We start from the raw sequence: 108,104 nt of genomic DNA on the forward strand, positions 1-108,104 counted from the left end.
GACAACGTCTCGATCACCGTCAAGCTGATCAACCCGATCGCGATGGAAGAGGGCCTGCGCTTCGCGATCCGCGAAGGCGGCCGCACCGTCGGCGCCGGCGTGGTGGCGAAGATCCTCGAGTAATTCCGCGTGGCGCGGCGCCCGGGTGGCGCCGCGTTGCCGAATCCCCGCGGCCGACGCCGCATCGCTCTTTGAAAGAACACCATGGCCACGCAACAGAAAATCCGGATCCGCCTCAAGGCGTTCGACTACAAGCTGATCGACCAGTCCGCGCTCGAGATCGTCGACACCGCCAAGCGCACCGGCGCGATCGTCAAGGGGCCGGTGCCGCTGCCGACGCGCATGCAGCGCTTCGACATCCTGCGTTCGCCGCACGTCAACAAGACGTCGCGCGACCAGTTCGAGATCCGCACCCACCAGCGGCTGATGGACATCGTCGATCCGACCGACAAGACCGTCGACGCGCTGATGAAGCTCGACCTGCCGGCTGGCGTCGACGTCGAGATCAAGCTGCAGTAACCCTTTGGCGAGCCGCCCTCGGGGCGGCGCCACTGGAACCCAGCCCGCGGTCTGCTATAGTCGCGGGCTTTTCCCAAATCAGCTGCTACCCACGAGATCGCGCGGCCGGCTTTCGGCCAGCGCGGCACACGCAGCGATGCGGCGCCTTTCGCGGGCGCCGCGCTCAGTCAGCCCGGCCAATCGTTGTCGGGCTCGTGAAACAAAGGCCGTGGCTCGCCATGGCTGGAGAACAATGATGACGACTCCCAATCCAGGCGAGCGCCTGGGGCTACTCGGCCGGAAGGTGGGCATGATGCGCATCTTCACGGACGACGGCGACGCGATCCCCGTCACCGTCCTCGACGTGTCGAACAACCGCGTCACCCAGGTCAAGACCGCCGAGACCGACGGCTACACCGCCCTCCAGGTCGCGTTCGGCCAGCGCAAGGCCTCGCGCGTGACCAAGCCCGAAGCCGGTCACCTGGCCAAGGCCGGCGTCGAAGCCGGTGAGGTGCTCAAGGAATTCCGCGTCCCCGCCGACGTCGCGGCTGGTTATCAGCCGGGCGCCGCCGTGCCGGTGACGGGCGTGTTCGCCGTGGGCCAGCTCGTCGACGTGCAAGGCACCTCGATCGGCAAGGGCTTCACCGGCACCATCAAGCGCCACAACTTCGGCTCGCAGCGCGCCTCGCACGGCAACAGCCGCTCGCACAACGTGCCGGGCTCGATCTCGATGGCGCAGGACCCGGGCCGCGTGTTCCCGGGCAAGAAGATGTCGGGTCAGCTCGGCAACGTCACCAAGACGGTCCAGAACCTCGACATCGTCCGCATCGACGAAGCGCGCTCGCTGCTGCTCGTGCGCGGTGCCGTCCCGGGTGCGAAGAACGGCCACGTGGTCGTTCGCCCGGCAGTCAAGGCGCCGCCCCAGGGCGCGCCAGCCAAGGGAGCCGTCTGATGCAGCTCGAACTCCTCAACGAACAAGGCCAGGCGACGTCGATGGTCGATGCGCCGGACACGCTGTTCGGCCGCGACTACAACGAAGCGCTGGTTCACCAGATCGTCGTCGCGTTCCAGGCCAATGCGCGCCAGGGTACGCGCGCCCAGCTCGACCGTGCCGAGGTCAAGCACACGACCAAGAAGCCGTGGCGCCAGAAGGGCACCGGCCGCGCACGTGCGGGCATGAGCTCGTCGCCGCTGTGGCGCGGCGGCGGTCGGATCTTCCCGAACAGCCCGAACGAGAACTTCACGCAGAAGGTCAACAAGAAGATGTATCGCGCCGGCATGGCGTCGATCTTCTCGCAGCTGGCCCGCGAAGGACGCCTCGCGATCGTCGACGACCTGACCGTCGACTCGCCCAAGACCAAGCAGCTCGCGCAGAAGCTCAAGGGCATGGGCCTCGAGTCGGTGCTCGTGATCACCCACGAGATGGGCGACAACCTGCTGCTCGCCTCGCGCAACCTGGCGAACGTTCTCGTCGTCGAGCCGCGCTACGCCGATCCGCTGGCGCTGGTTCACTACAAGAAGGTGCTCGTCACGCGCGCCGCGATGGAGCAACTGAAGGAGATGCTGGCATGAGCACGGCAGCAACCAACAACACGGCCGCCAAGAGCGCCCCGCTCGCCGCGCTGACGCCGGAAGAGCGCGCCGCCCGCAAGGCGTCGAAGAAGGCCAACAAGGCCGCCGCCGTCGCCGCGCGCCGCCCGGCGCACTCGGAGAGCCGCCTCGCGCAAGTCCTCGTCGCGCCGATCATCAGCGAGAAGGCCACGATGGCCGCGGAGAAGCACAACCAGGTGCTGTTCCAGGTGATGCGTGACGCGACCAAGCCCGAGATCAAGGCTGCGGTCGAGCTGATGTTCAAGGTCAGCGTCGACTCGGTGCAGACCGTCCAGCACAAGGGCAAGGTCAAGCGCACCGCGAAATCGAACGGTCGTCGCGACCACGTCAAGAAGGCTTACGTCTGCCTCGCGGCCGGCGAGGAGCTGAACTTCTCCGGGGAGGGCGCGTAATGCCCATCGTCAAAGTCAAGCCGACGTCGCCGGGCCGCCGCGCGGTCGTCAAGGTCGTGCATCCGCATCTCTACAAGGGCCGCCCGGAGGCGTCGCTGCTCGAGCCGCAGATGCAGAACGCCGGCCGCAACAACAACGGCCACATCACGACGCGCCACAAGGGCGGTGGTCACAAGCACCACTACCGCGTCGTCGACTTCGTCCGCAACAAGGACGGGATCCCGGCGAAGGTCGAGCGCATCGAGTACGACCCGAACCGCAGCGCGCACATCGCGCTGGTGGTCTACGCCGACGGCGAGCGCCGCTACATCATCGCTCCGCGCGGCCTCGAGGTCGGTGCGACGGTGGTGTCCGGCGCCGAGGCGCCGATCAAGGCGGGCAACACGCTGCCGATCAAGAACATCCCGGTGGGCTCGATCGTGCACTGCATCGAGATGCTGCCCGGCAAGGGCGCGCAGATCGCGCGTTCGGCCGGCGCGGCGGTCACGCTGCTGGCGCGCGAAGGCACCTACGCGCAGATGCGTCTGCGTTCGGGCGAAGTGCGTCGCATCCACATCGACTGCCGCGCCACGATCGGCGAGGTGTCGAACGAGGAACACAGCCTGCGCCACTTCGGCAAGGCCGGTGCCAAGCGTTGGCGCGGCATCCGCCCGACGGTGCGCGGCGTTGCGATGAACCCGGTGGACCACCCGCACGGCGGCGGCGAAGGCCGTACCGGCGAGGGCCAGGCGCCGGTGTCGCCGTGGAACACGCTCACCAAGGGCTATCGCACTCGCAACAACAAGCGCACGCAGACGATGATCGTCTCGCGTCGCAAGAAGTAAGGGGAACGGCTATGACTCGTTCACTCAAGAAGGGCCCGTTCATCGACCACCACCTCGCGGCCAAGGTCGAGAAGGCGGTTGCGACGAAGGACAAGAAGCCGATCAAGACGTGGTCGCGCCGCTCGACGATCCTCCCGGATTTCATCGGTGTCACGATCGCCGTGCACAACGGCAAGCAGCACGTCCCCGTCTACGTCACCGACCAGATGGTCGGCCACAAGCTCGGCGAATTTGCGCTCACGCGCACGTTCAAGGGTCACCCGGCCGACAAGAAGGCCAACAAGAAGTAAGGACGCCACGATGGAAACCCGTTCAATCGTTCGCGGCGTCCGCCTTTCGGCCGACAAGGGCCGGCTGGTCGCCGACCTGGTCCGCGGCAAGAAGGTCGACCAGGCGCTCAACATCCTCACGTTCACGCAAAAGCGCGCCGCCGGCATCATCAAGAAGTGCCTCGAGTCGGCGATCGCCAATGCCGAGCACAACGATGGCGCCGACATCGACGAGCTGAAGGTCACCTCGATCTACGTCGAGCAGGGCGCCACGCTCAAGCGCTTTTCCGCGCGCGCCAAGGGCCGCGGCAACCGCATCAGCAAGCCGACCGCGCACATCTACATCACCGTCGGCAACTGACGCACCGGAAAGAAGACCATGGGACAGAAGATTCACCCGACGGGCTACCGGCTGCAGGTCACGCGCAACTGGGCCTCGCGCTGGTACGCCTCGAACAAGAACTTCGCGACGATGCTGTCGGAAGACCTGAAGGTTCGCGAGTTCCTGAAGGCGCGCCTGAAGAATGCCGCGGTGTCGCGCATCCTGATCGAGCGCCCGGCCAAGAACGCGCGCATCACGATCTTCTCGGCACGCCCGGGCGTCGTGATCGGCAAGAAGGGCGAGGACATCGAGAACCTGAAGGCGGAGCTCACGCGGCGCCTGCGCGTTCCGGTGGCCGTCAACATCGAGGAGGTGCGCAAGCCCGAAGTCGATGCGCAGCTGATCGCCGACTCGATCACCCAGCAGCTCGAGAAGCGCATCATGTTCCGCCGCGCCATGAAGCGCGCGATGCAGAACGCGATGCGTCTGGGTGCGCAGGGCATCAAGCTGATGTCGGCGGGCCGACTCAACGGCATCGAGATCGCGCGTACCGAGTGGTACCGCGAAGGTCGCGTGCCGCTCCACACGCTCAAGGCCGACATCGACTATGGCTTCTCGGAAGCCAAGACCACCTACGGGATCATCGGCGTCAAGTGCTGGGTCTACCGGGGTGACCGGCTCGCCAACGGCGAAGCGCCGGGCATCGTGACGCCTCCGGGCGCCGAGGACGATCGCCGCAACCGTCGCGGCCCGCGTCCGGGCGGCCCGGGTGCGCCGGGTGGCCGCGGCGGCCGTCCGGGTGGCGGCGGCGGTGCGCCGGGTGGCGGTTTCGGCGGTGCCCGTACCGGCGGCGGTTCGGATCGCCCCGCCGACGCGGCTGCGGCCGCGCCTGCTGCGGGCGCGGCGCCGGGTGGCGCCGGCGACGCTCCGCGCGTGCCGGCCGTCAAGCGCGTTCGCAAGGCAGCTGCGCCGGCCGGCGACGGCAAGAGCGAGGCCTAAGGAGAAAACAACATGCTGCAACCAGCACGCAGAAAGTTCCGCAAGGAACAAAAGGGCCGCAACACCGGCGTCGCGACGCGCGGCGCCAACGTGTCGTTCGGCGACTTCGGCCTCAAGGCCACCGAGCGCGGCCGCATCACGGCGCGGCAGATCGAGGCGGCTCGCCGCGCGATCTCGCGTCACGTCAAGCGCGGTGGCCGGATCTGGATCCGCATCTTCCCGGACAAGCCGATCTCGCAGAAGCCGGCCGAGGTCCGCATGGGCAACGGCAAGGGCAATCCCGAGTACTACGTCGCCGAGATCCAGCCCGGCAAGGTGCTCTACGAGATCAACGGCGTCCCCGAGGAGCTGGCGCGCGAGGCGTTCCTGCTCGCTTCGGCCAAGCTGCCGCTGAAGACGACGTTCGTCGCGCGCCAGGTCGGCGCCTGACCGGAGAGACACCATGAAGACATCTGACCTTCGCGCCAAGGACGTGGCCGGCCTCCAACAGGAAGTGAGCGAGCTCCTGAAGGCTCACTTCGGCCTGCGCATGCAGAAGGCGACCCAGCAACTGACCAACCATTCGCAACTCGGCAACACGCGTCGTGACATCGCTCGCGCGAAGACGATCCTGGCCGAGAAGAAGCGCGAACAAGGAGCGTCGAAATGAACGCTGACGCGACCACCGCAGTCGACACCTCGAGCGGCGCTGCCGCCGCCGAGGCGCCGAAGAAGAACACCCGCACGCTGATCGGCAAGGTCGTCAGCGACAAGCGCGCCAAGACCGTGACGGTGCTGATCGAGCGTCGCACCAAGCACGAGCTCTACGGCAAGATCGTCGCCAAGACGAGCAAGTACCACGCGCACGACGAGTCGGGCCAATACAAGGAAGGCGACCTCGTCGAGATCGCCGAGACGCGCCCGATCTCGAAGACCAAGGCCTGGGTCGTGACCCGCCTGGTCCAGAAGGGCGTGACGGTCTGAGCCGGTGCGTGAGCCGGCGCTGACGCCGGCCCGCGGTCCTGCGAAGCGCGCTCCGGCGCGCTTCGTCCTGTTCGAGGGGAAAGCCAGATGCTGAAAGTCGGCGACAAGTTGCCTGCGGGCAGCCTGCAGGAGTTCATCGAGGTCGAGACCGAGGGCTGCGCGCTCGGCCCCAACAGCTTCGACATCGGCAAGGCGACCGCGAACAAGACGATCGTGATCTTCGGCCTGCCGGGCGCGTTCACGCCGACCTGCTCGGCCAAGCACGTGCCGGGTTACGTCGAGAAGGCCGACGCGCTCAAGGCGGCCGGCGTCGACGAGATCTGGTGCGTGTCGGTCAACGACGCCTTCGTGATGGGCGCCTGGGGCCGCGAGCAGAAGACCGCCGGCAAGGTGCGCATGATGGCCGACGGCAGCGGCGAGTTCGCCAAGGCGACCGGCCTCACGCTCGACCTCACCGGTCGCGGCATGGGCGTGCGTTCGCAGCGCTACTCGATGCTCGTCGTCGACGGCGTGGTGAAGGCGCTCAACATCGAGGCGCCGGGCAAGTTCGAGGTGAGCGACGCCGCATCGATCCTCGAGCAGGTCCGGGCTGCCGGGCAGTGACCGCGCGCGGTGCCGGTCGCCGCGCTCGTTTCGAAGGTGTGGCGGGTGCCGCACCGGCGTGAAAAGAAGGTGCGCCGCGGTCGCGTCGCACTGGATGGCGAATCCCTGTTTGACAGAGTGCCTTCGCGGGCACATAATCGCAGGCTTCGCTGAAAAAGACCGCACCCAGTCGGTGAGGCCCTTTCGGCTCTGCCCAGCTCCATGGGCCCAAGACTGACCGTCCGGGTGCAAGAGCGTCGAGCGATCGACGCAGTGCGTGAAGAACGCTGGCGCCTTGCCGGGAAAAGTTGGGGGAAAAACAAGTGATTCAAATGCAGTCGCGGCTCGACGTCGCGGACAACACCGGCGCCAAATCGGTCATGTGCATCAAGGTGCTCGGTGGCTCGAAGCGTCGCTATGCCGGCATCGGCGACGTGATCAAGGTCAGCATCAAGGAAGCTGCGCCGCGTGGTCGCGTCAAGAAGGGCGAGGTCTACAGCGCCGTCGTCGTCCGCACCGCCAAGGGCGTGCGTCGCCAGGACGGCTCGCTCGTCAAGTTCGACGGCAACGCCGCCGTGCTGCTGAACGCCAAGCTCGAGCCGATCGGCACCCGCATCTTCGGGCCGGTCACGCGCGAGCTGCGCACCGAGCGATTCATGAAGATCGTCTCGCTGGCGCCCGAAGTCCTCTGACGAGCGGCGCGAAGGAACCCGTCATGAACAAGATTCGCAAAGGCGACTCGGTCATCGTGCTGACCGGCCGCGACAAGGGCAAGCGCGGCACCGTGCTGCGCCGTGTCGACGACGAGAAGCTTCTCGTCGAGGGCATCAATGTCGTCAAGAAGCACACCAAGCCGAACCCGATGAAGGGTACGACCGGCGGCGTGGTCGACAAGACCATGCCGATCCACCAGTCGAACGTCGCGATCTTCAACCCGGCGACGGGCAAGGCCGATCGCGTCGGCATCAAGCTGCTCTCGGCCGACGAGAAGCAGAGCCGCAAGACCCAGGAGAACGGTGTCCGTGTCTTCAAGTCGAGCGGCGCGGAAATCAAGGCCTAAGAGGACGTCATGGCTCGTCTGCAAGAGTTCTATCGCGAGAAGGTCGCTCCCGACCTGATGACCCGCTTCGGCTACAAGTCGTCGATGGAGGTGCCGCGCATCACCAAGATCACGCTCAACATGGGCGTGTCGGAAGCGGTGTCGGACAAGAAGGTCATGGACCACGCGGTCGGCGACCTGACCAAGATCGCGGGCCAGAAGCCCGTCGTCACCAAGTCGAAGAAGGCAATCGCCGGCTTCAAGATCCGGGAGAACGTTCCCATCGGCTGCATGGTCACGCTGCGCGGCGCTCGCATGTACGAGTTCCTGGACCGCTTCGTGACGATCGCCCTGCCGCGCGTGCGCGACTTCCGCGGTATTTCGGCGCGCGCGTTCGACGGCCGCGGCAACTACAACATCGGCGTCAAGGAACAGATCATCTTTCCTGAGGTCGAGTACGACAAGATCGACGCGCTGCGCGGTCTCAACATCAGCATCACGACGACGGCGAAGACCGATGACGAAGCCAAGGCGCTTCTGACCGCCTTCAAGTTCCCGTTCAAGAACTGAATACCCATGGCCAAGACCTCACTGATCCAGCGTGAACTCAAGCGCGCGCAACTCGTCGAGAAGTACGCCGCGAAGTACGCCGAGCTGAAGGCCGCCGCGAACGACGCGAAGAAGTCCGACGAAGAGCGCTATGCCGCACGCCTTGCGCTGCAGCAGCTGCCGCGCAACGCCTACCCGACGCGCCAGCGCAACCGCTGCGGCATCACCGGGCGCCCGCGCGGCACGTTCCGCAAGTTCGGTCTCGGCCGCAACATGATCCGCGACCTGGCGTTCAAGGGCGACATCCCCGGCATCGTCAAGGCCAGCTGGTAAGCGGCATCGCTGCCAGCGAGCCGAGCAGGAGAGATATCCATGAGCATGAGTGATCCGATCGCCGATATGCTGACCCGCATCCGCAATGCGCAGATGGTCGAGAAGCCGAGCGTGGCGATGCCGTCGTCGAAGCTCAAGGTCGCGATCGCGCAGGTGTTGAAGGACGAGGGCTACATCGACGATTTCGCCGTGCGCGGCGAAGCGGCCAAGCCGCAGCTCGAGATCGCGCTGAAGTACTACGCCGGCGCGCCCGTCATCGAGAAGATCGAGCGTGTGAGCCGCCCCGGCCTTCGCGTCTACAAGGGTCGTCACGACCTGCCCCAGGTGATGAACGGCCTGGGCGTCGCCATCGTGACCACGCCCAAGGGCGTGATGACCGACCGCAAGGCGCGCCAGGCCGGCATCGGCGGCGAAGTCCTCTGCTACGTGTCGTAAGGAGAGACCGACATGTCTCGAGTTGGAAAGATGCCGCTGGCGGTTCCGAAGGGCGTCGACGTGACGCTCGGCGGCGACCGGATCAGCGTGAAGGGATCGCTCGGCACGATGGCGTGGCCGATGAACGATCTCGTGACGGTCAGGAGCGAGAACGACACGCTGCTGTTCGCGCCGGCCAACGACTCCGTCGCCGCGAACGCGATGTCGGGAACGATGCGCGCGCTGGTCGGCAACATGGTCGAAGGCGTGACCAAGGGCTTCGAGAAGCGCCTGACGCTGGTCGGCGTCGGCTACCGCGCTGCCGCGCAGGGCTCGAAGCTGAATCTGCAGATCGGGTTCTCGCATCCGGTGTCGGTCGACATGCCCACCGGCGTGAAGGTCGAGTGCCCGACGCAGACCGAGATCGTGATCAAGGGCTACGACGCCCAGGCGGTCGGCCAGGTGGCCGCCGAGGTTCGCGCGCTGCGTCCGCCGGAGCCCTACAAGGGCAAGGGCATCCGCTACGCCGACGAGAAGATCACGCTCAAGGAAACCAAGAAGAAGTAAGGAGCGGCGCATGCTGAGCAAGAAGGAACAACGCATCCGGCGCTCGCGCCAGACCCGCGCCCGCATCGCGGTGCAGCGCGTCGCGCGCCTGACCGTGCATCGCACGAACCTGCACATCTACGCGCGGGTGATCTCGGAAGACGGCGCGCGCGTGCTCGCGACGGCGTCGACCGCCGAGGCCGACGTCCGCAAGGAGCTCGCCGGCGACTCGAAGATCGCCGGCAAGGGCGGCAACGTCGCCGCCGCTGCAGTGATCGGCAGGCGCATCGCCGAGAAGGCGAAGGCGGCCGGCGTCGAGAAGGTCGCGTTCGACCGCGCGGGTTTCGCGTACCACGGCCGCGTCAAGGCGCTCGCCGAGGCGGCGCGCGAAGCCGGCCTGCAGTTCTGAGTCGGCTCGCGAGCCGGCATCAACGAGGATTTCGCAAATGGCAAAGTTCCAACCGCGCGCCCAGACCGAAGGCAACGACGACGGTCTGAAGGAAAAGATGATCGCGGTGAACCGCGTGACCAAGGTCGTCAAGGGCGGCCGCACGCTGAGCTTCGCGGCGCTGACCGTCGTCGGCGACGGCGACGGTCGCGTCGGCATGGGCAAGGGCAAGGCCAAGGAAGTACCGGTGTCGGTGACCAAGGCCATGGACTCGGCGCGCCGCAACATGATCAAGGTTCAGCTCAAGAACGGCACGATCCACCACAAGGTGATCGGCGAACACGGCGCCTCGCGCGTGCTGATGGCGCCCGCGAAGCCTGGCGACGGCATCATCGCCGGCGGCCCGATGCGCGCCGTCTTCGAGGTGATGGGCGTGACCGACATCGTGTGCAAGAGCCTCGGCTCGTCGAACCCCTACAACATCGTCCGCGCGACGCTGAACGGCCTGCGCCGTTCGAGCACGCCGGCCGAGATCGCGGCCAAGCGCGGCCTGACGGTCGAGCAGATCCTCGGCTGAACGCCGGGCATCTGCCGAGCAACGGAGAGAACCAATGGCTGACAACATGGCCGACAGCGGCGCCGGCAAGGCGACCGTCCGCATCAAGCTCGTCAAGAGCATCGCCGGCACCCGCGAGTCGCATCGCGCGACCGTCCGCGGCCTCGGCTTGCGCAAGCTGAACAGCGAGTCGACGCTCGAGGACACGCCCGCGGTGCGCGGCATGATCAACAAGGTCTCGTACCTGCTCCGCGTTCTCTGAGCCGGACGGGAAGGACGAAAGACATGGAACTCAACAGCATCAAGCCGGCCGAAGGCTCGAAGAAGCCGCGCCGCCGCGTCGGCCGCGGCATCGGTTCGGGCCTCGGCAAGACCGCGGGTCGTGGCCACAAGGGCCAGAAGTCGCGTGCCGGCGGCTATCACAAGGTCGGCTTCGAAGGCGGCCAGATGCCGCTGCAGCGCCGTCTGCCCAAGCGCGGCTTCAAGTCGCACCAGCAGAAGTTCAACGCCGAGATCACGCTGACCGCGCTCGAGCGCCTCGGCGCGGCCGAGGTCGACCTGCTCGCGCTCAAGCAAGCCGGGCTGGTGGGCGAGCTCGCCAAGAACGTCAAGGTCATCAAGCGCGGCGAGCTCACCGTCAAGGTCGCTCTGCAAGGCATCGGCGCGACCGCGGGTGCCCGCGCCGCGATCGAGGCTGCCGGCGGCTCGATCGCCTGACCTGCCAGGAACGGAGCGAGTGGCAACCAACGCGAATCAGCTGGCCAAGAGCGGCAAGTTCGGCGACCTGCGTCGCCGGCTCGTCTTCTTGCTGCTCGCGCTCGTCGTCTATCGGCTCGGCGCCCACATCCCGGTGCCGGGCATCGATCCGGCCCAGCTGCAGGCGCTGTTCCAGGGCCAGCAGGGCGGAATCCTGAGCCTCTTCAACATGTTCTCGGGCGGCGCGCTGTCGCGCTTCACCGTGTTCGCGTTGGGGATCATGCCGTACATCTCGGCGTCGATCATCATGCAGTTGATGACCTACGTCGTGCCCTCACTCGAGGCGCTGAAGAAGGAAGGCGAGGCGGGGCGGCGCAAGATCACCCAGTACACGCGTTATGGCACGCTCGGTCTGGCGCTGTTCCAGTCGCTCGGCATCGCGATGGCCCTCGAGGGCTCGCCCGGGCTGGTGCTGTCGCCGGGCTTCGGCTTCCGCCTCACCGCGGTGGTGAGCCTGGTCGCGGGCACCATGTTCCTGATGTGGCTCGGCGAGCAGATCACCGAGCGCGGTCTCGGCAACGGCATCTCGATCCTGATCTTCGGCGGCATCGCCGCGGGTCTGCCGGCAGCCCTCGGGCAGTTCGGCTCGCTGGTGAGCCAGGGCGCGATGAGCATTCCGGCGGCGCTCTTCATCAGCGTGCTGGTCGTCGCGGTGACCTACGCGGTGGTGTTCGTCGAGCGGGGTCAGCGCAAGATCCTCGTCAACTACGCCAAGCGCCAGGTCGGCAACAAGGTCTACGGTGGCCAGTCGTCGCACCTGCCGCTCAAGCTGAACATGTCGGGCGTGATCCCGCCGATCTTCGCCTCGTCGATCATCCTGCTGCCCGCCACGGCAGTCGGCTGGTTCGCCACCGGTGAAGGCTTCCGCTGGCTGAAGGACCTCGCGGCGCTGCTGTCGCCGGGGCAGCCGATCTACGTGATGCTGTACGCCGCGGCGATCGTGTTCTTCTGCTTCTTCTACACGGCGCTGGTGTTTAACAGCCGCGAGACGGCCGACAACCTCAAGAAGAGCGGCGCGTTCATTCCGGGCATCCGCCCGGGTGACCAGACCGCGCGTCACATCGACCGCATCCTGTCGCGTCTGACGCTGGCCGGTGCGATCTACATCACGCTGGTCTGCCTGCTGCCCGAGTTCCTGGTCATCAAGTACAACGTGCCGTTCTACTTCGGCGGCACCTCGCTGCTGATCATCGTGGTCGTGACGATGGACTTCTGGGCCCAGGTGCAGAGCTACGTGATGAGCCAGCAGTACGAGTCGCTGCTGAAGAAGGCGAATTTCAAGGCGAGCTGAACATGAGATCCCGGGTCGCCTGATGGCGAAAGACGACGTCATCCAGATGCAGGGCGAGATTCTGGAGAATCTGCCCAACGCCACCTTCCGCGTGAAGCTCGAGAACGGCCATGTCGTGCTCGGGCACATCTCCGGGAAGATGCGCATGCACTACATCCGGATCCTGCCGGGCGACAAGGTCACGGTCGAACTGACACCGTACGACCTGAGCCGGGCACGGATCGTGTTCCGCGCCAAATGACGCGAGTTGCGGAACGCGTGCCCGCGGCGGTGGTCGGACCCCTCTGACGCCGCTGAGGCACCCACCCCAGAACAGTTCGAGAGTGTGAGGACAAGGCAATGAAAGTCGCAGCTTCGGTCAAGCAAATGTGTCGCAACTGCAAGATCATCCGGCGCAAGGGCGTCGTTCGCGTGATCTGCACCGACCCGCGTCACAAGCAACGCCAAGGGTGAGGCCGGACGAGCGAGGGTCCCTGCGGACCCTCGCCCGCCTGCCGAATGGCCTGCGCTTGCAAGCGCAGGCCTGGTGCGAGAGCCCCTAGGCTCCACCGCCAACAGAGACGAAGAGAGCAAGAGGAAAGAACATGGCACGTATCGCCGGCATCAACATTCCGCCGCACAAGCACGCCGAGATCGGTCTGACGTCGATCTACGGTGTCGGGCGCTCGACCGCGCGCAAGATCTGCGAGGCGAGCGGCGTGCCGTATGACCGCAAGATCCGCGACCTGACCGACGTCGACCTCGAGCGCATCCGCGAGGAGATCGGCCGTCTGCCGATCGAAGGCGACCTGCGTCGCGAGACGTCGATCAACATCAAGCGTCTGATGGACCTGGGTTCCTACCGCGGCTTCCGGCATCGCCGGGGTCTGCCGGTCCGCGGCCAGCGCACCAAGACCAACGCCCGCACCCGCAAGGGTCCGCGCAAGTCGGGCGCGCTCGTCAAGAAGTGATCGGATCGGGCCCTGTGGCCCTCCGCGCGCTCCGCAAGCTTTGAGAGAAGATCAGCATGGCTAAGTCCCCCGTCAACACCGCCGCGCAACGCGTCCGCAAGAAAGTCCGCAAGAACGTCGCGGACGGCATTGCGCACGTGCACGCGTCGTTCAACAACACGATCATCACGATCACCGATCGCCAGGGTAGCGCGCTCGCCTGGGCGTCGAGCGGCGGCCAGGGCTTCAAGGGCTCGCGCAAGTCGACTCCGTTCGCTGCGCAGGTCGCGGCCGAGAACGCCGGCCGCGCCGCCCAGGATCAGGGCATCAAGAACCTCGACGTGCGCATCAAGGGCCCGGGCCCGGGTCGCGAGTCGTCGGTTCGTGCGCTGGCCTCGCTCGGCATCCGCATCAACTCGATCTCCGACGTGACGCCGGTGCCGCACAACGGGTGCCGTCCGCAGAAGCGTCGCCGCATCTGAGCCTTTCCCCCCGGCGTCGGCGTGGCCGCCCGCGGCCCGCCGGCTTTTTCGCTTGTATGAAGCCCACCGTCTGAGCGTCGACAACAACACTCGCCAGACTCGCGCGGCAGCACTGCAGTCCCCGATGGGCTTGCAAACCGCTCCGGCCGCGCCAGATTGATCAGAAGGACTGAACGTGGCACGTTATCTCGGCCCCAAGGCCAAGCTCTCCCGCCGTGAAGGCACCGACCTCTTCCTGAAGAGCGCGCGCCGCCCGATCGGCGACAAGGCGAAGTTCGACAGCAAGCCGGGCCAGCACGGCCGCACCTCGGGCTCGCGCACCTCCGACTTCGGCCTGCAGCTGCGCGAGAAGCAGAAGGTCAAGCGCATGTACGGCGTTCTCGAGCGCCAGTTCCGGCGTTACTTCGCCGAGGCCGAGCGCCGCAAGGGCAACACCGGCGCGAACCTGCTGCTGCTCCTCGAGTCGCGTCTCGACAACGTCGTCTACCGCATGGGCTTCGGCTCGACCCGTGCCGAGGCGCGCCAGCTCGTCTCGCACAAGTCGATCACCGTCAACGGCGAGGTCGTCAACATCGCGTCGTACCTGGTCAAGCCGGGCGACACGGTGGCGGTGCGCGAGAAGTCGAAGAAGCAGTTGCGCATTACCGACTCGGTCAAGCTCGCCGAAGGCCAGGGCATGCCGGGCTGGGTGACGGTCGACACCAACAAGCTCGAAGGCGTCTTCAAGAAGGCGCCGGACCGTGACGAATTCGGCGCCGACATCAAGGAAGCGCTGATCGTCGAGCTGTATTCGCGCTGACGCACCGCCCGCCAGAACAAGGGGTGTCGGCTGCGCCGGCACCCCTTCTCGGTTTTTCTGTCTCCGTTCGCCGGCAGCGGAGCTGTTCACGTAAGTCCGGCCCATCAGCCTTATCGGTGTAACGAGCCGAGGGTATTGAGAGGAACAAGCATTCAATGCAAACCAATCTGCTGAAACCCAAGGGCATCAACGTCGAGTCGCTCGGCGGCAACCGCGCCAAGGTGACGCTCGAGCCGTTCGAGCGCGGCTACGGCCACACCCTCGGCAACGCGCTGCGCCGCGTGCTGCTGTCGTCGATGGTCGGCTACGCGCCCACCGAAGTGACGATCGCCGGCGTGCTGCACGAGTACTCGGCCATCGACGGCGTGCAGGAAGACGTCGTCCATATCATGCTGAACCTCAAGGGCGTGGTGTTCCGCCTGCACAACCGTGACGAGGTCACGCTGGTGCTGCGCAAGGAAGGCGAGGGCCCGGTCACCGCCAAGGACATCCAGACCCCGCACGACGTCGAGATCATCAACCCCGATCACGTGATCGCGCACCTGTCGTCGGGCGGCAAGCTCGACATGCAGATCAAGGTGGAGAAGGGCCGCAGCTACGTGCCCGGCAACCTGCGCCGCTACGGCGACGAGTCCACCAAGGCGATGGGCCGCATCGTCCTCGACGCGTCGTTCTCGCCGGTCGCGCGCGTCAGCTACACGGTCGAGAGCGCCCGCGTCGAGCAGCGCACCGACCTCGACAAGCTGGTGATGGAGATCGTCACCAACGGCGCGATCACGCCAGAAGAGGCGATCCGCTCGTCGGCCAAGATCCTGGTCGAGCAGCTCGCGGTTTTCGCGCAGCTCGAGCCGAGCGACATGGCCGCGTTCGACACCGCCGCGAAGACGCCGACCAACTTCGATCCGATCCTGCTGCGCCCGGTGGACGAGCTCGAGCTCACGGTCCGTTCGGCGAACTGCCTCAAGGCCGAGAACATCTACTACATCGGCGACCTCATTCAGCGCACCGAAACCGAGCTGCTGAAGACGCCGAACCTCGGCCGCAAGTCGCTCAACGAGATCAAGGAAGTGCTGGCTTCGCGCGGTCTCACCCTTGGCGCGCGGCTCGAGAACTGGCCCCCGCAGGGCCTCGACAAGCGCTAATCCGGGCTCCTGCCCGCCACGAGTGCAACCCGCCAGTACCTGATCCGGCTGGCGGCTCTAACTGAAAGGAAACTGCACCATGCGTCACCGCAACGGACTTCGCAAACTCAACCGCACCTCGGAGCACCGCCTCGCGATGCTGCGCAACATGTGCAATTCGCTGCTCCAGCACGAGGGCATCAAGACCACGCTGCCGAAGGCGAAGGAACTGCGCCGCGTCGTCGAGCCGCTGATCACGCTCGCCAAGGAGCCGACGCTGGCGAACCGGCGCCTCGCCTTCAACCGCACGCGCGACCGCGACATCGTCGCCAAGCTGTTCGGCGAACTCGGCCCGCGCTACCAGGCGCGCCCGGGCGGCTACACCCGCATCCTCAAGATGGGGTTCCGCGTCGGCGACAACGCGCCGATGGCCTACGTCGAGCTGGTCGACCGGCCGGAGCCGGTCGAGGTCGAAGCGACCGCCGAAGAGGCGTGATCGCCCGGCGCTCGTCGCCGAGGGCTTGACTCCGACCAGCAGCGGGCGCGCCGAACCGATGGCCGACCCGCTGCTGCGCGTTTCGCACCTCTCGAAACGCTTCGGCGACGCCACCGTCGTCGACGACCTGTCGTTCGAGATCGCGCCGGGCGAATGCCTCGGCGTGATCGGTCCCAACGGGGCCGGCAAGACCACCACCATCCGCATCTGCCTCGGCCTCACCGGGCCGAGCGGCGGCGGCGTCGAGGCTTTCGGCCTGCCGCTGCCTGCGCGCGTCCGCGACGCCAAGAAGCGCATCGGCGTGGTCTCGCAGTTCGACAGCCTCGACCCCGATTTCACCTGCGCCGAGAACCTGCGCGTCTACGGCGCCTACTTCGGGCTCGGGCGCGACACCATCGCCGCGCGCGTGCCGAAGCTCCTGGAGTTCGCCGCGCTGCAGAGCAAGGCCGACGCCAAGCCGGGCGAGCTCTCGGGCGGCATGAAGCGGCGCCTCAGCCTCGCGCGCGCGCTGATCAACGACCCCGACCTCCTGATCCTCGACGAGCCGACCACCGGCCTCGACCCGCAGGCGCGCCACCTGATGTGGGAGCGCCTCAACAACCTGCTCGGGCAGGGCAAGGCCATCCTGCTGACCACGCACTTCATGGACGAGGCCGAGCGCCTGTGCGACCGCCTGCTGGTGCTCGATCACGGTCGCAAGATCGCCGAAGGCACGCCGCGCGGCCTGATCGGCGAGCACCTCGAGAGCGACGTGATCGAGGTCTACGGCGACGGTGCGTTCGCGGCGATGCAGGCGCATCAGACCCTCGCCGACCGCGTCGAGACGAGCGGCGAGACCGTCTTCTTCTACGTCCGCGATGCGAAGCCGGTGCTCGACGCGCTGAGCACCGACCACGCGATCCGCTACCTGCACCGGCCGGCCAACCTCGAGGACCTGTTCCTCAAGCTCACCGGCCGCCAGATCCGGGACGACGCCTGACATGCTGACCTCGTTCTACGCCGCCCCGCAGGTCACGCGCACGTTCTGGCCGGTGGTCATGCGCAACCTGCTGGTCTGGCGCAAGCTCGCCGTTCCAAGCGTGCTCGGCAACATCGCCGAGCCGCTGATCACGCTGGTCGCCTTCGGCTACGGCCTCGGCTCCCTGGTCGGCCAGATCGACGGCCGGCCGTACGTGCAGTTCCTCGCGTCGGGCAGCGTGGTCGCGAGCGCGACGCTCGCGGCGACCTTCGAAGGCCTCTACTCGGCATATTCGCGCATGCAGGTGCAGCGCACCTGGGACGGCATCCTCAACGCGCCGGTCGGCCTCGACGACATCCTGTTCGCCGAGATGCTCTGGGCGGCGATGAAGGCGCTGTTCTCGGTGGCCGCGATCCTGGTCGTGATCTTCGTGCTCGGGATCAGCCGCGCGCCCTCGATGCTGCTCGCGCTGCCGGTGCTCGGGCTGGTCGGCATCACGTTCGCGTCGATCGCGCTCGTCTTCAACGCGCTGGCCAACGGCTACGACTTCTTCACCTACTACTTCACGCTCGTCATCACGCCGATGACGTTCCTGTCGGGCGTCTATTTCCCGCTCGCGCAGATGCCCGGCTGGCTGCAGACGCTCGCCGCCTGGCTGCCGCTCACCGCAGGGGTCGAGCTGGTCCGACCGCTGGTCCTCGGCGAATGGCCCGCCGATCCGCTGCGGCCGCTCCTGCTGCTCGTGGGGTATGCGGCCGCGGGCTACTATCTCGCGCTGGTGCTGACGCGGCGCCGCTTCTTCCGCTGACCGGCCCTCGCGCGCCTCTCCGCGCCGAGGCCTCCGACGTGTCGCCTGCCTTGCTGCTGCTTTTCCGCCTCTCTCCCGGCCGTCTCCGCCGGCTCGCGCTCGGCTGGCACGCCGTCGCCCTGCTCGTGCTGCTGGTCGGCAGCGCCGCGAGCCACGCCGCCGACGACTTCCTGCCGCCGGATCGCGCATTCCGCTTCGAGGCGCACGCCACCGGCGAGCGCACGGTGGAGGTCGTGTTCGACGTGGCGCCTGGCTACTACATGTACCGCGAGCAGTTCAAGCTCGAGGCGCCCGATGCGGCGCTCGGTACGCCCGTCTACCCGGCAGGGGTCGTCAAGTTCGACGAGACCTTCCAGAAGAACGTCGAGACGCTGCGCGGCACCGTCCGCATCAGCGTGCCGGTGGACGCGGCGCCGGCCGAGTTCCGCCTCGTCGCGACGAGCCAGGGTTGCGCCGACAAGGGGCTGTGCTACCCGCCGATGCAGAGCGCGGCGCTGGTCAGCCTCTCGGGATTCGGCGGCAGCGGGTCCGCGCGCGTGGTGGCGATGCCCGATCCGTTCGCGGCACCTGTCGGGAGCGCCGGCGGCGGCCTCGCGGCGGCGCTGCGCGGCCATGGTGGCGCCGCACCGACGGCGAGCAGCGACGCCGGCGTCGCCCCGGCGGCGGCTGCGGGCGCCCGCGACGGCATCGCCTCGACGCTGGCCGGCGGCAATTTCTGGCTCGTCATCGCGGTGTTCTTCGGGGCCGGGTTGCTGTTGTCTCTGACACCGTGCGTGCTGCCGATGCTGCCGATCGTCTCGTCGATCATCGTCGGGCAGGGTTGCACCGTCTCGCGAAGGCGCTCGTTCGCTCTGGCCGCGGCGTATTCGCTCGGCATGGCGCTTGTCTACACCGCACTCGGGGTCGCTGCCGGGCTGGTCGGCGAAGGGCTCGCGGCGGCACTGCAGAACGCGTGGACGCTCGGCGCGTTCGCGGTCGCGCTGGTCGCCCTCGCGCTCGCGATGTTCGGCCTCTTCGAGTTCCGCATGCCCGCGCTGATCACCCAGCGTGCCGCCGCCGCGTCGAACCGCCTGCCCGGGGGTCGCCTCGCGACCGTCGGTGCGATGGGCGGCGTGTCGGCGCTCATCGTCAGCCCCTGCATCGCCGCGCCGCTCGCCGGTGCGCTGCTCTACCTGAGCCAGACGCGCGACGTCTGGCTCGGCGGGTCGGCGCTGTTCTCGCTGGCTGCAGGCATGAGCGTGCCGCTGCTGCTGATCGGCGCGTCGGCCGGCATGCTGCTGCCGCGCGCCGGCGCATGGATGGCCGACGTCAAGCGCGGCTTCGGCTTCCTGCTGCTGGGCGTGGCGCTCTGGACCGTGCAGACGCTGCTGCCGGCCTCGATGGTGCTCGCGCTGTGGGGCACGCTCGCGCTCGCGGCGGCGGCGTTCCTGGCGACGCGTGGCGGGCGTGCGGCGGGGCACGCGGCCGTGAACGCGCCATACGCTGCAGTGCCGACGGGGGCCGTGGCTGCGGCCCACGGCGGCACGGCGACGGCCACCGAATGTGCCGGCCTGTCGACCCCCGCTCAGGGCGCCGAAGCGGTCGCGCCCGCGCCGCGGCGTCCGGTGTTCGGCCCCGGCCCGGGGGCGACCGTCCGTCTTGCCGCCTGCGCGTTGCTGGCCGTGGTCGGCGTGCTCGAGTGGGTCGGCGCGGCGTCGGGGGGCACCGACCCGTTGCGGCCGATCGCCGCACTCGCCGGCAGAGGCGAAGCCGCCGAGGCCGTGCGCTTCACGCCGGTTCGCAGCGTCGCCGAGCTCGACGAGGCGCTGCGCACCGCCGGGCGGCCGGTGATGCTCGACTTCTATGCGGACTGGTGCGTCTCGTGCAAGGAGATGGAGCGCTTCACGTTCACCGACGCGCAGGTGCGCCGCAGGCTCGGCGGGGCGCTGCTGCTCAAGGCCGACGTGACCGCCAACACGGTCGACGACAAGGCGCTGCTGCGCCGCTTCCAGCTGTTCGGCCCGCCGGGAACGATCTTCTTCGACACGCGCGGCAACGAGGTCGGCGGCACCCGCGTCATCGGCTACCAGAACGCGCGCCGCTTCCTCGATACGCTGCAAGCGGCAGGGCTCTGACGAGACGGCCCGCACGCATCCCGCCAGTTGCTGTGCTATAGTTGCAGGCTCAGTCGCGAGGTGGAGCAGTCTGGTAGCTCGTTGGGCTCATAACCCAAAGGTCGCAGGTTCAAATCCTGCCCTCGCAACCACCGAATACGGTTCGAACGCCGGCCCCAGGGTCGGCGTTTTGCTTTCCGCTTGCCGCAGCTCGAGCTGGCGCCTCGGCCCTGGGACCCAGCGGCTTGCCGTCCAGGGTTCCCGTCCGGAAGCGTCGGCGTCTCGTCGTCGGGCGCCCGCAGCTGTCGCGAGCTTGTAGCGCACGCTGTCGTCGCCGGCTTGCGCTTGCTTTCTGGCGGGCCCGAACTTTGCCGGCTGGCTCGCATGCCTCCCGCCTCGTACGACCGCGTCGCCAGCAGCCTGCACTGGCTGATCGGCGTCGGGCTGCTGGCGCAGATCGCGTTCGGGTTCCTGCTCGACGACATCGCGCCGCGCGGCACGCCGGCGCGCAGCGGCGTGATCAACCTGCACAAGTCAATGGGCATCGTGCTCGGCCTGCTGGTCGTGCTGCGCCTCGTGTGGCGCCTGCGTCACGCGCCGCCCGGCTGGCCGCGCACGATGCCCCCGTGGCAGCAGCGTGCCGCGAGGCTCGGCCACCGCGTGCTCTACGCCTGCATGCTGGTGATGCCGCTGTCGGGTTACCTGGCATCCAACGTCGGCAAGCGCGGCGTGGTGCTGTTCGGCTGGCCGCTTGCGCCCTGGGGGCCGGAGCTGCCGGCGCTCTACAGCGCGCTCCAGGCACTGCATGCCGCCACGGCGTGGTTGTTCTGTGCACTGGTTGCGGGCCACGTGGCCGCCGCGCTCAAGCACGCGCTGATCGACCGCGACGGCATCTTCGGGCGCATCACGCCGTGGGCCGCGGGCGCCGCCGGGAGTTCTCATGATTGATGCGATGCGCACCCTGCTTGCGGCGGTGTGGCTGGGCGCGGTGGCCGGCGCCGTGGCGGCACCGTTCGCGTACGTCCCCAACGAGGGCTCGGGCACGCTCAGCGTCATCGACACCCGGACCGACCGGGTGATCGCGGAAATCGCGGCCGGGTCGAAGCCGCGCGGCGCGGCGGTCAGCCGGGACGGCACGCGGGCGTACGTGAGCGACCAGACCGGCAACCGGCTCGTCATCGTCGACCTCGCCAAGCGGCAGGCCGTCGGCCGCGTCGAACTCGGCGAGTCGCCCGAGGGCGTCGGCATGTCCGCGGACGGGCGCTGGGTCGCCGCGGCGATCGAGGAATCGAACGAGGTGGTCTTCGTCGACACCCGCACCGACGCGCGCGCGTTCACGGTCAAGGTGCGGGGCAAGAACCCCGAGCACGCTGCATTCAGCCCGGATGGCCGGCTCGTCTTCGTGAGCGCGGAGGACGGCGACGCCGTCGACATCATCGACACCGACAAGCGCGCCCAGGTCGCGCAGGTGCCGGTCGGCGCGCGCCCGCGCGGCATCGGCTTCGCGCCCGACGGCTCGCGTGCCTATGTCGCCGCCGAGAACGCCAGTGAGGTGTTCGTGATCGACACCGCGACGTTCCAGATCGTCGGCCGCGTGAAGGCGGGCCTGCGCGCCAACGGCATCGCGGTGCACCCGGACGGCCGGCGCGTCTACGTCTCGAACGGCGGCGACGCGACGGTGTCGGTGATGGATGCCGCCAGGCTCACCGTCGAGGCGACCATCCCGGTCGGGCAGCGGCCCTGGAACATGGCCCTGACGCCGGACGGGCGCAAGCTCTACGTCGCCTGCGGGCGCTCGGGCAGCGTCTCGGTGATCGACACCGAGCGCGCGGTGAAGCTGACCGACATCGCGGTGGGCAAGCTGCCGTGGGGGGTGGTGATTCGCTGAGAGGGCCGCGTGGCGCGCTCGGTGTCGCGACATCGGGTAGCCGTCCCGCGAAGCGGGGCGTCAGCGGCCGATCCATGCGACGGGCACGCGCGCCGGGCAGCGAACGAAGCCGTGGTTGCGCCCGAACCCGGCAGCGCCAAGGACAAACGCCCCCGAAGGGGCGTTCCGCGCTGCTGCGCGACGCGTGAGGCGACGTCGCCGCAGCGGCCGCTTGCCAGCCCCGCCGGGCCGCCTCAGGAGCGCCGGCCGCGCCGGCCGAGGAGGCCGAGCGCGACCATGCCGCTCACCAGCAGCAGCGGTGTCGCCGGCTCCGGAACGAAGGCGAGGCCGCCGATCGTCGCCGTCGCACCGCCCTCCGTGCAGTCGGTGCAGTTGACGAAGAAGCCGAACGACGAGGTCACCGAGTACATCCGTTGGCCGCTCTGCGCCAGCGCACCGCCCGGATCGCTCAACGTGATCGGGATCGAGTCGAGCAGCACACCGAAGATGTCGCCGGCGGGGCCGGCGGGGTCGCTGGTGAGGTACGACCAGTTGAACGTGTAGGTGCCGGCGCGGTTGATCACGCTCTGTACCTGGCACGGTCCGAGCACCGCGTAGGTGCCGCCGGCGCAGCCGAGCGCGCTGCTGGTGTTGCCGCCGGTGAGCGTCAGCGTCGACGACGTGAACACGGCGCCGCCGGCGCTGGCGCCGGGCGTGCCCAGCGTACCGGTGATCGTCGTGGTCCAGTTCGCCGGCGCGGTCACGCCGGTGAAGTCGGCGTGCGCCGGCACGGCCGCGAACGTCGCGGCCGCCGCGGCCAGGAGGGCGAGTTTCTTCATCTTGTGTTCCTCGCGAGGGTTAGCGCAGCACGCTGCTGGCTTCGGCGGCCTGGATCAGCGCATCGCGGTCGGCGGCGAGCAGATAGCCCTGGGCGAACGCGTTGTTGGCCGCTGCGCGTACGGCGGCGACGTAGCCGTCGTGGCTGCCGTAGCGCTCGACCAGCGACAGGCGCGGGTCGCCGCTCGCCAGGCGCTCGGCCTGGGTGGTCGCGAACGGGATGTACCCGCCGACGTAGTTGCAGACCTGCCCGGCGTGGAAGCCGGTGGCCGTAATGTTCCACCCGAGGTAGGTGCCGAGCGGCGCATCGCGCAGCACGGTCGGAACGCCGCCGAGCTCGTTGCCGTCGGCGTCGACCTTGGGCACCTTCATCGGGATGACGGCGCGGATCGGCGGCGGCAGGTTGGTCGCGACGCCGGTCGCGTCCGTCTTGTTGTATTGCGGGCCCCAGTCGTAGTCGAACACCGGGAACACGAAGTTCTCCGGGTTGAAGATCGACGCCGGGATGCCCGGAATGCCCATCGGGAACCCCATCGCCTGGGGCGTCGGGTCAACCAGGGTGCCGCCGATCAGCGTCGGGTAGCGGCTCGGCGGCGGGTTGATGCCCTTCATGAGCCAGTCGCGCATCGCCACGCGGATCACGTTGACCATCTGCGTCGACGGCATCGGATTGGCGCGGAAGGTGCCGGTGCCCCAGTTGTTGCCCGGGCAGTTGACCGGCGTCGCCGCCGGCTGGTGCACGAAGCCGCCGCCGCCGCCGCCGTGCGTGGTGCTGCCGATGTAGTAGCGGCGCACGCTGCGGGTCAGCGGGATGTCGTAGTTGGCACTGGTGCCGACCCACTCGGTGGTCATCTTGAGCGCGAACACTTCCGAGCCGCCGAAGTGCTCGATCACCTTCGGGCAGGTGCCGGTCAGGTTGCAGCGCGAGAAGATGCTGCGCGCCGCGACGCCGCGCACGGCGTCGGGGTAGTCGGTCCACCACTGCGGGCCTTCGCTGCCCATCTGGTACAGCTCGAGCACGCCATCGGGCTGGCCCCAGCGCACGTTGGCGGCGACGCGACGACCGGCGATCTGCGGCCAGGCACCCTGGTGAACCATCCGGTTCGCCTCGTCCTGGTTCATGCCCATGTAGATCCACTGGCGCGTGAAGTTGCCCGACTGCGAGCTGCCGCGCATCGACGAGTGCGTGACGCGCCCGGCGATCGGATTCGGGTTGCCGAAGTCGTCGGCGCTCTGGTACTTGAAGAACGAGCCGACGTCGCGGAAGGCGGCCGCGCCGACGCCGAGCACGTAGGCCCCCTTGGCCACGTACACCAGCTCGTAGAGCAGGTTCGGGTTGAAGCCGCCGTTCACGCACACGTGCACCGGCAGGTTGCCGGGCAGGTTGGCCTCGTTGTTGTCGATCGGGGTGCGGCCGGCGAAGCCGGTGGTCGCGTCGCAGCGCGCGAACGCCCACTGATCGGACGGGATGACGCTGCCGACCGTGACCTGCCCGTTGACCGTCTCCTTGGTGTGCGTGGTCAGCACCGCCTGCGTGGTGTCGAGCGTCGCGGGCAGATACGGCACCGGGTTGCCCATCACGTTGAGCGGCTGCGACGCGGGGCCGCTGCGGTTGACGACGCGCGCCAGCACCTTGCCGGTGACGAGCTGGCCGTTCTCGCGCGCCATCGGCACCACCACCCAGTGGTTGGTGCCGGTCGCGTGATTGGTCGGCACCGCGGTACCGCCCGCGTTGTCGGCCTGCCAGCCGCTCGCGAGGCCGATGTCGCCGAGGTCGCGCTCGGTCTGGTTGATGATGATGTTGCCGCCGCGGTTCGGCACGTCGTGCCACATGAAGCCGCTCGCCTGTCCCAGGTTCACCGGCTTGGTGACCGTGAAGCTCGTTTCGTAGCGGACCTTGCCGTCGGTGTCGCGGCCGAGCTGGACGTCGGTGATGACCGCGTTCTTGGGGTCGTTCGGGTCGAGCTCGCCGAACGCGCGCCCGCGCAGGGTCTCGTGGGGTATCGCGCCGCCGGTGACCGGCGTCGTCGAGTCGATGACGATGCGCGTGACGCGGGCCTCGGCGGTCAGCGTGGTCGCCAGTCCGGCCGCGAGGGCCAGCGCGGCGACGGTGCGCTGGCCGCTCCATTTATGCCTGTGAAGCTTCATGGGGATGTTGTCTCCGTTATTGGACGGTCGAGGCGCTCACGGGCCGCCGCCGCAGCTTGGCGCCACGGCCGTCGGTCGACGTCGGCCACTGCAGGTGCACGGGCGCCGGCGCCGAGTGCCTCATGGACAGCGGCGCCGGCATGCACGCACGCGGCGGGTGGTCGCGTGCGCGAAGATGTGGATTCTTGTTCGATTCAGTCTATGCCTTGTATACATCAGGCCGACTAGGGTAAACAGCAGGCCCGCTGCCTGCGGGTGTCGGCTGCTGCCGAACGCGGACGAGCCGGAGCCGCTGCGACTTGCACCGCACCGCAGGCGCGTGGCTCGAGGTGACAGGCGCCCGAGGTGACGCCGAGGCTATCTCGGCAGGTGCGGCGCAAGGCCGCCGCACGCGCCTTTCCCTCAGCCCGCCGCCGCGAGTGTCGACCGCACCCAGCCCGCTGCGGCTTCGGCGCTCTGGAACTCGTCGACCGACCGTGCGGGAATCTGCGGGTGGCGCGCGTTCCAGATCCGGGCCAACGCGCTTCCGGGCCCCACCTCGAGCACGCAACGCACGCGCCGTTCGGCCATGCTCTCCATGCAGCGACCCCACTCGACGGCGGTGGCGATCTGCTCGGCGAGCGCGCGGCGGAGCGCGTCGACGCGGTGCAGCGCGCCGCCGCTCGCATTGCAGATCAGCGCAGCGCGCGGGCGATCGAACGGCACTGCCGCGAGCGCGTCCGACCACGGACTGACCGCGCCGGCCAGCCACGGCGTGTGCGAGGCGACCCCGATCGGCAGGCGAACGGGCGATGCGCCGTGCGCGTCGGCGTCCGCCTCGGCGGCGTCCAGTGCGGCCACGCCACCGCCCAGCACCGCCCGGTCGATGTCGATGCGGATTGCGACGGCGAGCTGGTGGCGCGCGCAGAGCGCCTCGATCAGCCCGGCCGGCGCCGCTGCGATCGAGAGCAGCCCGGTCGCGTGCACGCCGAGGCAGGCGTCCATCAGCGCCGCGCGCGTGGCGGCGAGGTGCAGCGCAGCGGCGTCGTCGAACACGCCGGCGGCGGCGAACGCGGCGAGCTCGCCGACGCTGTAGCCGGCGATCGCCGCCGGCGCAGGCACCAGCGGGCGCAGCGCGCTCCACGCGGCGAGCGCGAGCCCGGTGACCAGCGGCTGCGCGACGATGTTGCGCGTCATCCAGCCGGCATCCGCGAGCCGGTCGACCCACCCGCTGCCGAGCGCGTGCTCGAGACGAACGAGCGATTCGGCGGCACCCGGGCTGTGCCGGAGCCAGCGCAGCATGTCGGCGTGCTGCGATCCCTGGCCGGGGAACAGCAGCCCGAGGCTCACCGGGAGACCCGTTCGAGCCAGCAGGCGGCGGCGAGCATGTCGGCGGCACCGCCTGGCGACAGCCGACGCCGCACGAAGTCGCGGTGCAGCGCCTCGAGGTGCCCGACGGCTCCGACGCGGCGCGCGCCGCCTTGCGCCAGCCAGCGCGCTGCCGCATCGCGCGCGAAGTCGAGGCCGGCACGCCCGCCGCGCCGCAGCAGGTTGGTGTCGTCGAGGCTGGCGATCGCGGCGAGCAGGGCGTCGAGGCGTGCTCCTTGCGGGTCGACGCCGTCGCCGCGGGCACGGCAGAGCGCCGGCCAGACGGCGTCGAACAGCACCGGGAAGCCGCGCGCGGCCTCGTCGTTGGCGCTGGCGAGCCCGGCGGCGCGCGCCGCCGCCGCCGCCGGCGAGCGCGGCGGTGCGCCGGCGCGCGCGTGGAGCGCGGCGCCCCAGCCCTGTTGCAGATGGCGCCTGAGCACCTCGGCCGTCGGCAGCTCGCCCGCGGCGGCGCAGCGACCCGCCGCCGCGCACAGCAGCCCGAGCGTGAACACCGCGCCGCGGTGCGTGTTGATGCCGCCCGTCGCACGCAGCATGCGGCGCTCGGCGGCAATGCCGGCGCCTTCGAGCGCCTCGAACGCGGCGCCGCACGCGCCGAGCGCCGTCACCTGCGCGAAGTAATGGCGCAGCGCGAAGAGGCTCCGCATGAACGTCGTCGCGTCCATGTCGGCGTGGCTGCCGCGGTCGACGAACGACACGAGGCCGGGTTTGGGGTGGAGCGCCAGTTCGTCGTAGAGCGCTGCGGTTGCCGCGCGCGCGATGCGGCGCAACGTGGCGTCGAGCGATGCGCAGGGCGGTGCGGCACCCGCGGCGGCACGCCCGGAACCCTCGCAATGCGCACGAACCGGTGCGCCGTCGACGGTGGATACGACGCGCAGACGCATCGCGCCCCCGTCGTCGACGAGCGTGCGAGCGTCGAACGCCCGCGCCCGGTGGATCTCCGCCGGGATCCGCTCGAGGCGTGAACCCACCGCCGCCGGGCCGGCGAAGAGGTTCATCGCCCGGTCCGCGCCAGCGCTGCGGCAGGCGGTCCCACGAGGTGCGGCATCCAGCCGGGACCAGAGACGAGGCTCGCGCCGACGGTAGTCTTCACGAGCATCTGCCGGCTCTGCCCGGCGCGCCACGCGGCCCACTCGCGCCATGCCACGGCATGGCCGTCGTCGAACACGAGTTCCCCGTCGAGCCGCGGGAGCGCGGGCAGAGGGGCCGGCGCAGCCGGTGCCGGCGTGCGCGCGACTGGCGCCGGCGCGCCGCCGGAGGACGCACTCGCCGCCGGCTTGCGCGCGGGCGCAGCCGCCGCGGCAGCGAACGCGTCCTCGGCGCGGCGCAGCGCGGCGACGGCAGCGTCGGCGCTCTGCACGTCATGCACATGCACGAGCAGGTCCAGATCCGAATCCGCGTGCAGGTAGGCGAGGCCGGTGAGTCGCTGCCAGCCGAAGCTGCCGTAGACGCGCGCCGATGCGGCGTTCGTTCGCAGTGCCTGCTCGAGCGCGAACACGGGGGCGTGCAGCGCCGCCGGCAGCAGGTCGGCGACGTCGACGAGCGGTGGAAAGGCGCCGACGCTCGCCACATCACGCGGCTCGATCTCGAGCGCGATCCGTCGCCTGCCCCATTCCGCCGGCGCCGGCAGTCCGACGAGCACGCGGGCGCTTGCCGGCGTGCGCTGACGCGCGACGACGAGCGGCCGGTCGTGCGCGGCCCAGTCGGCGATGCACCGGGCGACGTCGTCGGACGGCGCCTGCGCGACGAGGCGGCGCCACCCGGCGGACGTCAGGCGGATCAGCCGCTGACGCTGCAGCGCGCCCACCGCCGCGCTCACGCCGCGTCGAGGACGCGCTGCACCACGCGGGCAGCCAGGCGCCGTCCGCCGCGCGCGGCGCCGTCGGCGGCGCGTTCGTCATCGCGCGGCGTGTCGATCAGCGCCTGGCGCAGTGCCGCCGCGAGGTCGCCGCTCCACAGCGCGCGCACCCCGCCCATCGCGACGTAGTTCTGCACGCCCGGCGCGAACACCGGGTTGTCGTGCGACAGCGCGGTGAGGCGCTCCTCCGAGAGCTTGGTGACGCGCGCCATCGCAGGGATGCGCATCACCCGGATCTCGGCCTCGGGGAGCGCATAGCAGGCGTCGGCGATCAGCCCCGAGGTGATGAAGCCGCCCGACAGCGCCTGGTCGTAGACGAGGCCGATCACGCGGTGACCGCTGCGCCGCGCGAGGTCGACCGCGGCGCCGAGGTGCGCCATCGCGCGGTTGATGCCGAGCAGCTCGTCGCGCCGGCGCAGCTGCTGGCCTTGCGTGTCGACCAGCAGCAGGATCGGTCGCCCGGGGTGCTGCGCGATCGTGTCGAGCACCACCCGCGCCTGCGCCAGCGCCAGCGCGACGCCGACCGGCGCGTGCGCGGTGCTGCCGACCACCGTGACGGCCTGCCCGTCGAGCGTGCCGACGCCCGACAGGAAGTCGCCATCGCGAATGATCGTGTGCCCTTCGGGAAAGAGGCCATCGGCGAGCTCGGACCAGTCCATCGCGTGTCTCACAACGTGACGACGTCGGCGCGCAGCTGGCGCACGTCGGCCGGTTCGAGGTCGGGCACGAGCTCGGCGTCGGCGATGCCCCAGCGTCGCCACAGCGCAACCGCGTCGGCACCGTCGGGCGCGTCGCTCAGGCGAGTGGCGAGCAGGGTGTGCTCGGCTTCGAGCGCCTCGAGCGTGAGCGCGCGCGGCCGCGCCAGCGCGACCCGTGCGGCGTCACGAAAGGCGTCGATCGAGTCGGCGACCAGCAGGTCGCAGTCGCCGCTCAGCCAGCGGTGCTTGCCGCCGGTGGTGCGCCAGACCAGCGCGCGATCGCGCGAGTCGAACTCCTCGACGCCGTGCGACGCCTCGATCACCTCGGGTCCCGACATGCCCAGGCGCCCGATGTCGCTCATCACCACCCAGTCGCAGCAGCGCGCGACGATGCCCATGCCGCCGAAGCAGCCGTTGGCGCCGCCGATCAGCACGACCAGCGGAATGCCGGCGGCGCGCACGTCGAGCACCGCGCGCATCACCTCCGACACCGCGATCAGGCCGGCATTGGCCTCGTGCAGGCGCACGCCGCCCGACTCGGCGAGCAGCAGCACCGCGTCGGGCCGGTCGCGCAGGGCCCGCCTGAGCAGCCCGACCAGCTTGGCGCCGTGCACCTCGCCGACGCCGCCGCCCATGAACGCACCTTCCTGCGCCGCGACGAACACGCGGTGGCCGTCGAACGTGCCGTGGCCGATCGCGACCCCGTCGTCGAACGCCGACGGCACGCCGAGCTGCGTCAGGTGCGGGCTCGTGATGCGCTCCGCCGGCGCCAGCCATTCGTGAAAGCTCCCGGCGTCGAGCAGGCGGTGCAGGCGCTCGCGCGCCGAGCACTCGGCGTAGCTCGTCGTCATCGCGCCGCCTCCTCGAGCTCGGCGACGGCCTGGTCGAGGCGCAGGCCCACCACCGCGGGCGTCGCGCCCATGTCGTTGATCGAGATGCGGACGCCGGCGAGCCGGTGCCGCGCCTGGAAGTCGCGCAGCACGGCGCCCCAGATCGGCGCGAAGCCGCGCGCCGAGGTCTCGACCTCGACGCGGCAGCGCGCCGCGTCGGCGTCCGGCTCGACGAGCACTTCGAGGTTGCCGGAGCCGACCACGCCGACCAGCACCGGGCTGAACGGCGGCAACGCGCGCTCGCCGGCGAAATCGAAGCGCAGCTGCTCGAGGCCGAGAGGGGTGTTCACGAGGGCACCTCGGCCGTCACCAGTTGCGAAAGCGCTTGGGCGGCTTGTAAAGCCCGCCCGACGCGCGCACCAGGTCGCGCACCGAGCGTGCAGCGAGCAGGTTGCGGGTGGCGTCGCGCACGTCGATGCCGAGATCCTGCGGGCGCCGGATCACGCCGCGGTCGCGCAGGTTCTCGACCGCGCGGCGGTCGCGCGCAAGACCCACCGCCGTATACCCGGCAACGCCGCGGATTGCCTGGGCGCGCTCCTCGTCGTCGCGGCAGAGCAGCAGGTTGGCGATGCCTTCCTCGGTGAGCACGTGCGTCACGTCGTCGCCGTAGATCATGATCGGCGGCAGTGCCATCCCGGCCTGCTCGGCCAGCGTCCACGCGTCGAGCGTCTCGACGAACGCCGGCTGCATGTGCTCGCGGAAGGTCTCGACCATCTGCACCACCAGCTTCTGGCCGCGCGGCGTGCCGCGCGCGCCGGCGAGGCCCTGGCGCGCTTCGGCGCCGGCCTTGAGCCATGCCGGGCTCGGGTGACGGCGCCCGCGCGCGTCGGCGCCCATGTTGGGGGCGCCGCCGAAGCCGGTGATGCGGCCGAGCGTCGCCGTCGAGCTGTTGCCGGCGAGGTCGATCTGCAGCGTCGAGCCGATGAAGAGGTCGCACGCGTAGTGACCGGCGGCCTGGCAGAACGCGCGGTTGCTGCGCAGCGAACCGTCGGCGCCGGTGAAGAAGACGTCCGAGCGCGCGCGGATGTAGTCCTCCATCCCGAGCTCGGAGCCGAACGAGTGGATCGACTCGACCCAGCCGGCCTCGATGGCGGGGATCAGCGCCGGGTGCGGGTTGAGCGCCCAATGCTTGCAGATCTTCCCGCGCAGGCCGAGCGACTCGGCATACGTCGGCAGCAGCAGCTCGATTGCCGCGGTGTCGAAGCCGATGCCATGGTTGAGGCGCTGCACGCCGTACTCGGCGTAGATGCCCTTGATGGCCATCATCGCCATCAGCACCTGGATCTCGGAGATCTGCGCCGGGTCGCGCGTGAACAGCGGCTCGATCACGTTCGACGTCGGTGCGGCGACGACGAAGTCGACCCAGTCGGCCGGGACGTCGACGCGCGGCACGGCGTCGACGATCTCGTTGACCTGCGCGATCACGATGCCGCCGCTGAACGCGGTCGCCTCGACGATCGCCGGCGTGTCCTCGGTGTTGGGACCGGTGTAGAGGTTGCCCGCGGCATCGGCCGACTGCGCGGCGATGAGGGCGACTTGCGGCGTCAGGTCGACGAAGTAGCGCGCGAACAGCTCGAGGTAGGTGTGGATCGCGCCGATCTGGATCCGGCGCTCGGCGACCAGCTGCGCGAGCCGGCTGCCCTGCGGCCCCGAGAACGAGAAGTCGAGCCGGCTCGCAACGCCGCTCTCGAACACGTCGAGGTGCTCGGGCAGCGCGAGCACCGACTGCACCAGGTGCAAGTCGTGCACGCGCTCCGGGTCGACGCGGGTGAGGGCCGCCGCCAGGAAGTCGGCCTGCTTCTGGTTGTTGCCTTCGAGGCAGACGCGGTCGCCGGGCTCGAGCACCGCCTCGAGCAGCGCCACCGCATCGGCGTGCGCGACCCTGCGGCCGCCGGGCTGCGCCGCCGCCGCGCGCTCGATGCGGACGCGGCGGCGTCGTGCGCGCTGGTCCCAGGCGGGGTTGACGGCGCGGTCCACGGCTCGGGCGGGCAGAACGACGGAACGAACGGGCGCCCGTCAGTCCATCTTGATGTTGCCGGCCTTGACGACCGCGGCCCAGCGCGCCGTCTCCGCGTTGACGAAGTCGCCGAACGCGCTGCCGGTGAGGGTCGGGATCTCCGAGCCCAGACCGGTCCAGGCGTCGCGGATCTCCTTGCTGGCGAACGCCGCCTTCAGCTCGGCGTTCATCCGGTCGATGGCCTCCTTCGGGGTGCCCTTGGGTGCCCAGAGGCCGTACCAGGTCGCGACCTGGTAGGTCGGCACGCCCGCCTCGACGCTGGTCGGGATGTCCGGGAAGCCCGGCGCGCGTTTTTGCGCCGCCACCGCGAGGGGGCGGAGCCGGCCGCTCTTGATGTGGGTCGCCGACGAGCCGAGACCGTCGAACATGATGTCGACCTGGCCGCCGATCAGGTCCTGCAGCGCCGGGCCGGCGCCGCGATACGGGATGTGGGTGATGAAGGTCTTGGTCTGGCTCTTGAACAGCTCACCGGCGAGGTGGTGCGACGAGCCGTTGCCCGCCGACCCGTAGGTCAGCTTGGCCGGGTTGGCGCGCAGGTAGGCGAGGAACTCCTTCAGGTCCTTGACCGGCACTTTCTGCGGATTGACGACGATCACCTGCGGCACGTTGGAGATCAGCGCGACCGGGATGAAGTCGTTGGTGAGGCTGTAGTCGAGCTTCGGATAGATCGACGGCGCGATGGTGTGGTGCACCGCGCCCATGAACCAGTTGTAGCCGTCCGGAGCGGCCTTCGCGGAAACCGCGGCACCGAGGTTGCCGCCGGCGCCGCCGCGGTTGTCGATGACGACCTGCTGGCCCATCTGCTTGGACATCCACGCGAACAGCGGCCGCGCGAAGGCGTCGGTGCCGCCACCCGGCGGGAACGGCACGACCACCGTCACCGGCCGGGACGGCCAGGCTTGCGCATGCGCACCCAGGCCGGTGCCGGCGAGGGCGGCGCCGAGCACGCCGGCACCGCCGGCGCGCAGGACGTCGCGGCGCTCGAACGAGACGGGCGGGCGGTCGGTGGGATGTCGAGTCATTCGCTTTGTCTCCGGTGACGCGGGTCGGCGCGGCGCCCGCGAGTTGCAGTATTCGTTTGCGCGTTCAGTGTATACAAGGAAAGTGCGGGTGAACCGCCCCGTTCGTCTGTCGAGAGGCATGGACAACCCTCGGTGCGTGCCGGCGACCGGCGTGAGTACGCGCCGACCGTGCGATCTGCATCGTCACACAGGGCTTTGATCCGGAGCGCGTGCGTGCGGTGCCTAGAATCGTTCCGCCATGAGCCGTCTGTCCGAGCGCCTGCGAGAAGCCATCGAGGAGGAGATCGCCACCGGCAAGCTGCTGCCAGGGCACCACCTCGACGAAGTCGAGCTGGCGACGCGTTTCGGCGTCTCGCGCACCCCGATCCGGGAGGCGCTCAATCTGCTGCTCGGCGAGGGGCTGATCGAGAACCGCCCCCGGCGCGGATCGGTGGTCGCCCACATCTCGCCGCAGCGGCTCGTGGAGATGTTCGAGGTAATGGCCGAGCTCGAGGCGATGTGCGCCCAGCTCGCGTCGCGGCGCATGACGGACGAGGAGCTCGCCGCGATCGAGGCCGCGCACGAGGCGGGGCGCGGCGCCGCCTCCGCCGGCGACCCCGACGCGTACTTCTATGCCAACGAGCGCTTCCACTACGCGCTCTACGCGGCGTCGCACAACTCGTTCCTGTTCGAGGAGGCCGCGGCGCTGCAGCGCAAGTTGCGCCCGTATCGGCGCCTGCAGCTGCGGGTGCGGCATCGGATGCAGCGCTCGTTCGAGGAGCACCAGGCGATCGTCGACGCGCTGCGCGTCGGCGACACCGCCCAGGCGGCGCTCAGCGTGCGCAGCCACGTGGTGGTGCAGGGCGAGCGGTTCGCCGACCTGCTGGCGAGCCTGTCGCGCATGACCGAAGGCGCCTGGCAGCCCGAGCCGGCCACGGCACTGAAGACGCTGCCGGTCGCGCCGGTCAGGGCCGGGCGCGCCGGCGCCGACGGTGCGACGGCGTTGCCGCGCCCTCCGCGCACCAAGCCGGCGGCGCGTCCGCGCGCACGGCCGGCGCCGGTCGAGCCGACCGAAGGCTGACCCCGCGCTGGCGCTGCCCGCATGAGCGCCGACGCCGATCGTCACGCCCACGCCGACCCGCTGGCCACCGTTCGGGGCTGGGTCGGCTCCGCGCGCCGCATCGTCGCGCTGACCGGCGCCGGCATCTCGACCGATTCCGGCATTCCGGACTTCCGCGGACCGCAGGGCGTCTGGACCCGCAACCCCGCCGCCGAGAAGCAGTCGACGCTGCAGAACTATCTGGCCGACCCCGCGGTTCGCGAGTCGGCCTGGCAGGCGCGCCTCGTCCACCCGGCGTGGAGCGCCGAGCCGAATCGCGGGCACCGCGCGCTGGTCGGGCTCGAGCGTCAGGGGCGCCTGCATGCCCTGATCACCCAGAACATCGACGAGCTGCACCAGCGCGCCGGCCATGCGCCCGAGCGCGTGATCGAGGTCCACGGCACGATCCGCCGCGTGGTGTGCTGGGGCTGCGGCGAGCGCACGCCGATGCTCGAGGTGCTCGAGCGCGTGCGCGGCGGCGAACGCGACCCGGCGTGCCGGCGCTGCGGCGGCATCCTCAAGAGCGACACCATCTCGTTCGGGCAGGCGCTGGTGCCCGAAGTGATCGACCGCGCGATGCGGGTCGCCGCCGAGGCCGACCTGCTGCTCGCCGTCGGCAGCACGCTGCAGGTGTTCCCGGTCGCGGGCGTGGTGCCGGTGGCAAGGAACGCCGGCGCGCGCGTCGTGATCGTCAACGATCAGCCGACGGCGATGGACGAGCTCGCCGACGCCGTGATCCGCGGCTCGATCGGCGACGTGCTGCCGCGCCTTTGCGGCACCGCCGCGTGAGCCGCCCGCCGGATCCCGCGACGGCGCGCCTTTTTCTCGCGCTCTGGCCCGACGACGCCACGCGGGCGGCGCTGGCGCGCTGCCGCGACGCGTGGACCTGGGGCCCGAACGCGCGTCCGCAGCCCGACCCCAAGCTGCACCTCACGCTGCACTTCCTCGGCGACGTCGCAGTGGAGGCGATGGCCGGTCTCGGCGCCGCGCTGCCGCGGTTCGGCGCCGGCTTCGAGCTCGCTTTCGGGCGCGCCGCGGTGTGGTCGAACGGCGTTGCGGCGCTCGAGCCCGGCGACGCCGTGCCCGCGCTCTCGAGCCTGCACGAGCGGATCGGCGGAGCGCTGGCGAGCTGCAGCATCGCGGTGGAGGCGCGCGCGTTTCGCCCGCACGTGACGCTGGCGCGGCGTGCGCACGGCTCGACGCCGCCTGCGGCGCCGGCGCGGATCGGCTGGCGCGTCGACCGCTACGTGCTGGTGCAGTCGCTGCCCGGCACCGGCCGCTACGTCGTGCTCGCGGGCTTCGACTGAGCCTGCCGCCGCCTCAGCTGGCGTAGACCGTCGCCAGCGAGCGGAAGCCCTTCACCTCGATCGGGTTGCCCGAGGGGTCGGTGAAGAACATCGTCCATTGCTCGCCCGGCTCGCCTTCGAAGCGCACCTGCGGCGCCATCACGAACTCGGTGCCGGCGTCCTGCAGGCGCTCGGCCAGCGCGCGCCAGTCGGCGAGCTCGAGCACGACGCCGAGGTGCGGCATCGGCACCAGGTGGTCGCCGACCCGCCCGGTGCGCGTGGTCGGGAACGGCTCGCCGAGGTGCAGCGAGATCTGGTGGCCGAAGAAGTCGAAGTCGACCCAGGTGGCGGTCGAGCGGCCCTCGCGGCAGCCGAGCACGCCGCCGTAGAAGCGGCGCGCCGCGTCGAGGTCGCGCACGTGATAGGCGAGGTGGAAGAGGCTGTGCATGGTCCGGCAGCGATGCGGTAGGGATCGTAGCGCCCAAGGTTGTTGGGTAGCCGTCGGCGCGCGTCTGAACGTCGCCGTCCCGATGTCTGGTTGGGCATCCGAGCAAGCGCAGGGCAGCCGCTGGCCCTGCGCCCGACGGCTCAAGCGTTGCCCGCGGCATGCCGCTCGACCACCCGCCCGGCCTCGATCGGGATCACGCTGTCGGCGAAAGCGGCGACGTCACCCTCGTCGTGAGTAATCAGCAGCATCGGCAGGTCGAGCCGGCCAAGCAGGCCGACGAGCTCGGCGCGCAGGCGCGCCCGCAGACCGCTGTCGAGCGCGGCGAACGGCTCGTCGAGCAGCAGCGCGCGCGGCTCGGGCGCGAGCGCGCGCGCGACCGCGGTGCGCTGGCGCTGTCCACCCGACAGCTCGTCGGGCAGGCGGTCGCCGAGGCCGTCGAGCTCGAGCGCGGCGAGCGCGCGCTCGACCGACGGCTCTTTGAGGTGTCGCGGCGGGTTGCGCCAGCCGCGCCGCAGGCCGAACGCGACGTTCTGCCGCACCGTCAGGTGCGGAAACAGCCCGTACTCCTGGAACACGTAACCGAAGCCGCGCCGCTCGACCGCCACGTCGATGCCCGCGGCGGCGTCGAACAGGGTCGCCGCGCCGACCCGCACGCGGCCGGCGTCGGGCCGCATCAGGCCGGCGATCGCTCGCAGCGTGACGCTCTTGCCGGCGCCCGACGGGCCGAACAGCACGAGGCGCGGCGCCGCGCTCGCGAAGGCGACGTCGAGCTCGAAGCGCCCGGCGCCGGCGCCCAGCGTCTTGCGGATGGCGACGTCCCAGACCGCCACGTCAGCCGCGCAGCCCGGCGCGCGGCGGCGCCAGACGGCCCGCGAGCAGGAGTATGGCGACGCACGCGACGGACGTCATCAGCACCATCGTGTTGGCGATCGCATCCTGGCCGGCCTGCACCGCCTCGTAGACCGCGATCGAGACGGTCTGGGTCTGGCCGGGGATGCTGCCGGCGACCATCAGCGTCGCGCCGAACTCGCCGAGCGCGCGCGCGAATGCGAGCAGCACGCCAGCGAGGATGCCGCGCCATGCGAGCGGCAGGGCCACGCGGAAGAACAGCGCCGTGCCGCCGACACCGAGCACGCGCGATGCGTCGAGATAGACCGAATCGACCGCCTCGAAGGCGGCGCGCGCCGCCTTGCAGACGAACGGGAAGCCGACCACCGCCGCGGCCAGCACCGCGCCCTGCCAGGTGAAAACGAGGCGAATGCCGAACCCGGCGTCGAGCCAGCGACCCACCCAGCCGTTGCGCCCGACGACGACCAGCAGGTAATAGCCGAGCACCGTGGGCGGCAGCACCATCGGCAGCAGGAGGAGCGAGTCGAGCAGCTCACGGCCGGGAAAGCGCCCGCGCGCCAGCGCCCAGCCCGCGCCGACGCCGAGCACCAGGTTGAGCGCGGTCGCCCAGGCGGCGACCTTCAGCGACAGTCCGAGCGCGATCCAGGCCGGCTCGAGCGCGCTCACGGCTTGCCGAAGCCGTGGCGCGCGAGCACCGCCTGCGCCGCCGGCGTCGTGACGAACGCGAAGAACCGGCGCGCCGTGACGGGGCTCGGCCCGCCGGCGACCAGCGCGAGCGGGTAGCGCACCGGCGGGTCGGTCGGCACCGTGAACGCGACCCGTACCGCATCGGGCAGCAGCGCCGCGTCGGTCGCGTAGACGAAGCCGGCGTCGACTTCGCCGCGTGCCACGTAGTCGAGGGCCTGGCGTACCGAATGCACCATCACGAGCCTGGGCTCCAGCGCGCCCCAGAGCCCCGCGCGCTCGAGCGCGCCCTTGGCATAGAGCCCCGCCGGCACGCTGGTGGGCTGGCCGATCGCGATGCGGCGGAACGGCGCCCGCTGCAGGTCGGCGAGCGCTGCCGGCGGTTCGAGCGCGGCGCGCGGCACGACTAGCGTGAGCTGGTTGGTCGCGAGCGGAATGCGCGTGCCCGGCACCAGCAGGCCGCGCCGCTCGGCCTCGTCCATGGTGCGCTCGTCGGCGCTCGCGAACACGTCGACCGGCGCGCCGTGAACCATCTGCTGCAGGAGGGCACCCGACGACCCGACGTTGACGCGCACGGTGGTGCCGCGCTCGCTCGCCTCGAACGCCTGCGCGAGCTCGCGGAATGCCTGGGTCAGGCTGCTCGCCACCGAGACCGTGAGGTCGGCGGCACGTGCCGCCTCGGGGAAGCCGGCGAACAGGAGGAGCGGCAGCCACACGGATGCGGCAAGCGCACGAGCCAGCCGGTGGACGCGGCCGGCCGCGCCGGCAATTCGAAGCAGGGGGGCGGAGGGCACGGGGCACTATAGCCACAGCGGGAACGCCGTCGCGCGCGGCCGGCAGACGCCGCGGCGCGGCACGCGGGGCGGCCCGGCCGGCTCGATCGAGCGCCGAACGACGGGTCGGGGAGCCAGGTCGAGGTCCGCGTCGTCGATGCACGTGTCGCTGCGTCCGAAGGCCGCATCGACGACCTCGCCCGCCTCGCGTCCTCGTCCCTCTCCATTGAAGCCGCGCCGTGCATACCCACCTACGGCCACCTGCTCGCCGCGGCCGCGCCGCGTCGCGACGCCCACTTCGAGGATCCCGCTTGTCCCTTCACCTGCTGTCGTGGCTGCTCCACGCGTACGTGGCGCTGCGCATCGGCTTCGACCTTCCTCCCGTCGCAGGCTTCGTGTTCGGCGTGCTGATGGCGGCCTCGGCGGCGCTGCTGCCGTTCGGACTCGGACGCCGGCGGCGTGCCGGTTCGCGCCGCGACGAGGTGCTGACCTGGGCCGGGCTCGTGCTGATGGGCCTCTTCTCGTCGCTGTTCGTGCTGACGCTGCTGCGCGACCTCGCGATCGGTGCGTTTGCGATCGCCGAAGGCGTGCTGCCGGGCTTCGACGTGCGCACGGCGTTCGTGCGCGACTCGGCTTATGCGGTGCCGCTGCTCGGCGCGCTGGCCTCGCTCTGGGGCTTCGCGAACGCCCGTCGCACGCCGCGCATCGCGCGGGTCGACGTGGCGCTCGCCGACCTGCCGCCGGCGCTAGAAGGCTTCACCATCGCGCAGATCAGCGACGTCCACGTCGGCCCGACCATCAAGGGTGGCTTCGTGCAAGCGATCGTCGAGGCGGTGAACCGCGAGCGGCCCGACGTCGTGGCGATCACCGGAGATCTGGTCGACGGCTCGGTGCGCGAGCTCGCCGGGCACGTGGCGCCGCTCGCCGCCCTCGAAGCGCGTCACGGCAGCTATTTCGTCACCGGCAACCACGAGTACTACTCGGGCGCGGAGCCCTGGGTGCGCGAGCTCGGCCGGCTCGGCGTCAAGGTGCTGATGAACGAGCACGTCCTGATCCGCCAGGGCGGCGCCGAGCTCGTGCTCGGTGGCGTCACCGACTTCGGCGCGCACCACTTCGCGCCCGGGCAGCGCAGCGACCCGGCCGCGGCGCTCGCCGGGGCGCCTGCGCATGCGCCGAAGGTGCTGCTGGCACACCAGCCGCGCAGCGCCGATGCCGCCGAGCGCGCGGGCTTCGACCTGCAGCTCTCGGGCCACACCCACGGTGGTCAGTTCCTGCCCTGGAACTTGTTCGTGCCGCTGCAGCAGCCGTTCACCGCCGGCCTGCATCGGTGGGGGCGCATGTGGGTCTACACCAGTCGCGGCACCGGCTACTGGGGCCCGCCCAAGCGCTTCGGCGCGCCGTCCGAGATCACGCTGCTGCGGCTGGTGCGGGCGTCGAGCTCGGATGTCCCCGCGGCCCACTCCGGCGCGCCGGGCCGCTAGGGACGCCGACTTACAATCGGCGGCTTTGCCGGCGCTTCAGACCGGCGTTCAGAGGGCCCAGCCGTGTTCATTTCCGAAGCCTACGCACAAGCCGCGCCTCCCGCCGCGGGGACCGACTCGGGGATGGGCGCGCTCGGCGGTCTCTCGGGCATGCTGCCGCTGCTGCTGATGTTCGCGGTGCTGTACTTCATCATGATCCGGCCGCAGATGCGCCGGCAGAAGGAGCACAAGGCGATGATCGAGGCCCTCGCCAAGGGCGACGAGGTCGTCACGTCGGGCGGGCTGCTCGGCCGCATCTCCAAGCTCGGCGAGACCTTCGTCTCGATCGAGGTCGCCAGCGGGGTCGAGATCCAGATCCAGCGCGCCGCGGTGGTCCAGGTGATGCCCAAGGGCACCCTCAAGTGAACACGGCGGGACCTGCCCCGGGAGTCGCGTCGTGAACCGCTATCCGATCTGGAAGTACGCGATCCTCGTGGTCGCGCTGCTCGTCGGCGTGATCTACACGCTGCCCAACTTCTTCCCCGAAGCGCCTGCGGTGCAGGTCAGCAGCGCCAAGGCGACGCTCAAGGTCGACGCCGCGCTCGAGAAGCGGGTCGCGCAGATCCTCAAGGACGCCGGCCTCGCGGCCGACTTCGTGCGCTTCGAGGGCAACTCGGTCAAGGCGCGCTTCGCCGACCTGGACACCCAGGCCAAGGCCAAGGACGCACTCTCGGCCGCGCTCAACCGCGACCCGCAGGACCCCAACTACGTCGTCGCGCTCAACCTGCTCTCGCGCACGCCGGCCTGGCTGAGCAAGCTCGGCGCGGCGCCGATGTTCCTCGGCCTCGACCTGCGCGGCGGGGTGCACTTCCTGATGCAGGTCGACATGCAGGCCGCGCTGACCAAGCGCGCCGAGGCGCTGACCGGCGACGTACGCCTGATGCTGCGCGACAAGAACGTCCGTCATGCCGGCATCACGCGCGACGGCAACGACGTCGACGTCAAGTTCCGCGACCGCGAGACGCTGGTCGCGGCGCTTCGCGTGCTGCAGGACCAGCTGCCCGATCTCGACTGGATCGAGGGCGCCGACCCGGCCGGCATGAAGCTCACGGGCCGCCTCAAGCCCGAGGCGGCGCGTCGCGTGCAGGGTGCGGCGATCACCCAGAACATCACGACGCTGCACAACCGCGTCAACGAGCTCGGCGTCGCCGAGCCGGTGATCCAGCAGCAGGGCCCCGACCGCGTGCTGATCGAGCTCCCGGGCATCCAGGACACCGCGCGCGCCAAGCAGATCATCGGTCGCACCGCGACGCTCGAGCTGCGCATGGTCGACGACAGCGTCGAGGCGCAGAGCGCCGCGCGCGGCAACGGCCCGGTTCCGTTCGGCACCGAGCGCTACACCGAACGCGGCGGCCTGCCGCTGATCGTGAAGCGCCAGGTGGTGCTGACCGGCGAGAGCCTGACCGACGCGCAGCCCGGCTTCGACGACAAGCAGCAGCCGGCGGTGCACCTCACCGTCGACAGCAACGGCGCGCGCATCATGCGCGACATCTCGCGCGAGAACATCGGCAAGCGCATGGCGATCCTGCTCTTCGAGAAGGGCAAGGGCGAAGTCGTGACGGCGCCGGTGATCCGCGGCGAGCTGGGCTCGCGCTTCCAGATCTCCGGCGCGATGACCACGCAGGAAGCCAACGACACCGCGCTGCTGCTGCGCGCCGGTTCGCTCGCGGCGCCGATGGAGATCATCCAGGAGAGCACGATCGGCCCGAGCCTGGGCGCCGAGAACATCGGCAAGGGCTTCAACAGCGTGCTGTACGGCTTCATCGCGATCGCGGTGTTCATGTGCGTCTACTACCTGCTGTTCGGCGTGTTTTCGACGCTCGCGCTCGGCTTCAACCTGCTGCTGCTGGTGGCCCTGCTGTCGATGCTGCAGGCGACGCTGACGCTGCCGGGCATCGCGGCGATCGCGCTCACGCTGGGCATGGCGATCGACGCCAACGTGCTGATCAACGAACGGGTGCGCGAGGAACTGCGCTCCGGCGCGGCACCGCAGGTCGCGATCCACACCGGCTACGAACGCGCGTGGGCGACCATCCTCGACTCGAACATCACGACCCTCATCGCCGGCATCGCGCTGCTCGCGTTCGGCTCCGGGCCGGTGCGCGGCTTCGCGATCGTCCACTGCCTGGGCATCCTCACGTCGATGTTCTCGGCGGTCGTGTTCTCGCGCGGCCTCGTCAACCTCTGGTACGGCCGCAAGAAGCGCCTGCAGAGCGTCTCGATCGGCCAGGTCTGGAAGCCGACGCCGGGCGCCCCGGCCAAGGCCTGACCTCCAACCCCTGCGGCATCCGGCCGGCCCGCTGCCTTCGTGGCGGGCCGGCTCACTTCTGAGAGCAAGCGATGGAATTCTTCCGGATCCGGCGTGACATCCCGTTCATGCGGCACGCGCTGGTGCTCAACGTCATCTCGGCGGTGACGTTCCTGGCTGCGGTCTTCTTCCTTGCCACGCGCGGCCTGCACTTCTCGATCGAGTTCACCGGCGGCACGCTGCTCGAGACGAGCTATGCGAACGCCGCCGACGTGCCGAAGATCCGCTCGACCGTCGAGCGCATGGGCATCAGCGGCGCGACGGTCCAACCGTTCGGCAGCTCGCGCGACGTGCTGATCCGCCTGCCGGCGAGCGGCGCGGGGGCGCAGGCCGATGTCGTCACGCGCGTGTTCGGCGAGCTGTGCCGGGCCGAAGGCGGCAGCGTCGAGACGCGCGCCAGCACCTCGAGCACGGGCGAGGCGAGCACGCGTCAGGCGTGCACCGCCGCGGGTGGCGCCGAGCCGGTGCGCCTGCAGCGCAACGAGGTGGTCGGCCCGCAGGTGGGCCGCGAGCTCGCCGAGGACGGCGCGAAGGCGCTCGCCTTCGTGGTCATCGGCATCATGATCTACCTCGCGTTCCGCTTCGAGTGGAAGTTCGCGGTCGCCGCGATCGTCGCGAACCTGCACGACGTCATCATCATCCTGGGGTTCTTCGCCTTCTTCCAGTGGGAGTTCTCGCTCTCGGTGCTCGCAGGCGTGCTGGCGGTGCTGGGCTACTCGGTGAACGAGTCGGTCGTCATCTTCGACCGGATCCGCGAAGCGTTCCGGCGCTTTCGCAAGATGAACACGCGCGAGGTGATCGACCACGCGATCACCAGCACGATCAGTCGCACCGTCATCACCCACGGCAGCACGCAGATGATGGTGCTGTCGATGCTGGTGTTCGGCGGCGAGACGCTCAAGTACTTCGCGGTCGCCCTGACCATCGGCATCTGCTTCGGCATCTACTCGTCGGTGTTCGTTGCCGCGGCCATCGCGATGTGGCTGGGCGTCAAGCGCGAGGACCTCATCAAGCCGGGCCGCAAGGAGACCGATCCGGACGACCCGAACGCGGGAGCGGTGGTGTAGAGTCCCCTCGACTCTGCAGGACGAGCGCGCCCCTTCCTCATGCCGACCCCCGCCAACCCGACGGCATTGGCCCAGCAGGCGAGGCGGTCTTACGCGGAGCGGTTGCTAGGCGGGATGCCTGCCATCGTGCAGGCGGTCGACCAGGGCGCCAAACTGCTGGCCGCGAGCGTCGCCGAGCCGGCGCTCGCGATGAAGCGGCGCGAGTTGCTGCCGGTCCTGCAGGTGGCGCTGCCGATGTGGCTGCAGGGCATGGCGCAGGTGCTGCGCGGCGCGGTCTCGAACGGCCTGGTGTCGGCCACCCGGCTCGGCGACCTCCCGCTGCCGGCGGCGCCGAACAAGCTCAGCCTCGTCGACGACGACACCATCGAGCACGAGATCCTGAGCTCGCGCCTGGCGCTGGCGATGATGGACCGGGCCTCGTGGGAGTTCACCGACCTGCGTTCGCGCATGAACGTGCTCGAGGGGCGCGACGAGCTCGACCCGAACGACATCCTGCGCCCGCACGTGTTCGCGCGCATCGTCACCTCGGCGTGGCTTTCGGCGCCGCTGACGCTCGACGCCTGGCGCACGCTGCAGTCGGTGCTGCACGACGAGTTCTCGCACTTCGCCGAAGAGGCATACCACGAGACCAACCGCTTCCTGATCGAGCGCAAGGTGCTCCCCGAGGTCGACCTCAGACCGTTCATCCGGCGCACCAGCCATGGTCGGACCGATGGCGGTGCGTCGACCGTGCTCGGCTCGGGGATCGCCGACTCGCGGCCGGGCGCGCGCGGCGGCCCGATCCGCAGCGAGGTCGGCGAGGAGACGCGGATGATGACGCGCGCGGCCGGGCTCGCGCACGGTCCCGACCAGCCGGAGGCGATCGTCGGCCGGCTGAATCGCCTGATCGCGCGCCAGCTGCCCGAGTTCGTCGACACCTCGCGAGCACGGCCGCCGCCGTCGCCGCGGCTGAACGCCGCGATCGCCGAAGCTCAGGAAGGGCTCGCGCGCCGTGTCGGCGCGGCCGAGCAGGGCATGGTCGGTACGCCGCAGCTGCTGGACGAGCTGCAGCAGCGCAAGAACGCGCTCAAGCAGGCCGCCGCCACGCCGGTCGAGCGCGCGACCATCGAGATCGTCGCGCTGCTGTTCCAGAGCATCCTCACGGAAGACGCGATCCCCGCCACGGTGCGGGTGTGGTTCGCGCGCCTGCAGATGCCGGTGCTGCGCGTCGCCGTCTCGGAGCCCGACTTCTTCGCCACGGTCGACCACCCGGCACGCCGCCTCATCGACCGCATGGGCTCGTGCGTGATGGGCTTCGACTCCGGAACGCGCGTCGTCGGCGACCTGCTCGAGAAGGAGATCAAGCGCGTCGTGCAGGTCGTCGAGGCCTACCCCGACACCGGCCGGCGCGTGTTCCAGACCGTGCTCGGCGAGTTCGAGAAGTTCCTCGAGCACTATTTCCGCAACGAGAACGAGGCGAGCAGGAAGGGCGTCTCGCTGGCCCAGCAGGTCGAGCAACGCGAGACGATGGCGATCCAGTTCACCATCGAGCTGCGCAAGATGCTCAACGAGGTGCCGGTCCAGGAAGGCATCCGTGACTTCCTGTTCCACGTCTGGGCCGACGTGCTCGCGACCACCGCCGTCAAGTCGGGGTTGCAGAGCGACGCCACCAAGGACATGAAGCGCGCTGCCGCCGACCTCATCTGGTCCGCGAGCGCCAAGGTGTCGCGCGCCGAGCGCGCCGAGGTGATCCGGCGCCTGCCGCCGCTCCTCAAGACGCTGCGCGACGGCATGGACGAGGCCGGCATCCCGATCCCGAAACAGGACGAGCACATCCAGCGTCTCAACAGCTCGCTGGCCGCGGCGTTCACGGCCAAGACCGCGGCGATCTCGCACGAGCGCCTGGACGAGCTGATGAATCGCCTGGAGACGCTCGAGGAACTGCTGCCCGAGGCCGAGGACGTCGAGATCGACGAGTCGCTCGTGCTCGACCTGTCGGGCCACGAGAGTTCGGAGCTCGAAGTCGTCGCCGAAGGCGGATCGATGCCGACGCCGGCAATGCTCGCGTGGGCCCGCGAGCTGCAGGTCGGCAGCTGGTACATGCTCGACTACCGCAACCGCAACGAGGCGGTGCAGCTCGCCTGGCAGGGCCTCCGGCGCCAGCTCACGCTGTTCGTGTCGCCGCAAGGCCGTGGCGTGCTGTTCCAGCAGCACCGCCTCGCCGCGTTCCTGCAGGCCGGCCTTCTGGTGCCGGCGCAGGACGAGTCGCTGACCGTCAAGGCGACGCGCAGCGCGATGGCCAAGCTCGACTCGGACCCGAGTCGGCTGGTCAGCTAACGCGAATCGAAGAGCGCCGTCTCGGCGCGGCGCGGGCCCCGGCTCGCCAGGCGAGGCCAAACGAGGCGACTTCCGGAAGGGTGCGCACCGACTCGATCCGCACGTGGCAACGAGGCATCGCTCGTCGTCGCGCGCAGCCCGATCAGGGCGGCGCCGCACACGGCCGTTCAGTGGATCAGCCGATCCTCTTCGTCGACGAAAAGCTCGTCGAGGATCAGCGCGTCGGGTTCCTCGCCGAGGCTCCAAAAGACCATCAGGACGATGATCTTGAGGTCTTCGAGGTTGAGCGGACCGCCCGGGATCGCGCTCGCGCGGTCGATCACCATCTCGCGCATCGGCGGCGGCAGGACGCCGGCCGATTCGAGGAAGCTGATGAAGCCGATCGAGGCGTCGCCGAGGTGCTCCTGCTCGACCGGGGCGTAGACGCGCACGCTCTGCGCGCCCTGCTCGCCGACGTGCGACTGCGCGACGGCGGCGACGCCGTCGAGCCACGTCAGCGCCTCTTCGATTTCGTCGGACTCGAAGCCGACGGACGAGAGCTTGCGGGTCAGCTGGTCGTGCTCGGGGCACGCGTCTGGCCGCCAGTAGTTCTCGTACAGGTAAACGAGCACGTCGAACATGCGGGCCACTATAACGCAGTGAATTCAGCCGGCTGCGGGCATTGTTATCGGCCGCCGGGGGCCGCTGGAGGGCGCCCGCCGGAGCCGACGTCAGCCATGTGCGACGCGCTGGAAGCGCTGTCCGGGAAGCCGCTTCACGCGGCCTTCGAGCTCATGGTCGAGCAGGCGCACGCTCAGCTCGCCGGCGCTCAGGCCCGTGCGCTCCACCAGGCTGTCGATCGAGATCGGATCGAAGCCGAGCGCGGCGAGCAGCGCGTCTTCCTTCGCTGGCGGGGCGGCGGTCGCCACCGCGCGCGGCAGGGCCGGCGCGCTCGTGACGCCGAGTTCGTCGAGGACGTCGGCGGCGCTGTCGACCAGCTTGGCGCCCTGCTTGATGAGCGCGTGGCAGCCGCGCGCGAGCGGCGAGTGGATCGAGCCCGGGATCGCGAAGACGTCGCGACCGGCCTCGGCGGCGAGCCGCGCGGTGATCAGCGAACCGGATTCGAGCGCGGCCTCGACGACCAGCGTGCCGCGCGTGAGGCCCGCGATGATGCGGTTGCGGCTCGGGAAGTGCGGCGGCAGCGGCGGCGTGCCGATCGGCAACTCGCTGACGATGAGTCCGGCGGCAGCGATGCGGTGGGCGAGCTTGAGGTGGCTCTTCGGGTAGACGCGGTCGAGGCCGGTGCCCACCACCGCGACCGTCGACCCGCTGCCGTCGAGCGCGCCGTCGTGCGCCGCACCGTCGATGCCGAGCGCGAGGCCCGACACCACCGTCAGCCCGGAGCGGCTCAGCGCGGCTGCGAACGCGCGCGCGTCCGCAAGTCCCTGCGGCGTCGGGTTGCGGCTGCCGACCACCGCGACCGCGTCGGCCTGCAGCAGATCGACGTGCCCTTCGGCGTAGAGGAGCAGTGGGGGATCGGCGCTTTCGAGCAGCAGGCGCGGGTAGCGCGAGTCGCCGAGCACGATGATGTCGCGCCGTTCCGCGCCGGCCTGCAGCCACTCGAGGGTGCGCACCAGCAGGTCCTCGATCTCGGGAGCAGGACCGGCGAGTGCCGCAGCCGTGCGCTCACCGACGACGGCACGACGCTCGGCGACGCCGGCGGCGAGCACCGCCGGTGCGCTGCCGAACGCGGCCAGCAGCTGCCGGGCGCCTTCGCGGCCGACGCCCGGCGCCTCGACGAGGCGCAGCCAGGCCGCGAGCTCGTCAGGCTCCATCAAGGGCGCATCAGGGTTGCGTGAAGCGGTCGCCGGGCTTGACCGGTTCCTGCACCTGCATGATCAGCGCGTACGACATGCGGTCGAACACGCGGAACACGAACAGCACGCCATGGCGCTCGTCGGGCAGCCTGATGCGCTCGCGGCCGCCGTCGGTGCGGTCGAGCACCGAGCTGCCGCTGCGCCACAGCGCGAGCACGTGGCCGCGCTCGATGCCGTCGCGCGCACCCTTGTTGAGGGCGACGATCTGGTTCTGGCCGGCGGTCAGGGCGTCGCCGTAGATCGAGACGATGCGGCCGTCCATCGGAGCGGCCGGCGCGTGCGGCGCGTAGTTCGAGTAGTCGCGCGGCGGCACCGGCGCGAGGCGGTCGCCGATGCCGGCTTCCTGGCGAATGCTGGTGACGGTGAACGTCGCCGGCACGATCTCGGGCTTGCCGTCGGCACCGGTGCGGGTCTCGCCCTGGCGCACGTACTCGGACGAGCCGACGTAGGTGGCCTCGTAGCCGAGCACCTCGTTGGTGGTCGGGTCCTTCAGCGCGCGCGGCGTGCGGAAGATGCGGTACTCGCGCTGGCCGCCGAGTTCGCCGCGAACGTACGCAATGTCGCCACGCGACAGCATCACCCGGCCCTCCTGGGCGGCGACGATGCGCGGCGCCGCGCTGAGCTCGTTGGTCTCGAAGATCACCGCCTCGTTGAGGAACGGCTCGATCAGGTTGAACGGAATCGATGAGATGCCGTCGAGCGCGACCGCTTCCGAGCGCACGCGCGGGCTCAGCCTGGCGTCGCCGAGCGGGCCGCCGCCGTCGACGCGGCGGCCGAGGCGCAGGCGCGCGCGGCCGTCGGAGGTGTCGAGCACGAGCACCTGGCCGGGGTAGATGAGGTGCGGGTTGCGAACCTGCTCGAGGTTCATGCCCCAGAGCTCGGGCCAGCGCCACGGGCTCTTGATGAACATCGCCGAGATGTCCCACAGCGTGTCGCGCGGGCGGACCGTGTACGTGTCGGGCGCGTTGGGAACCAGCTCGGACACCGGAATGCCGGTTTCCGCCGTGCGCGCGGCGATGCTGCGCTGCTCGGGGGTGACCGGATAGTTCGCTGCGTGCGCCGCCGGCGCGGCGAGCGCCAGCGCGAGCTGAGCCGCGGCGACGGCGCCCCCGGTCGTGAGGGCGAAGCGGATACGACGACTCATAGGAAGCAGGTCTCGATGGGTGGCGGCACGCCGGATGGCGCGAGTGAAAGCGCGGAGGGATTCTCGATGGCGGCTCCGCAGCATCGAGCCGGATCGGCGAAAATGCTCACTCGGTTTGGCAAATTCTGCCGGTAAAGCCTTGATATCGCAATGAAAGTGCCCTGCTGAAGGGCATACCTGTGAGACCCGTCACGGGCTCGCGCGTTGCGCAGTTTCCACAGCCCGTCACGCCGCGTGTGCGGCGCGCGTGCACCATCCCGACCATGGCCAAGCTCTCGATCCTTCGCTTTCCCGATCCGCGCCTGCACCGTGTCGCCGCGCCGGTGAAGGAGGTCGACGAGCGCATCCGCACGCTCGTCGACGACATGCTCGAGACCATGTACGCGGCCGAGGGCGTCGGCCTCGCGGCGACCCAGGTCGACGTACACGAGCGCGTGATCGTGATCGACGTCTCCGAGTCGCGCGACCAGCCGCTGGTGTTGATCAACCCCGAGCTCGTCGCCCGGAGCGACGAGATGGTGGTCGGCGACGAAGGGTGCCTCTCCGTGCCCGAGATCTTCGACAAGGTGCCGCGCCATGCCCGCGTGACCGTTCGTGCGCTCGGTCGCGACGGCGCCGTGCAGGAGTTCGACGCGGAGGGCTTGCTCTCGGTGTGCGTGCAGCACGAGATGGACCACCTGCTCGGCAAGGTGTTCGTCGAATACCTGAGCCCGCTCAAGCGGCAGCGCATCAAGACCCGGATGCTGAAGAAGGCGCGCGAAGAGGTCGCCTGATGCGGGTCGCCTTCGCCGGCACGCCCGAGTTCGCCGAGCGTGCGCTGGCCGCGATCCATGCGGCGGGCCACAAGGTGCCGCTGGTGCTGACGCAGCCTGACCGGCCCGCGGGACGCGGCCTCAAGCTGCAGCCGTCGCCGGTGAAGGCCTTCGCGCTGGCGCACGACATCGCGGTTGCGCAGCCGCGCAGCCTCCGCCTCGACGGCAGGTTCACCGACGACGCCGAGGCGGCACGCGAGGCTCTCGAGGCTGCGGCCGCCGACGTGATGGTGGTCGCCGCCTACGGGCTCATCCTGCCGGAGTGGGTGCTCGCGCAGCCGCGCCATGGCTGCATCAACATCCACGCCTCGCTGCTGCCGCGATGGCGCGGCGCCGCGCCGGTGCAGCGCGCGATCGAGGCGGGCGACGCCGAGACCGGCATCTCGATCATGCAGATGGACCGTGGACTCGACACCGGCGACGTGCTGCTGGTCGAGGCCCTGCCGATCGGCGCCGGCGACACCGCCGGCACGCTGACCGAGCGTCTCGCCGATCGCGGTGGCCGGCTCGTCGTCGATGCGCTGGCGCGGCTCGACGCCGGTGATGTCATGCGCACGCCGCAGCCCCAGGCCGGCGTCACCTACGCCAGCAAGGTCCTCAAGAGCGAGGCGCCGATCGACTGGCGCCAGCCTGCGGTGCGGATCGAGCGTCGCATCCGCGCGTTCGACCCGTTCCCCGGCGCGAGCGGCGTGCTCGGCGGCGAGACGGTCAAGTGCTGGCGTGCGGAGTGCGTCGCCGGCAGCGGCGCGCCGGGCGAGGTGATCGGCGTGCAGGCCGATGGGCTGGTCGTCGCCTGCGGCGAGGGCGCCTTGCGCCTGACCGAACTGCAGCGGCCGGCCGGGCGACGCCTGCCCGCGGCAGCGTTCCTGCAGCGCGGTTCGGTGCGGATCGGCGATCGCTTCGCGTTGCCCGATGCGGTCGCGGCCGACGAGCCTTTCCCCGGCTGACCGCTCGGGGCGGCGCAGCCGTCGCCGCCGGGCCTGGGTCGGGCACCCGGCACGCCCGGGCCAAAGCCCCTGCGCGGCGCCTGCCGTCGCGCTCGCGCACCATCGGGTTTGAACCGGGCGCCGCGGACTGCATCTAAGCGGCGTTCGCAGTCCACCAACGAGGCTCACCCAGCGATGTTCAATCTACTCAAGACCGCCGTGCTGATGGCCGCCATCACCGGCCTCTTCCTCGCGATCGGCGCGGCACTCGGCGGCACGCAGGGAATGACGCTGGCGCTGCTGTTCGCGCTGGCGCTCAACTTCTTCAGCTACTGGTACTCCGACAAGCTGGTGCTGAAGATGTACAACGCGCAGGAGGTCGACGAGTCGTCGGCGCCGCAGTTCGTCGGCATGGTGCGCGAGCTCGCCGAGCGCGCCGGGCTCCCGATGCCGCGCGTCTACATCATCGAGGAGTCGGCGCCGAACGCGTTCGCGACCGGCCGCAACCCGCAGAACGCCGCGGTCGCCGCGACGACCGGGATCATGCAGGTGCTGAGCGCGCGCGAGCTGCGCGGGGTGATGGCGCACGAGCTCGCCCACGTGAAGCACCGCGACATCCTGATCTCGACGATCAGCGCGACCATGGCCGGTGCGATCTCGATGCTCGCCAACTTCGCGATGCTGTTCGGCGGCCGCGACTCCGAGGGGCGCCCCGCGAACCCGCTGGTCGGCATCCTCGTCATGATGCTGGCGCCGCTCGCCGCCGGCCTGATCCAGATGGCGATCAGCCGGGCGCGCGAGTTCGAGGCCGACCGCGGCGGCGCCGAGCTGTCCGGCGATCCGCAGGCGCTCGCGTCGGCGCTGCAGAAGATCGAGCGCTATGCGCGCGGCTACGCGCTCGAGGCGGCCGAACGCAACCCGGCGACCGCGCAGATGATGATCGTCAACCCGCTCTCGGGCGGCGGTCTGCGCGGCCTCTTCTCGACGCACCCGTCGACCGAGGAACGCGTCGAGCGCCTGCTCGCGATGAGCCGGGGCAGCGTGCGCTGACCAGAACGCCCGGCGTCCGCCGCCCCGGGCGTCGGGCGCTCGGCGAGCCGGCGACACGCTCCGAGCGTGACGAGTGCCCGCTCGCGTCGCCTCCTGCGTCGCGCCGCTCAAGTCGCCGCGGTGGCGGTCGATAAGGACGCATATCGCCGTCCCGCCATGTCCCGCTTCGCCTCATCCCTCGTCCTCGCCTCGCTGCTGCTGCTTGCCGGCTGCGAGATGCTGGGCATCGAGTCGCCCGAGAAGGTCGCCGCCGCGCGCGAGGCCGACGGCAAGGCGATCGGCGGCGCGTGCCGGCATGCCGCGCGCGCGATCGAGGACTGCTACGCGCTCAACAAGAAGGCCGATCGCGCGGCGATCTTCGCCGGCTGGCGCGACATGAACGACTACATGCGCGAGAACAAGATCGAGCCGGTGCCGCCGCAGATCGCCGGCAAGCCCGCACCGACCGCGCCCCGCGTCGCCGAGGACGAGGCCGAGTCCGAGCCCGCGCCGAAGGCCAAGGTCGCAGGTGCCAAGCCGCCGCGCGACGGCAAGCACGAGGGCTCCTGAGCCGTCGGGCGGCAAGCGCCGCCAGAACGGCATGCGGCGCGCGTGCCCGGCCCGGGGCCGTCGCGAGGGCGCCCACGCAGCGAGCGGCGTCATCGAGCGCGCCGGCATGCGACCGTAAACTGCGCGCTTTGCCCGGCGTTGCCATGCACGTTCTCCGTTTCACCGACCTGATCGACTCCGGCCGTGTCGCCGGCAAGCGTGTCTTCATCCGCGCCGACCTCAACGTGCCGCTCGACGACGCGGGCCGGATCACCGAGGACACCCGCATTCGCGCCTCGCTGCCGTGCATCGAGCAGGCGCTCGCCGCGGGTGCGGCGGTGATGGTGACGTCGCATCTCGGGCGCCCGAAGGAAGGCGCGCCGCAGCCGGGCGACACGCTGGCGCCGGTCGCCGCCCGCCTGGCGGAACTGCTCGGGCGCGACGTGCCGCTGAAGGCCGATTGGGTCGACGGCGTCGCGGTCGCACCCGGCGAGCTCGTGCTGCTCGAGAACTGCCGGCTCAACGTCGGCGAGAAGAAGAACGACGATGCCCTCGCACGCAAGCTCGGGGCGCTCTGCGACGTCTTCGTGCACGACGCGTTCGGGACCGCGCATCGTGCCGAGGCGTCGACCTACGGCATCGCCGAGTACGCGCCGCTCGCCTGCGCCGGCCCGCTGCTCGCGGCCGAGATGGACGCGATCACGCGTGCGCTCGCCGCCCCGAAGCGGCCGCTGGTCGCGATCGTCGCGGGCAGCAAGGTGTCGACCAAGCTGGCGATCCTGCAGAGCCTCGCGAAGAACGTCGACCAGCTGATCGTCGGCGGCGGCATCGCCAACACGTTCATGCTCGCGAGCGGCCTGCCGATCGGCAAGAGCCTCGCCGAGCACGCGCTGGTCGACGAAGCACGTGCGGTCATCGAGCAGATGCGCGCGCGCGGCGCGGCGGTGCCGATCCCGGTCGACGTCGTTACCGCGACCGCGTTCAGCGCCGACGCCGAGCCGCACGTGAAGGCGGCCGCCGACGTGCAGGAGGCCGACCTGATCCTCGACATCGGCCCGCGCACCGCCGAACAGCTCGCCGAGCAGCTGAAGGCCGCCGGCACCATCGTCTGGAACGGCCCGGTCGGCGTGTTCGAATTCCCCGCCTTCGCCAAGGGGACCGAGGCGATCGCGCGCGCGATCGCGGCGTCGCCGGCATTCAGCATCGCCGGTGGCGGCGACACGCTGGCGGCGATCGCCGCGTTCGGCATCGGCGACGACGTCGACTACATCTCGACGGGCGGCGGCGCCTTCCTCGAGGTGCTCGAAGGGCGCGAGCTGCCGGCGTTCGAGGTGCTGCAGCGTCGGGCCGACGAGGCGATGCGCTAGGCCGATGCGATGGGGTGGCCAGCCACGGCCTTGCCGTGATCACCCTGCAAGCCGACGCGGCGCGTGACTTCGAATAGCGTCCGCAGGCGCTAGCCTTGCGGTCGGCCACAGCCGCCGCACAACGAGCACAGGAAACACCATGGACATCCAGATGGCTCGTGCGACGAAGATCGTCGCGACCCTCGGCCCGGCCTCGTCGTCGCGCGAGGTTCTCGAGCGCATGATCCGCGCCGGGGTCGACGTCGTGCGCCTCAACTTCTCGCACGGCACCGCGCAGGATCACATCGACCGTGCGAACCTGGTCCGCGAGGTCGCGAAGGCGGCCGGGCGCGAGGTCGCCATCATGGCCGACCTGCAGGGTCCGAAGATCCGGGTCGGCAAGTTCGAGGGCGGCAGGACGATGCTCGAGCCGGGGCAGCGGTTCATCCTCGACGCCGGCCTCAGCGCGCCGGGCTCGAACGAACGCGTCGGCCTCGACTACAAGGCGCTGCCGCGCGACGTGAAGCCCGGCGACACCCTGCTGCTCAACGACGGCCTTCTCAAGCTGACCGTCGATGCCGTCAAGGGCGAGGAAGTCCACACCACCGTGGTGTCGGGCGGCGAGCTCTCGAACAACAAGGGCATCAACAAGGCCGGCGGCGGTCTCACGGCGCCGGCGCTCACCGGCAAGGACATGGAGGACATCAAGACCGCGATGTCGTTCCAGTGCGAGTACCTCGCGGTGAGCTTTCCGAAGAGCGCGACCGACATGGAAATGGCGCGTCAGCTCGCCAATGTCGCCGGCGAGGCCTGGCATCACAAGCCGCAGCTGATCGCGAAGATCGAGCGCAGCGAGGCGATCCCCCTGCTCGAGCAGATCCTCAGGGCGTCGGACGGGATCATGGTCGCGCGCGGCGACCTCGCGGTCGAGGTCGGAACCGCTGCGGTACCGGCACTGCAGAAACGCATGATCAAGATGGCGCGCGAGCTCGACCGCTTCGTGATCACCGCCACGCAGATGATGGAGTCGATGATCGTCAACCCGGTGCCGACGCGTGCCGAGGTCAGCGACGTCGCCAACGCGGTGCTCGACGGCACCGACGCCGTGATGCTGTCGGCCGAGACGGCGGCCGGCCGCTACCCGGTCGAAACCGTCGAGATGATGGCCTCGATCTGCGTCGAGGCCGAGCGTGCGGAGGAGATCTCGCTCGACGCCGGCTTCACCAACAAGACCTTCGGCCGCATCGATCAGTCGATCGCGATGGCAGCACTCTTCACCGCCTACCACCAGGGCTGCAAGGCGATCCTCGCGCTCACCGAGTCGGGCTCGACCGCGCTCTGGATGAGCCGCATCAAGATCCACGTGCCGATCTTCGGCCTCACCTCGCAGGTGCGCACGCAGCGCCGGATGGCGATGTACCGCAACGTCATGCCGCTCCTGATGCCGAACTTCGAGGACCGCGACACGGCGCTGCGCCACGCCGAGCGCCTGCTGGTCGAGCTCGGCGCCCTCAAGCCCGGCGACACCTACGCGATCACCTGCGGCGAGCCGATGGGCTACCCGGGCGGCACCAACATGCTCAAGGTGGTGCGGGTCGCATGAACGATGCCGCCCGGCCGCCGGAAGGAAGCGCGGGCTTCCGCGGCGGCGCGGGCGTGGACGGCAACGAGCTGGTGACGGCACCGGCCGACGTACGGTCCGACCATTCGGTCGACGCGGCGCCGCCCCGGCCCGGCGTCGACGACGTGCGCGCCGCCGCCGCGCGCCTCGGCGACCAGATCCTCTGCACGCCGTGCCTCGAATCGCGCACGCTCGGGGCGCTGGTCGGCTGCGACGTCTTCCTCAAGTTCGAGAACCTGCAGTTCACGGCGTCGTTTAAGGAGCGCGGCGCGCTCAACAAGCTGCTGCAGCTCACGCCCGACGAACGCGCGCGCGGCGTGCTCTCGGTATCCGCCGGCAACCACGCGCAGGCGGTCGCGTATCACGCCGAGCGACTCGGCATCCGCGCGACCATCGTGATGCCGCGCTTCGCGCCGTCGGTGAAGATCGAGCGCACGCGCGGCTTCGGCGCCGACATCGTGCTCGAGGGCGACACCTTCGACGCCGCGCGTGAGCACGGCCTTGCGCTCGCGGCCGAGCGCGGCCTCGTCGTCGTCCATCCGTACGACGACGAGGCGGTGGTCGCCGGGCAGGGCACGGTCGTGCTCGAGATGCTGGCCCAGCAGCCGACGCTCGACACGCTGGTGGTGCCGATCGGCGGCGGCGGCCTCATCGGCGGCATCGCCACCGCGGCGCGCGCGCTCCGGCCCGACATCCGCATTGTCGGCGTGCAGACCGAGCGCTTTCCCGCCGCCTGGTGTGCCAAGCACGGTGCCACGCGCGAGGCGGCGCTCGCGACGATTGCCGACGGCATCGGCGTCAAGGCGCCCGGCGAGCTCACGCTGCCGCTGATCCGCGACCTGGTGGACGACGTCGTGCTGGTCGGCGAGGACGAGATCGAGCACGCCATCCTGCTGCTGCTCGAGATCGAGAAGACGGTGGTCGAGGGCGCCGGCGCCGCCGGCCTTGCCGCGCTCGCCGCCGACCCGGCGCGCTTTGCGGGCCGGCGCGTCGGCGTCGTGCTCTCGGGCGGCAACATCGAGCCGCTGGTGCTCGCCGAGATCATCGAACGCGGCATGGTCAAGTCGGGGCGCCTCGCGCGCCTGCGCTGCGACGTGCGCGACGTGCCCGGCGCGCTCGCCGACGTGGCGACGCTGCTCGGCGAACTCGGCGCCAACATCGACCGCATCCAGCACCAGCGCGTGTTCACCACACTGTCGGTCGAGCGCGTGCAGATCGAGGTCGTCGTGCAGACGCGCGGCACCGCCCACATCGAGCAGATCGTCGCGGCCCTGCACGAGCACGGCTACGCGGCCGAGCGCGTGATCTAGCCTCCCGCTGCGGGCGTGGTCCAGGCTCACGGCACGAGGGCCGGCGTCCCGCTACGATCCGCCGATGACGCCCGAGCCCGCGAACGATCTTCAGGAGCGTCCCACCGGGCGCTGGTACTTCGGCTGGAACATCGTCGCCGCGGCGACCGTGCTCACGCTGCTCACGGTCGGCATGCGCCTGGGCATCGGACCGCTGTTCCTGCCGATGACGCAGGATCTGGGCTTCAGCCGCACCCTGCTCGCCGGCATCGTCGCAGTCGGCATGTTCAGCTACGGCATCGCGATGCCGGTCGCCGGCTACCTGGTCGGCCGCATCGGCACGCGGCCGGTGCTGCTGAGCGGTGCCGCGCTCGTCGTGATCGCGACGCTCTGGACCGTCAGCGCGCGCACACCGAGCGGCGTGCTGCTCAGCTTCGGCGTGCTGATGTCGATCGGCCTCGCGTTCACGAGCCCGATCGCGCTCACGCCGGTGATCAGCCGCTGGTTCACGCGCCAGCGCGGCATGGCGCTGTTCTTCCTGTCGACCGGCTCGATGGCCGGCATCGCGGTCATGACGCCGGCGCTCGCGCTGGCGCTCGAGCACTTCAGCTGGCAGGCCACGCTGCTCGGCTTCGCGGCGATCTTCTGCGCGCTCACGGTGCCGGTCGCGCTTTGGGTGATCCGCGACAGCGCGCCGCTGCACACCGACCTGCGCCCCGAGCAGATCGCCGCGGCGCGCGCCGCGCCCGCGCCGGCGCCCGACACCGCCGGCATCATGGCCGCGGTGCGCACCGCGCCGTTCATGATCGTCACGCTGGGCCTCTTCGCCTGCGGCTTCAGCATGAACCTGCTCGGCACGCACGGCATGCCGATGCTGATGGACCACGGCTTCGACGCGGCGACGAGCTCGTTCGGCATCGGCCTGATCGGCCTCGTCGCCATCTTCAGCACGCTGGTGCTCGGGCGCCTTTCGGACCGCCTGCCGCGCAAGTACATCCTGGCGACGATCTACTGCGTGCGCGGGCTCGGCTTCTTCGCGCTCACCGTCGTGGGCACGCACGTCGAGCTGTACGCGACGGCGGCGATCGGCGGCATCGTGTGGGCCGGCAGCATCGCGCTCTCGTCGGCGATCCTCGCCGACGTCTACGGCGTGCGCCGCGTCGGCGTGCTGTACGGCCTCGCCTACCTCGGCCACCAGCTCGGCGCGACGCTCAGCTCGTGGCTCGGCGGCTGGGGCTACGAGACCTTCGGCACGCACTGGGTCGCGTTCGGCTCGTCGGGCGTGCTGCTGCTGCTCGCCGCGGCGATCTCTCTCAGGCTGCCGAGAAAGGGCGGCGCGGTCGGTGCTGGCGTTCCGCTCAACCCGGCAATGGCCGCGCAGGGCGGCTGACTACTCCTTTGGCCGGCACGCGGCGGGCGTCGCCCCGGCGCGGACGTCGTCGCCGACCTCGCAGGTCCAGGTCACCGCGCCGTCCTCGTCCTTGGGCACCAGCAGCAGCGTCGCGCCGCGCGGCGTCGTCACGGTGACGATCATGTCGCTGGGATCGAGCGTGAGCCGCGAGCCGTCCGGCAGGCGGCCGGCGACGCCGGCATCGTCGAGCGACTCCGGGGGCGCGCCGTTGCGCACGAAGTAGTCGCCGAGCGCGACGCGTGCGCTCGCGCTGCTCTCGTAGGCGCGGGTCAGCTCGGTGCGTGTCGTGTGGTCCAGGTACGCGGGGATGCCGACCGCGGCGACGATGCCGATCACGAGCGCGACCACGATCACGCCGCCGGCGCCGCCCGCGCGACCGAGGTACGGCACGAAGAGCGCGAACAGGTACGCGAGCCCGTGCCGACGCGGAAGCGGCGCTTCGGGGTCGAGCACGCGGACGACGCGCTTGCAGAGCCACGGATAGCCGCCGACCAGCTCGTGGTACGACATCCAGAAGCCGCTCGTCGCGGCGGTCTGCGCCCGGAACGCCGCGAGGTCGAGGTCGGCCCAGAGACGCGGCCCGGCGGCCAGCGCGGCCATCGCGCGCGCCGCGTTGCCGCGCGTCTCGCAGCAGGCGGCGCCGTGGCGGTCGCAGGTCGACTCCTTGGCGCGCGCGTAGGCCGCCCCGAGCAGCGGCAGCCAGAGCGCCGGGGCGCGCAGGAACCAGCCGGTGAGATGACGCATGCGCACGTGGCCGAGCTCGTGACCCACGTAGAAGCGCACGCCGTCGGGGTGCGCCTCCATCGCGTCGACGATGTCGGAGAGCAGCACGATGTAGTCGCGGCCGAGGAAGCGCGTCGCGAACGCGTTCAGGATGCCGTTGCCCTGCAGCAGGTAGGGCGCGGGCTGCTCGGAGATGCCCAGGCTGCGACAGCAGGCGTCGAACTGCGCGTGCAGCGCCGGGAACTGCTGCGGCGAGAGGAGGACGCCATTGCCGCGGATGTAGGCGATCAGCGCCGACTGTGCGAACAGGTAGAACAGGAACGCGAACAGCAGGTAGACGAGCGCGAGCCCCACCGTGCCGGCGATCAGCAGCAGCCACAGCACGATGCCCAGCACCAGCGTCACCCGGCCGAGCACGCGCTCGCGCGGATCCACCCGATCGTCCACCCCATCCTCCCGCAGGCTGCGCTCCCCGCGGCGCCGGCGCGATCGTAATCATGCGGGCCGCGGCGGCAGGGCCTCGCTTCCCCGTGTGGACGCGCCCGGGGAAAGAGACGCGGACCGGGCGACGCTAGCGTGCCGCCGACGCGGCGGCGGCCGGCGCGCTTGCCGAAGCGTCGGGCATGCGCTGGCCGGTGTCGCCGGCGAGGTAGTTCTCGATCAGCTGGAAGAAGCGCTCGTAGAACGTCGGGTTGCGGATCGTCGCCGACCCGACCTTGACCAGCGCCTCGTCGCTGCCGGCGAACGGCAGCGACACCGAGCCGAACGGCGAGACGCCGAGGCTCGCCGAGTTGTTGCTCTTGCGGACGCGGTAGTTGTCCTGAACCGCGTTGACGAACGCGATCGTCCGCACCCCCTTGTAGCCCTCGCGCGCGCACACCACCGTGAACTCGATGTCCGCGTGCACGTCGCCCGCCGGCTGGAAGCTCTTCTTGCCGCGCACCTGCTGCGCGGTCGCGCTGTTGACGATGTAGCCCTGGCTCAGCAGCGCGCGGCGGGCCGCCTCGCAGGTGTCGGCGTCGACCGCGGCGAAGGTGCGCGAGTAGGTGCTGTCGGCCTCGAACGCGTCCTGCGTCTCGATCGGCGTCAGCGCGCCGGCGCAGCCGGCGAGCAGCAGCACGGCGGCGAGCGCAGCCGCACCCGCCGCGCGGCGTGAACCGCGGCGCGGGGCGGCGAAGATCGTGCGAAGGGAAGGGGTGCTCATCGTGACGCCGATTTTCGCGAGCGCGCCGTGCGCGGGTGCCCGATGTCGCAGCGCGAACCGGGGCTTTTCCACGGCGCCGCGTGACTCTGATCCGTCGGCCGTCTGCTTGCCCGCCGCACGCCATTGCCGGCGAGCGCCGGCGCCTGGCTGATTTCCGCCGCTGCCAGCCGCGGCGCGCACCTGTCCGTGGCCGGTTTTCCGCACACCCTGCTCGCCTAGAATCGACCGCCCGCTGCGGCGCCCCGCAGCCCTTTTTCTTCGCTCTTCAGGACCGCGCCATGCCTCTCGTCTCGATGCGCCAGCTGCTGGATCATGCCGCCGAAAACGGCTATGGCATCCCGGCCTTCAACGTCAACAACCTGGAGCAGGTCCAGGCCGTGATGACCGCCGCCGACGAGGTCGGCGCGCCGGTCATCCTGCAGGCGAGCGCGGGTGCGCGCAAGTACGCCGGCGAGCCGTTCATCAAGCACCTCATCGAGGCCGCGATCGAGTCGTGGCCCAACGTGCCGCTCGTCATGCACCAGGACCACGGCCAGAGCCCGACGGTCTGCCGGAGCGCGATCGACCTCGGCTTTAGCTCGGTGATGATGGACGGCTCGCTCGAGGCCGACGGCAAGACGATCGCGAGCTATGACTACAACGTCGACGTGACCAAGCAGGTGGTCGATCTCGCGCACGCGCGCGGCGTCACGGTCGAGGGCGAGCTCGGCTGCCTGGGCTCGCTCGAGACCATGCGCGGCGACAAGGAGGACGGCCACGGCACGGAGTCGACGATGACGCGCGAGCAGCTGCTCACCGACCCCGAGCAGGCCGCCGACTTCGTCAAGCGCACGCAGCTCGATGCGCTCGCGATCGCGATCGGCACCAGCCACGGCGCCTACAAGTTCACCAGGAAGCCGACCGGCGACATCCTCGCGATCGACCGCATCAAGGAAATCCACCGCCGCATCCCGAACACGCACCTCGTGATGCACGGCTCGTCGAGCGTGCCGCAGGACCTGCTCGCCGAGATCCGCAAGTACGGCGGCGCGCTCAAGGAGACCTACGGCGTGCCGGTCGAGGAAATCCAGGAAGCCATCAAGCATGGCGTCCGCAAGATCAACATCGACACCGACATCCGCCTGGCCATGACCGCCGCGATCCGCAAGTTCATGGCCGAGAACCCCGAGAAGTTCGATCCGCGCGACTACTTGAAGCCGGCGCGCGAGGCCGCAAAGAAGATCTGTCGCGAGCGCTACCTGCAGTTCGGCTGCGAAGGCCAGGCCGCCAAGATCAAGGCCGCGCCGCTCGCCGACGTGGCGCGCCGCTACGCGCAGGGCGAGCTCGCACAGACCGTCGTCTGAGCGCGCGTTCATGGCTCTCGACGACGACGAGCTGCCCGGTGCACGCGGCCCGCGGCCGCTGCTGACCAGCGACATCCGTTCGCTGCCGCTGGTCGGGCGCGGCAAGGTGCGCGAGAACTATGCGGTGGGCGACGATCGCCTGCTGATGGTCGCGACCGACCGCCTCAGCGCCTTCGACGTCGTGATGGGCGAGCCGATTCCCGGCAAGGGCGCGGTGCTCACGCAGCTGGCGCTCTTCTGGTTCGAGCGCCTCGAGGGCATCGTCCCGAACCATCTGACCGGCGACGACCCGGAGAGCGTGGTCGCGCCAGAGGAGCGCGAGCAGGTGCGCGGCCGCTCGATGCTGGTCAAGCGCCTCAAGCCCGTGCCGGTCGAGGCGGTGGTGCGGGGCTATCTCGCCGGCAGCGGCTGGGCCGAGTACCAGCAGCGCGGCACCGTCTGCGGGATCGCGCTGCCCCCCGGGCTCGTCAACGCGAGCAAGCTCGCCGCGCCGATCTTCACGCCCGCGACGAAGGCCGAGCTCGGCGCGCACGACGAGAACATCGACTTCGAGCGCATGTGCGAGCTGGTCGGCCACGACCTCGCGGCGCGCATCCGCGCGGTCTCGGTCAAGCTCTACACGACCGCGGCCGAGTTCGCGCTGACCAAGGGCATCATCATCGCCGACACCAAGTTCGAGTTCGGGCTCGATGCCGACGGCACGCTGACCCTGATGGACGAGGTGCTCACCCCCGACTCGTCGCGGTTCTGGCCGGTCGAGGGCTACGCACCGGGCGCCAACCCGCCGAGCTTCGACAAGCAGTTCGTGCGCGACTGGCTCGAGCAGGCGCAGGTCGGCGGCGCCCCGTGGACCAAGACGGCACCCGCGCCGGCGCTGCCGCCGGCCGTGATCGAGCGCACCGCGGCGAAGTACCGCGAGGCGCTCGACCGCCTGACCGCGCCCTAGCCGGTCGCGTCAGAGCAGGAGGCCGATCAGCTGCTGCGGCAGCTGGTTGGCCTGCGCCAGCATGGCGGTGCTCGCCTGGTGCAGCATCGTGGAGCGCGCGAGGTTCGCCGTCTCGGTGGCGAAGTCGGCGTCGACGATGCGCGACCGGCTCGCGGCCAGGTTCTCGCCGCTGGCGTCGAGGTTCTGCGCGGCCGCAGTGAACCGGTTCTGCACGGCACCGAGCGCCGCCCGGCTCGCGTCGACCGTGCCGAGTGCGATGTCGATCGAGTCGAGCGCGGCGCTCGCGCCGGCTGCGGTCGAGACGTCGATCTGCGCGATCGGCGTGCCCTGCGAGGCGACCCAGCCGCCCGAATACCAGTAGGGGTCGTGATAGAAGCCGACGAAGCCGCTCACGCCGGCCGGCGCGACGTAGCGCAGGCCGATCGTCGCCGCGACCGGCTGGTTCGCCCACGGCCCGTCGGCGAGCCCGAAGTCGGCCTGCGTCGAGCCGGCGAAGGTACCGGCCGCGTAGTCCACCTGGATGCTGCGGCCGTCGCCCGCGCTCAGGCTGACGCCGCTGCCGGTATCGAGCGCGCTGACCCCGGTCGCCGCCGACTGCGCGTTGATCGCGCTCACCGCCGCCGCGCGGTTGGCCGCGAGCGCAGCGCCGCCGGCGATGCCGCCGACCCGGATCGCGACGCCGTTGACGGTGAAGGTCGCGCTACCGGACGTGGTCGCGTGCGCGGCCGAGATGCCGGCGGCGTACAGGGTCGGGTTGATGGACGCGCTCAGCCCCTGGACCTGGCCGCTGTTGAACGCCGCCAGCACGTTGCGCGTGTCGGGCTGGACGATCCCGAAGTCGACCGTCTTGCCGCCCGCGACGAAGACCAGCTCGCCCGGCGTGCTCACCGGGTACGCCAGGTTGAGCTGCTCGTACTGGAAGCCCGCCCACGTGCCGAGCGTGCTCGTGTGCACGTCCTGGATGGTCGGCATCGTGATGCGCTGACCAAGGTCGGCGCCGACCTGGAACGTCTTCACGGCAAAGCTGCCGTCGAGCAGGCTGCTGCCGTTGTAGGTCGTCTGCGTCGCGACGCGGTCGATCTCGGCGAGCAGTTGCGCGACCTCGCGCTGCAGTGCCGCCCGGTCGGGCGCGGAATTGGCACCGTTCGCGGCCTGCACCGCGAGCTCGCGCACGCGCTGCAGGTTGCCGGCGATCGCGCCGAGCGCGTCCTCGGCGACCTGGGCGAGCGAGACACCGTCGTTCAGGTTGCGCTGGGCGGCGCCGATGCCCCGCACCCGCGCATCGAGGCGGTCGGCGACCGCGAGTCCGGCTGCGTCGTCGCGCGCACCGTTGACGCGCAGCCCGCCCGCCAGTCGCTGCACCGTGGTCGCGAGGTCGGCCTGGCTGCGCTCGACGGAGCGCTCGGCGACCCGCGCGGTCGCGTTCGTGTTGATGCTGAACGGCATGGAACCGGCCGGGCGCGTCAATGCGCAGACGGTCGGTCCGGCGATATCGGTCCTGCGAGCCGCCTCTTGAGCGCCGCGGCCCGCACGCAGCGCGCCGCTACACCGCGGACGTCGGCGTCAGAACAGCGCCATGCTGAGCTTGCGGCGGTAGGCGTCGACCACCGGGTCGCTCGGCGTCTGCGCGACCTTGCCGGCAACCTCGAGGGTGCCCTTGGGCGCTGCCTCGGGCTTGGGCGCGACCGGCGGCTTGGTCATCACCTCGAGAATGGCGACGTAGGTCTTGCGCGCGAGCTCGTCGCGCCAGCCCTTGTCGCGCATCAGGATCTCGAGCAGCTCGTCCATCGCGGCGGTGAAGTCGCGCCGCGCGAAGTGGTGCTGGGCGAGCGCGAAGCGCGCGTCGAAGTCGCGCTTGTTGGCGCCGATCGCCGCCTGCAGCGTGTCGACCGGAGGTGCCTCCTTGCTGGCGTCGATCGCGGCGATCCAGTGCCCGAACGCCGCCACCCGCGGGTTCAGCAACACGTTCGACGCGACCTCGCCGTGGACGCGGCGTGCCTCGTCGACCTGGCCGGCGTCGAGCAGGGCGAGCAGGTAGTCGGCGCGTGCGGCGTCGTTCGAGGGGTTCGCGGCGAGCGCCGCCTTCAGCTTGGCCAGCGCGCTGTCGGTGTCGCCCTCGGCCAGCAGCTCGTGTGCTTCGTCGAGGTCCTCGTCGGCCGCGACTTCCTCGGGACTCGGGACATGGCGGTCGAGGAATTGGCGCACCTGCGCCTCGGGCAGGGCACCGACGAAGCCGTCGACCGGCTGGCCGCCCTTGAACAGCACGCAGAACGGGATGCTGCGCACGCCGAACATCTGCGAGAGCTGCGAGGCGATCTCGGGCTGCGCGTCGGCGTCGAGCTTGGCGAGCGTGAAGCGGCCTTCGTAGGCGGTCTCGAGCCGCTCGAGCACCGGGCCGAGCGCCTTGCACGGGCCGCACCACTCGGCCCAGATGTCGAGCAGCACCGGCTGTCGCATCGAAGCGTTGATCAGCTCGGTCTCGAAGTTCCGGTCGGTGATGTCGATCATGGCGTTGGGGTGCGGGGGTGGGTCAGGGCAGGTGATGATGCCCCGCCTACAATTCAAGGCTCGTCGAGCAACCTGGAGAGCGAGCCGTGAGCAGCGCCGCCGTGCGGATCGGCATCGTGATGGGCTCCAGCAGCGACTGGGAAACCCTGCGGGTCGCGACCGAGATTCTTACCGAGTTCGGGGTCGGCCACGAAGCCCGCGTCGTCTCGGCGCACCGCATGCCCGACGAGATGTTCGCGTATGCCGAAGGCGCCGCCGAGCGCGGCCTCGCGGCGATCATCGCCGGCGCCGGCGGGGCCGCCCACCTGCCCGGCATGCTTGCCGCGAAGACCACGGTTCCGGTGCTTGGCGTTCCCGTCGCGTCGAAGCACCTCAAGGGCATGGACTCGCTGCTGTCGATCGTGCAGATGCCCAAGGGCATCCCGGTCGCGACCTTCGCGATCGGCCCGGCGGGCGCCGCCAACGCGGCGCTGTTCGCCGTCGCGATGCTCGCGACCGGCGACGCCGCGCTGCGCGAGCGGCTGGGCGCCTATCGCGCGGCGCAGACCGACGCGGCGCGCGCGATGACCGCTGCCCTGACGTGACCGGTCGCGCACCTTCGGGCGGCCGCGCGGCCGGCTTCATCGCGCCGGGCGCCGCGCTCGGCGTGCTCGGCGGCGGCCAGCTCGGCCGCATGTTCGTGCACGCCGCGCAGCAGATGGGCTACGCCACGGTGGTGCTCGACCCGGATGCGGCGAGCCCCGCCGGCGCGGTCGCGCACCGCCACATCCGTGCCGACTACCTCGACCCGGCGGGGCTCGACGAGCTCGCCGGCATGGCCGCGGCGGTCACGACCGAGTTCGAGAACGTTCCGGCCGCGGCGCTCGAGCGCCTCGCCCGCGCGCGCCCGGTCGCGCCGGGCGCCGCCGCGGTCGCGGTGTGCCAGGACCGCTTGGCCGAGAAGGCGGCCCTGCAGCGCGCCGGCGTGGCTTGCGCGCCGCACGCCGCGATTGCGTCGGCCGAGCAGCTCGCGCGGGTCGACCCGGCGCTGCTGCCGGGCATCCTCAAGACCGCGCGCCTCGGCTACGACGGCAAGGGCCAGGTCCGGGTCGAGAGCGCCGCGCAGCTCGCCGCGGCCTGGGAGTCGCTCGGCCGCAGCGCTTGCGTGCTCGAGCGCCGGCTCGACCTCGCTGCCGAGATCAGCGTGCTCGTCACGCGCGGTGCCGACGGCGCGGTGGTGCACTTTCCGGTGCAGCGCAACGTCCACCGCGACGGCATCCTCGCCGTCACCCGCGTGCCGGCCGACGGCGTCGATACCGCGCTGCAGGCGGACGCCATCGCCGCCGCCACCCGGCTTGCCGCCGCGCTCGACTACGTCGGCGTGCTCTGCGTCGAGTTCTTCGTGCTCGCCGACGGCTCGCTGGTGGCCAACGAGATGGCGCCGCGCCCGCACAACTCGGGCCACTACAGCATCGACGCCTGCGACGTCTCGCAGTTCGACCTGCAGGTGCGCGCGCTCGCCGGCGCGCCGCTGGTGGAGCCGCGACTGCACTCGCCGTGCGTGATGCTCAACCTGCTCGGCGACCTCTGGCTGCAGGGCGGCGTCGCCGCCGAGCCCGACTGGGCGGGCGTGCTCGCGTTGCCGGGCGTGCACCTGCACCTCTACGGCAAGGCCGAGGCGCGCGCCGGCCGCAAGATGGGCCACCTCACCGTTACCGCAGCCGACGCCGGCGGCGCCGACGCCACCGCGCGGCGCGCCGCTGCGTTGCTGGGCCTGGCGGGCTGGTAGCCCCATGCGGCTCGACGGGCGCGATCCGGCGGCGGTCGAGCAGGCGGCCGAGCAGCTCGCGGCCGGCGAGCTCGTCGCGTTCCCCACCGAGACCGTCTATGGCCTCGGCGCGCGTGCCGACGACGACGCCGCGACGGCGAAGATCTTCGCCCGCAAGGGCCGGCCGACCGGCCATCCGCTGATCGTCCACGTTCCCGACGCCGCCGGCGCCGGCGCGTTCGCCGCGCACCTCTCCCCGGTCGCCGAGCGCCTGATCGACGCGTTCTGGCCCGGGCCGCTCACCGTGATCGTCGCGCGCGCGCCGGATCGCGGCGCTGCCGCCGCCGGCGGACAGTCGACGATCGGCCTGCGCTGCCCGGCGCACCCGGTCGCCCACGCGCTGCTCGACGCGGCGCGGCGGCGCGGCGTGCTCGGCGTCGCGGCGCCGAGCGCGAACCGCTTCGGCCGCGTCAGCCCGACGACCGCCGCGCACGTGCTCGACGAGTTCGGCGACGACCTGCTCGTGCTCGACGGCGGCGCCTGCCGGATCGGCATCGAGTCGAGCATCGTCGACTGCTCGGGGGCCGAGCCGGTGCTGCTGCGGCCGGGCATGCTGGCGCGCGAGCGCATCGAGGCCGCTGCCGGCGTCGCGCTCGGCGAGCCGACCGCCGCGTCGCCGCGCGCGTCCGGAACGCTCGAGGCGCACTACGCGCCGGACGCCAAGGTCCGGCTCATGCCCACCGCGATGTTGAAGACGGCTTTGCAGGTGATCGGCCCGGAGGCGCTGAAGCTGGCGGTATATTCGCGCTCGATTCCGTCGGGCGTCGCTCCCGGCCTGGTGCACCGGCGCATGCCGGCTCGGCCGGAACAGGCGGCGCACGAGCTGTTCGGCGTGCTGCGCGAGTTCGATCGCGCCGGCATCCCACTCATCTGGGTCGAAGAGCCGCCGCCCGGTCCCGAATGGGACGGGGTCCGCGACCGCCTGCGGCGCGCCGCTGCGGCCTGATCCACCCCCCGCATCTCCTGGAGCGTTCCCGATGAAGTTTCCGATGAGCTCGAAGCGCGTGGCCGCGTGGTGTGGCGGCGTGCTGGTGGCGGCCGTGGTCGCGGCCTGCGGCGGCGGCGAGCAGGTGTCGTCGTTCGAGGCCGACCGCGTGATCGCCCTCGGCGACGAGTCGAGCGTGATCGAGGACGTGCAGAACAACGGCAACGGCCGCAAGTACACGGTCAACGCGACGGTCTCCGAGACCGACCTCACGCTCGACTGCCTCAGCAACCCGCTGTGGATCCAGGTCATCGCGGCCAACTACGGCACCGTGTTCCCGGAGTGCAACCCGGCGCCGAACGCCGTCGCCAACCCGGCGAGCCGGATCCGTGCCAAGCCGGGCGCGCGCATCGCCGACCTGGCGGCGCAGATCGCCGCGCAGCAGGCCGAGAGCCCGCTCAATGCGAACGACATGGTCACCGTCCTGGTCGGGCAGAACGACGTGCTGGCGCTCTATGCCGAGTACCCGACCGCGACCGAGGCACAGCTTCTCACGCGCGCCGAGGCGCTCGGCGTCGAGCTCGGGCGGCAGATCAACGCGATCACCGACATGGGCCCGCGCGTGCTGGTGTCGACCGTCATCGACGTCGGCGAGACGCCGTTCGGGCGCGCCGAGGACGCCGCGCACCCGACCGAGGAACGTGCGGGCCTGCTGTCGCGCCTGACCGAACGGCTCAACGAAGGCATGCGGGCGACGCTGATCAACGACGGCCGCCGCATCGGCCTGGTGCTGACCGACGGCATCATCTCGCGCATCGTCGACGACCCGGACATCGAGGATTTCGACAACGCCGAGGACCCGGCGTGCGACCTCGCCAAGTCGAAGCTCAACCCGCCCTCGGTGCTCGACTGCACCGTCGCCACCCTGGTGCCGGGCGCCACCGTGCGCACCTATCTGTGGGCCGACAACCTGCACCTCAGCCCCGGCGGACAGGCGCTGTTCGGCGACCTGGCGCGCGACCGCGCGCAGAACAACCCGTTCTAGGCCGCGGTCCGGGGGTTCACTCGAAGGTCTCGGCCGCCGCGGTGCCGTCGCTGGCGGCCCAGCGGCCCAGCGCGTCGAGCGCCGGTCGTGCCGCGCCGGCGTTCGGGTGGTTGACGATGCCGACCACCACGTAGCGTCGCCCCGACGCTGCCAGCACGTAGCCGGCGATGCCGGTCACGTCGCGCAGCGAGCCGGTCTTGAGATGGGCGCGGCCGAGCGGCGCGCGCGAGCGGCGCAGCGTGCCGTCGACACCCGAGACCGGCAGCGAACTCATCAGCTCGGACATCAGCGGGCTGGCCCATGCGACCTGCAGCAGGCGCGCGAGCAGGCCCGCGCTGATGCGCGTCTCGCGCGCGAGACCCGAGCCGTTGACGATCACCGCGCCGGCGGCACTCGCGCCGAGGCGCTGGTCGAGCCACTGGCGCAGCAGGTCGCGCGCGGCCTCGGGCGAGCCGGCGCCGCGTTGGGTGGCGGCGAGCGTCAGGAAGACCTGCTGCGCCATCACGTTGTTGCTGAACTTGTTGATGTCGCGCACCAGCTCGGCCAACGTCGGCGAGCGCGACTCGAACGTCGGCGCAGTCGCCGGCGCGCTGCCGTCGCGCACCCGGCCGGTAAGCGTGCCGCCGAGGTCGCGCCAGACGGCCGCGAGCACGCGCTCGTTGTAGGCGCGCGGGTCGGCATACGCGATCGGCCAGCTCTTCTCGGCGCACGCCGCGGGGTAGGCGCCGTCGAAGCGCACCCGCTTGGGGTCGCTGAAGTCGGCCTTCAGCGCCGCGCGCCAGTCGTCGCACGGCAGGCTCGAGAGCGGCACCGTGGCGTCGATCTCCACCCCGGCGAGCGGCGGGTCCGCGCTGACGAGCGCCGTCTTCCTCGAAGGGTCGGCCTGGAACGTGAGGACGAGCGACTTGTAGTTGATCAGCAGGGCGTCGGCGGCGACGTTGTACGGGCGCAGCGCCTCGCCGTCGAAATCGCCCGGGTTCTGCTCGACGCCCCAGAACGCGCTGCGGTCGAGCACGATGTCGCCGCGGATCTCGCGCACGCCGAGCTGCTGCACGCGGCGCAGCAGCAGCCAGACGCGCTCGAGCACGAGCTTGGGATCGCCGCTGCCCTTGATCACGAGGTCGCCGTTCAGCACGCCGGCGTCGACGCGGCCGTTCAGCCACACCGGGGTCGACCACGTGTAGGCCGGCCCCAGCATGTCGAGCGCCGCGAAGGTCGTCAGCAGCTTCATCAGCGACGCCGGGTTGACGCCGACGTCGGTGCGCCAGGCGAGGCGCGGGGTTCGCGCGCCGACCTCCTGGACGACGGCGACGAAGGCGTCGCGCGGCACGTCGGCGCGGGCGAGGGCCGCGTCCACCTCGGCGGGCAGCGTGCGCGGCGCCGCCGCGGCGCTCGCGCCGGCGAGCGCGACCAGCGCCGCGACCGCCAGCCGCCGCAGCGCGCCACCGGCGACGACGGGGATCGTTCGGGCATCCATCGGCCGATCATGGCATGGCGTGCCGCGTCGATCGGCGCGGTGGCGCGGCCGCTAAACTGCGCGCCCGCGCCGCCGTTCCGCCGCCGGAACCCCGCGTCCCCCCGATGACCCCGCTGCTCGCCTTCGACACCTCGACCGAACTGCTGAGCATCGCGGTCGAGGCCGACGGCCGGATCCTCGCCCGCGACGAGCCGGGCGGCCCGCGAGCCTCGGCGCTCATCGTCCCCGCCATCGTCGACCTGCTGCGCGAGGCACGCATCGAGCTCGGCGACCTCGCCGCGATCGCGTTCGGCCAGGGGCCGGGCGCGTTCACGGGCCTGCGCACCGCGTGCGCGGTCGCGCAGGGGCTCGCGCTTGGCGCCGGCAAACCGGTCGTGCCGATCGACAGCCTGCTCGCGGTCGCCGAGGACGCGCGCGAGGGCGCAACGCGGCTGCGCGTCGCCGTCGCGATGGACGCCCGCATCGAGGAGATCTACGCCGGCGAGTACGTGTACGGCGACGGCGTCTGGGCGGTCGCCCGCGCGCCGCTGCTGACCAACGCTGCGGCGCTGAGCGCCCGCTGGCGCGCCGAGCCGCCCGAGGTGGTGGCCGGCAGCGCACTGGCCGCGTTCGGCGCCGCGCTCGACACCGGCGCGGCGCGGCGCGTTCCGGGCGCACAGCCGCGCGCCGCGGGCATGCTCGCGCTCGCGCGGCGACGCCTGGAAAGCGGCGGCGCGCTCGACGCGGCGCTCGCGCTGCCGGTCTACCTGCGCGACAAGGTCGCCCAGACCGTCGACGAGCGCGCTGCCGCGCGCGCCGCCAAGGCGTCGCGGCCGTGAGCGGGCCTGAAGCCGGCCGCGCGGCGGCGGCCGCGGCGCCGCTGCGCGCCATGACGGTCGGCGACCTCGACGCCGTGATGGCGATCGAGAACGCGGTCTATCCGTTCCCGTGGACGCGCGGCAACTTCATCGATTCGCTGGCGGCCGGCCACCTCGCTCGCGTCGCCGGGGCGCCTGACCGCCTCGTCGGGTATTACGTCGCGATGGCCGGCGTCGACGAGCTGCACCTGCTCAACATCACGGTCGCCCCGGCGGCGCAGCGGCAGGGCCTCGCGCGGCGGCTGGTCGGCGACCTCATCGAGCACGCCGCCGGCTGCGGCGCGCGACAGGTGTGGCTCGAGGTGCGCACCAGCAACGCGGTCGCGCAGATCGTCTATCGCGAGCTCGGCTTCGTGCGCCGCGGCGTCCGCCGCGACTACTACCCGGCTCCGCGCGGCAGCCGCGAGGACGCGCTCGTCATGAGCCTCGACGTCGCGCCGGCCGTTGGGGGCAGCTGATGCGCTGGACCGAGCGGCAGCGCGCGATGCTCGCCGAGATGGGCGTGCGGCTGTGGCTGCCCGAGGCGACCGTGGGCGGGGAGGCGGGGGTCGATGCGCTCGACGGCGCCGCCGGCGCGCTGGGCGGCGTGCCCGACGCACGCGCGCGCGGCGCCGAATCCACGTCGGGCGGTTCGCCCGCCCGCACGCGTGAGGGCGCGGAGGCGCGCTTGCTGCCCGGCGCTTCGGGGGCCGCTTCGGAGCCACGGCCCGGGCCGTCGCCCGCGCTGCCGGGCACCGGTCGCACCGTTGCAGCGCCGGCCGCCGTTGCCGGCGTTCCGCCCGCGACGCCGTTCATGCCGGCCGCCGACGCCGCCGAGCGCGCCGCCGCGATCGCCACCCTCGACTGGGGGGGCCTGCGCGCCAGCGCGGCGGCGTGCACCGCGTGTCCGCTCTGCGAGGGGCGCACCCACAGCGTCTTCGCCAGCGCCGCCGGCAGCGCCGACTGGCTGGTCGTGACCGACCCGCCAGGGCCCGACGACGACGCGACCGGCGCTCCGATGAGCGGCGCGCCCGGCCGCCTGCTCGACAACATGCTGCGCGCGGTGCGCCACTCGCGCGCCGACACCGCGCTGCCCGCGCAGCGCGCGAGCGTGGTGCCGATCGTCAAGTGCCGCCCGCCGGGCGACCGCAGCCCGAGCGCCGTCGAGATCGAGGCGTGCCGCCCCTATCTCGAGCGCCAGATCGAGCTGGTCCGCCCGAACGTCATCGTGGCGATGGGGCGCTTCGCCGCGCCCGGCCTGCTGCGTCGCAACGAGCCGCTCGGCGCGCTGCGCGGCCGGGTCCACGACGCCGCGGTGCCGGTCGTCGCGACCTTTCACCCGGCACACCTGCTGCGCCACGGCGACGACAAGGCGAAGGCATGGGACGACCTGTGCCGGGCGAGCGCGGCCGCGGCCATGCGGGCGTCGGTGACGTCGGGCGACGCAACCTGAGTCCGGCCCCGCGGCTCCCTGCGGCCGCGCCGGCGATGCACGGCCGCCGCGGCCAGGCTCTCGCGCCTTTCAACTCGCCCGGATCGCGGCGCCGCCGGTCGCGCGAACAGGCCTGCGCCGCGCCGGGCGCCTCGACCTGCGGTCGGCGCCGCGGACGTTCAGCGCGACTTGGTCGGCCGCCGCCAGCCCGCGAGCGTCGTCTGGCGCGCCCGTGCGACCGTGAGCTGGCCGGGCGGGGCGTCCTTGCCGATCGTCGAGCCGCCGCCGATCGTGGCGCCGGCGCCGATCGTGACCGGCGCGACCAGCACGCAGTTGCTGCCGACGTGGGCGTCGTCGCCGATCGTCGTGCGGTGCTTGTTCACGCCGTCGTAGTTGGCGGTGATGCTGCCGGCCCCGAAGTTGACCCGCTCGCCGACCGTCGCATCGCCGAGGTACGCGAGGTGGTTCGCCTTGGCGCCGCGCGCGAGCGTCGAGTTCTTCACCTCGACGAAGTTGCCGATGTGGACGTCGGCGCCGAGCTGCGCGCCGGCACGCAGGCGTGCGAACGGTCCGACCATCGCGCCGGCGCCGACCTCGACGCCGAGCGCCTCGCCGTCGATGTGGGTGTAGGCGCGCAGGCGGGCGCCGCTCGCGATGCTCGCGTTGCGGATCACGCAATAGGGGCCGATCGTCACGTCGTCGCCGATCTCGACCCGGCCCTCGAACACGCAGCCGACGTCGATCTCGACGTCGCTGCCGCAGACGAGCTCGCCGCGCACGTCGAGGCGCGCCGGGTCCGCAAGGCGCACCCCGGCGTCCATCAGGCGCTCGGCCTGGCGCGCCTGGTGGCGCCGCTCGAGCTCGGCGAGCTGCAGCGGGCTGTTGACCCCGAGCACCTCGACCTCGGTCGGCGCGTCGCTCGCGACCACCTCGACGCCGTCGCGCACCGCGAGCGACACCACGTCGGTGAGGTAGTACTCGCCCGCTGCGTTGTCGTTGGTGAGCTGGCCGAGCCAGCGCTTGAGCGCGGCGGTCGGCGCCGCCATCACCCCGGTGTAGACCTCGTCGATCGCACGCTGCGCGGGCGTCGCGTCCTTGTGCTCGACGATGGCGCGCACGCGATCGCCGTCGCGCACGATGCGGCCGTAGCCGCTCGGGTCGGCGAGCTTCACGCCGAGCAGGGCGAGGCGGCTGCCGCCGCACGCGTCGATCAACGCCTCGAGCGTCGCCACCTCGATGAGCGGCACGTCGCCGTTCAGGATCAGGGTGACGCCGGCATCGTCGAGCAGCGGCGCGGCCTGCTGCACCGCGTGGCCGGTGCCGAGCTGCGGCGACTGGCGCGCGAACGCAAGGTCGGGCGCCGCGCATGCGGCCTCGACCGCCTCGGCGCCGTGCCCGGTGACGGCGACGATCCGGCTCGGGGCCAGCGCGCGGGCGGTGCGCAGCACGTGCTGCAATAGACTTTCCCCGGCGAGGCGGTGCAGCACCTTGGGGCGCGCCGAGCGCATCCGGGTGCCCTTGCCGGCGGCCATCACCACGATGTCGAGAACCATGTCAGCACGCGCCACGATGAAGTCCGCCTCGGCTCAGCCTGTTCGAAGAGCGCCGATTATCGGCGTGCTGCTCGGCGCCCTCGTCCTGCTGCTGGCCGGCTGCAGCGCGCTCAAGCTCGGCTACGGCCAGGCGCCGGGCTTCATGTTCCGCTGGATCGACGGCTACATCGCGGTCAACGACGCACAGGAGCTGCGCACCCGCGAGGCGCTGCGCGACTGGTTCGCCTGGCACCGGCGCGAGCAGCTGCCCGACTACGCCGAGCTGCTGGCGCGGGCGCGCCGCGACGTTGCCGGCGACACCACGCCGGAGCGCGTCTGCGCGCTCTGGCGCGACGTCAAGGGCCTGATCGGCCCGGCGGTCGAGCGCGCCGCGCCCGCGGTCGGCGAGATCCTCGTGACGCTGAGCCCGGCGCAGATCGCGCAGATCGAGCGTCGCAACGTCGAGCGCAACGCCGAGTACCGGGACGAGCACATGCAGGCCGACCCGGTCAAGCGCCGGCGCGCCGCCGCCAAGCGCGCGGTCAAGCGCGCCGAGATGCTGTACGGCGACCTCGACGCCGGCCAGCGCGAGCTCGTGGCGAAGCTGCTTGCCGACTCGCCGTACGACGTCGAGCAGTTCTACGCCGAGCGCGAGCGGCGCCAGCAGGACGCGCTGCAGACGATCCGCACCCTCGTCGCCACGCGCGCGACGCCGGCCGATGCCGCGGCGGCGGTCAAGGCGTACGCCCAGCGCGCCGAGCGCTCGCCGCGCGAGGCGTACCGACGCCAGGCCGAACGCGTGGCCGACTACAACTGCGCGTTCGCGGCGACGCTGCACAACCGAACCACACCGGCGCAGCGTGAAACCGCCGCGCGCAAGCTCAAGCGCTCGGAAGACGACCTGCGCGCGCTCGCCGGCGAGCCCGCCTGATACCGCGCCTGCGGCGGCATGACGCCGCAGACGGAAACGGCAACCTCCGCGGGTGGCTCGGCCCCTTCAGGGCGCGAGCGGGACGCTGACGACGTGCGGGTCGGGAACCGCCTTTGGAAAGTCGGCGAGCGCCGCCGCGAACAGCGCCGGCAGGATGCGCTCGAGCGCGCCGCCGAAGCCGTCGTTGGTCGCACGCGCCTCGTAGAGCGGCGTGCTGCTCGTGCCGTCGCGCATCAGCAGCGCCACCTCGCGCTCGTAGCGTGGCGGCGAGCTGCCGTACCAGCCCGGGCCCCAGCCGAGCGGGCGATGCCGGAACGCCCAAGGCCGGCCGAAGCGGCCGACCCAGAACGGATCGTCGAACGGCGAGCGCTCGACGGCTGTGATGCGGGCGCCGATCTGCACCCGTACGTCGGCGCGCGCCGGGTCGGCAGCGCTCGTGAAGCCGGCGCGCTCGAGCGCAGGGCGTGCGGCAGCTTCGAGGCGCTCCTGCGCGGTGGGGTCTGACTGCTGCGACGGCAGGCGCTCGAACGCGTAGGTCGGCGTCGCGCGGCCGACCGGCCATTCGCCGTAGCTGCTGACCTCGGCGTTCAGGGTGGCGAGCGAGGCGCAGCCGGCGAGCAGCGCGAGCGCGGCGCCGGCAGCGACGAAGCGCACGCTGCGCGCGCGCGTGCCTGAGAGTGACGTCATGTCGTGGTCCGAAGTTGCCAGGGTGGTCGGGGCAACCGATGGACCCGACGCACTCAGAGCGGTTCCGCCGGCCGTTCGCGATGCAGCGAGACCACGCTGATCGGCGCGGCCGCGGCGCCACAGGCGCCGTCGTCGGCGGCCTCGAGCGGGTCGTCGAACGCGACGTCGCCCTCCGCGTCGGGCATGCCGGTCGGCGCCAGCGCCTCGAAGCCGTACAGGCGCCGGTCGGCCAGGTGCGACGGCACCACGTCGCCGAGCGCGCGGAAGATGTTGTCCAGGCGCCCCGGCGACTCGCGCTCCCAGGCGTTGAGCATCGCGCGCGTGCGCACCCGCTGGAGGTTCGGCTGGCTGCCGCACAGCGTGCACGGGATGATCGGGAACGCGCGCAGCGCGGCCCAGCGTTCGAGGTCGGCCTCGGGCACGTAGGCGAGCGGCCGGATCACCACGTGGCGACCGTCGTCGCTGCCGAGCTTGGGCGGCATCGCCTTCAGCTTGGCGCCGAAGAACAGGTTCATGAAGAACGTCTGCAGGATGTCGTCACGGTGGTGGCCGAGCGCGATCTTGGTCGCGCCGAGCTCGCTCGCGACGCGATAGAGCGCGCCGCGTCTGAGCCGCGAGCACAGGCTGCACATCGTCTTGCCTTCGGGGATCAGGCGCTTGACGACGCTGTAAGTGTCCTGGTTGGCGATGTGGAACGCGACACCCCGGCTCGCCAGGTACTCGGGCAGCACGTGCGCCGGGAAGCCCGGCTGCTTCTGGTCGAGGTTGACCGCGACCAGCTCGAACGGCGTCGGCGCGCGCTCGCGCAGCTCGATCAGGATGTCGAGCAGCGCGTAGCTGTCCTTGCCGCCCGAAATGCAGGCCATCACCTTGTCGCCGGCCTCGATCATGTTGAAGTCGGCGATGGCCTGGCCGACCAGCCGGTGCAGGCGCTTGTTCAGCTTGGCCTGCTCGACGCTCGGGCGGCGCGTGCCGCGGGCGGGCGCATCGGCGTCCGGGGCGGCCGCTGCGGCGCTGTCCGGCAGGGCGAAGGCGGGTGTGGGCGGCGGCATGGTTCCTACAATCCGGCGATGGGGCAAGACGAACCGGCCAGTGTATCGAGCGCGCTCCCGCGGCTGATCGGCGAGGCCATCGACGCGGCCGGTGGCTGGATCGGCTTCGACCGCTTCATGGCGCTCGCGCTCTACGCGCCGGGGCTCGGCTACTACGCGAACGACAGCTGCAAGTTCGGTTCGCTGCCGTCGAGCGGCAGCGACTTCGTGACCGCTCCGGAGCTGTCGCCCCTCTTCGCGCGCGCGCTCGGGGTCCAGGTCGCGCAGGCGCTCGACGCCGCCGGCGCGTCGCACGTGGTCGAGTTCGGCGCCGGCAGCGGCGCGCTCGCTGCCGGCCTGCTCGACGCGCCTGGAACGCGCATCGAGCGCTACACCATCGTCGACGTCTCGGGCGCGCTGCGCGAGCGCCAGCGCGAGCGGCTCGCCGCCCACGCGGCTCGCGTGACCTGGGCCGACGCGTGGCCGGAAGCGATCGAGGGCGTCGTCATCGGCAACGAGGTGCTCGACGCGATGCCGGTGCAACTGCTGCACTTCGACGGCACGCGCTGGCTCGAGCGCGGCGTCGTGGTCGCCGGCGACGGCTTCGCCTGGTCCGACCGATCGACCGAGCTGCGGCCGCCGTGGGACGGCCCGTTCGTTCCCGGCACCGTGATCGAGATCCACCCCCAGGCCGAAGCCTTCGTCGCCACGCTCGCCGGGCAGATGCGTCGGGGCGCCGCGTTCTTCGTCGACTACGGCTTTCCGCAGGCCGAGTACTATCACCCGCAGCGCAGCGGCGGCACGCTCATGTGCCACCGCGCCCACGTGGCCGACACCGACCCGCTCGTCGACGTCGGCCAGAAGGACATCACCGCGCACGTCAACTTCAGCGGCATCGCGCTCGCCGGGCAGGACGCCGGGCTCGACGTGATCGGCTACACCTCGCAGGCACGCTTCCTGATGAACTGCGGCATCGCCGGGCTGCTCGATGCGGCCGACCTGCGCAGCCGCATCGACGCGCAGAAGCTCGTCACGGAGCACGAGATGGGCGAGCTCTTCAAGGTGATCGGCTTCGCACGCGGCGTCGACTTCGATCCGATCGGCTTCGTCGCCGGCGACCGCACCCACACGCTGTGACGCGCGCCCCGCTCACCGCTGCCGAGGCGCCGACGTGATCCGCTGGCTGATCGTCGTCTTCGTCGCGCTCGTCGTGTTCAGCTCGATCGGCAAGTGGCTCGAGAAGCTCGGGCTCGGCCGCCTGCCGGGCGACTTCCGCTTTCGTCTGTTCGGCCGCGACTGGTTCATCCCGTTCGCGAGCACGGTCCTGCTGAGCGGGTTCGGCTGGCTGCTGATCAAGTTGTTGTGAGGTCCAACGCCGCCGCCACCGCTGCGATGCGCGCCGCGTGGATCGCATTGGCGATCTTCTTGCCGGTCTGACCTTTCTCGAGCGCGGCCGCCGCGATCGCCGCGGTGTCGATGCCGCGCGCCGCCGCGAGCGCGGCGAGCACCCGCTCGCGCGCCGGGTACGGCCGGTCCTCGAGCCCGAGGCGTCCGCGCGCGTCGCACTCGCAGGCGAGCAGCACGTCCGGCACGCGCTCGGGCCGGCGCCAGGCGTCGAGACGCTCGAGCAGGCGCACCAGCGCGGCGGCGTCGAAGTCGGCGCTCCGGTGGACGTTGCCGTGCTCGCGCGCGACCAGCACCGCGAGCTGGCGGCACGGCGTCGGCACGCGCAGGCGGTCCGACAGCTCGCGCACCAGCTCGACGCTGCGCTGCTCGTGGCCGATGTGGCGCGGCAGCACGTCGCCCGGCGTCGTGCCCTTGCCGAGGTCGTGGCCGAGGCATGCGAAGCGCACCTCGAGCGGCGCCTCGAGGCGCGCCGCCATGTCGAGCACCATCATCAGGTGCACGCCGGTGTCGACTTCGGGGTGGTACTCGGCGCGCTGCGGCACGCCCCACAGCCGGTCGACCTCGGGCAGCACGCGAGCGAGCGCGCCGCAGCTGCGCAGCACCTCGAACATGCGCGAGGGCTTCGCCTCCATGAGCCCGCGCGACAGCTCGCGCCAGACGCGTTCGGGCACCAGCGCGTCGGCCTCGCCCGCCTCGACCATCTGCCGCATCAGCTCGGTCGTCTCGGGTGCGACGGCGAAGTCGGTGAAGCGCGCAGCGAGGCGGGCGAGTCGGAGGATGCGCACCGGGTCCTCGGCGAACGCCGGCGAGACGTGGCGGAACACGCGGGCCGCGAGGTCCGCCGCGCCGCCCCACGGGTCGACGAGTTGCCCATCCGGGGTCTCGGCCATCGCGTTGACGGTGAGATCGCGGCGCTGCAGGTCTTCCTCGAGCGTGACCGCGGGGCTCGCGTCGGTCTGGAAGCCGTGATAGCCGGCGGCGGTCTTGCGCTCGGTGCGCGCGAGCGCGTACTCCTCCTTCGTCTCCGGGTGCAGGAAGACCGGGAAGTCGGCGCCCACCGGCACGAACCCGAGGCGACGCATCTCGTCGGGCGACGAGCCGACGACGACCCAGTCGCGGTCGTTCACCGGCAGGCCGAGCAGGCGGTCACGGACGGCGCCGCCGACGATGTAGGTTTCGAGAGCCATGGCGCGGCTGATTGTCCGCGCGGGACTGGCAACCGGCGTGCACCGGCTGCGTAGGGCTCTGCGGCCGCTGGCGAGGACCACGCGCGCCGCGGCGCGCCGCATCAGACCAGTTCGGGGCGCGTCCGGTACGGCTCGTCGTCGGGGATGAAGTCGTGCTCGGCGCGGGCCGCCTCGGCCCACTCGCGCATCGCCGGCAGCGCCAGGATGCGGTCGGCGTAGGCCTGCGCCGGGCCCGAGATCGGCACCGCGTAGGTCGCGAAGCGCGACGCCACCGGTGCGTAGAACGCGTCGGCGATGCCGAAGCTGCTGCCGAACAGGAACGGCCCGCCCGACGCGTCGAGCTGCTCGCACCAGAGGCTGTCGACTCGCGCGACGTCGCGCCGCGCGGCGTCGTTCTCGGCGACGACCCGAGGTCCGACTTCGGGAAGCGACGCCTCGATGTTCATCGGGAAGACGCTGCGCAGCGTCGCAAAGCCGCTGTGCATCTCGGCGCAGAGGCTGCGCGCTCGTGCGCGCTGCTGGCGGTCGCCCGGCCACATGCCGCGGGTCGGGAAGCGGTCCGCCAGGTACTCGCAGATCGCGAGCGAGTCCCACACCGCGAAGCCGTCATCGTCGATCAGCAGGGGCACGCGGCCGGTCGGCGCGAGCGCGAGCAGGGTGCGCTTGAAGTCGGAGTCGTCGTGGGTCGCGAGGCGCAGCGCGACCTCGTCGAACGGAATGCCGATGGTGCGCAGCAGCAGCCAGGGCCGCAGCGACCAGGACGAGTAGTTCTTGTTTGCGATGTAGAGCCGCATGCCGCCTCCCGCTGTGGTCGGCGCATCCTAGCGACCCTCGGTGTCGCCATGGGTGACGATCGGGCATCGCGTCGATGCGCTGCCCGCATCGCTCGCGGCGCAGTCGGGGCTATGGCAGGTCGGGATCGCTGCGCGCACCCGGCATCGCCGGGCCGATCGGCTTGCCGAGGCGCTCGCGCAGCGACGGCTTGGGGTCGCCGAGCAGCGCGGCGTAATACGTCGCATTGCTGAGCACCTTCTTCACGTAGTCGCGCGTCTCGTTGAACGGGATGTTTTCGGCCCACGCCGCGGGTTCGAGCGTCGCGCCCTCGCGCCAGCGTCGCGGCCGGCCGGGGCCGGCGTTGTAGGCGGCCGCGCCGAGTGCCTGCGAGCCGCCGAGGTCGTCGAGCACCAGCTTGAGGTACGCGTGGCCGAGGCGCAGGTTGACGTCGCGATCGGTGATCTGCTGCGGCGAGAACGCGACCCCGATGCGCTTGGCGGTCCAGCGCGCGGTCGCCGGCATCAGCTGCATGAGGCCCGAGGCGCCGACGCCCGAGCGCGCGTCCATGATGAAGCGCGACTCCTGGCGGATGAGCCCGTAGACGTACGCCGGATCGAGCCCGATCTCGCGCGAGTGCGCCTGCACGTCGCGCCGGAACGGCGTCGGGAAGCGCTGCTCCATGTTGATCTCGCGCTTGGTGCGGTCGCTGGTGTTGATGCAGCGGTCCCACACCTCGCGGTCGCAGGCGAGCTGTGCGGCGGCGAGCAGCTCGCGGTCGCCCATGCCGCGCAGCGTGAAGTTCCATTCGCGCACGCCCTCGCTGCGCAGGCCGATCGCGATCAGCTGCAGCGCACGCACGAGGCCGGGGTTGCCGACCGTGGCACTGCGTTCATCGGGCGTCGGCGGCTCCGGCCTTGCCGGCAGCGGCTGCGGCGAGCCGGCCTCCTCGGCGGCGAGCTGGCCGTAGAAGTTGAACTGATCGGCGATGCTCAGGAACAGCGCGCGAGCGAGCCGGCGCTGCGCCTCGCCTTGCTCGTTGTCGCCCGAGAGCGCGATCATCGCGCGCGCCTTCCAGTAGACCCAGGCGGCGTCCTTGCGCTCGCCTGCGCTCATCGCGTCGATCGCCTGCATCACCTGCTGCCAGCGTGGCCGGCCCTTGTCGGCCCGCAGCGCGGCGCGCACCTTCCACGCCAGCGTCTCGTCGGGCAGCGCCAGCTCCGGGTCGTCGCCGCGGCGCGCCCGCGCAGCCCGCTGGTAGAGGTCGGCGGCGGTCGGGCGCAGCGCGATCGCACTCTGCTTGGCGGCGGCGGCCCAGGCGTACCCGGCGAGCTCGTTCGGCAGCTCGCGGTCCCAATGGTCCATCAGGAGCCCCGCGGCCTGGTCGCCGTCGCTGGCGGCGATGCGCAGCAGCGCGAGCGTGGCGAGCTCGGCGTCCTCGCGACGCTTCGCGGACGCGTTGCGCGCCAGGTAGCGCGCGGGGCTGTCGAGCACGTCGCCGAGCGCCGCGTACGCGCCCGGGCCCACCAGCCCGACCGCCTGCCGTGCCGCCTTGGGGCGGTTCGCCTCGACTGCCAGGCGCGCCTTGCGCCAGGCGTCGGCGGTGGTGAGCAGCCGCGCCTCGTAGAGCGTGGTCGACATCTGCGTGCAGCCGTCGCTCGCATCGCGGTCGGCGAGCCACGCGTCGAGGGCGGCCTCGCGCACGGGCTTGCCGGCCAGGTGGTCGACGAGCAGGGCGTAGCAGGTGACCTCGCCGTCGTCGTTCATGCGAAAGCGCGGAAACTCGAGCGCGAAGTTGGTCCAGTCGCGGCGCTTGCCGAGCTCGAGCAGCCAGTCGTTGCGCAGGCGGTCCTCGACGTAGCTCCCGGACCAGCGCGCGGCGAACGCGTTCACCTCGTCGGGCTGGGCGTCGCGGATCCGGTTGGTGAGCTCCCAGTAGTCGATCCAGGGCGCCAGCGGGTTGCGGTCGGCACTCGCGACGGCACGCAGCGACGCCAGCCGCAGGCGGTCGCGCGCGCGGAACGCCTCGCGGGCATCGAGCACGGTCGTCGCGTGGTTGGGCGCGACCGCGGGAACCGCGGCCGCCATCGAGCGCTCGGCAGCGACCAGCGGTGGCGTGCCGGCGAGCAGCAGCATGCCGCCGACGAGCGCCACGGCGGCCGCGGGGCGCAGCCATGGCCGCTCATATACTGCCCCGGCGGTCGCGCGCCAGGCACACCGCATCGTCGTCGTCATTCGTTGGAACGGCATCACGTCTGGATTGAAAGATTCGTCGTCGGACCCGGCGGGTAGCGCGTCTCGCGCGGCGTTGCGGCGCCGATTGATCGCCGAGCGCGCCGCGTTTGCCGCCGGCGATGCTGCTGCAGACGCGTCTCGCGCGCTTGCCGCAGCACTCGCCGCGGTGATCGTCGAGCTCGAGCCCGACTGCCTCGGCGTCTACTCGCCGATGCGGCACGAATTTAACGTAGCCGATGCGCTGGAGGCCGACTCCCGCCTCGCGGCGCTCGACCTCGCGTTGCCTTTTGCGCGCCGTGACCCGGTCGCGATGGAATACCGGCGCTGGGACCGCCGCGTGGCGAGCCTCAGCGACGAACTGGGCCTGCCGACCGGCGCCGGCCCGCGCGTGGTTCCCGACGTCGTGCTGGTGCCGTGCGTCGGGTTCAGCGCCGACGGCTGGCGCCTCGGCTACGGCGGCGGCTACTTCGACCGCTGGCTCGCCGCGCATCCGCACGTCACCTCGGTCGGCGTCGCCTGGTCGTTCGCCGAGATCGACGCACAGGCCGCGGCCGCCGCGCCGCACGACCAGCTGCTCACGCTGGTCGTCACCGAACGCGGCGTGGTCGGCGCCTGAACCCGCGCCGGGCGCGTCAGCGCTTGCTGGCGTGCGCGCCGAGGAAGGCCAGCGTGCGCTCGCGCGCGGTGCGGGCACTCGCGGCGTCGAACGACGCGCGCTGGTCGCAGTTGAAGCCGTGGTCGGCTGGATAGACGTGCACCTCGACCTGCGGATGCGCCTTGCGCAGGGCGTCGATCGCGCTCGGCGGGATGCTCGAGTCTTTGTCGCCGAAGTGCGCGAGCACCGGGCAGCGCGGCGCCTCGTCGAGCAGCCCGGCGATGCCGCTGCCGTAGTACGCCACCGCGGCGGCCAGGCCAGGCAGACGCGCCGCGGCGAGCCATGACATCGTGCCGCCCCAGCAGTAGCCGATCGTCGCGACCGGCCCGGCGTCGGCCACGTGCGCCTGCGCCGCGGCGATGTCGAGCAGCACCTGCTCGTCGTCGACCGCGCCCTTGAGCGTGCGGCCGCGCGCGACGTCGTCGGCCGTGTAGCCGAGCTGCACGTCGCGCTCGGTGCGGTCGAAGAGCGCCGGCGCGATCGCCAGCCAGCCATCGGCAGCGAAGCCGTCGGTGACGCTGCGGATGTGGCTGTTGACGCCGAAGATCTCCTGCAGCACGACGATGGCGCCGCGCGGCGCGGACGCCGGTCGCGCGACGTAGGCGGAGAAGCGGTGGCCGTCGCTCGCCTGCAGCGACACGGTCTCGTTCGAAGGGCTCATGGGCGATCCTGACGGGTGATGAACGGGAGCCTGGTGCTCGACGCGCCGGCGGCCGGGGTCGAGCAGGGCGCGCCGATGATAGGTCGCAGGCCTGGCGTGTTCAGGCCACGGCGGGTGCGGCGGCCGTCTCGCCGATCGCCGCCCGCGTCGCCGCGGCCTGCTCGGCGACCCAGTCGGCGAAGCCCGCGACCTCGGCGCGCAGGCGCCCGGCCGGCGTGACGATCATGCAGTACGAGTACGGGCTGCGGACGCGCGAGGCCGGGCCGAACGGCTCGACCAGCTCGCCGCGCTCGAGCGCCTCGACCACGAGCGGCACACGCGCGAGCGCGACGCCGTGGCCGGCGAGCGCGGCCTGCACCTGCTGGTAGGTGAAGTTGAGGTAAAGCCAGCGGTGCGGCTGCAGGCCCGGCTGGCCGTGGCGCTCGAGCCAGTGGCGCCAGCTCAGGTATTCGGTGCTCGCACGGTTGTCGTCCTCCTCGGCGAGCGTGTGACGCGCGAGGTCGGCCGGCGTCGCGAGCGGCGGGGCGTCACCGCTGCGGATGCGGTCGTGGAGGCCGCGGCTCACCACCGGCGTGAGCGTGTCGCTGAACAGGTGCACGGCACCCTCGGGCGCGCGCGAGCGCATGCAGTAGCGCAGCGCGAGGTCGATGTCGGGGTCGTCGAGATCGGCGAGCTCGTCGTTGGCCGACACGCGGATGTCGATGCCGGGCTGCTCGCGCTGGAACGCCTCGATGCGCGGCAGCAGCCAGAGCGAGCCGAACGATGCGAAGGTGGTGAGATTGACGCGGCGACGGCTCCTCGTGTCGCGGATCTGCCGCACGCAGGCGTCGAGCTTCTGCAGCATCGGCTCGACGGTGCGCAGCAGCGCGAGCCCGGCCGGCGCGACCTGCACGTGCCGGGTGCCGCGCACGAACAGCGGCGCGCCGAGCTCGTCCTCGAGGCTCTTGATCTGGCGGCTGACCGCCGACTGGGTGACGTGCAGCTCGTCGGCCGCGGCGCCGAAGTTGAGGCAGCGCGCGACCGCCTCGAACGCCCGCAGGTTGGTCAGCGAAAGCGGGCGGCGGTTCCGGCCATTCATTCCGGCCGCGCATCGATGGTGCGCACAGCTTTCATTGGATTCCTGGGGCGTGGTTGTCGATCATAGCGACTCGGAAAACCGGGAGATTGATGATGGAACAGCACGGCGCGAGAGGCTTCGAATGGGCAGTCGACGGCACCCCGGTGCCGCTGCGCCGGGTGCTGCCGCAGCGCCTGGGCCGCCGTCCCGGCCGCCTGCACGTGCGGCGTGGGCGGGTCTGGGTCACGCGGTCGAACGACCTCGACGACCACGTGCTCGGCCCCGGCGAGTCGATCGCGATCGACGATCCGCGCGTGGTCGTCGTCGAACCCTGGGACGCCGCCGCGGCCGCGCTCGTCACCTGGCAGCCGCAAGCGCGCGTCGCGGCGTGGCTCGCGTCGGTCGAGGGCGTCGCGGCAGGCGCGAGCGCGCGCCTGGTCGCGTCGTCGCTGGCGATGGTGACGCGGGGCATCGAGCGCCTCGAGCGGTTGCGGGCGCGGCTCGAACGGCTGCGTGGCGGCGCGGCCGCCGGTTGCGCCGGGACGGTCGCCGCGCCGACCGCCACCATCCGCTGACGCCACGCGCGCGGTCCGTCGGGTCGACGCGCGCCGCGGGTCACGCACAATCGCGGGCACTGCCGCCCGCTGATGAACCCCGCCGACCCCACCGACCCGCGCGCCGCGATCAGGAAACGCCTGATCGCCGCCCGGCAGGCATTGCCCGATCGCCTCGAGCGCGCCGTCCGCCTGCAGAGCGTGCTGCGCGCCTGGCTTGCCGGGCGCGGTGAGACCGCGATCGGTGCCTACTGGCCGATCAAGGGCGAGTTCGATCCGCTGCCGGCGCTCTATCGCTGGAGCGAGGGCCGTCCCGATGGCGAGATGCGGCGCATCGGCCTGCCGGTGGTCGACCGCGCGTCGGCGTCGCTGCGCTTTCACCTCTGGTACCCGGGCTGCGAGACCGAGCTCGACGCCTTCGACATCCCCAAGCCGAAGGACACGCCCGAGTTCACGCCGCAGATGCTGGTCGTGCCGTGCCTCGGCTACGGCCCGGGCGGCGTGCGGCTCGGCTACGGCGGCGGCTTCTTCGACCGTGCGCTGGCGGCGATCTCGCCGGCGCCGCTGCGAATCGGCCTCGCCTACACGAACGGCTTCCTGCCCATGCTGCGGGCGGGCCGCGACGAGCGACCGCTCGACGTCGTGCTCACCGAGGACGGCGTGATGTGGCAGGCCGCTTGAGCAGCCTCGGCGAGCACCGCCACGAGCGCCCTGCAGCCCTCCGGCCTGCCGGAACGCGCCAGCGCGGCGGACCCGTGATCGGGCGCGCCCGTGCAGCGGCGAACCGGCCGGGCAGGCCGCGCCGGCGCGGCGCTGCCGGCTCGACGTGCCGCGCGTCGGCTCGGTTGCGCGCCGCGCGCCCTGTATAAAGGCGCCCGTGCGTTTCCGGACCCTGACCGCGACTCCCGGCCCTCGGCATCGCCGGCGCATGGTCGCGGTGGCGTGGCTGGTGTTCGCGCTGGTGGCTGCGCAGTCGCTCGGCCTCCTGCACCGCGTCGTCCACGCGGGCAGCCTGGTCCGTCTCGGCACATCCGCCGCGGTGGAGCACGTCCGATCGCCGGCCGCCGAGGTGCGCGAACCGGGCTTCCCCGCTCTCTTCCTGAGGCACGACGGCAAGAGCGCGTGCTCGTTGTTCGACGGCATGACCGGCACCGCCCTCGCGGTGGCGGCGCTGCTGCCGCTGCCGCTGCTCGTGGTGCCCCGCGAGCGGCTGCGGCCATTTGCAGCCGACTTCGTCGCGCGCTGGGCCGCGCTCTTCGACGCTCGGGGGCCGCCGGACTTTCGCTGATCCCTTCCAGGTTTGCGGTCCTGCTGCAGGCGCGGCGCGACCGAGTCCATCCGTTCAGCGAAAGTTCCACATGAAATTCGTCTCCAGTGCGGGCGGCGCGTTGCCGTCCTCCATCCGCAGCACGCGTCGCACATCGCGTGATCCACGCCGCGGGGTTCGTCGCGGCGGCCTCGCCGGGCTCTGGGCTGCCGCCGTGCTCGGACCGGTCGGCGCTGCCGCCCAGACCGCCGCTCCGGCGCAGGCGCCGACGCCGATCGGGGGCTGGCAGGCCGGCGCCGTGCTCGACGTCTCGGTCGGCTCGCGCAAGCTCGGCCTCGGTCTGCGCGACAAGGGTCTCGCGCTCGGGCACAGCGACCTGACCGCATATGGCCCGCTCGGCGCGCACCTGCAGGCCCAGCTGACCGCGGTCGTGCACAGCCACGAGCGCAAGGTCGAGACCGAGCTCGAGGACGCGTGGGTGCAGTCGCGCACGCTGCCGGCCGGCCTGCAGGTTCGCGCCGGGCGCTTCGCCTCGCAGCTCGGCTACCTGAACGAGCTCCATCCGCACACCGACGACTTCGTCGAGCGCCCGCTGCTGTATCGCGGCTTTCTCGGCGATCACTGGATCGACGACGGCCTGCGCGTCAACTGGACCGCGCCGACCGACCTCTACCTCCGGCTCGGCGTCGAGGTGTTCCGCGGCCGTGGGCTGGTCGACGGACAGTCGTCGGGCCGGCCGGGTGCGGCGGTGCTGTCGGCCAAGACCGGCGGCGACATCGGCGCGAGTCACAGCTGGCAGGCCGGGCTCGCGATGGTGCACAACCGCCGGCAGGCGGCCGACGAGCACGAGCACGAGGAAGGCGAGCTCGAGGAAGAGGAACACGACGCGCACGAAGGGCACGGCCACTCGCACGGCGCCGCCTATGCCGGCCGTCGCATGTGGATCGCCGATCTCGCCTGGAAATGGGCCCCTGGCGGCAACAACAGCCAGCAGCAGGTGCGGGTGCTCTACGAGTACGCGCAGGTGCGCGGCGCCGACAACGAGGTCGGGCCACGGGCGCGTCACAGCGGGCAGTACCTCAGCGCGGTGTGGCGCTTCGACCCCAGCTGGGAGGCCGGCGTCCGGCACGACCTGCTGCGCGTCAGCGTGCCGCACGACGACCACGCCCACACGGGCCGGCTGCGCGAGTCGGCGCTGATGCTCGCGTGGAAGCCGACCCACATGCAGACGCTTCGCCTGCAGGTGACCCAGCAACGCGGCCGCGGCGAGCTCGACGAACGCACGCGCGGCGTTCATCTGCAATACATCCTGAATTTCGGTGCCCATGCTGCGCATACCTTCTGACCGCTTCTTCGCGCGCGGCGTCGCCGCGCTCACGCTCGCGTTCGCCGCGAACGCCGCCCACGCGCTGACGGTGTTCGCCTGCGAGCCGCACTGGGCCGCGCTGGTGCGCGAGCTCGCGCCGCATGCGCAGGTCCGCAGCGCCACTCACGCCGGCCAGGACCCGCACCACATCGAGGCGCGGCCGAGCCTGCTGGCCGCGATGCGGCAGGCCGACGTCGCGCTCTGCACCGGCGCCTCGCTCGAAGTGGGCTGGCTGCCGATGCTGCAGTCGCGCAGCGGCAACGGGCGGGTGCAGGCCGGCGCGCCCGGCATGCTGATGGCCGCCGAGTTCGTCTCGCTGATCGACCCGCGTCCGGGCGCCGGAGGCTCGCCGTTCGAAGGCGACGTGCACCCCGAAGGCAACCCGCACTTCCAGCTCGACCCGAAGCGGATGCTGAGCGTCGCCGAGGGCGTCGCCAAGCGCCTGCAGCAGCTCGACCCGGCGCGCAGGGACGACATCCAGCGTCGCTGGGAGGCGTGGTCGGCCGACTGGCGCGGGCGCATCGCGCAATGGGAACGCAAGGCGGCGCCGCTGCGCGGGATGCGCGTCGCGGCCCAGCACACCACCTTCGCGTACCTGTGGGGCTGGCTCGGCATCGAGCAGGTCGCCGACCTCGAGCCGCGCCCCGGCACGCCGCCGAGCGCGGCGCACCTGCAGCGCCTGCTCGAGCAGACCCGTGCGGTGCCGCCGCGTGCCGTCGTCGTCGCGACCTACCAGGACGCGCGCGGCGCGCAGTGGCTGGCCGAGCGGGTCGGCTCCGGCGTGCCGGTGCTGCAGCTGCCGAGCTCGGTCACCGACGACGGTCCGACGGCGACCCTGGCCGGGCTGTACGACCAGCTGCTCGACCGCCTGCTGGCCGTGCCGCGATGAATGGCTCGGCGATCGATCCGGCGATCCTGCTGCCGGCGTTCGCCGCCGGGCTGCTCGTGCTCGCGACGCACGTGCCGCTCGGCGCCGAGGTGCTGAGGAAGGGCATCGTCTTCATCGACCTCGCGATCGCTCAGATCGCGGCGCTCGGGGTGATCCTCGCGGGCCTGATGGAGGTCGATCCGCACGGCTGGCAGGTGCAGGCGGCGGCGGCCGTGGCGGCGCTCGCCGGCGCGGCGCTCCTGGTCTGGACCGAGCGCCGCTGGCCCGAGGTGCAGGAGGCGCAGATCGGGGTCGTCTTCGTGCTCGCGGCGACCGCGGGGATCCTGCTGCTGGCCAAGAACCCGCACGGCGGCGAGCACCTGCGCGACCTGCTGACGGGACAGATCCTGTGGGTCGGCTACCCGCAGCTCGTCGTGCCGGCGATCGCCACGCTCCTGGTCGGCGCGTTCCTCTGGCGCATCGCCGCGCTGCCGCGCAGCGCCTTCTACCTGCTGTTCGCGATCGCCGTGACGGTGTCGGTGCAGCTCGTCGGCGTGTACCTGGTGTTCGCGACGCTGATCGTGCCGGCGCTCGGCGTGCGCGGCTACCGCGCCGAACGCCGCCTGCCGCTCGCCTACGCGATCGGCGCAGCCGGCTACGGCAGCGGTCTCGTCCTTTCGGCCGCGGTCGATCTGCCTTCGGGTGCGCTGATCGTCTGGTGCCTCGCGATCCTCGCCGCGCTCGCGCACGCGATGGCGCCGAAGCGCGGTGCCGAGCGGCCGGTCAACGCCGCGCGCTGACCCGGCGCGGCTCGTGTGCCCCGCAGGCTACGGGCGGGAGCGCCGCCCGCCCGTGCTTGGTCACGCACGGGTCGCAAGGGCGCACGAGTTGGTGGCTGCAGAAAAGCCGCCGCAGCCGGTCGGCGCCTTGCCCGGCGGCAGCCCGCCGATCAGCCTGCGGTCTTGCGCGTGTCGGTCGCGATCTTGACCGCGATCAGCGCGAGCACGCTGCCCATCACGTAGCGCTGCGCGCGCAGCCAGCCTTCGCTGCGCGACAGCACGGCGGTGACCGATGCGGCGCCGAGCACCAGCATCAGGTTGACGAGGCCGCTGATCGTGATCTGCACCGCGCCGAGCGCGGCGCTCTGCAGGAACACCGAGCCGCGGTCCGGGTGCAGGAACTGCGGAAAGAACGAGAGGTAGAACATCGCGACCTTGGGGTTCAGCACGTTGGTGAGGAACCCCATGCGAAACAGCCGCGCGGGCGGGTCGTGTGGCAGGCTGCGCGCCGCGAACGGCGCCTGGCCGTCGGGCTTGACCGCCTGCCACGCCAGCCACAGCAGGTAGGCGGCGCCGACGAGCCGCACCGCGTCGAACGCGTACGGCACGGCGGCGAGGAGCGCGGTGAGGCCGAGCGCGGCGGCGAGCACGTGGAACACGAAGCCGACCAGCACGCCGGCGAGCGACAGCACGCCGGCGGCGCGGCCCTGGCACAGCGTGCGCGAGACGCAATAGATCATGTTCGGACCGGGCGTCAGCACGAGCAGCAGCGCGGCAAGCGCGAACCAGGCGAGTTCGGGGAGGCTGAGCATGGTCGGACCTTTGGACTCTGGCCGCCGCTCGGAGCGGGGCGGTGTCGGCGACGGGGCGATGCTTGCCCCTGGCCCCGTAGTTTGCGCGCAAAGGCGCCGTCGGTCCGATTGACGCCGATCCTTTGAGACTCCGACACGGTCCACTCGTCGGGCCTGTGCAGGGCAGCGTGGCAGACCGCGCGGCCGGCACCTCGATCGCCGGATCGTCGGCTGCGGTCGCGCGCCGCCCGAAGCGCACGGCTCCACGGCGCCGGCCCCTATGACGCGACCGACGAAGGCTTCGTCGTCGTGATCGCCGGGAGTCGAGGGAGCGGACTGCTGAAGCCGGCCGTTGCCGCGGCTTGGCTCACGCATTCGGCGGCCCGACATGACCAGCGGCTCTCCCGCGTTCCTATGATCCGGCGACCCCACTCGGGGCCTGGACATGACCCAGCTTGCAGCCGCGGACGCGCGTGTGGCCGTGCTGGTCGACTGCGACAACATCTCGCCGGAAGTGCTCGCGCACGCCCTGCGCGTGGTCACGCAGTTCGGCCGGATCGTGCTGCGTCGAGGCTACGGCAGCCATACGACACTGGCTTCGCGCTGGCAGGAAGCGCTGGTCCGCTTTGCCTTCACGCCGTGCTTGCAGTACGCCTATGCGGCCGGCAAGAACACATCCGACATCGCCCTTGCACTCGATGCGCTCGAGGCACTGTTCGACGGTCGAGCGGATACGTTCTGCCTCGTCACGAGCGATTCCGACTTCGCCTATCTCTGCCGCAAGCTTCGCGAACGCGGAGCGACGGTCCACATCGTGGGGGAAGCGAAGACGCCCGATGCATTGCGCAATGCGAGTGACCAGTTCTTCGAATGGACAGCGGCCGACGCAACAGCTGGCGTGACCGAGGCAGACAAGAGCAAGCCGGCCGCGCCGGCACCCGCGCTACCCAAGCGCAGGCCCAAGGCGCTGATCCATGCGGTCAGCCTGCTCGCCGCCGGTGCCCCCGACGGAAAGGTCGGACTCGGAGCGTTGGGTCAGTACCTCAAGCGGACCGATCCAGGCTTTTCGCCGAAGCTCTTTGGTCACGCCGCCCTCGCCGAGATGGTGCGCACATACCCTGATCTGGTCCTCACCCAAGAGAACGGTTCGGGTTACTGGGTTGCCCTGAGGCCACGTACGGACGCATCGGACAGCTGACTTCCGCGCAGCTCGTCGGGGCAGGAGCGCGCTCGAAGAACGTCGTCACCGCGTGAGGTCGACGATGTGCGCCGCACCCCGCGGCTACATTCCTCCGCATGGAATGGACCGACAACTGGGTGCTGGCTCCGTGGGGCCGCCTCGCACTGCTGGCCGTCGTCGCGATCGTCGGCGCGACCGTCGCGCATCGCGTGCTGCGGCCGATCGCGATGCGGGTCGGGCGCTACTCGACCGTGCTGGCGGCGGTGTTCCGCCGCATCGACCAACCGGTGCAGTTCATCCTGCCGCTGCTCGCACTGCTGGTGCTGTGGCAGGGCGTGCCGGGCGACGTCGCCGGCATCAGCGCGGTCGAGCACACGACCGCGGTGCTGACGATCCTTGCGGTCACCTGGCTGGCGTCGGCATCGGTTCATGGCGTCGCCGAGGCGGTGATCACCTCGCACCCGCTCGACCTCGCCGACAACCTCGAGGCGCGCCGCATCCAGACGCAGACCCGTGTGCTGGCGCGCATCGCGCACACGACGGTGATCGTCGCCGGCCTCGCGTTCGTGCTGATGACGTTTCCGAAGGCGCGCCAGGTCGGCACCAGCCTGCTCGCGTCGGCGGGCGTCGCCGGGCTGGTGCTCGGCATCGCCGCGCGGCCGGTGTTCGGCAACCTGGTCGCCGGCCTGCAGATCGCGCTGGCGCAGCCGATCCGCATCGACGACGTGCTGATCATCGAGGGCGAGTGGGGCCGCGTCGAGGAGATCACCGCGACCTACGTGGTGCTCAAGATCTGGGACGAGCGCCGCCTCATCATCCCGCTGCAGTGGTTCATCGAGCACCCGTTCCAGAACTGGACGCGGCGCGGCGCCGAGTTGCTCGGCACCGTGTTCCTGTGGGTCGACTACACGCTGCCGGTCGAGCCGATCCGTACCGAGGCGCGGCGCCTGTGCGAAGGCGCGTCCGAGTGGGACGGCCGCGTCTGCGTGGTGCAGGTCACCGACACCAGCGAAAAGAGCATGCAGCTGCGCATCCTCGTCAGCGCCGCATCGTCGAGCCTCGCTTTCGACCTGCGCTGCAAGGTGCGCGAGGGCCTGATCGACTTCATCCAGCGCGAACACCCGGCGGCGCTGCCGCGCGCGCGCACCGACGTCGAGTCGGCGCGCGGCGCCACTCCCGGCGCGCTGTCGGCGTGGGCGGCGGCCGAGCGTTGATGCGGGGCGTCATCGCGGCGCTGCTCGATCGCTGCTCCCGCCGACGGCCACTAGTCGCGCCGAGGCGTTGCCGCCAGCGGGTTTGTCCGGTCACCGGCAACCGCTCAGCCTCCTACATTGAGACAGACCGACCGGGCGGTCGGCTTTGTTCGTCGCGCCCACGCGGCGGGAGACCTGAGGAGACATCACGTGGCCCACCGGCAATCCTTCGCATTCCACTTCAAACGCCTCCCATCGCTCGCCGCCTGCGCGGCGGCGCTGTTGCTCGCAGCCTGCGGTGGCGGCGGCGACAGCGCTGACGACACGCCGTCGCTGCCGAGCGCGGCACAGATGGCGTCGACTTGCAGCGGCCTCGTGGGGAAGACCTACGCCGGCGCGACGGTGACGTCCAGCAAGCGCTACGAGTCCAACGCGACGCTCGCGACGCCGGCGTTCTGCCAGGTTCTGGCAACGCGCTCGCCCTACCTCGACATCGAGGTGGTGGTGCCCGACAACTGGAGCGGGCGCCTCTGGCAGCAGGGTGGCGGCGGCTTCGACGGTCGCATTCCGTCGGCGCTGACGCTCGACAACGCCGGGTCCCTGACCGCACTCAGCATTGCCGTGGGGCGCCGCGGCGCCGTCTACGCGGCGTCGAACGGCGGCAATCGCGCGACGGTCGCGGCCGAGGCGGGGCCGGCGGTATGGGTCAACGGCACGACCCAGGGCGCCCAGTCGGGCACCGACTACGCCTACGCCGCGCTCGAGACGACGCGCTCGTTCGCCAAGGCGGTGACGCAGGCGTTCTTCCAGCGCGGCGCGAGCCACACCTACTTCAACGGCTGCTCCAACGGCGGGCGCAACGCCTACATCGCGATCCAGCGCTGGCCCGACGAGTACGACGGCGTCGTGTCGGGTTGCGAAGGCCTCGACATGGCCGGCCAGACGGTCGCCTGGATGAACATGGCGCGCCTCGTCGGCACGCCGGCGATGCCGGCGCAAGCGCAGTGGACGGCGGTCTACAACGCCGCGGTCGCGGCCTGCGATTCGCGCGACGGCATCGTCGACGGCGTGATCGCCAACTACAACGGCTGCAACTTCGACGTCGGCACGCAGCAATGCGGCCAGCCCGGTGCGAGCAGCGATCCGGCGATCTGCCTGAGCCCGGCGCAGCTCGCCACCGTGCGCAGCCTGCTCGGCAACATCACGTCGGCAGCCGGTCAGACCATTTACTCGGGCTACGGCTGGGCCAACTGGACCGCCCCGGGTTTTGGCGGTCTCGGCAGCGGCTTCATGGCGCTCGCGACCGGTGACGCGAGCTGGCTCACCTCGGCCGCCAGGCGCGCCTCGTTCACGGTCGACACCTGGTACGGTCCGACGCTGGCTGGCCTGCAGAACGCGGGTGCCGACCACGACAAGATCGCGATCGCCGCGTTCATTGCATCGGGCAAGAAGCTGATCAACTGGCACGACGGCGCCGACGGCCTCCTTTCGCTGAACGACCATGCGCGCAACCTCGCCACCATGCACACGATGGCGCGCAACTCGGGCCTTGCGAACCCGTCGGACAACAGCCGCTTCTTCATCGTGCCCGGCACCGGCCATTCGGGCGGCAGCGCACTCACCGCCGTCGACTGGTCGGACGCGATCATCAAGTGGGTCGAGGACGGCGTCGCCCCGACGCAGCTCGTCTACACGCGCACGATCGCCGGCGGGACCAAGGCGATGCCGGTCTGCCAGTACCCGATGTATCCGCGCTATACCGGCGGCGACGTCAACGCGGCAGCGAGCTACGTCTGCAGCGCGCCCTGACGCGGCTCAGCGCAGAGGCCGCTGCGCCCACGACCAGACCGGCGGCATGCTCGCGACCGCGAGCCGACGCTCGTGCAGTCCGTGCAGGCGCAGCAGGTCGGCCATGACGGCTCCAGGAAATCCGCGGCGGTTGCCGCGGCGATCGACCAGGAGGTCGGAGAACACGCTCTCGGCGAGCACCGGGTCGTTCCAGCACAGGGCGATGCGGTTGGCCACGCGCGGGTAGTCGCGGCAAAGGGCGACCGGCTGCAGGCGGCCGGGAAGGCTCTCGGCCCATGCGCTCGCCGTGCTCGTGAGCCGCTCCTGCGGTCGCAGGTCGATCGCCACCGGCTTGCGCGGCTCGAAGTCGGGGCCGCCGCCGTCGGTCGTCGCGTGCGCGGGCGGCAGCGTGGGCCCGACGCGTTCGATCGTCGGGCGTGTGTCTCTTCGTCTCCGCAACCACTCGAACCAGGCCATCTCGTCTTTTCCTCTGCGGAAAAGTCTCGCACGGGGGCCCGTAGAACCCGAAGCGCGGCGCGACCGCCGGCACGCGCCAGGCGTGAGCTACGTCACCGCTGCGCCGACGTGCCGACGAGCGGCAGGCGGCGGCGTCGAGTGGCGCGGAGGAGCCGGCTCGACGCCGCCGAGTGCGTCGGCATGTTCGATGAAGGCGTCCGGCGCGATCGGTCAGACCATTCGCGCCCGGTCGGGTCAGCCCGCCAGGCGCCGGCAGAGCTCGAGCGACAGCGCCGACTGGTTCAGCGTGTAGAAGTGCAGCCCCGGCGCGCCCCCGTCGATCAGGCGCCGGCAGAGCTTCTCGACGACGTCGAGGCCGAACGCGCGCACCGCGGCCGCGTCGTCGAGGAAGCCTTCCATCTTGAGCGCGACCCAGCGCGGGATCTCGATGCCGTCGCGCTGCGCGAACTGCGCGATCTTGGCGTAGCTGTGGATCGGCATGATGCCGGGCACGATGGGAATGGTCACGCCGAGCGCGCGCACCTCGTCGACGAAGTGGAAGTAGGCGTCGGCGTTGAAGAAGAACTGCGTGATCGCCGAGTCGGCGCCGGCCTTCACCTTGTCGGCGAAATGCTGCAGGTCGCGCCGCGCGTAGCGCTCCTGCGGGTGGTACTCGGGGTAGGCGGCGACCTCGATGAACCAGTCGCTTCCCTGGGTCTCGCGGATGAAGCGGATCAGCTCGCTCGCGTAGCGGAACTCGCCGGCGGTCGCGGTGCCGCTCGGCAGGTCGCCGCGCAGCGCGACCAGGCGATGGATGTCCTGGGCGCGGTAGGTGCCGAGGATCTCGGAGATGCTCTCGCGCGTCGACCCGATGCACGACAGGTGCGGCGCCGCCTCCTGCCCCATCGCGGCGATCGCGGCGACGGTGGCGAGCGTCTTGTCGCGCGTCGAGCCGCCGGCACCGTAGGTCACGCTGAAGAACTCCGGATCGACGGTCGCGAGCTCGGCGACGACGCCGCTCAGCTTCTCGGCGCCGACCGGCGTGTTCGGGGGGAAGAACTCGAAACTGACGGGAACGGGAAGCTTCACGGCTTGGCCTCGGTTGCGCCCGCCGCCGGCGTCGCCCACACGAAGAACTCGTGGTTGCCGTCGCCGCCGTCGATCGGGCTCTGGAAGTAGTCGCGCACGTCGAGCGCCAGCGCCGCGCAGGCGTCGCGAATGCGCTGTTGCACGCGGATGTAGGCGTTCGGTCCCTTGACGATGCCGCCCTTGCCGATGTCGACCGGCTGCAGCTCGAACTGCGGCTTCACGAGCAGCAGCGCGTTGCCGCCGCTCGCCAGGCAGCGCGCGACGGTCGGCAGCACGTGGGTGAGGGTGATGAACGAGACGTCGGCGACCACGATCGCGAAACCGTCCGGTGGCAGTGCCGCCTCGAACGCGCTGCCGGCGATGTCGCGCGCGTTGATGCCCTCGTAGGTGGTGACGCGCGGGTCGGCGGCGAGGGTGCTGTTGATCTGGCCGCGCCCGACGTCGATGCCGACCACGTGGCGCGCGCCGCGCTGCAGCAGCACGTCGGTGAAGCCGCCGGTGCCCTGGCCGATGTCGAGGCAGTCGAGGCCCGATGGGTGGATGCCGCAGCGCTCGAGCGCGCCGGCGAGCTTGAGCCCGCCGCGCGAGACGAAGCGCAGCTCGGCGTCGTCGGTGACCTCGAGCTCGCAGTCCTCGGTCACGTCCTCGCCCGCCTTTTTCGGCACCGCCCAGCCCTTGGGGCCGTTCCAGCGCACCGCGCGGGCCGCGATCAGCCGCTGCGCGGCCGATCGGGTCGGCGCGAGGCCGCGGCTTACCAGCAGTTGATCGAGACGCATCGGAAGGGAATCAGTCTGCTCGTGAGCGGCCGAGTCGGTCGGCCGCCACGAGCGCCCTGGAGCAGGGCTGGAGAAGCCGGGGCTCAGTACCGGTACGTGTCGGCCTTGTACGGGCCTTCCTTCGGCACCCCGATGTACGCGGCCTGCTCGTCGGTGAGTTCCGTGAGCTGGGCACCGAGCTTCGACAGCTGCAGGCGCGCGACCTTCTCGTCGAGGTGCTTGGGCAGCACGTAGACCTGACCGACCTCGTACGCGTCGGGCTTGGTGAAGAGCTCGATCTGCGCGAGGGTCTGGTTCGCGAACGACGAGCTCATCACGTAGCTCGGGTGGCCGGTGCCGCAGCCCAGGTTCACGAGGCGGCCCTTGGCGAGCAGGATGATGCGCTTGCCGTCCGGGAAGATCACGTGGTCGACCTGCGGCTTGATCTCGTCCCACTCGTACTTCTCGAGCGAGGCGACGTCGATCTCGTTGTCGAAGTGGCCGATGTTGCAGACGATCGCCTGGTCCTTCATCACGGCCATGTGCTCGTGTCGGATGACGTCCTTGTTGCCGGTCGTCGTGACGAAGATGTCCGCCTTGTCGGCGGCGTATTCCATCGTGACGACGCGGTAGCCCTCCATCGCGGCCTGCAGCGCGTTGATCGGGTCGATTTCGGTCACCCAGACCTGCGCCGAGAGGGCGCGCAGCGCCTGCGCCGAGCCCTTGCCGACGTCGCCGTAGCCGGCGACCAGCGCCACCTTGCCGGCAATCATCACGTCGGTCGCGCGCTTGATGCCGTCGACCAGCGACTCGCGGCAGCCATAGAGGTTGTCGAACTTGCTCTTGGTCACCGAGTCGTTGACGTTGATCGCGCGGAACTTGAGCAGGCCCTTCCTCGACATGTCCTGCAGGCGGTGCACGCCGGTCGTCGTCTCTTCCGTGACGCCGATGATCTGGGCCGACTTGCGGCTGTACCAGGTCGGGTCCTCGGCAAGCTTCCTGCGGATCGCCGCGTAGAGCACGCGCTCTTCCTCGCTCGAGTGGGTGTCGATCAGCGAGAGGTCGGTCTCGCAGCGCTTGCCGAGGTGCATCAGCAGCGTGGCGTCGCCGCCATCGTCGAGGATCATGTTCGGGCCTTCGCCCTCGCTGCCGGCCGCGCCGAACTCGAAGATGCGGTGGGTGTAGTCCCAGTAGTCCTCGAGCGTCTCGCCCTTGACCGCGAACACCGGCGTGCCGTTGGCCGCGATCGCCGCCGCGGCGTGGTCCTGGGTCGAGAAGATGTTGCACGACGCCCAGCGCACGGTCGCGCCGAGCGCTTCGAGGGTCTCGATCAGCACCGCGGTCTGGATCGTCATGTGCAGCGAGCCGGTGATGCGCGCGCCCTTGAGCGGCTGGCTCGCCGCGAACTCGTCGCGGATCGCCATCAGGCCGGGCATCTCGGTCTCGGCGATACGGATCTCCTTGCGGCCCCAGGCGGCAAGCGAGATGTCGGCGATGGCGTGGTCGTTCGAGGCGGCGCCGGCCGTGACGGCGGCGGCTTCGGGCTTCAGGTTGGCGTTCATTCGGGCTCCATTCGTCTAGGAAACCCGCGCGCGGCGTGAAGGGAGGTTGTCTGCACTCACCCACCAGGTCCAGCGTGCGGGCGAGCGCAGTTGCAAGCGGTGCCGCGGGCCGGTCGAGCCGGTGGGCGCCGTGCATTCCGAGCCTGGGGTCGTGCCGGGTGTGCACCCGCGCCGAGCCTCGCAACGCTCCTCGGAAAGTGCGCGGATTGTAGGCCAGCAGGACTCGCAGGAGGCGCGATATTCCCGGGCGCGGGGCGGGCCATCGGCTGCCGAACACCGGACAATCGCCGCCATCTCCCGCCGGCGGCGCGCACGCCGCGCGCACCGCCAACCGCCATGCACCCTCATCCCTCGCGGCCGTGGGCCGAAGCCGACCCGGCGCGCCTCGCGCGCGTCGCCGGCGTGCTGACCGACATTGACGACACGCTCACCTCGCACGGCGTGCTCGAACCCGCGGCGCGCCACGCGCTGCAACGCCTGCGCGACGCCGGCGTGCCGGTGCTCGCGATCACCGGCCGGCCGCAGGGCTGGAGCGAGCCGTTCGCGACGAGCTGGCCGATCGACGCCATCGTGGCCGAGAACGGCGCGGTGGCGCTCTGGCGCGAGAACGACCGGCTCTCGATCGAGTATGCGCAGGACGCCGCCACGCGGCGAGCCAACGCGCTGCGCCTGGAGGCCGCGGCGCGTCGCGTGCTCGCCGAGGTGCCCGGCGCCACGCTGGCGCGCGACAGCTCGGGGCGCGTCACCGACATCGCGGTCGATCACGCCGAGTTCGCCCACCTCGATGACGCGCAGATTGCGCGCGTGGCCGAGGTGATGCGCAGCGAAGGCATGCACGCGACGGTGAGCTCGATCCACGTCAACGGCTGGTTCGGCGACCACGACAAGCTGAGCGGGGCGCGCTGGATCGCCCGGCGCCGCCTCGGTCGCGACCTCGACGCCGAGCACGCCGACTGGGTCTACGTCGGCGACTCGACCAACGACCAGCTGATGTTCGGCCGCTTCGACCTCAGCGTCGGCGTCGCCAACCTGCTCGACTTCGCCGGCCAGCTGACGGTCTGGCCGACATACATCACCGAGGGCGCGCGCGGCCGCGGCTTTGCCGAGGTCGCCGACCGGCTGATCGCCGCGCGGCGCGGCTCGTGAGACCCGCCCGGCGCACGAGGTGCAATGGCGCGCGTGACCGAGGCCGCAGTCGGATGACGGCGGTGCACGCATGACCGCCGTGCCGAGCGTCGGCGGGCGCCCGCCGGTGATCGCGGTGGCGATGGCGCTCGCGCTGGGCGCCGCGGTCTCCCTCGGCCTCGCGCGCTTCTCGTATGCGCTGCTGCTGCCGCCGATGCGGGCCGACCTCGACTGGAGCTACCTGGTCGCCGGCGCGATGAACACCGTCAACGCCGCCGGCTACCTGGTCGGCGCGCTGCTCGTGCCGCGCCTGCTCGCGCGCGCCGACGCGCGCCTCGCGATGCTGGGGGGCAGTGCGCTGGCGGCGCTGCTGCTCGCGGCGCACGGCCTCGTCGTCGCGGACGCCTGGCTGTTCGCGCTGCGCCTGGCGACCGGCGTCGCCAGCGCCGCGACCTTCGTCGGCGGAGGCGTGCTCGCCGCGCGCCTCGCGACCGAGCCCGGCGTGTCGGGGGGATCGGGGCGTTCCGGGCTCGTCCTGGGGATCTACTACGGCGGAACCGGCGTCGGCATCGTCGCGTCGGCGCTGCTCGTGCCGCCGCTCGCCGGGCGCGCCGCGCCGCACGCGTGGCAGGGCGCGTGGATCGCGCTCGGCGTGGTGGCCGGCGTCGCCACCGCGATCACCGCGCTCGCGACCCGTCACCTCGCGGCGGCGCCCGCGGCGGGCGCCCGCACGGCCTTCCACTGGCGGCCGTTCCGGTTCGGCCTCGCGGGTTACTTCATGTTCGGGCTCGGCTACATCGGCTACATGACCTTCGTGATCACGCTGCTGCGCGAGCAGCGCCTCGGCAGCGCCGCGATCACGGCGTTCTACGTGCTGCTCGGTGTGGCGGTGATCGCGTCGTCGTGGCTGTGGGCGGGGCTGCTGCAGCGCTTTCGCGGCGGCGAGTCGCTCGCCATCCTCAATGCGCTGCTCGCCGTCGCGACGGCGCTGCCGGTGCTCAGTGCGGCGCCGCTCGCCGTGTTCGCGTCGGCGCTGCTGTTCGGCGGCGTGTTCCTGTCGGTGGTCGCGTCGACCACGGCGCTGGTGCGCCACAACCTGCCGCCCGCCGGGTGGGCGGGCGGCATCGGCGCCTTCACGATCGTGTTCGCCGCCGGGCAGATCGTCGGCCCGACCCTGATCGGCTGGGTCGCCGACGCGTCGGGCGGCCTTGCCCGCGGCTTCGTCGTGTCGGCGCTGGTCCTGGCCGGCGGCGCGCTGCTCGCGGCGGCGCAGAAGCCGCTGGCGCGCGGTTGAACCGTCCGGGTGCTTTCCCCATGGCGCGCGGCGCGCCCCCGGGTTCACCTTGCTGCATGATCGCGCCGGGATGCAACGAGGAGTGATGGTGCAGCGGTGTTCCGGCTCGGCGACGCGCCGATGGTCGATGGCGGGCGGTTGGGGCGGCTCGGCATGAGCTTTCTCGCCATCGACGTCGGCAACACGCGCCTCAAGTGGGCGCAGTACGCGTCGGGAGCGCCCGGCGCGCCGATGCTGGCGCACGGCGCGGCCTTCCTCGAGGCGATCGACGATCTCGCCGAAACCACCTGGAAGGCGCTCGAGCCGCCGAGCCAGGTGCTCGGCTGCATCGTCGCTGGCGAGGCGGTACGCCGCCGCACCGAGGAGCAGCTCGAGCTCTGGGACGTCGTGCCGCGCTGGGTGGTATCGAGCGCCGAGGCCTGCGGCGTCGTCAACGGCTACGACCACCCGAGCCGGCTGGGCGTCGACCGCTGGGTCGCGCTGATCGGCGCCCGCCAGCGCGTGCTCGCGCGCGGCGCGGCGCGGCCCGCGCTGGTGGTGATGGTCGGCACCGCCGTCACCGTCGACGCCCTCGACACCGAGGGGCGCTTCCTCGGCGGTCTCATCCTGCCCGGGTTCGGCCTCATGCTGCGCGCGCTCGAGATGGGCACCGCCGGGCTCAAGACGCCGACCGGCGACGCGGTCGACTTCCCCACCAACACCAGCGATGCGCTGATGAGCGGCGGCACCGACGCGATCGCCGGGGCGATCGAGCGCATGCACCGGCGCCTCGCGAAGCGCACCGGGCAGGCGCCGCTGCTGCTGCTCGGAGGCGGCGCGGCCGTCAAGCTCGCGGCGGTGACCGACCTGCCGCACGAGACCGTCGACACGCTGATCTTCGAGGGGCTGCTGCAGCTGCAGTCGCGCCGGACCGCGGTCTGACCAGGCAAGGCGATGGCGAGCTACGGCGCCGAAATCGAATGGCAGCGCGATGAGCAGGTGTTCGATCTGCGTCGCTACAGCCGGCGTCACGTGATGCGCTTCGACGGCGGCGCCGAGGTCGCCGGCTCGTCGTCGCCGCACGTCGTGCCGGTGCCGCTCTCGGACCCTGCGGCGGTCGACCCCGAGGAGCTGTTCGTCGCCTCGCTCGCGAGCTGCCACATGCTGTTCTTCCTGTCGTTCGCCGCCGAGGCCGGCTGGCGCGTCGACCGCTACCTCGATCGCGCGGTCGGCGTGATGGGCGCGGGGGCCGACGGCCGCCAGGCGATGACGCGCGTCACGCTGCGGCCCGAGGTGACGTTCGGTGGCGATCGCATGCCGGACGCCGGCGCGATCGACGCGCTGCACCATCGCGCCCACGAGGCCTGCTTCATCGCCAACTCGGTGAAGGCGGTCGTGGCGTGCGAGCCGGTGCTCGCATCCGGCCCGGCCCACGAGCCCCGGCGCTGAGCACGGCGGGCGCGGGACGCCGCGCGCAGCGACGCTCGCGCGGGCTCGCGGTGACGGGCGCGTTCAGGCGCCGATCATCCAGTCCTCCGGCAACGTGCTGACCTCGACCCGCGTGCCCGCGGCCCACGAGCGTCCGCACGCGAGCTCGAGCGCCGAGCGCAGGGTCGACGCCGATCCGACCGCGGCGCCTTTCCACACCACGTGGAACGCACCATCGCTGCCGGTGGCGATCGCGAGCGTGCCGGTCGCGGTGATCTGACGGAGCAGAACTTTCATGGCGCCAGCGTAGGCGTCGTTCATGACCGCCGTGTGACGTGCCGGCGCGCGCGGGCGGATGCGCTTTCACGGCCGTGTCACACGCGCCGTGCATCGTGACCGGGCCTCCACTACCCAGTCCACGACGTGAACGAAACCATCCTCAAGCCGATGCGCCGCGACCTGCTCAAGGGCGGCGGCGCCGCGCTCGCCGCTGCGTTCGGCGGCCCGATCGCGGCGCTCGCCGCGCGCGTCGCCGAAGCCGCCCCCGGCGACGCGTGCCAGGCCGCGACCGCGTCGGCCCTGCTCGACAGCCCGTACGGCGCCCCGGTGCCGACCCCCGATCAGACCACGGGCCTCGCGCTGATCGAGCTGCCGCCCGGCTTCACCTACAAGAGCTACGGCTGGCGCGGCGATCCGATGTCGGACGGCCTCGTCACGCCGGCGACCCACGACGGCATGGGCGTCGTCGTGCAGCGCCGAGTCGGCCGCAGCACCGAGATCGTCCTGGTGCGCAACCACGAGCAGACCACCAGCACCAACGGCGCCGACATCATCGGCGCCGGCCGCGCGGGCGTGGCCAAGTGGGACACCGGCGTCACCGGCAGCAACTACCAGATCGGCGGCACGACCAATTTGGTCTGGCGCGATGGCGACTGGGTCGCGAGCTACGCCTCCTTCGGCGGCACCTACCGCAACTGCGCGGGTGGCGTCAGCACCTGGGGCTCGTGGCTCACCAACGAGGAACTGCTCAGCAACGCGGTCAGCAGCACCGGCTGCCGCCACGGCTACGTGTTCGAGGTCCCGGCCGACATCAGCGTGAGGGCCGCCAACCGCATGCCGATCGTCGGCATGGGCCGGATGGCGCACGAAGCCTGTGCGATCGATCCCGCAACCGGCATCTGGTACCTCACCGAAGACCAGGGCAACGCGAACACGCTCTACCGGTTCCTGCCCGCGAACGCGAACGGCGGTCTCGACTCGCTGCACGCCGACGGCCGGCTGCAGGGCCTGTGCATCAGGAACCAGCCGAACGCGGACCTGCGTTCGCCGACGCTCTGCCAGACCTTCGACACCGTGTGGGCCGACATTCCCGATCCGGACCTCGACGGCGGCACGCTCGCGTCACGGGTCGGCAACGTCAACGCAAGCGGCCCCTATCGCCAGGCCTACGCGAACGGGGCCGCGATCTTCGGCGCCAACGAGGGCTGCTGGGTCGCCGACGGCATCGTCTACTTCACCGACAAGCAGGTCACGACCAACCCGCCGCGCGGCGGTCGCATCTGGGCGCTCGACACCGCGACCGGCGTGCTGCAGGCGATCTTCGTCAGCAGCGACATCCAGGTCGGCAACTCGCCCGACAACATCTGCGTCAGCCCGCGCGGCGGCCTGCTGTTCTGCGAAGACGGCGGCAACACGGGGCCCAACAGCGGCCCCGCGATGACGCAGATGCGCCTGATGGCGCTGCACCCGAACGGCAGCAGCTACGTCTTCGCGCGCAACAACTACAACTTCAGCCGTGCCCAGCTCACCGCCGTGGGCAAGCCGAACGGCGTGACCGGCGACCAGCGCGGCACCGAATGGTGCGGCTCGTGCTTCAGCTCCGACGGACGCGTGCTGTTCGTCAACCTGCAGGCGCCCGGCCTCACCCTCGCGATCACCGGCCCCTGGGCGCGGGGAACCCTCTGATGCAACGACCGACGAACACCATGACCAAGCGCTTCCATCTACTCGCCGCGTGCGCCGCCGCGTGCCTCGGCACGCTTGCGGCGCCTGCCTCCGCGCTGGTGCTGCTCGGCACCCCCGCCGGCGGCGCCGCGATCGCCGACTACAGCGGCATCGGCGTCGTGTCGTTCGATGCGGACTTCACGAGCCCGACGCTGGTGCCGCTTCAGTTCCGCATCGAATCGGCCGATCTGCTGGCGCCGGTGAGCTTCAACGCGGTGATCCGCAACTTCACGGGGAGCGGCCTCGACGGCCTGAGCTTCTTGCTCGACGGCGCGACGTTCGCGAGCGCCGGCAGCGTGACGCGCAGCTTCGGCAGCACGCAGCTCGACGTCGCCGCCACCTACGCAGCACTCCGCTTCGCTGTGCCGGAGTACCTCGACGTCGAGATCGGCAACGCGCTCGGCCGCCCCGGCGCGACGGACTGGACGCTGTCGCTCGCCGGGCGCAGCGTGGGCGACGTGATCACGATGCAGGTGGTGCCGGCGGCGGTGGCCGAGCCGCCGCTGATCGCGCTCGTCGCCGGCGGGCTCGGCCTGCTCGCGTGGGCGCGGCGGCGGCGCGGCTGACCACAACAAAGGCGTGACGCGACGGCGGAGCCATGGCCCCCGCGGGCGCATCACGCCCGCCGGGCTCGCCGGTGACGAAGGAGACGACGATGGACGAGTACACGATGACCTGGAGCGACGCGGTGCGGGCCGAAGCCAGCGCCAGCGCGCTCGCCGACGGCACCTGGGCGCCGGCGCCGACCGGCGCGGCCTCGGCACGGCCTGCCGAGGCCGCGGCCGATCGCGCGACGGCGCCGTGGCTCGGTCTTCTCGCGCGCCGGCTGCCTCGGCCAAACGAGGACCGGGCATGAGCGGCCTCTCGGTTCCGGTGCGAACCGGGCGCGCGAGCGCGCGGCCGTTCCACGACGACGCCGGTCTGCATCCGCTCGACTGGACCCTCTACGGCACCATCGACGGGCGCCGCAACGTCGTGCAGCTCGAGAGCGTCGCCAAGGCGATCGGCCTCGACGCGGCCGCGCTCGCGCGGCTCGAAGCGCGCGGACTGATCGCCTACGAGCAGCGCGTGCCGCGCCCCGGCGTGCCGCCGCGCTGGCCTTGCGAGCACGACGACTGAGCCGGCCGCGGCGGCCGCGTCAGAGGATGTAGCGCGAGAGATCCTCGTTCTGCGCGAGCTCGCCGAGCTTGGCGTCGACCGCCGCGGCGTCGATCGTCATCGTCGTGCCGCCGCGATTGGGCGCATCGAAGCTGATGTCGTCGAGCAGGCGCTCCATCACCGTCGAGAGGCGCCGTGCGCCGATGTTCTCGGTGCGCTCGTTGACGTCGTGCGCGATCTGCGCGATGCGGCGGATCGCGCTCGGCTCGAGCTCGAGCTTCACGCCTTCGGTCTCGAGCAGCAGCGTGTACTGCTTGATCAGGCTGGCGTGCGTCTGCGTGAGGATCGCCTCGAAATCGTCGACCGAGAGCGACCCCAGTTCGACCCGGATCGGGAAGCGCCCCTGCAGCTCGGGGATCAGGTCGCTCGGCTTGCTGAGGTGGAACGCGCCCGACGCGATGAACAGGATGTGGTCGGTCCTGACCATGCCGTACTTCGTGTTCACGGTGGTGCCCTCGACCAGCGGAAGCAGGTCGCGCTGCACGCCCTGACGTGAGACGTCGGCGCTGCCGCTCGTCTCGCTGCGCGAGGTGACCTTGTCGATCTCGTCGATGAAGACGATGCCGTTCTGCTCGGCGTTGGCGAGCGCGTGGGTCTTGACGTCGTCGTCGTTGACGAGCTTGACGGCTTCCTCGTCGATCAGCAGCTTGCGGGCCTCGGCGATGCGCATCTTGCGCATCTTCTTCCGGGTGCCGCCAAGGTTGGCGAACATGCCCTTGAGCTGCTCGGCCATCTCCTCCATGCCAGCGGGGCCCATGATCTCCATGGTCGGCTTGGCGTCGGCGACCTCGATCTCGATCTCGCGGTCGTCGAGCAGGCCCTCGCGCAGGCGCTTCCTCATCACCTGGCGCGCCGTGTTGTCGGCCGGCTGCGCCGGCGCGAAGCCGGCCTCGCGCGGCGCCGGCACCAGGATCTCGAGGACGCGGTCCTCGGCGGCGTCTTCCGCCTTCGCGCGCTGCTGGCGCATTGCGCTCTCGCGCTCCTGCTTGACGGCGATGTCGACGAGGTCGCGCACGATCGAGTCGACGTCCTTGCCGACGTAGCCGACCTCGGTGAACTTGGTCGCCTCGACCTTGATGAACGGCGCGTCGGCAAGCCGGGCGAGGCGCCGCGCGATCTCGGTCTTGCCGACGCCGGTCGGGCCGATCATCAGGATGTTCTTCGGCGTGATCTCGGCGCGCATCGGCTCGGCGACCTGCTGGCGGCGCCAGCGGTTGCGCAGCGCGATGGCGACGGCGCGCTTGGCCTTGGCCTGACCGACGATGTGCCGGTCGAGCTCGGAGACGATCTCCTGCGGGGTCATGCTCAGCTTCATGGGTGGGGCTCTGGCGCGCCGGCGAGGGGCGCGCGATGGTCGGTGCGAGGGCCGCCGCGCGGTGCGCGGCGCGCGGCGCGCGGCGCTTCAGTCGAGCGTCTCGATCGTGTGGTTCTGGTTCGTGTAGATGCAGAGGTCGCCGGCGATCTCGAGCGAGCGCTTGACGATCTCCTTGGGCGCCATCTCGGTGTGCTGCAGCAGCGCGCGCGCCGCCGCGCTGGCATACGAGCCGCCCGAGCCGATCGCGATGATGCCGAGCTCGGGCTCGAGCACGTCGCCGTTGCCGGTGATGATGAGCGAGGCGTCGCGGTCGGCGACCGCGAGCATCGCCTCGAGGCGGCGCAGCACGCGGTCGGTGCGCCAGTCCTTGGTCAGCTCGATGGCGGCACGCACCAGGTGGCCCTGGTGCTTGTCGAGCTTGGCCTCGAAGCGCTCGAACAGGGTGAACGCGTCGGCGGTCGCTCCGGCGAAGCCGGCGAGCACCTTGTCGTGGTGCAGGCGGCGCACCTTGCGCGCGCTCGCCTTGACGACGATGTTGCCGAGGGTGACCTGGCCGTCGCCGCCGAGCGCGACGACGTTGCCGCGCCGCACGCTGACGATGGTGGTGCCGTGATAGTTTTCCATCGGCCCCACATGGGGGCGCAGGCGCCGGGCCCAAGGGGCACGCGCGGACCGCTCGTCACCGGAATGTTGTCTCGCCGCGCGAGCGGCGAGGCGGCGCCCGCCGCGGCCGCCGCGTCGATCAGACGGTGCGGACCTTCACGGTGGCGTGCTCGTTGATCCCCATCGCGCCGAAGAACAGCGCGACCATGCGGTGCGCCTCGGTGAAGCTGACGGTGCGGTTCTCGGCGCGCCGCGCCAGCACCCAGTTGAGCAGGTCGCCGGCAGCGATGAAGTCGACGCGGATCAGGCGCGCGCACGATACGTTGACGATGGTCGCCGGGCCGAGCTCGGCATCCATCTTCTTGAGCGTGGGGCCGATGTCGCCAACCAGCTGGCCCGACAGCTCGACGGTGCCGACCTGCACCAGGCCGACTTCCTCGATCGCCGGCGACTCCTCGAAGCTCGTCGTGACGTCGCTGGTCAGCGTGACCGGCGGCAGCGTGGTCGCCTGGTTCGAGCCGCTGATGCGCACTTCGCAGCGCGCCGGTTCCCACGACGGCGGCGAGACCTCGTAGGTCACGCAATAGTCGATGGCCGCCTCGTCGAATTGATCGGGGCGGTTGGTCATGCGCAGCGCGTCGAGGCGCAGCTGCCAGAACGCCGGGTCGGCGTCGCGAACGCCGATCGGCGCCGCTTCCTGGAGCACCGTGAACAGGCGCTCGCCGGAAAGCCAGCGCATGTCGAGGTTCTTCTGCGGGATCCAGCTGCGGAACAACTCCGACAGGCGCCCGGCGGCCTCGGCGTCGACCGTCTGCAGCGCGCCCCAGTCGAACACCCACGGCAACGGCATCTGCAAGGTGAGCGAGGCGAGCTTGGCGACCCCGTCGGCGTCGAGGTACTGCGGGCAGACCCAGCCGACCTGGCCCTCGATGCGCGCGCTGCTCGGGCGTTCCTCGCTGGCCGACTCGGCGACCAGCTTGGGCATCGAGAACCACTGCGGCGCCGACCAGCCGAACTGCTGCGCATAGTCGAGCGCGAGGCTCTCGAACTTGTGCTGCTGGCCGGTCGCCCGGTACAGGTCGAACAGCACGAGCCAGGTCTCGGCGTGCTGGGCGCGCACGCCGCCGATGCCGCATAGCGCCGAGAGCGACTGCTCGCACTGCTCGAAGTCGGCGTTGGCGAACGCAATCACCGCCTCGTCGAGCTCGGGGTCGTGGGTGACCTCGTTGTTCGCGGTCGCGAAGGCGTCGACGAACGCGCCGCTTGCGGCGTCCAGCACCGCCGAGGGCGCACGCCGGATCGGCTCGGTGGTCTCGAAATGGTTCGACTCGACCGGCGGCTCGGCCAGCGCGCCGGGCGGCTTCACGTAGCCGTCGGTGCGCGCGGGCGCCGTGCCCGCCGGCGCCGGGGTCGCGCCGAGCGGGGCAGGCTGGGTCGGCGCGTTGTAGAACTCGGGGCTGCGGCGCTGCGTGCTGACGAAGCCGTCGCCGACCATCTGCTGCTCGATCTCGTCGATCTTCGCCTTGACGCCGGCTTCCTGGCGCGCCGACGGCTCGACGCCGCGCGGCACCGAGTCGTCGAGACGCGAGGAGCCGCCGAGCGCGGCGAGCTGCTCGCTCGAAAGGCCTTCGCGGCGCACCTTGCGCGGCATGTCGAATTCGCGCCTGCGCACGAAATCGTTGCGGCGCTTGCGCTCGATCATCGCCTTGAGCTCACCCTTGGCGTAGTCGTTCTCGCGCGTGTCCTCGACCGGGGCGTCGAGTTCGGACCACTCCGTCGCTGGGTTGGCGACGAACCTGACCACCTTGCGGAAGAAGCTCGTCGTGTCTTTGGAGTCCGCCATCTACGAGGCTCGCGAGCGGTTGGCCGCCCGCGGGGGCGGCGGCCGGCAGCGCGAGGGGACGAGGAGCGTGAGGATCGTCGCCGCCTCAGTCGCCGAACATCTTCTGCTTGAGTTCGCGGCGCTGCTGGGCTTCGAGGGACAGTGTAGCGGTGGGTCGGGCGATCAACCGGCCCAAGCCGATAGGTTCGCCGGTTTCGTCACAGAAACCGTACTCGCCCGAGTCGATGCGCGCGAGCGACTGTGAAATCTTCTTCAGGAGCTTGCGCTCGCGGTCG

At 71.3% G+C, this 108,104-nt stretch carries 120 protein-coding genes, 1 tRNA gene, 2 pseudogenes and 1 riboswitch (1 of these 124 running past the window's edge); of the genes and pseudogenes, 83 read left to right on the forward strand and 40 right to left on the reverse strand.

The window, feature by feature from the left end; genetic code table 11:
* The 37 genes and pseudogenes from HQN59_RS11440 to HQN59_RS11620 all read left to right on the forward strand — a co-directional run.
* The coding region (locus HQN59_RS11440) for an EF-Tu C-terminal domain-related protein (protein WP_459252722.1) at positions 1-123 on the forward strand (123 nt) is incomplete at its 5' end.
* 81 nt (positions 124-204) lie between these two features.
* Positions 205-519 carry a 30S ribosomal protein S10 gene (gene rpsJ / locus HQN59_RS11445; RefSeq protein WP_176069243.1) on the forward strand — a complete coding sequence of 105 codons (315 nt, stop codon included), beginning with the start codon at positions 205-207 and terminating at the stop codon, positions 517-519.
* Positions 520-754: 235 nt separating this feature from the next.
* A complete protein-coding gene (gene rplC, locus HQN59_RS11450; RefSeq protein ID WP_176069244.1) occupies positions 755-1,450 on the forward strand; it encodes a 50S ribosomal protein L3 in 696 nt (231 codons plus the stop codon).
* Positions 1,450-2,070: a 50S ribosomal protein L4 gene (gene rplD / locus HQN59_RS11455; RefSeq protein ID WP_176069245.1), complete on the forward strand. Its 621-nt coding sequence runs from the start codon at positions 1,450-1,452 to the stop codon at positions 2,068-2,070. The genes rplC and rplD overlap by 1 nt, the downstream gene beginning before the upstream one ends.
* 137 nt (positions 2,071-2,207) lie before the next feature.
* A pseudogene (rplW, locus tag HQN59_RS11460) lies at positions 2,208-2,501 on the forward strand (50S ribosomal protein L23); the annotation flags it as partial.
* Entirely contained in the window at positions 2,501-3,325 is an 825-nt protein-coding gene (gene rplB, locus HQN59_RS11465; RefSeq protein WP_176069247.1) for a 50S ribosomal protein L2, read from the forward strand. The pseudogene rplW and the gene rplB, both read left to right, overlap by 1 nt.
* Positions 3,326-3,336: 11 nt before the next feature.
* Positions 3,337-3,615, forward strand: coding sequence for a 30S ribosomal protein S19 (gene rpsS, locus HQN59_RS11470; RefSeq protein WP_176069248.1), 279 nt, complete (start codon positions 3,337-3,339; stop codon positions 3,613-3,615).
* A 10-nt stretch (positions 3,616-3,625) separates the two neighbouring features.
* Entirely contained in the window at positions 3,626-3,955 is a 330-nt protein-coding gene (gene rplV, locus HQN59_RS11475) for a 50S ribosomal protein L22 (protein ID WP_176069249.1), read from the forward strand.
* Positions 3,956-3,973: 18 nt separating this feature from the next.
* Positions 3,974-4,915 carry a 30S ribosomal protein S3 gene (gene rpsC, locus HQN59_RS11480; protein ID WP_176069250.1) on the forward strand — a complete coding sequence of 314 codons (942 nt, stop codon included), beginning with the start codon at positions 3,974-3,976 and terminating at the stop codon, positions 4,913-4,915.
* A 12-nt stretch (positions 4,916-4,927) separates the two neighbouring features.
* Positions 4,928-5,344 (forward strand): 50S ribosomal protein L16, encoded by a 417-nt coding sequence (gene rplP, locus HQN59_RS11485; RefSeq protein ID WP_176069251.1) that lies wholly within the window; start codon positions 4,928-4,930, stop codon positions 5,342-5,344.
* 13 nt (positions 5,345-5,357) lie between these two features.
* Entirely contained in the window at positions 5,358-5,564 is a 207-nt protein-coding gene (rpmC, locus tag HQN59_RS11490; RefSeq protein WP_176069252.1) for a 50S ribosomal protein L29, read from the forward strand.
* Complete coding sequence (gene rpsQ, locus HQN59_RS11495; protein WP_176069253.1) at positions 5,561-5,878, forward strand: 30S ribosomal protein S17; 318 nt, start codon at positions 5,561-5,563, stop codon at positions 5,876-5,878. Before rpmC ends, rpsQ begins: the two co-directional genes overlap by 4 nt.
* A gap of 87 nt (positions 5,879-5,965) precedes the next feature.
* Positions 5,966-6,481 carry a peroxiredoxin gene (locus HQN59_RS11500; RefSeq protein WP_176069254.1) on the forward strand — a complete coding sequence of 172 codons (516 nt, stop codon included), beginning with the start codon at positions 5,966-5,968 and terminating at the stop codon, positions 6,479-6,481.
* Positions 6,482-6,783: 302 nt separating this feature from the next.
* The gene (rplN, locus tag HQN59_RS11505; RefSeq protein WP_011831006.1) at positions 6,784-7,152 is read left to right on the forward strand and encodes a 50S ribosomal protein L14; all 369 of its coding nucleotides are present in this window, start codon (positions 6,784-6,786) and stop codon (positions 7,150-7,152) included.
* A gap of 23 nt (positions 7,153-7,175) precedes the next feature.
* The gene (gene rplX, locus HQN59_RS11510) at positions 7,176-7,520 is read left to right on the forward strand and encodes a 50S ribosomal protein L24 (RefSeq protein ID WP_176069255.1); all 345 of its coding nucleotides are present in this window, start codon (positions 7,176-7,178) and stop codon (positions 7,518-7,520) included.
* A 9-nt stretch (positions 7,521-7,529) separates the two neighbouring features.
* Entirely contained in the window at positions 7,530-8,069 is a 540-nt protein-coding gene (rplE, locus tag HQN59_RS11515; protein ID WP_176069256.1) for a 50S ribosomal protein L5, read from the forward strand.
* A 6-nt stretch (positions 8,070-8,075) separates the two neighbouring features.
* On the forward strand, positions 8,076-8,381 hold the full coding sequence (rpsN, locus tag HQN59_RS11520) for a 30S ribosomal protein S14 (RefSeq protein ID WP_176069257.1): 306 nt from the start codon (positions 8,076-8,078) through the stop codon (positions 8,379-8,381).
* 39 nt (positions 8,382-8,420) lie between these two features.
* Positions 8,421-8,816 carry a 30S ribosomal protein S8 gene (gene rpsH / locus HQN59_RS11525; RefSeq protein WP_176069258.1) on the forward strand — a complete coding sequence of 132 codons (396 nt, stop codon included), beginning with the start codon at positions 8,421-8,423 and terminating at the stop codon, positions 8,814-8,816.
* A 12-nt stretch (positions 8,817-8,828) separates the two neighbouring features.
* Positions 8,829-9,362, forward strand: a complete 534-nt coding sequence (gene rplF / locus HQN59_RS11530; RefSeq protein WP_176069259.1) for a 50S ribosomal protein L6 — start codon at positions 8,829-8,831, stop codon at positions 9,360-9,362.
* Positions 9,363-9,372: 10 nt separating this feature from the next.
* On the forward strand, positions 9,373-9,750 hold the full coding sequence (gene rplR / locus HQN59_RS11535; RefSeq protein WP_176069260.1) for a 50S ribosomal protein L18: 378 nt from the start codon (positions 9,373-9,375) through the stop codon (positions 9,748-9,750).
* A gap of 37 nt (positions 9,751-9,787) precedes the next feature.
* The gene (gene rpsE, locus HQN59_RS11540; protein WP_176069261.1) at positions 9,788-10,306 is read left to right on the forward strand and encodes a 30S ribosomal protein S5; all 519 of its coding nucleotides are present in this window, start codon (positions 9,788-9,790) and stop codon (positions 10,304-10,306) included.
* A gap of 34 nt (positions 10,307-10,340) precedes the next feature.
* Positions 10,341-10,547 (forward strand): 50S ribosomal protein L30, encoded by a 207-nt coding sequence (rpmD, locus tag HQN59_RS11545; RefSeq protein ID WP_280926628.1) that lies wholly within the window; start codon positions 10,341-10,343, stop codon positions 10,545-10,547.
* 23 nt (positions 10,548-10,570) lie between these two features.
* The gene (gene rplO / locus HQN59_RS11550; protein ID WP_176069262.1) at positions 10,571-11,002 is read left to right on the forward strand and encodes a 50S ribosomal protein L15; all 432 of its coding nucleotides are present in this window, start codon (positions 10,571-10,573) and stop codon (positions 11,000-11,002) included.
* A 19-nt stretch (positions 11,003-11,021) separates the two neighbouring features.
* Positions 11,022-12,332 (forward strand): preprotein translocase subunit SecY, encoded by a 1,311-nt coding sequence (secY, locus tag HQN59_RS11555; protein ID WP_176069263.1) that lies wholly within the window; start codon positions 11,022-11,024, stop codon positions 12,330-12,332.
* A gap of 22 nt (positions 12,333-12,354) precedes the next feature.
* Entirely contained in the window at positions 12,355-12,573 is a 219-nt protein-coding gene (gene infA / locus HQN59_RS11560; RefSeq protein ID WP_009855680.1) for a translation initiation factor IF-1, read from the forward strand.
* A 98-nt stretch (positions 12,574-12,671) separates the two neighbouring features.
* On the forward strand, positions 12,672-12,785 hold the full coding sequence (gene rpmJ, locus HQN59_RS11565) for a 50S ribosomal protein L36 (protein ID WP_140626683.1): 114 nt from the start codon (positions 12,672-12,674) through the stop codon (positions 12,783-12,785).
* Between the two features lie 131 nt (positions 12,786-12,916).
* Positions 12,917-13,282, forward strand: a complete 366-nt coding sequence (gene rpsM / locus HQN59_RS11570; RefSeq protein ID WP_176069264.1) for a 30S ribosomal protein S13 — start codon at positions 12,917-12,919, stop codon at positions 13,280-13,282.
* A gap of 56 nt (positions 13,283-13,338) precedes the next feature.
* Positions 13,339-13,743 carry a 30S ribosomal protein S11 gene (gene rpsK, locus HQN59_RS11575; protein ID WP_176069265.1) on the forward strand — a complete coding sequence of 135 codons (405 nt, stop codon included), beginning with the start codon at positions 13,339-13,341 and terminating at the stop codon, positions 13,741-13,743.
* Positions 13,744-13,918: 175 nt separating this feature from the next.
* Positions 13,919-14,542, forward strand: a complete 624-nt coding sequence (gene rpsD, locus HQN59_RS11580; protein WP_176069266.1) for a 30S ribosomal protein S4 — start codon at positions 13,919-13,921, stop codon at positions 14,540-14,542.
* Positions 14,543-14,697: 155 nt separating this feature from the next.
* Positions 14,698-15,684, forward strand: a complete 987-nt coding sequence (locus tag HQN59_RS11585; RefSeq protein ID WP_176069267.1) for a DNA-directed RNA polymerase subunit alpha — start codon at positions 14,698-14,700, stop codon at positions 15,682-15,684.
* Positions 15,685-15,763: 79 nt separating this feature from the next.
* Entirely contained in the window at positions 15,764-16,159 is a 396-nt protein-coding gene (rplQ, locus tag HQN59_RS11590; protein ID WP_176069268.1) for a 50S ribosomal protein L17, read from the forward strand.
* Between the two features lie 58 nt (positions 16,160-16,217).
* The gene (locus tag HQN59_RS11595; RefSeq protein ID WP_176069269.1) at positions 16,218-17,138 is read left to right on the forward strand and encodes an ATP-binding cassette domain-containing protein; all 921 of its coding nucleotides are present in this window, start codon (positions 16,218-16,220) and stop codon (positions 17,136-17,138) included.
* 1 nt (position 17,139) lies between these two features.
* Entirely contained in the window at positions 17,140-17,925 is a 786-nt protein-coding gene (locus tag HQN59_RS11600; RefSeq protein ID WP_176069270.1) for an ABC transporter permease, read from the forward strand.
* 50 nt (positions 17,926-17,975) lie between these two features.
* A complete protein-coding gene (gene dsbD, locus HQN59_RS11605) occupies positions 17,976-20,039 on the forward strand; it encodes a protein-disulfide reductase DsbD (protein WP_246294868.1) in 2,064 nt (687 codons plus the stop codon).
* Positions 20,040-20,093: 54 nt separating this feature from the next.
* Positions 20,094-20,170: transfer RNA gene (locus HQN59_RS11610), tRNA-Met, on the forward strand.
* A 232-nt stretch (positions 20,171-20,402) separates the two neighbouring features.
* Entirely contained in the window at positions 20,403-20,966 is a 564-nt protein-coding gene (locus tag HQN59_RS11615) for a cytochrome b (protein ID WP_176069272.1), read from the forward strand.
* Positions 20,959-21,906: a beta-propeller fold lactonase family protein gene (locus tag HQN59_RS11620; RefSeq protein WP_246294869.1), complete on the forward strand. Its 948-nt coding sequence runs from the start codon at positions 20,959-20,961 to the stop codon at positions 21,904-21,906. The genes HQN59_RS11615 and HQN59_RS11620 overlap by 8 nt, the downstream gene beginning before the upstream one ends.
* Before the next feature lie 233 nt (positions 21,907-22,139).
* On the opposite strand, the gene HQN59_RS11625 is transcribed toward HQN59_RS11620, so the two are convergent.
* The 10 genes from HQN59_RS11625 to HQN59_RS11670 form a co-directional block, all read right to left on the reverse strand.
* On the reverse strand, positions 22,140-22,724 hold the full coding sequence (locus HQN59_RS11625; RefSeq protein WP_176069273.1) for a PEP-CTERM sorting domain-containing protein: 585 nt from the start codon (positions 22,722-22,724) through the stop codon (positions 22,140-22,142).
* Positions 22,725-22,743: 19 nt separating this feature from the next.
* The gene (locus HQN59_RS11630; protein ID WP_246294870.1) at positions 22,744-24,870 is read right to left on the reverse strand and encodes an alpha/beta hydrolase domain-containing protein; all 2,127 of its coding nucleotides are present in this window, start codon (positions 24,868-24,870) and stop codon (positions 22,744-22,746) included.
* A 402-nt stretch (positions 24,871-25,272) separates the two neighbouring features.
* Positions 25,273-26,199 carry an acyltransferase domain-containing protein gene (locus HQN59_RS11635; RefSeq protein WP_176069274.1) on the reverse strand — a complete coding sequence of 309 codons (927 nt, stop codon included), beginning with the start codon at positions 26,197-26,199 and terminating at the stop codon, positions 25,273-25,275.
* On the reverse strand, positions 26,196-27,233 hold the full coding sequence (locus HQN59_RS11640) for a triphosphoribosyl-dephospho-CoA synthase (protein WP_246294871.1): 1,038 nt from the start codon (positions 27,231-27,233) through the stop codon (positions 26,196-26,198). The genes HQN59_RS11635 and HQN59_RS11640 overlap by 4 nt, the downstream gene beginning before the upstream one ends.
* Entirely contained in the window at positions 27,230-28,054 is an 825-nt protein-coding gene (mdcG, locus tag HQN59_RS11645; RefSeq protein ID WP_342451185.1) for a malonate decarboxylase holo-[acyl-carrier-protein] synthase, read from the reverse strand. Before mdcG ends, HQN59_RS11640 begins: the two co-directional genes overlap by 4 nt.
* A complete protein-coding gene (gene mdcE, locus HQN59_RS11650) occupies positions 28,051-28,752 on the reverse strand; it encodes a biotin-independent malonate decarboxylase subunit gamma (protein ID WP_176069275.1) in 702 nt (233 codons plus the stop codon). Before mdcE ends, mdcG begins: the two co-directional genes overlap by 4 nt.
* Before the next feature lie 8 nt (positions 28,753-28,760).
* A complete protein-coding gene (locus tag HQN59_RS11655; protein WP_176069276.1) occupies positions 28,761-29,642 on the reverse strand; it encodes a biotin-independent malonate decarboxylase subunit beta in 882 nt (293 codons plus the stop codon).
* Positions 29,639-29,971: a malonate decarboxylase acyl carrier protein gene (gene mdcC, locus HQN59_RS11660; RefSeq protein ID WP_176069277.1), complete on the reverse strand. Its 333-nt coding sequence runs from the start codon at positions 29,969-29,971 to the stop codon at positions 29,639-29,641. The genes HQN59_RS11655 and mdcC overlap by 4 nt, the downstream gene beginning before the upstream one ends.
* A gap of 16 nt (positions 29,972-29,987) precedes the next feature.
* Complete coding sequence (gene mdcA / locus HQN59_RS11665) at positions 29,988-31,658, reverse strand: malonate decarboxylase subunit alpha (RefSeq protein ID WP_176069278.1); 1,671 nt, start codon at positions 31,656-31,658, stop codon at positions 29,988-29,990.
* Positions 31,659-31,697: 39 nt separating this feature from the next.
* On the reverse strand, positions 31,698-32,720 hold the full coding sequence (locus tag HQN59_RS11670) for a Bug family tripartite tricarboxylate transporter substrate binding protein (protein ID WP_176069279.1): 1,023 nt from the start codon (positions 32,718-32,720) through the stop codon (positions 31,698-31,700).
* Between the two features lie 238 nt (positions 32,721-32,958).
* Between HQN59_RS11670 and HQN59_RS11675 the strand changes: the two are divergent.
* The 3 genes and pseudogenes from HQN59_RS11675 to thpR all read left to right on the forward strand — a co-directional run.
* Positions 32,959-33,615 (forward strand): annotated as a pseudogene (locus HQN59_RS11675) (GntR family transcriptional regulator); the annotation flags it as partial.
* Between the two features lie 186 nt (positions 33,616-33,801).
* The gene (locus tag HQN59_RS11680; RefSeq protein WP_176069281.1) at positions 33,802-34,587 is read left to right on the forward strand and encodes an SIR2 family NAD-dependent protein deacylase; all 786 of its coding nucleotides are present in this window, start codon (positions 33,802-33,804) and stop codon (positions 34,585-34,587) included.
* Positions 34,584-35,105 (forward strand): RNA 2',3'-cyclic phosphodiesterase, encoded by a 522-nt coding sequence (thpR, locus tag HQN59_RS11685; RefSeq protein ID WP_176069282.1) that lies wholly within the window; start codon positions 34,584-34,586, stop codon positions 35,103-35,105. Before HQN59_RS11680 ends, thpR begins: the two co-directional genes overlap by 4 nt.
* A gap of 13 nt (positions 35,106-35,118) precedes the next feature.
* Here thpR and HQN59_RS11690 read toward each other — a convergent pair whose 3' ends face one another.
* The 4 genes from HQN59_RS11690 to modA form a co-directional block, all read right to left on the reverse strand.
* Positions 35,119-35,532, reverse strand: a complete 414-nt coding sequence (locus HQN59_RS11690; RefSeq protein WP_176069283.1) for a VOC family protein — start codon at positions 35,530-35,532, stop codon at positions 35,119-35,121.
* 140 nt (positions 35,533-35,672) lie between these two features.
* Positions 35,673-36,362: an ATP-binding cassette domain-containing protein gene (locus HQN59_RS11695; RefSeq protein WP_176069284.1), complete on the reverse strand. Its 690-nt coding sequence runs from the start codon at positions 36,360-36,362 to the stop codon at positions 35,673-35,675.
* Between the two features lies 1 nt (position 36,363).
* Positions 36,364-37,047, reverse strand: a complete 684-nt coding sequence (modB, locus tag HQN59_RS11700; RefSeq protein WP_176069285.1) for a molybdate ABC transporter permease subunit — start codon at positions 37,045-37,047, stop codon at positions 36,364-36,366.
* The gene (modA, locus tag HQN59_RS11705; protein ID WP_176069286.1) at positions 37,044-37,781 is read right to left on the reverse strand and encodes a molybdate ABC transporter substrate-binding protein; all 738 of its coding nucleotides are present in this window, start codon (positions 37,779-37,781) and stop codon (positions 37,044-37,046) included. Before modA ends, modB begins: the two co-directional genes overlap by 4 nt.
* Positions 37,782-38,149: 368 nt before the next feature.
* On the opposite strand from modA, the gene HQN59_RS11710 reads away from it, so the two are divergent.
* From HQN59_RS11710 to HQN59_RS11730, 5 genes are all read left to right on the forward strand, one after another.
* Entirely contained in the window at positions 38,150-39,319 is a 1,170-nt protein-coding gene (locus HQN59_RS11710) for a metallophosphoesterase (protein ID WP_217704067.1), read from the forward strand.
* Between the two features lie 63 nt (positions 39,320-39,382).
* Positions 39,383-39,724: a preprotein translocase subunit YajC gene (gene yajC / locus HQN59_RS11715; RefSeq protein ID WP_176069288.1), complete on the forward strand. Its 342-nt coding sequence runs from the start codon at positions 39,383-39,385 to the stop codon at positions 39,722-39,724.
* 31 nt (positions 39,725-39,755) lie between these two features.
* Positions 39,756-41,627, forward strand: a complete 1,872-nt coding sequence (gene secD, locus HQN59_RS11720; protein WP_176069289.1) for a protein translocase subunit SecD — start codon at positions 39,756-39,758, stop codon at positions 41,625-41,627.
* Between the two features lie 71 nt (positions 41,628-41,698).
* Positions 41,699-42,733, forward strand: a complete 1,035-nt coding sequence (gene secF, locus HQN59_RS11725; protein WP_176069290.1) for a protein translocase subunit SecF — start codon at positions 41,699-41,701, stop codon at positions 42,731-42,733.
* A gap of 39 nt (positions 42,734-42,772) precedes the next feature.
* Positions 42,773-45,049 (forward strand): DUF1631 family protein, encoded by a 2,277-nt coding sequence (locus tag HQN59_RS11730; protein WP_176069291.1) that lies wholly within the window; start codon positions 42,773-42,775, stop codon positions 45,047-45,049.
* 167 nt (positions 45,050-45,216) lie between these two features.
* Here HQN59_RS11730 and HQN59_RS11735 read toward each other — a convergent pair whose 3' ends face one another.
* The 3 genes from HQN59_RS11735 to HQN59_RS11745 all read right to left on the reverse strand — a co-directional run bounded on the left by HQN59_RS11735 (position 45,217) and on the right by HQN59_RS11745 (position 48,049).
* Entirely contained in the window at positions 45,217-45,669 is a 453-nt protein-coding gene (locus HQN59_RS11735; protein ID WP_176069292.1) for a Smg family protein, read from the reverse strand.
* Between the two features lie 90 nt (positions 45,670-45,759).
* The gene (gene dprA, locus HQN59_RS11740) at positions 45,760-46,863 is read right to left on the reverse strand and encodes a DNA-processing protein DprA (RefSeq protein WP_176069293.1); all 1,104 of its coding nucleotides are present in this window, start codon (positions 46,861-46,863) and stop codon (positions 45,760-45,762) included.
* A gap of 10 nt (positions 46,864-46,873) precedes the next feature.
* The gene (locus HQN59_RS11745; protein ID WP_176069294.1) at positions 46,874-48,049 is read right to left on the reverse strand and encodes a LysM peptidoglycan-binding domain-containing protein; all 1,176 of its coding nucleotides are present in this window, start codon (positions 48,047-48,049) and stop codon (positions 46,874-46,876) included.
* A gap of 263 nt (positions 48,050-48,312) precedes the next feature.
* Between HQN59_RS11745 and def the strand changes: the two genes are divergently transcribed.
* The 8 genes from def (at position 48,313) to HQN59_RS11785 (ending at position 57,011) form a co-directional block, all read left to right on the forward strand.
* Positions 48,313-48,822, forward strand: a complete 510-nt coding sequence (gene def, locus HQN59_RS11750; RefSeq protein WP_176069295.1) for a peptide deformylase — start codon at positions 48,313-48,315, stop codon at positions 48,820-48,822.
* Positions 48,822-49,808 carry a methionyl-tRNA formyltransferase gene (gene fmt, locus HQN59_RS11755; RefSeq protein WP_176069296.1) on the forward strand — a complete coding sequence of 329 codons (987 nt, stop codon included), beginning with the start codon at positions 48,822-48,824 and terminating at the stop codon, positions 49,806-49,808. Before def ends, fmt begins: the two co-directional genes overlap by 1 nt.
* Before the next feature lie 174 nt (positions 49,809-49,982).
* A complete protein-coding gene (gene htpX, locus HQN59_RS11760; RefSeq protein ID WP_176069297.1) occupies positions 49,983-50,837 on the forward strand; it encodes a zinc metalloprotease HtpX in 855 nt (284 codons plus the stop codon).
* Positions 50,838-50,993: 156 nt separating this feature from the next.
* Positions 50,994-51,386, forward strand: a complete 393-nt coding sequence (locus tag HQN59_RS11765; protein ID WP_176069298.1) for a hypothetical protein — start codon at positions 50,994-50,996, stop codon at positions 51,384-51,386.
* A 143-nt stretch (positions 51,387-51,529) separates the two neighbouring features.
* Positions 51,530-52,732, forward strand: a complete 1,203-nt coding sequence (locus HQN59_RS11770; RefSeq protein ID WP_176069299.1) for a phosphoglycerate kinase — start codon at positions 51,530-51,532, stop codon at positions 52,730-52,732.
* Between the two features lie 151 nt (positions 52,733-52,883).
* On the forward strand, positions 52,884-54,314 hold the full coding sequence (pyk, locus tag HQN59_RS11775) for a pyruvate kinase (protein WP_176069567.1): 1,431 nt from the start codon (positions 52,884-52,886) through the stop codon (positions 54,312-54,314).
* On the forward strand, positions 54,311-55,642 hold the full coding sequence (locus HQN59_RS11780) for a threonine ammonia-lyase (RefSeq protein ID WP_176069300.1): 1,332 nt from the start codon (positions 54,311-54,313) through the stop codon (positions 55,640-55,642). The genes pyk and HQN59_RS11780 overlap by 4 nt, the downstream gene beginning before the upstream one ends.
* A gap of 64 nt (positions 55,643-55,706) precedes the next feature.
* Positions 55,707-57,011 (forward strand): MFS transporter, encoded by a 1,305-nt coding sequence (locus HQN59_RS11785; protein ID WP_176069301.1) that lies wholly within the window; start codon positions 55,707-55,709, stop codon positions 57,009-57,011.
* Here HQN59_RS11785 and HQN59_RS11790 read toward each other — a convergent pair whose 3' ends face one another.
* Positions 57,012-58,202, reverse strand: coding sequence for a M48 family metalloprotease (locus HQN59_RS11790; RefSeq protein ID WP_176069302.1), 1,191 nt, complete (start codon positions 58,200-58,202; stop codon positions 57,012-57,014).
* A gap of 124 nt (positions 58,203-58,326) precedes the next feature.
* Positions 58,327-58,959 carry a DUF2242 domain-containing protein gene (locus tag HQN59_RS11795; RefSeq protein WP_176069303.1) on the reverse strand — a complete coding sequence of 211 codons (633 nt, stop codon included), beginning with the start codon at positions 58,957-58,959 and terminating at the stop codon, positions 58,327-58,329.
* Positions 58,960-59,237: 278 nt separating this feature from the next.
* Here HQN59_RS11795 and fba point away from each other — a divergent pair, with 278 nt between their 5' ends.
* Both fba and HQN59_RS11805 read left to right on the forward strand, forming a co-directional pair.
* Positions 59,238-60,302, forward strand: coding sequence for a class II fructose-bisphosphate aldolase (fba, locus tag HQN59_RS11800; RefSeq protein WP_176069304.1), 1,065 nt, complete (start codon positions 59,238-59,240; stop codon positions 60,300-60,302).
* Positions 60,303-60,312: 10 nt separating this feature from the next.
* Entirely contained in the window at positions 60,313-61,248 is a 936-nt protein-coding gene (locus HQN59_RS11805) for a phosphoribosylaminoimidazolesuccinocarboxamide synthase (RefSeq protein WP_176069305.1), read from the forward strand.
* 9 nt (positions 61,249-61,257) lie between these two features.
* On the opposite strand, the gene HQN59_RS11810 is transcribed toward HQN59_RS11805, so the two are convergent.
* Both HQN59_RS11810 and HQN59_RS11815 read right to left on the reverse strand, forming a co-directional pair.
* Positions 61,258-62,694 (reverse strand): flagellin N-terminal helical domain-containing protein, encoded by a 1,437-nt coding sequence (locus tag HQN59_RS11810; protein ID WP_176069306.1) that lies wholly within the window; start codon positions 62,692-62,694, stop codon positions 61,258-61,260.
* A gap of 117 nt (positions 62,695-62,811) precedes the next feature.
* Positions 62,812-63,756: a tetratricopeptide repeat protein gene (locus HQN59_RS11815; RefSeq protein ID WP_176069307.1), complete on the reverse strand. Its 945-nt coding sequence runs from the start codon at positions 63,754-63,756 to the stop codon at positions 62,812-62,814.
* 119 nt (positions 63,757-63,875) lie between these two features.
* On the opposite strand from HQN59_RS11815, the gene purE reads away from it, so the two are divergent.
* The 4 genes from purE to HQN59_RS11835 all read left to right on the forward strand — a co-directional run bounded on the left by purE (position 63,876) and on the right by HQN59_RS11835 (position 67,533).
* Positions 63,876-64,340 carry a 5-(carboxyamino)imidazole ribonucleotide mutase gene (gene purE / locus HQN59_RS11820; RefSeq protein ID WP_176069568.1) on the forward strand — a complete coding sequence of 155 codons (465 nt, stop codon included), beginning with the start codon at positions 63,876-63,878 and terminating at the stop codon, positions 64,338-64,340.
* Positions 64,341-64,429: 89 nt separating this feature from the next.
* Positions 64,430-65,524 carry a 5-(carboxyamino)imidazole ribonucleotide synthase gene (locus tag HQN59_RS11825; RefSeq protein WP_246294891.1) on the forward strand — a complete coding sequence of 365 codons (1,095 nt, stop codon included), beginning with the start codon at positions 64,430-64,432 and terminating at the stop codon, positions 65,522-65,524.
* Positions 65,525-65,528: 4 nt separating this feature from the next.
* Positions 65,529-66,509 carry an L-threonylcarbamoyladenylate synthase gene (locus tag HQN59_RS11830; protein ID WP_176069308.1) on the forward strand — a complete coding sequence of 327 codons (981 nt, stop codon included), beginning with the start codon at positions 65,529-65,531 and terminating at the stop codon, positions 66,507-66,509.
* Between the two features lie 31 nt (positions 66,510-66,540).
* Entirely contained in the window at positions 66,541-67,533 is a 993-nt protein-coding gene (locus tag HQN59_RS11835; RefSeq protein ID WP_176069309.1) for an SGNH/GDSL hydrolase family protein, read from the forward strand.
* A gap of 16 nt (positions 67,534-67,549) precedes the next feature.
* Here HQN59_RS11835 and dacB read toward each other — a convergent pair whose 3' ends face one another.
* Entirely contained in the window at positions 67,550-69,010 is a 1,461-nt protein-coding gene (gene dacB / locus HQN59_RS11840) for a D-alanyl-D-alanine carboxypeptidase/D-alanyl-D-alanine endopeptidase (RefSeq protein ID WP_176069310.1), read from the reverse strand.
* 104 nt (positions 69,011-69,114) lie between these two features.
* Between dacB and tsaB the strand changes: the two genes are divergently transcribed.
* From tsaB to HQN59_RS11855, 3 genes are read left to right on the forward strand one after another with little or no spacing between them, the layout of a single operon-like run.
* A complete protein-coding gene (tsaB, locus tag HQN59_RS11845) occupies positions 69,115-69,828 on the forward strand; it encodes a tRNA (adenosine(37)-N6)-threonylcarbamoyltransferase complex dimerization subunit type 1 TsaB (protein WP_176069311.1) in 714 nt (237 codons plus the stop codon).
* Complete coding sequence (gene rimI / locus HQN59_RS11850) at positions 69,825-70,325, forward strand: ribosomal protein S18-alanine N-acetyltransferase (RefSeq protein WP_342451187.1); 501 nt, start codon at positions 69,825-69,827, stop codon at positions 70,323-70,325. The genes tsaB and rimI overlap by 4 nt, the downstream gene beginning before the upstream one ends.
* Positions 70,325-71,299, forward strand: coding sequence for a uracil-DNA glycosylase (locus tag HQN59_RS11855; protein ID WP_176069312.1), 975 nt, complete (start codon positions 70,325-70,327; stop codon positions 71,297-71,299). Before rimI ends, HQN59_RS11855 begins: the two co-directional genes overlap by 1 nt.
* A gap of 158 nt (positions 71,300-71,457) precedes the next feature.
* On the opposite strand, the gene glmU is transcribed toward HQN59_RS11855, so the two are convergent.
* On the reverse strand, positions 71,458-72,831 hold the full coding sequence (glmU, locus tag HQN59_RS11860; protein ID WP_176069313.1) for a bifunctional UDP-N-acetylglucosamine diphosphorylase/glucosamine-1-phosphate N-acetyltransferase GlmU: 1,374 nt from the start codon (positions 72,829-72,831) through the stop codon (positions 71,458-71,460).
* 64 nt (positions 72,832-72,895) lie between these two features.
* Here glmU and HQN59_RS11865 point away from each other — a divergent pair, with 64 nt between their 5' ends.
* A complete protein-coding gene (locus HQN59_RS11865) occupies positions 72,896-73,741 on the forward strand; it encodes a DUF6279 family lipoprotein (protein WP_176069314.1) in 846 nt (281 codons plus the stop codon).
* Between the two features lie 66 nt (positions 73,742-73,807).
* Here HQN59_RS11865 and HQN59_RS11870 read toward each other — a convergent pair whose 3' ends face one another.
* Positions 73,808-74,428, reverse strand: a complete 621-nt coding sequence (locus HQN59_RS11870) for a DUF4136 domain-containing protein (protein ID WP_176069315.1) — start codon at positions 74,426-74,428, stop codon at positions 73,808-73,810.
* 53 nt (positions 74,429-74,481) lie between these two features.
* On the reverse strand, positions 74,482-75,480 hold the full coding sequence (gene ttcA, locus HQN59_RS11875) for a tRNA 2-thiocytidine(32) synthetase TtcA (protein WP_176069316.1): 999 nt from the start codon (positions 75,478-75,480) through the stop codon (positions 74,482-74,484).
* 18 nt (positions 75,481-75,498) lie between these two features.
* On the opposite strand from ttcA, the gene HQN59_RS11880 reads away from it, so the two are divergent.
* On the forward strand, positions 75,499-76,596 hold the full coding sequence (locus HQN59_RS11880; RefSeq protein WP_176069317.1) for a class I SAM-dependent methyltransferase: 1,098 nt from the start codon (positions 75,499-75,501) through the stop codon (positions 76,594-76,596).
* A gap of 34 nt (positions 76,597-76,630) precedes the next feature.
* On the forward strand, positions 76,631-76,825 hold the full coding sequence (locus HQN59_RS11885) for a DUF2905 family protein (protein ID WP_176069318.1): 195 nt from the start codon (positions 76,631-76,633) through the stop codon (positions 76,823-76,825).
* Here the strand turns inward: HQN59_RS11885 and HQN59_RS11890 are convergent.
* From HQN59_RS11890 to HQN59_RS11900, 3 genes are all read right to left on the reverse strand, one after another.
* Positions 76,812-78,053: a multifunctional CCA addition/repair protein gene (locus tag HQN59_RS11890; RefSeq protein ID WP_176069319.1), complete on the reverse strand. Its 1,242-nt coding sequence runs from the start codon at positions 78,051-78,053 to the stop codon at positions 76,812-76,814. The two genes, HQN59_RS11885 and HQN59_RS11890, sit on opposite strands and share 14 nt — an antisense overlap.
* 101 nt (positions 78,054-78,154) lie before the next feature.
* A complete protein-coding gene (locus HQN59_RS11895; protein WP_176069320.1) occupies positions 78,155-78,847 on the reverse strand; it encodes a glutathione S-transferase family protein in 693 nt (230 codons plus the stop codon).
* 109 nt (positions 78,848-78,956) lie between these two features.
* Positions 78,957-80,960 carry a lytic transglycosylase domain-containing protein gene (locus HQN59_RS11900; RefSeq protein WP_176069571.1) on the reverse strand — a complete coding sequence of 668 codons (2,004 nt, stop codon included), beginning with the start codon at positions 80,958-80,960 and terminating at the stop codon, positions 78,957-78,959.
* Between HQN59_RS11900 and HQN59_RS11905 the strand changes: the two genes are divergently transcribed.
* Positions 80,959-81,675: a 5-formyltetrahydrofolate cyclo-ligase gene (locus HQN59_RS11905; RefSeq protein ID WP_259372724.1), complete on the forward strand. Its 717-nt coding sequence runs from the start codon at positions 80,959-80,961 to the stop codon at positions 81,673-81,675. The genes HQN59_RS11900 and HQN59_RS11905 overlap by 2 nt on opposite strands.
* 16 nt (positions 81,676-81,691) lie before the next feature.
* Here HQN59_RS11905 and HQN59_RS11910 read toward each other — a convergent pair whose 3' ends face one another.
* Complete coding sequence (locus HQN59_RS11910) at positions 81,692-82,375, reverse strand: dienelactone hydrolase family protein (RefSeq protein WP_176069322.1); 684 nt, start codon at positions 82,373-82,375, stop codon at positions 81,692-81,694.
* 100 nt (positions 82,376-82,475) lie between these two features.
* On the reverse strand, positions 82,476-83,453 hold the full coding sequence (locus tag HQN59_RS11915) for a LysR substrate-binding domain-containing protein (RefSeq protein WP_176069323.1): 978 nt from the start codon (positions 83,451-83,453) through the stop codon (positions 82,476-82,478).
* A 92-nt stretch (positions 83,454-83,545) separates the two neighbouring features.
* On the opposite strand from HQN59_RS11915, the gene HQN59_RS11920 reads away from it, so the two are divergent.
* The 6 genes from HQN59_RS11920 to HQN59_RS11945 all read left to right on the forward strand — a co-directional run bounded on the left by HQN59_RS11920 (position 83,546) and on the right by HQN59_RS11945 (position 88,287).
* Positions 83,546-84,007 (forward strand): DUF2917 domain-containing protein, encoded by a 462-nt coding sequence (locus tag HQN59_RS11920; protein ID WP_176069324.1) that lies wholly within the window; start codon positions 83,546-83,548, stop codon positions 84,005-84,007.
* Between the two features lie 72 nt (positions 84,008-84,079).
* Positions 84,080-84,667 carry a 5-formyltetrahydrofolate cyclo-ligase gene (locus tag HQN59_RS11925; protein ID WP_176069325.1) on the forward strand — a complete coding sequence of 196 codons (588 nt, stop codon included), beginning with the start codon at positions 84,080-84,082 and terminating at the stop codon, positions 84,665-84,667.
* 196 nt (positions 84,668-84,863) lie between these two features.
* Positions 84,864-85,274, forward strand: a complete 411-nt coding sequence (locus HQN59_RS11930) for a hypothetical protein (RefSeq protein WP_176069326.1) — start codon at positions 84,864-84,866, stop codon at positions 85,272-85,274.
* A gap of 70 nt (positions 85,275-85,344) precedes the next feature.
* Positions 85,345-86,598 (forward strand): hypothetical protein, encoded by a 1,254-nt coding sequence (locus HQN59_RS11935; RefSeq protein ID WP_246294874.1) that lies wholly within the window; start codon positions 85,345-85,347, stop codon positions 86,596-86,598.
* On the forward strand, positions 86,579-87,508 hold the full coding sequence (locus HQN59_RS11940; RefSeq protein WP_176069327.1) for a metal ABC transporter substrate-binding protein: 930 nt from the start codon (positions 86,579-86,581) through the stop codon (positions 87,506-87,508). The genes HQN59_RS11935 and HQN59_RS11940 overlap by 20 nt, the downstream gene beginning before the upstream one ends.
* On the forward strand, positions 87,505-88,287 hold the full coding sequence (locus tag HQN59_RS11945; RefSeq protein ID WP_176069328.1) for a metal ABC transporter permease: 783 nt from the start codon (positions 87,505-87,507) through the stop codon (positions 88,285-88,287). The genes HQN59_RS11940 and HQN59_RS11945 overlap by 4 nt, the downstream gene beginning before the upstream one ends.
* A 149-nt stretch (positions 88,288-88,436) precedes the next feature.
* On the opposite strand, the gene HQN59_RS11950 is transcribed toward HQN59_RS11945, so the two are convergent.
* Positions 88,437-89,078 carry a LysE family translocator gene (locus HQN59_RS11950; protein ID WP_176069329.1) on the reverse strand — a complete coding sequence of 214 codons (642 nt, stop codon included), beginning with the start codon at positions 89,076-89,078 and terminating at the stop codon, positions 88,437-88,439.
* A gap of 424 nt (positions 89,079-89,502) precedes the next feature.
* Between HQN59_RS11950 and HQN59_RS11955 the strand changes: the two genes are divergently transcribed.
* The 3 genes from HQN59_RS11955 to HQN59_RS11965 all read left to right on the forward strand — a co-directional run bounded on the left by HQN59_RS11955 (position 89,503) and on the right by HQN59_RS11965 (position 93,239).
* Entirely contained in the window at positions 89,503-90,255 is a 753-nt protein-coding gene (locus HQN59_RS11955; RefSeq protein ID WP_176069330.1) for an NYN domain-containing protein, read from the forward strand.
* A gap of 98 nt (positions 90,256-90,353) precedes the next feature.
* Positions 90,354-91,451: a mechanosensitive ion channel family protein gene (locus tag HQN59_RS11960; RefSeq protein WP_176069331.1), complete on the forward strand. Its 1,098-nt coding sequence runs from the start codon at positions 90,354-90,356 to the stop codon at positions 91,449-91,451.
* 189 nt (positions 91,452-91,640) lie between these two features.
* Complete coding sequence (locus tag HQN59_RS11965) at positions 91,641-93,239, forward strand: tannase/feruloyl esterase family alpha/beta hydrolase (RefSeq protein WP_176069332.1); 1,599 nt, start codon at positions 91,641-91,643, stop codon at positions 93,237-93,239.
* 6 nt (positions 93,240-93,245) lie between these two features.
* Here the strand turns inward: HQN59_RS11965 and HQN59_RS11970 are convergent, their stop codons facing one another.
* The 4 genes from HQN59_RS11970 to ahcY form a co-directional block, all read right to left on the reverse strand.
* Positions 93,246-93,695: a hypothetical protein gene (locus HQN59_RS11970; protein WP_176069333.1), complete on the reverse strand. Its 450-nt coding sequence runs from the start codon at positions 93,693-93,695 to the stop codon at positions 93,246-93,248.
* Positions 93,696-93,929: 234 nt separating this feature from the next.
* The gene (metF, locus tag HQN59_RS11975) at positions 93,930-94,763 is read right to left on the reverse strand and encodes a methylenetetrahydrofolate reductase [NAD(P)H] (RefSeq protein WP_176069334.1); all 834 of its coding nucleotides are present in this window, start codon (positions 94,761-94,763) and stop codon (positions 93,930-93,932) included.
* Positions 94,760-95,539 (reverse strand): TlyA family RNA methyltransferase, encoded by a 780-nt coding sequence (locus HQN59_RS11980; protein ID WP_176069335.1) that lies wholly within the window; start codon positions 95,537-95,539, stop codon positions 94,760-94,762. The genes metF and HQN59_RS11980 overlap by 4 nt, the downstream gene beginning before the upstream one ends.
* 83 nt (positions 95,540-95,622) lie before the next feature.
* Complete coding sequence (gene ahcY / locus HQN59_RS11985; protein ID WP_176069336.1) at positions 95,623-97,080, reverse strand: adenosylhomocysteinase; 1,458 nt, start codon at positions 97,078-97,080, stop codon at positions 95,623-95,625.
* 116 nt (positions 97,081-97,196) lie between these two features.
* Positions 97,197-97,278: riboswitch (S-adenosyl-L-homocysteine riboswitch) on the reverse strand.
* Between the two features lie 138 nt (positions 97,279-97,416).
* Between ahcY and HQN59_RS11990 the strand changes: the two genes are divergently transcribed.
* From HQN59_RS11990 to HQN59_RS12005, 4 genes are all read left to right on the forward strand, one after another.
* On the forward strand, positions 97,417-98,226 hold the full coding sequence (locus HQN59_RS11990) for an HAD-IIB family hydrolase (RefSeq protein ID WP_176069337.1): 810 nt from the start codon (positions 97,417-97,419) through the stop codon (positions 98,224-98,226).
* 70 nt (positions 98,227-98,296) lie between these two features.
* Positions 98,297-99,499 (forward strand): YbfB/YjiJ family MFS transporter, encoded by a 1,203-nt coding sequence (locus tag HQN59_RS11995; protein ID WP_176069338.1) that lies wholly within the window; start codon positions 98,297-98,299, stop codon positions 99,497-99,499.
* Between the two features lie 153 nt (positions 99,500-99,652).
* Positions 99,653-100,420 carry a type III pantothenate kinase gene (locus HQN59_RS12000; protein WP_176069573.1) on the forward strand — a complete coding sequence of 256 codons (768 nt, stop codon included), beginning with the start codon at positions 99,653-99,655 and terminating at the stop codon, positions 100,418-100,420.
* Between the two features lie 12 nt (positions 100,421-100,432).
* Positions 100,433-100,927, forward strand: a complete 495-nt coding sequence (locus HQN59_RS12005) for an OsmC family protein (protein ID WP_176069339.1) — start codon at positions 100,433-100,435, stop codon at positions 100,925-100,927.
* Positions 100,928-100,990: 63 nt separating this feature from the next.
* Here the strand turns inward: HQN59_RS12005 and HQN59_RS12010 are convergent, their stop codons facing one another.
* Positions 100,991-101,203: a hypothetical protein gene (locus tag HQN59_RS12010; RefSeq protein WP_176069340.1), complete on the reverse strand. Its 213-nt coding sequence runs from the start codon at positions 101,201-101,203 to the stop codon at positions 100,991-100,993.
* Between the two features lie 126 nt (positions 101,204-101,329).
* Here HQN59_RS12010 and HQN59_RS12015 point away from each other — a divergent pair, with 126 nt between their 5' ends.
* The 4 genes from HQN59_RS12015 (at position 101,330) to HQN59_RS12030 (ending at position 104,029) form a co-directional block, all read left to right on the forward strand.
* Complete coding sequence (locus tag HQN59_RS12015; RefSeq protein WP_176069341.1) at positions 101,330-102,871, forward strand: alkaline phosphatase PhoX; 1,542 nt, start codon at positions 101,330-101,332, stop codon at positions 102,869-102,871.
* The gene (locus HQN59_RS12020) at positions 102,871-103,476 is read left to right on the forward strand and encodes a PEP-CTERM sorting domain-containing protein (RefSeq protein WP_176069342.1); all 606 of its coding nucleotides are present in this window, start codon (positions 102,871-102,873) and stop codon (positions 103,474-103,476) included. Before HQN59_RS12015 ends, HQN59_RS12020 begins: the two co-directional genes overlap by 1 nt.
* A gap of 89 nt (positions 103,477-103,565) precedes the next feature.
* Positions 103,566-103,766, forward strand: a complete 201-nt coding sequence (locus HQN59_RS12025; protein ID WP_176069343.1) for a hypothetical protein — start codon at positions 103,566-103,568, stop codon at positions 103,764-103,766.
* Positions 103,763-104,029 carry a hypothetical protein gene (locus HQN59_RS12030; RefSeq protein WP_176069344.1) on the forward strand — a complete coding sequence of 89 codons (267 nt, stop codon included), beginning with the start codon at positions 103,763-103,765 and terminating at the stop codon, positions 104,027-104,029. The genes HQN59_RS12025 and HQN59_RS12030 overlap by 4 nt, the downstream gene beginning before the upstream one ends.
* A gap of 19 nt (positions 104,030-104,048) precedes the next feature.
* Here HQN59_RS12030 and hslU read toward each other — a convergent pair whose 3' ends face one another.
* The 4 genes from hslU to dksA form a co-directional block, all read right to left on the reverse strand.
* A complete protein-coding gene (gene hslU / locus HQN59_RS12035) occupies positions 104,049-105,383 on the reverse strand; it encodes an ATP-dependent protease ATPase subunit HslU (protein WP_176069345.1) in 1,335 nt (444 codons plus the stop codon).
* 87 nt (positions 105,384-105,470) lie between these two features.
* Positions 105,471-106,007 carry an ATP-dependent protease subunit HslV gene (gene hslV / locus HQN59_RS12040; protein ID WP_176069346.1) on the reverse strand — a complete coding sequence of 179 codons (537 nt, stop codon included), beginning with the start codon at positions 106,005-106,007 and terminating at the stop codon, positions 105,471-105,473.
* A 118-nt stretch (positions 106,008-106,125) separates the two neighbouring features.
* Positions 106,126-107,829 (reverse strand): STAS domain-containing protein, encoded by a 1,704-nt coding sequence (locus HQN59_RS12045; protein WP_176069347.1) that lies wholly within the window; start codon positions 107,827-107,829, stop codon positions 106,126-106,128.
* 85 nt (positions 107,830-107,914) lie between these two features.
* Positions 107,915-108,104 carry the 3' portion of an RNA polymerase-binding protein DksA gene (dksA, locus tag HQN59_RS12050; RefSeq protein ID WP_246294875.1) on the reverse strand. Its footprint extends 611 nt past the window's final position, so only the last 190 of its 801 coding nucleotides appear in the window; the start codon falls outside the window, past its right edge; its stop codon occupies positions 107,915-107,917.

Source organism: Rhizobacter koreensis, assembly GCF_013366375.1.
In the GTDB taxonomy this organism is placed as follows: domain Bacteria; phylum Pseudomonadota; class Gammaproteobacteria; order Burkholderiales; family Burkholderiaceae_C; genus Schlegelella_A; species Schlegelella_A koreensis.

Excerpts from the sequence above, each read along its gene's own strand:
- rpsJ (WP_176069243.1), top strand. The coding sequence starts at position 205 with ATGGCCACGCAACAGAAAATCCGGATCCGCCTCAAGGCGTTCGACTAC.
- rplC (WP_176069244.1), top strand. The coding sequence starts at position 755 with ATGACGACTCCCAATCCAGGCGAGCGCCTGGGGCTACTCGGCCGGAAG.
- rplD (WP_176069245.1), top strand. The coding sequence starts at position 1,450 with ATGCAGCTCGAACTCCTCAACGAACAAGGCCAGGCGACGTCGATGGTC.
- rplB (WP_176069247.1), top strand. The coding sequence starts at position 2,501 with ATGCCCATCGTCAAAGTCAAGCCGACGTCGCCGGGCCGCCGCGCGGTC.
- rpsS (WP_176069248.1), top strand. The coding sequence starts at position 3,337 with ATGACTCGTTCACTCAAGAAGGGCCCGTTCATCGACCACCACCTCGCG.
- rplV (WP_176069249.1), top strand. The coding sequence starts at position 3,626 with ATGGAAACCCGTTCAATCGTTCGCGGCGTCCGCCTTTCGGCCGACAAG.
- rpsC (WP_176069250.1), top strand. The coding sequence starts at position 3,974 with ATGGGACAGAAGATTCACCCGACGGGCTACCGGCTGCAGGTCACGCGC.
- rplP (WP_176069251.1), top strand. The coding sequence starts at position 4,928 with ATGCTGCAACCAGCACGCAGAAAGTTCCGCAAGGAACAAAAGGGCCGC.
- rpmC (WP_176069252.1), top strand. The coding sequence starts at position 5,358 with ATGAAGACATCTGACCTTCGCGCCAAGGACGTGGCCGGCCTCCAACAG.
- rpsQ (WP_176069253.1), top strand. The coding sequence starts at position 5,561 with ATGAACGCTGACGCGACCACCGCAGTCGACACCTCGAGCGGCGCTGCC.
- HQN59_RS11500 (WP_176069254.1), top strand. The coding sequence starts at position 5,966 with ATGCTGAAAGTCGGCGACAAGTTGCCTGCGGGCAGCCTGCAGGAGTTC.
- rplX (WP_176069255.1), top strand. The coding sequence starts at position 7,176 with ATGAACAAGATTCGCAAAGGCGACTCGGTCATCGTGCTGACCGGCCGC.
- rplE (WP_176069256.1), top strand. The coding sequence starts at position 7,530 with ATGGCTCGTCTGCAAGAGTTCTATCGCGAGAAGGTCGCTCCCGACCTG.
- rpsN (WP_176069257.1), top strand. The coding sequence starts at position 8,076 with ATGGCCAAGACCTCACTGATCCAGCGTGAACTCAAGCGCGCGCAACTC.
- rpsH (WP_176069258.1), top strand. The coding sequence starts at position 8,421 with ATGAGCATGAGTGATCCGATCGCCGATATGCTGACCCGCATCCGCAAT.
- rplF (WP_176069259.1), top strand. The coding sequence starts at position 8,829 with ATGTCTCGAGTTGGAAAGATGCCGCTGGCGGTTCCGAAGGGCGTCGAC.
- rplR (WP_176069260.1), top strand. The coding sequence starts at position 9,373 with ATGCTGAGCAAGAAGGAACAACGCATCCGGCGCTCGCGCCAGACCCGC.
- rpsE (WP_176069261.1), top strand. The coding sequence starts at position 9,788 with ATGGCAAAGTTCCAACCGCGCGCCCAGACCGAAGGCAACGACGACGGT.
- rpmD (WP_280926628.1), top strand. The coding sequence starts at position 10,341 with ATGGCTGACAACATGGCCGACAGCGGCGCCGGCAAGGCGACCGTCCGC.
- rplO (WP_176069262.1), top strand. The coding sequence starts at position 10,571 with ATGGAACTCAACAGCATCAAGCCGGCCGAAGGCTCGAAGAAGCCGCGC.
- infA (WP_009855680.1), top strand. The coding sequence starts at position 12,355 with ATGGCGAAAGACGACGTCATCCAGATGCAGGGCGAGATTCTGGAGAAT.
- rpmJ (WP_140626683.1), top strand. The coding sequence starts at position 12,672 with ATGAAAGTCGCAGCTTCGGTCAAGCAAATGTGTCGCAACTGCAAGATC.
- rpsM (WP_176069264.1), top strand. The coding sequence starts at position 12,917 with ATGGCACGTATCGCCGGCATCAACATTCCGCCGCACAAGCACGCCGAG.
- rpsK (WP_176069265.1), top strand. The coding sequence starts at position 13,339 with ATGGCTAAGTCCCCCGTCAACACCGCCGCGCAACGCGTCCGCAAGAAA.
- HQN59_RS11585 (WP_176069267.1), top strand. The coding sequence starts at position 14,698 with ATGCAAACCAATCTGCTGAAACCCAAGGGCATCAACGTCGAGTCGCTC.
- rplQ (WP_176069268.1), top strand. The coding sequence starts at position 15,764 with ATGCGTCACCGCAACGGACTTCGCAAACTCAACCGCACCTCGGAGCAC.
- HQN59_RS11595 (WP_176069269.1), top strand. The coding sequence starts at position 16,218 with ATGGCCGACCCGCTGCTGCGCGTTTCGCACCTCTCGAAACGCTTCGGC.
- HQN59_RS11600 (WP_176069270.1), top strand. The coding sequence starts at position 17,140 with ATGCTGACCTCGTTCTACGCCGCCCCGCAGGTCACGCGCACGTTCTGG.
- HQN59_RS11615 (WP_176069272.1), top strand. The coding sequence starts at position 20,403 with ATGCCTCCCGCCTCGTACGACCGCGTCGCCAGCAGCCTGCACTGGCTG.
- HQN59_RS11620 (WP_246294869.1), top strand. The coding sequence starts at position 20,959 with ATGATTGATGCGATGCGCACCCTGCTTGCGGCGGTGTGGCTGGGCGCG.
- HQN59_RS11625 (WP_176069273.1), bottom strand. The coding sequence starts at position 22,724 with ATGAAGAAACTCGCCCTCCTGGCCGCGGCGGCCGCGACGTTCGCGGCC.
- HQN59_RS11630 (WP_246294870.1), bottom strand. The coding sequence starts at position 24,870 with ATGAAGCTTCACAGGCATAAATGGAGCGGCCAGCGCACCGTCGCCGCG.
- HQN59_RS11640 (WP_246294871.1), bottom strand. The coding sequence starts at position 27,233 with ATGAACCTCTTCGCCGGCCCGGCGGCGGTGGGTTCACGCCTCGAGCGG.
- mdcE (WP_176069275.1), bottom strand. The coding sequence starts at position 28,752 with ATGGACTGGTCCGAGCTCGCCGATGGCCTCTTTCCCGAAGGGCACACG.
- HQN59_RS11655 (WP_176069276.1), bottom strand. The coding sequence starts at position 29,642 with ATGACGACGAGCTACGCCGAGTGCTCGGCGCGCGAGCGCCTGCACCGC.
- HQN59_RS11670 (WP_176069279.1), bottom strand. The coding sequence starts at position 32,720 with ATGACTCGACATCCCACCGACCGCCCGCCCGTCTCGTTCGAGCGCCGC.
- HQN59_RS11680 (WP_176069281.1), top strand. The coding sequence starts at position 33,802 with ATGAGCGCCGACGCCGATCGTCACGCCCACGCCGACCCGCTGGCCACC.
- HQN59_RS11690 (WP_176069283.1), bottom strand. The coding sequence starts at position 35,532 with ATGCACAGCCTCTTCCACCTCGCCTATCACGTGCGCGACCTCGACGCG.
- secF (WP_176069290.1), top strand. The coding sequence starts at position 41,699 with ATGGAATTCTTCCGGATCCGGCGTGACATCCCGTTCATGCGGCACGCG.
- HQN59_RS11730 (WP_176069291.1), top strand. The coding sequence starts at position 42,773 with ATGCCGACCCCCGCCAACCCGACGGCATTGGCCCAGCAGGCGAGGCGG.
- HQN59_RS11735 (WP_176069292.1), bottom strand. The coding sequence starts at position 45,669 with ATGTTCGACGTGCTCGTTTACCTGTACGAGAACTACTGGCGGCCAGAC.
- dprA (WP_176069293.1), bottom strand. The coding sequence starts at position 46,863 with ATGGAGCCTGACGAGCTCGCGGCCTGGCTGCGCCTCGTCGAGGCGCCG.
- HQN59_RS11745 (WP_176069294.1), bottom strand. The coding sequence starts at position 48,049 with ATGAGTCGTCGTATCCGCTTCGCCCTCACGACCGGGGGCGCCGTCGCC.
- def (WP_176069295.1), top strand. The coding sequence starts at position 48,313 with ATGGCCAAGCTCTCGATCCTTCGCTTTCCCGATCCGCGCCTGCACCGT.
- fmt (WP_176069296.1), top strand. The coding sequence starts at position 48,822 with ATGCGGGTCGCCTTCGCCGGCACGCCCGAGTTCGCCGAGCGTGCGCTG.
- htpX (WP_176069297.1), top strand. The coding sequence starts at position 49,983 with ATGTTCAATCTACTCAAGACCGCCGTGCTGATGGCCGCCATCACCGGC.
- HQN59_RS11765 (WP_176069298.1), top strand. The coding sequence starts at position 50,994 with ATGTCCCGCTTCGCCTCATCCCTCGTCCTCGCCTCGCTGCTGCTGCTT.
- HQN59_RS11770 (WP_176069299.1), top strand. The coding sequence starts at position 51,530 with ATGCACGTTCTCCGTTTCACCGACCTGATCGACTCCGGCCGTGTCGCC.
- pyk (WP_176069567.1), top strand. The coding sequence starts at position 52,884 with ATGGCTCGTGCGACGAAGATCGTCGCGACCCTCGGCCCGGCCTCGTCG.
- HQN59_RS11780 (WP_176069300.1), top strand. The coding sequence starts at position 54,311 with ATGAACGATGCCGCCCGGCCGCCGGAAGGAAGCGCGGGCTTCCGCGGC.
- HQN59_RS11785 (WP_176069301.1), top strand. The coding sequence starts at position 55,707 with ATGACGCCCGAGCCCGCGAACGATCTTCAGGAGCGTCCCACCGGGCGC.
- HQN59_RS11795 (WP_176069303.1), bottom strand. The coding sequence starts at position 58,959 with ATGAGCACCCCTTCCCTTCGCACGATCTTCGCCGCCCCGCGCCGCGGT.
- fba (WP_176069304.1), top strand. The coding sequence starts at position 59,238 with ATGCCTCTCGTCTCGATGCGCCAGCTGCTGGATCATGCCGCCGAAAAC.
- HQN59_RS11805 (WP_176069305.1), top strand. The coding sequence starts at position 60,313 with ATGGCTCTCGACGACGACGAGCTGCCCGGTGCACGCGGCCCGCGGCCG.
- HQN59_RS11810 (WP_176069306.1), bottom strand. The coding sequence starts at position 62,694 with ATGCCGTTCAGCATCAACACGAACGCGACCGCGCGGGTCGCCGAGCGC.
- HQN59_RS11815 (WP_176069307.1), bottom strand. The coding sequence starts at position 63,756 with ATGATCGACATCACCGACCGGAACTTCGAGACCGAGCTGATCAACGCT.
- purE (WP_176069568.1), top strand. The coding sequence starts at position 63,876 with ATGGGCTCCAGCAGCGACTGGGAAACCCTGCGGGTCGCGACCGAGATT.
- HQN59_RS11825 (WP_246294891.1), top strand. The coding sequence starts at position 64,430 with ATGTTCGTGCACGCCGCGCAGCAGATGGGCTACGCCACGGTGGTGCTC.
- HQN59_RS11830 (WP_176069308.1), top strand. The coding sequence starts at position 65,529 with ATGCGGCTCGACGGGCGCGATCCGGCGGCGGTCGAGCAGGCGGCCGAG.
- HQN59_RS11835 (WP_176069309.1), top strand. The coding sequence starts at position 66,541 with ATGAAGTTTCCGATGAGCTCGAAGCGCGTGGCCGCGTGGTGTGGCGGC.
- dacB (WP_176069310.1), bottom strand. The coding sequence starts at position 69,010 with ATGGATGCCCGAACGATCCCCGTCGTCGCCGGTGGCGCGCTGCGGCGG.
- tsaB (WP_176069311.1), top strand. The coding sequence starts at position 69,115 with ATGACCCCGCTGCTCGCCTTCGACACCTCGACCGAACTGCTGAGCATC.
- HQN59_RS11855 (WP_176069312.1), top strand. The coding sequence starts at position 70,325 with ATGCGCTGGACCGAGCGGCAGCGCGCGATGCTCGCCGAGATGGGCGTG.
- glmU (WP_176069313.1), bottom strand. The coding sequence starts at position 72,831 with ATGGTTCTCGACATCGTGGTGATGGCCGCCGGCAAGGGCACCCGGATG.
- HQN59_RS11870 (WP_176069315.1), bottom strand. The coding sequence starts at position 74,428 with ATGACGTCACTCTCAGGCACGCGCGCGCGCAGCGTGCGCTTCGTCGCT.
- ttcA (WP_176069316.1), bottom strand. The coding sequence starts at position 75,480 with ATGCCGCCGCCCACACCCGCCTTCGCCCTGCCGGACAGCGCCGCAGCG.
- HQN59_RS11880 (WP_176069317.1), top strand. The coding sequence starts at position 75,499 with ATGGGGCAAGACGAACCGGCCAGTGTATCGAGCGCGCTCCCGCGGCTG.
- HQN59_RS11890 (WP_176069319.1), bottom strand. The coding sequence starts at position 78,053 with ATGGCTCTCGAAACCTACATCGTCGGCGGCGCCGTCCGTGACCGCCTG.
- HQN59_RS11895 (WP_176069320.1), bottom strand. The coding sequence starts at position 78,847 with ATGCGGCTCTACATCGCAAACAAGAACTACTCGTCCTGGTCGCTGCGG.
- HQN59_RS11905 (WP_259372724.1), top strand. The coding sequence starts at position 80,959 with ATGCCGCCGACGAGCGCCACGGCGGCCGCGGGGCGCAGCCATGGCCGC.
- HQN59_RS11900 (WP_176069571.1), bottom strand. The coding sequence starts at position 80,960 with ATGCTGCTGCTCGCCGGCACGCCACCGCTGGTCGCTGCCGAGCGCTCG.
- HQN59_RS11910 (WP_176069322.1), bottom strand. The coding sequence starts at position 82,375 with ATGAGCCCTTCGAACGAGACCGTGTCGCTGCAGGCGAGCGACGGCCAC.
- HQN59_RS11915 (WP_176069323.1), bottom strand. The coding sequence starts at position 83,453 with ATGAATGGCCGGAACCGCCGCCCGCTTTCGCTGACCAACCTGCGGGCG.
- HQN59_RS11920 (WP_176069324.1), top strand. The coding sequence starts at position 83,546 with ATGGAACAGCACGGCGCGAGAGGCTTCGAATGGGCAGTCGACGGCACC.
- HQN59_RS11925 (WP_176069325.1), top strand. The coding sequence starts at position 84,080 with ATGAACCCCGCCGACCCCACCGACCCGCGCGCCGCGATCAGGAAACGC.
- HQN59_RS11935 (WP_246294874.1), top strand. The coding sequence starts at position 85,345 with ATGAAATTCGTCTCCAGTGCGGGCGGCGCGTTGCCGTCCTCCATCCGC.
- HQN59_RS11940 (WP_176069327.1), top strand. The coding sequence starts at position 86,579 with ATGCTGCGCATACCTTCTGACCGCTTCTTCGCGCGCGGCGTCGCCGCG.
- HQN59_RS11945 (WP_176069328.1), top strand. The coding sequence starts at position 87,505 with ATGAATGGCTCGGCGATCGATCCGGCGATCCTGCTGCCGGCGTTCGCC.
- HQN59_RS11950 (WP_176069329.1), bottom strand. The coding sequence starts at position 89,078 with ATGCTCAGCCTCCCCGAACTCGCCTGGTTCGCGCTTGCCGCGCTGCTG.
- HQN59_RS11955 (WP_176069330.1), top strand. The coding sequence starts at position 89,503 with ATGACCCAGCTTGCAGCCGCGGACGCGCGTGTGGCCGTGCTGGTCGAC.
- HQN59_RS11960 (WP_176069331.1), top strand. The coding sequence starts at position 90,354 with ATGGAATGGACCGACAACTGGGTGCTGGCTCCGTGGGGCCGCCTCGCA.
- HQN59_RS11970 (WP_176069333.1), bottom strand. The coding sequence starts at position 93,695 with ATGGCCTGGTTCGAGTGGTTGCGGAGACGAAGAGACACACGCCCGACG.
- HQN59_RS11980 (WP_176069335.1), bottom strand. The coding sequence starts at position 95,539 with ATGCGTCTCGATCAACTGCTGGTAAGCCGCGGCCTCGCGCCGACCCGA.
- ahcY (WP_176069336.1), bottom strand. The coding sequence starts at position 97,080 with ATGAACGCCAACCTGAAGCCCGAAGCCGCCGCCGTCACGGCCGGCGCC.
- HQN59_RS11990 (WP_176069337.1), top strand. The coding sequence starts at position 97,417 with ATGCACCCTCATCCCTCGCGGCCGTGGGCCGAAGCCGACCCGGCGCGC.
- HQN59_RS11995 (WP_176069338.1), top strand. The coding sequence starts at position 98,297 with ATGACCGCCGTGCCGAGCGTCGGCGGGCGCCCGCCGGTGATCGCGGTG.
- HQN59_RS12000 (WP_176069573.1), top strand. The coding sequence starts at position 99,653 with ATGAGCTTTCTCGCCATCGACGTCGGCAACACGCGCCTCAAGTGGGCG.
- HQN59_RS12005 (WP_176069339.1), top strand. The coding sequence starts at position 100,433 with ATGGCGAGCTACGGCGCCGAAATCGAATGGCAGCGCGATGAGCAGGTG.
- HQN59_RS12010 (WP_176069340.1), bottom strand. The coding sequence starts at position 101,203 with ATGAAAGTTCTGCTCCGTCAGATCACCGCGACCGGCACGCTCGCGATC.
- HQN59_RS12020 (WP_176069342.1), top strand. The coding sequence starts at position 102,871 with ATGCAACGACCGACGAACACCATGACCAAGCGCTTCCATCTACTCGCC.
- HQN59_RS12025 (WP_176069343.1), top strand. The coding sequence starts at position 103,566 with ATGGACGAGTACACGATGACCTGGAGCGACGCGGTGCGGGCCGAAGCC.
- HQN59_RS12030 (WP_176069344.1), top strand. The coding sequence starts at position 103,763 with ATGAGCGGCCTCTCGGTTCCGGTGCGAACCGGGCGCGCGAGCGCGCGG.
- hslU (WP_176069345.1), bottom strand. The coding sequence starts at position 105,383 with ATGAAGCTGAGCATGACCCCGCAGGAGATCGTCTCCGAGCTCGACCGG.
- hslV (WP_176069346.1), bottom strand. The coding sequence starts at position 106,007 with ATGGAAAACTATCACGGCACCACCATCGTCAGCGTGCGGCGCGGCAAC.
- HQN59_RS12045 (WP_176069347.1), bottom strand. The coding sequence starts at position 107,829 with ATGGCGGACTCCAAAGACACGACGAGCTTCTTCCGCAAGGTGGTCAGG.